Source organism: Aquipseudomonas guryensis (genome assembly GCF_014164785.1).
Classification (GTDB): Bacteria; Pseudomonadota; Gammaproteobacteria; order Pseudomonadales; family Pseudomonadaceae; genus Aquipseudomonas; species Aquipseudomonas guryensis.
This window is the reverse complement of sequence record NZ_JACJFN010000001.1, coordinates 1,529,525-1,644,867: the sequence shown is the minus strand read 5'-3', so window position 1 is coordinate 1,644,867 and position 115,343 is coordinate 1,529,525. Positions and strand designations below refer to the sequence as shown.

Below are 115,343 nucleotides of genomic sequence, written 5' to 3'. Positions count from 1 at the left end.
CGTTACCTCAACAGCATCATCTCGCCCTGGGCGACCAAGCGCCTGACCGAGTTCGGTGGCGACATCAGCCAGTTCCGCGTGGTCAAGCTGTACCCCTCGATTCTCAATCAGATCGCCGTGGCCAAGACCGAACCGGGCGACGAGAACAACCAGGACATCTCCGCACTGGTCGGCAAGGTGGATATCCGCAAGCTGGAGGAATTCCCGCAGAACGACGCCGACGCCTACAGCTACTCGGGCGCCCTGTGCCGGGCCAACCAGGGTCTGATGGAATTCGTCGAGATGTTCAAGGCGCCGATCAAGGTCCTGCACCCCTTGCTCACCGCCACCCAGGAGGGCAACTACAACAGCACCGAAGGCCTCGGCGCGATCCCCTACAGCGGCATCCTGCTGGCCCACTCCAACGAGTCCGAGTGGCACAGCTTCCGCAACAACAAGAACAACGAGGCGTTCATCGACCGCATCTACATCGTCAAGGTGCCGTACTGCCTGCGCGTCACCGACGAGGTGAAGATCTACGACAAGCTGCTGTTCAACAGCTCGCTGGCCAAGGCCCACTGCGCCCCGGACACCCTGAAGATGCTCGCGCAGTTCTCCGTACTGAGCCGCCTGAAGGAACCGGAGAACTCCAACATCTACTCGAAGATGCGCGTCTACGACGGCGAAAACCTCAAGGACACCGACCCCAAGGCCAAGTCGATCCAGGAGTACCGCGACACCGCCGGCGTCGATGAAGGCATGAACGGCCTGTCGACCCGCTTCGCCTTCAAGATCCTGTCCAAGGTATTCAACTTCGACCCCCACGAGATCGCCGCCAACCCGGTGCACCTGCTGTATGTGCTGGAGCAGCAGATCGAGCAGGAACAGTTCCCCGCCGAAGTGCGCGAACGCTACCTGCGCTTCATCAAGGAGTACCTGGCGCCGCGCTACATCGAGTTCATCGGCAAGGAAATCCAGACCGCCTACCTGGAGTCCTACAGCGAGTACGGGCAGAACATCTTCGACCGTTACGTGCTGTATGCCGATTTCTGGATTCAGGATCAGGAATACCGCGACCCGGAAACCGGCGAGATCCTCAATCGCGTGGCCCTCAACGAGGAACTGGAAAAGATCGAGAAGCCGGCCGGCATCAGCAACCCGAAGGATTTCCGCAACGAGATCGTCAACTTCGTGCTGCGCGCCCGCGCCAACAACAACGGCAAGAACCCGACCTGGCTCAGCTACGAAAAGCTGCGCGTGGTGATCGAGAAGAAAATGTTCTCCAACACCGAGGATCTGCTGCCGGTCATCAGCTTCAACGCCAAGGCGAGCAAGGAGGATCAACAGAAGCACAACGACTTTGTCACCCGAATGGTCGAACGTGGCTACACCGAGAAGCAGGTGCGCCTGCTGTCCGAGTGGTATCTGCGGGTTCGCAAGTCGCAGTAACCCGTTGCCGGCGCCCCACCGTGGCCGCGCCGGCTGCCGCGGGCCTATAGGCCCGCGCGCTAAGGAGACGTCATGAGCTATGTCATCGACCGGCGCCTGAATGGCAAGAACAAGAGCACGGTGAACCGCCAGCGCTTCTTGCGGCGTTACCGTGACCACATCAAGAAGGCCGTGGAGGAGGCCGTCAGCCGGCGCTCCATCACCGACATGGAGCACGGCGAACAGATCAGCATTCCCGGCCGCGATATTGACGAGCCGGTGTTGCACCATGGCCGCGGCGGCAAGCAGACCACCGTGCACCCCGGCAACAAGCAGTTCAGCGGCGGCGACCATATCCCCCGCCCCTCCGGCGGTGGCGGCGGGCGCGGTGCCGGCAAGGCGAGTAATTCCGGCGAAGGCATGGACGAGTTCGTCTTCCAGATCACCCAGGAGGAGTTTCTCGACTTCATGTTCGAGGATCTGGAACTGCCCAACCTGGTCAAACGTCACCTGACCGGCAGCGACACCTTCAAAACCGTGCGCGCCGGCATCAGCAACGAAGGCAACCCGTCACGCATCAACATCGTACGCACCCTGCGCTCGGCTCATGCGCGGCGCATCGCCCTGTCGGGCAGCAGCCGCGCCAAGCTCAAGCAGGCCCTGGCCGAACTGGAACGCCTCAAGCTGGAAGAGCCGGACAATTTCAGTGACATCCAAGCACTGGAAGAAGAAATCAGCAAGCTGCGCGTACGCATCAACCGCGTGCCGTTTCTCGACACCTTCGACCTCAAGTACAACCTGCTGACCAAGCAGCCCAACCCCAGTTCCAAGGCGGTGATGTTCTGCCTGATGGACGTATCCGGCTCGATGACCCAGGCCACCAAGGACATCGCCAAGCGGTTCTTTATCCTCTTGTATCTGTTTCTGAAGCGGAACTACGACAAAATCGAGGTGGTGTTCATCCGCCACCACACCAGCGCCAAAGAGGTCGACGAGGAAGAGTTCTTCTACTCGCGCGAGACCGGCGGCACCATCGTCTCCAGCGCGCTGAAAATGATGCAGGAGATCATGGCCGCGCGTTACCCGATCAACGAATGGAACATCTACGCCGCCCAGGCGTCGGATGGCGACAACTGGAATGACGATTCGCCGATCTGCCGCGATATCCTGATCAACCAGATCATGCCGTTCGTGCAGTACTTCACCTACGTCGAGATCACCCCGCGCGAGCACCAAGCGCTGTGGTTCGAGTACGAACAGGTCGGCGAAACCTATGCCGACACTTTCGCCCAGCAGCAGCTGGTCTCGTCCGCCGACATCTACCCGGTGTTCCGTGAACTGTTCCAGCGCCGCCTGGTGACCTGAGGGGAACCGCGATGACCGCATCCGAGAAAAAACGCCAGCCGATCTCCACAGGCTCTGAGTGGACCTTCGACCTGGTTCGCCAGTACGACCGCGAGATAGCGCGCATTGCCGAGCGCTATGCCCTGGACACCTACCCCAACCAGATTGAAGTGATCACCGCCGAGCAGATGATGGACGCCTACGCGTCCGTCGGCATGCCCCTGGGTTATCACCACTGGTCCTACGGCAAGCACTTCCTCGCCACCGAGAAGGGCTATTCGCGCGGGCAGATGGGCCTGGCCTACGAGATCGTGATCAACTCCGACCCGTGCATCGCCTACCTGATGGAAGAGAACACCATGTGCATGCAAGCACTGGTAATCGCCCATGCCTGCTACGGCCACAACAGCTTCTTCAAGGGTAACTACCTGTTCCGCACCTGGACCGACGCCAGCTCGATCATTGATTACCTGGTGTTCGCCAAGCAGTACATCATGCAGTGCGAGGAACGCCACGGTATCGACGCGGTGGAAGACCTGCTCGACTCCTGCCACGCCCTGATGAACTACGGGGTCGACCGCTACAAGCGGCCCTACCCGATCTCCGCCGAAGAGGAGCGCCGGCGGCAGAAGGATCGCGAGGAACACCTGCAGAAGCAGATCAACGACCTCTGGCGCACCATCCCCAAGGGCGCCAGCAAAGGCCACGATCAGGACAACAAGCGCTGGCCGGCCGAACCGCAGGAGAACATCCTGTACTTCCTCGAGAAGCACGCGCCGCTGCTGGAACCCTGGCAGCGCGAGGTGATCCGCATCGTGCGCAAGATTGCCCAGTACTTCTACCCGCAACGCCAGACCCAGGTGATGAACGAAGGCTGGGCGACCTTCTGGCACTACACCCTGATGAACGATTTGTACGACGAAGGCCTGGTTACCGATGGCTTCATGATGGAGTTCCTCCAGTCGCACACCAGCGTGATCTACCAGCCCGGCTTCGACAGCCCCTACTACAGCGGCATCAACCCCTACACCCTGGGCTTCGCCATCTACTGCGACATCCGCCGGATCTGCGAACACCCCACCGAGGAAGATCGCCACTGGTTCCCCGACATTGCCGGCAGCGACTGGCTGTCGACCCTCAAGTTCGCCATGGCCAACTTCAAGGACGAGAGCTTCATCCTGCAGTTCCTCTCGCCCAAGGTGATCCGCGACCTCAAGCTGTTCAGCGTGATGGACGACGACCAACAGGACGACATGCTGGTGCCGGCCATCCACGACGAGCCAGGCTATCGCATTATCCGCGAGACCCTGGCCGCCCAGTACAACCTGGGCAACCGCGAACCCAATGTGCAGATCTGGAGCGTCGACCGCCGCGGTGACCGTTCGCTAACCCTGCGCCACCAGCAGCACGACCGCAAACCGCTGGGCGATTCCACCGGCGAGGTGCTCAAGCACCTGCATCGCCTGTGGGGCTTCGACATCCACCTGGAAGTCCGCCAGGGCGAACAGGTCGTCGGCATGCAGCACGTGCCGCCGCGCAACGAGCAGGATGCCGAGAGCGAGTACCCGCGCCTGGATCTGGTGATTCCGCCGATCTGAGCCCCTGCTCGACCACGCAAGCCCGTACCTGCAGGCAGCAGGTACGGGCTTTTTCGCTTATCCTCCGCAGCTACGGAGGAGTGATTTCATGCAGATCTACAAAGTCGGCGGCGCGGTGCGTGATCGCCTGCTCGGCCGGCCCATCACCGATATCGACTGGGTGGTGGTCGGCGCCGATGCGCAGCGCATGCTCGATCAGGGCTACCGGCCGGTGGGCGACGATTTTCCGGTGTTCCTCCACCCGCAGAGCGGCGAGGAATATGCGCTGGCCCGCACCGAGCGCAAATCCGGCCAGGGCTATAGCGGCTTCACCTTCTACGCCAGCCCGGACGTCACCCTGGAAGACGACCTGATCCGCCGCGACCTGACCGTCAACGCCATGGCCGAGGACGACCAGGGCCGGGTAATCGACCCCTATGGCGGCCAGCGCGACCTCGCCGCGCGGGTGCTGCGCCACGTCTCCCCGGCCTTCGCCGAAGATCCGCTGCGCGTGCTGCGGGTGGCACGCTTCGCCGCACGTTATGCGCCGCTGGGCTTTGTCGTGGCCCCGGAGACCTTAGCCCTGATGCGCCAGCTAGCCGAATCCGGCGAGCTCAAAGCACTCACTGCCGAGCGCAGCTGGAAGGAAATCTCCCGCGCCCTGCTGGAGCCCTGCCCCGAGGTCTTCATTCAGGTGCTGCGCGACTGTGGCGCCCTGGCCGAGTTGCTGCCGGAAGTCGACGCCCTGTTCGGCGTGCCGCAAACCGCCACCCATCACCCGGAAATCGATACCGGCATCCATAACTTGATGGTGTTGCAGCAATGCGCCCGCCACCAGCAGCCGCTGAGCGTGCGCTGGGCCTGCCTGCTGCATGACCTGGGCAAGGGCACCACGCCGCAGGTCGAATGGCCACGGCATATCGCCCACGAAATGCGCGGCCTCAAACTGATCAAGGCGGTGAACACGCGCTGCAAGGTACCGCGGGACTGTGCCGAACTAGCGCTGTTGGTCGGCGAATACCACACCCACGGCCACCGAGCCTTGGAGCTGCGTGCGGAGACCCTGCTCGGCCTGTTGCAGAGCTTCGACGTCTACCGCCGCCCGCAACGCTTCGAAGAGTTCATCGCCGCCTGCGAAATGGACGCCCGCGGGCGCCTCGGCTTCGAGGACCGCGACTATCCACAAGCGGCCTACCTGCTGGGCGCCATGCAGGCCGCTCGTGCGGTGGCGGTGCAGCCGCTGCTGGAACAGGGAATTCAGGGTGCGGAACTGGGCGAGGCACTCAAGCGCGAGCGGCTGAAAGTGCTCAAGGCTTACAAGGAACGCAGCGCGCAACCCTAGCCCGGATGCAATCCGGGAAGCACATCCCGGCGGTGGGCCTCAGGCCTGGAGTAACGCCGCAGGCGTCAGCGCGCGGCCGCGCCACTGGAACGCCACCGGACGCAGCTGCTGATCGATCTGCGCTGCTGCCCAGAGCTGGGCAAATGTGCTGCCCGTCAGCGGATGCACGGTCTCGGGCACCAGCAGCGCCAGCGGCCAGAGCACGAAGGCATTCTTGAGGATTTCCGCACGCGGCAGGATTAGCCCATCGAAGTTGCCGACCAGTTCGTCGTACAGCAGCACGTCGATATCCAGCGGCAGACCCTTGCGATTGGGCGCGTAGCGGCCATTGTCGGCCTCGATGAACTTCAACCGGCGATCCAACTCGGTCAGCGGCAGATCGGTACGCGCGCTGACCACCAGGTTGAAGAACGGCCCGCTCTTGATCCCCACCGGCGCACTCTCGAATACCGGCGAGCACTGCAGGTCATGGAGAAACCCGGCCAGCGCATCGAGCCCGGCACACAGGTGCGCCTCACGTTCGATATTGCTGCCCAAGCCCAGCAGTATGCGACTCATGGCTGACTGCGCTCGATTTCCACACCCACCGCACGGGCCGCCGGGTTGGCGCCGGGCTTGGTCACCTTGAGGCGCACCCAGGGCATGCCGAACTCGCTTAGCAGGCTGGCAGCCAGGTGCTCGGCAAAGGTCTCCACCAGTTCGAAGCGGGCCGCGCTGGCAAACGCCTGCACGTGCTGGTTCACCGCCGCATAGTCGAGCGCCTTGCTCAGGTCATCGCCTGCTGCGGCCGGGCGGATATCCCAGGCGAAGGTCAGGTCCAGTTGCAGGCACTGGCGAATGCCGCGCTCCCAGTCGTAGGCACCGATCAGGGTGTCGACTTCCAGACCTTCGATAAAGACTTTGTCCAAGCACTTAACTCCACAGCACGACAAGGAGTGTGTCCCGCCGCTAGAATCGAGGCTCACTCGCCCCGGAATGGATACCATGTTCTGGCTGTTGGTACTGCTCGCCTACCTGCTCGGCTCGCTGTCCTTCGCCATCCTGCTCAGCCGCCTGAGCGGTGGGCCGGACCCGCGCGCCAGTGGCTCGGGCAATCCCGGGGCGACCAATATGCTCAGGGTGGCGGGTAAGAAGCTGGCTATCATCACCCTGCTCGGCGACCTGTGCAAAGGCCTGTTGCCGGTACTGATCGCCAACCTGCTCGGGTTGAATATCCAGCAACAAGCCTGGATCGGCCTCGCTGCCGTAATCGGCCATCTTTATCCGCTGTACTTCCGCTTCAAGGGTGGCAAAGGTGTGGCCACGGCCGCCGGCATGCTGCTCGGCCTGTATCCGCCGGCCGCCTTGCTGGCCCTCGCCGCCTGGGCGCTGACCTTTATCCTCACCCGCACCAGCTCGCTCGCCTCGCTGATCGCCACGCCGCTGACCTTGCCATTACTGGCCTGGCAACAACCGGCAGCGCTGCTGCCGATGTGCGTGCTAACCGGGCTGATCGTCTGGCGCCATCGGGGCAATTTACGCGACCTGTTCGCCGGACGCGAACGGCACTTCTGAGCAATCGGACGGCAAGCGCCTCAGATGGCTGGCAGCTGCTCCATCGGCCAGCGCGCCTGCACACCGATGGCAGGGCCATCCTGCTGGCCGGCCAGCAGGCGCTGGCAGCCGGCGTAGGCGATCATCGCGCCGTTGTCGGTGCAGAAGCGCGGCCGCGCATAGAACACCTGGCCCTTGAGCTCACCGAGCATCTTCTCCAGGGACTGGCGCAATGACTGGTTGGCGCTCACGCCGCCGGCGATCACCAGGTTATTCAGGCCGGTCTGTTTGAGCGCGCGGCGGCACTTGATGGTCAGGGTGTCGACCACCGCCTGCTGGAAGGCCAAAGCCACGTCCGCACGGGTCTGCTCGCTCTGGTCGCCCGCCTCGCGGCACTGCAGCCAGGTATTGAGGGTGAAGGTCTTCAGCCCGCTGAAGCTGAAGTCCAGGCCGGGGCGATCGGTCATCGGCCGCGGGAAGGTGAAACGCCCCGGCGTACCGATTTCGGCCAGGCGCGCAATCTCCGGGCCACCTGGGTACTGCAGGCCCATCAGCTTGGCGGTCTTGTCGAACGCCTCGCCGGCGGCGTCGTCCAGCGATTCGCCGAGCAGCTGATAACGACCGATACCATCGACCCGTACCAACTGGGTATGTCCGCCGGACACCAACAAAGCGACGAACGGGAAGGCGGGCGGCTGTTCTTCCAGCATCGGCGCCAGCAAATGGCCTTCCATATGATGCACGCCCACCGCCGGAATGCCCCAGGCAAAAGCCAGGGCCTGGGAGCACGAAGCGCCCACCAGCAGCGCACCGACCAGGCCAGGACCCGCGGTATAGGCGATGGCCTCGATCTGCGTGCGCTCTACGCCGGCCGTGGTGAGCACTTCGCGGATCAGCGGCAGCATGCGCTTGACGTGGTCACGTGAGGCCAGCTCCGGCACCACGCCACCGAACACCCGGTGCTGCTCGATCTGGCTGAACAGGGCATCGGCCAGCAGGCCGCGCTCGCTGTCGTACAAAGCGACACCGGTTTCATCGCAGGAAGTTTCCAAGCCCAGCACCAGCATGGGTTCGCGCCTTTAATACAGTGGGAATTCGAAGGCGCGCATAATAATCGTCGCCCCACAGCCCGACTAGCGCTTTTCGATCAGAGGCTTTGCATTCTGCGGCGCTTGGCGTTAATATCCGCAGCCCTTGAAAACCGACGTATTCCCGTGCCCTAGCCGGATCGCGTCGTCCATTCGGTAAAACAGTGAAGGTACGACCTGGATGCCAGCCGTCAAAGTTAAAGAGAACGAACCCTTCGACGTAGCTCTGCGTCGCTTCAAGCGCTCCTGCGAAAAGGCCGGTGTATTGGCCGAAGTGCGCAGCCGCGAGTTCTATGAGAAGCCAACCACCGAGCGCAAGCGCAAGGCAGCAGCCGCTGTTAAGCGTCACGCGAAGAAAGTGCAGCGCGAACAGCGCCGCCGCGAGCGCCTGTACTGAGTTATCAGTCACGCCGCAAAGGTTTCCGCATGGCCCGGCTCACGCCGGGCTTTGCATTTTCAGGCTCCATCCGACTCCGCTTCGCCGCTCGGCGATGATCGGAGTTTTTTCGTTTATGCTCCCGCCTCTGGCACCAGCACACTGACGACCCCATGGCCGGCCTGATCCCACAATCCTTTATCGATGACCTGCTCAACCGCACCGACATAGTCGAGGTGGTGAGTTCGCGCATCCAGATAAAGAAGGCCGGCAAGAACTACAGCGCCTGCTGCCCGTTCCACAAGGAAAAGACGCCGTCCTTCAGCGTCAGCCCGGACAAGCAGTTCTACTATTGCTTCGGCTGCGGCGCTGGCGGCAACGCACTCGGCTTCATCATGGACCACGACAACCTGGACTTCCCCCAGGCCATCGAGGAACTGGCCAAGCGCGCTGGCATGGATATCCCGCGCGAGGAAGGCGGGCGCGGCCACAAGCCACGCCAACCAACCGACTCGCCGCTCTACACCCTGCTGACCGCCGCCAGCGATTACTACCGCCAGGCCCTGAAAAGCCACCCGACGCGCAAAGCCGCGGTGGACTACCTCAAGGGCCGCGGCCTGTCCGGCGAGATTGCCCGCGACTTCGGCCTCGGTTTCGCCCCGCCCGGCTGGGACAACCTGCTCAAGCACCTGGGCGGCGACAACCTGCAACTGAAGGCGATGATCGACGCCGGCCTGCTGATCGAGAACACCGAAACCGGCAAGCGCTATGACCGTTTCCGCGACCGCGTGATGTTCCCCATCCGCGACAGCCGCGGACGGATCATCGCCTTCGGCGGCCGGGTGCTTGGCGACGACAAACCGAAGTACCTGAACTCGCCGGAAACCCCGGTATTCCACAAGGGCCAGGAGCTCTACGGGCTGTACGAGGCGCGCAAGAACAACCGCGACCTCGACGAGATCATGGTGGTCGAAGGCTACATGGACGTCATCGCCCTGGCCCAGCAAGGCCTGCGCAATGCCGTGGCCACCCTCGGTACCGCCACCAGCGAAGAACACCTCAAGCGCCTGTTCCGCATCGTACCCAGCGTGCTGTTCTGCTTCGACGGTGACGCCGCCGGGCGCAAGGCGGCCTGGCGCGCCCTCGAGTCGACCTTGCCGAGCCTGCAAGACGGGCGCCGCGCGCGCTTCCTGTTCCTCCCGGAAGGCGAAGACCCGGACAGCCTGGTCCGCGCCGAAGGCACCGACGCCTTCCGTGCGCGCATCAACCAGCACGCCCAGCCGCTGGCCGACTACTTCTTCCAACAACTCTGCGAAGAAGCCGACCCGCGCTCCCTGGAAGGTAAGGCCCACCTGGCGACCCTGGCCACCCCACTGATCGAGCAGATCCCCGGCAACAACCTGCGCGCCCTGATGCGCATGCGCCTGGGCGAAATTACCGGCCTCACCGCCGAAGCCCTCGCGCAGATGACGCAACACGCGCCCGCCACCAGCCCGAGCAGAGCCGAGCACGAATACGCGCCAGCCGCCGAACACTATTACGACGCCCAGCCGGACTACGGCGATATCGCCGACTACGCCAACCATATCGAACCACCCGCCGACGCCGGCTTCGAGCAGAAGAAAAGCTGGAAGAAAGGCGAAGGCAAGCCGTGGAAGAAGGATGGCAACTGGAAGAAAGGCGGCCGCGACGACCAGCCGCGCACACCACGCAAGGCCGTCAGCGTCGAGTCACCCACCCTGACCGCGCTGCGCACCTTGCTGCACCATCCCAATCTCGCGCAGAAGGTCGAGGATGTCAGCCATTTCGCCGCCGAAGACGACACCTACGCGCAGCTGCTGGTCGCCCTGCTCGGCGCCCTGCAGAAGAATCCCCAGCTGCGCTCGCTGCAGCTGATCGCGCGCTGGCACGGCACCACCCAGGGCCGCCTGCTGCAGGCCCTGGCGGAGAAGGAATGGCTGATCGACCAGGACAATCTTGAAAAGCAGTTCTTCGACACCATTACTACACTTGCCCATAACCAGCTGCAGAAACGACGCGAGCAACTCCTGCGCAGCGTCATGCAAAAAAGCCCCAGTGAACTGACTGAGGAAGAAAAGACTCTACTGCGAGAGCACTTCAGCCGCCCTTCTTCCTCAAGCGACAAGAGCTCAACTGGCGCCTGAGCCCCTTAATCAGTTATAATCCTCGGCTTGTTTTTTGCCCGCCAAGACCTTCAATGGATAGGGTGTTATGTCCGGAAAAGCGCAACAGCAATCTCGTTTGAAAGAATTGATCGCCCGTGGTCGTGAGCAGGGTTACCTGACTTACGCGGAGGTCAACGACCACCTGCCGGAGGATATTTCCGACCCGGAACAGGTGGAAGACATCATCCGCATGATCAACGACATGGGGATCAACGTATTCGAGACTGCCCCGGATGCGGATGCCCTGTTGTTGGCCGAAGCCGACACCGATGAAGCGGCGGTAGAGGAAGCTGCAGCCGCCCTGGCGGCCGTAGAGACCGATATCGGCCGTACCACCGACCCCGTGCGCATGTATATGCGTGAAATGGGCACCGTGGAGCTGCTGACCCGCGAAGGCGAAATCGAAATCGCCAAGCGCATCGAAGAAGGCATCCGTGAAGTCATGAGCGCTATCGCTCACTTCCCGGGTACCGTCGACAGCATCCTCGCCGACTACCAGCGCGTCACCAGCGAAGGTGGCCGTCTGTCCGATATTCTCAGCGGTTACATCGATCCGGACGACGGCAGCCTGCCGGCTGAAGAAGTTCCGGTCGACCTGAAAACCGCCACCCCGGCTGCTGAAGCCGCGGAAGACGAAGAAGAGAGTGACGGCGACGACGAGGAAGAAGAAGGCGATGGCGGTCCGGATCCGGAAGAAGCCCTGCGCCGTTTCACCGCCGTCTCCGAGCAGCTGGAAAAAGCCCGTAAGGCGCTGAAGAAGCATGGCCGCAGCAGCAAGCAGGCGATCGCCGAACTGCTTGCGCTGGCCGAGCTGTTCATGCCGATCAAGCTGGTGCCCAAGCAGTTCGATGCCCTGGTTGAGCGCGTCCGCAGCTCGCTGGAGCAGGTTCGTGCCCAGGAACGCGCCATCATGCAACTGTGTGTGCGTGATGCCCGCATGCCGCGTGCCGACTTCCTCAAGCTGTTCCCCGGCAACGAAATCGACGAAACCTGGGCCGCCGGCCTGGCCAAAGGCAAGGCCAAGTACGCCGAGGCCATCGGCAACCTGCAGGCCGACATCCTGCGCTGCCAGCAAAAGCTGATCGCCCTGCAGAACGACACCAGCCTGACCATCGCCGAAATCAAGGACATCAACCGCCGCATGTCCATCGGCGAAGCGAAAGCGCGCCGGGCGAAGAAAGAGATGGTCGAGGCCAACCTGCGCCTGGTTATCTCCATCGCCAAGAAGTACACCAACCGTGGTCTGCAGTTCCTCGACCTGATTCAGGAAGGCAACATCGGCCTGATGAAAGCGGTGGACAAGTTCGAATACCGCCGCGGGTACAAGTTCTCGACCTATGCCACCTGGTGGATTCGCCAGGCGATCACCCGCTCGATCGCCGACCAGGCACGCACCATCCGTATTCCGGTGCACATGATCGAGACGATCAACAAGCTCAATCGCATCTCCCGCCAGATGCTGCAGGAGATGGGCCGCGAGCCGACTCCGGAAGAGCTGGGCGAGCGCATGGAAATGCCCGAGGACAAGATCCGCAAGGTATTGAAGATCGCCAAAGAGCCGATCTCCATGGAAACCCCGATCGGCGACGACGAAGACTCGCACCTGGGCGACTTCATCGAGGACTCCACCATGCAATCGCCGATCGACGTGGCGACCGTGGAAAGCCTCAAGGAAGCCACCCGCGAAGTGCTGGCTGGCCTCACCGCGCGCGAAGCCAAGGTCCTGCGCATGCGCTTTGGCATCGACATGAATACCGACCACACCCTCGAGGAAGTCGGCAAACAGTTCGATGTAACCCGCGAGCGGATCCGCCAGATCGAAGCCAAGGCGCTGCGCAAGCTGCGCCACCCGACGAGAAGCGAGCATCTGCGCTCCTTCCTCGACGAGTAAAACCAGAACCCCCGGCCAAAACCGGGGGTTTTGTTTTATCCCCTATGGAATGCAGGGCTACACTTAAAACTCCACCTTGCTGCGGAAGCTGCCTGCATGTCACGTCTGCTGGCCATTCTCCTGTTGTGTCTGGCGTCCTGGGCAGTCCCGGTGTATGCGCTCACCCTCAGCCCAGACGAACAGACCTGGCTGGCCAACCATCCGCAGGTGCGCCTGGGCGTTGATGCCTCCTGGCCACCCTTCGAATTTCGTGACGAGCAAGGCCGCTATCAGGGGCTCAGCGCCAGCTATGTCGAGCTGATTGAGCAACGCCTGCATATCGCCATGCAGCCCGTGGAGCCAAGCAGCTGGAGCGAGGTGATGGCCAGCGCCAAGAGCGGCCAGCTGGATTTGCTCCCCGGCGTGATGTCCACCCCTGAAAGACAGAAGGATCTCGCCTTCACCCGCCCTTACCTCGACTTCCCCATCGTCATCATCGCCCACCAAGATGGCCCGCAACCGCGCACCCTGAAGCAGCTGTACGGCCTCAAGATTGCCGTGGTCAAGGACTACGCCCCGCACGAACTGCTGCGCACGCGTCACCCGGACCTGAACCTGCTACCGCTTCCCAGCGTCAACGCGGGCCTGCAAGCCGTCGCCACCGGCCAGGCCGACGCCCTGATTGGCGACCTCGCCTCCAGCGTCTGGAGCATGCGTCAGTTCAAGCTCGAAGGCCTGTATGTCAGCGGTGAAACCCCCTACCGCTATCAACTGGCCATGGCCGCCCCGCACAGCAACGCGGTATTGATCGGCATCCTCGACAAGCTGTTCGCCGAACTCACTGCAGAGGAAATCGAGGCCCTGCAAAAGCCCTGGGTTGGTGGCGTACTGGATGGCCGGCAAAGCTGGCGACAAGCCTTGCTCTATGGCCTCCCAGCACTGCTCGTGGTGCTGTTGATTCTCGCCGCCGTGCTACGTATCAACCGCCGCCTGAGCCAGGAAATCCAGGGCCGGCAAGCCCTGGAACTGCAGCTACGCAGCAGTGAGCAGCATTATCGCGGCCTGGTCGAAAGCCTCAATGCCATCGCCTGGGAGATGCGCATGGAGGATTACTGCTTTACCTATGTATCACCGCACGCCGAGCGCCTGCTGGGCTACCCGCTGGACGACTGGCTGGAGCCCGGTTTCTGGCAACGTACCCTGCACCCGGACGATGCCGAAAAGGCGCTCAACTACTGCATCAGTGAAAGCCAGGCCGGTCGCGACCACAGCCTGGACTATCGCATGCTGTCGGCCGATGGGCGGGTGGTGTGGATTCGCGACATCGTCACGCCCATCCAGCTGGGCAGCAAACTGGTCCTGCGTGGACTGATGATCGACATCAGCGAAGCCAAGCACGCCGAGCACGCGCAGCAGCTGTCGGAACAGAAATTCGTCTCGGTCTTCCATAACTGCCCGGACATCTTGGTCATCGCTCGACGCAGCGATGGGGTCTTGCTGGATCTCAACCAAACCTTCGAACAGCAGCTCGGTATCAGCGCCAGCGAAGCCATCGGCAAGACCGCCACCCAACTCGACATCTGGGGCGTGCCCGGCGTCGGCTCACAGCTGCTCACCCGCCTGCAAGAAGAAGTCCTGAACAACCTCGAAATGCCCTTCCGGCGGCGCAACGGCGAACTCTTCATCGGCCTGATTTCGGCTCAGCCCGTGCTGCTCGATGGCAGCCAGGCGCTGGTAGTCGCCGTGCGTGACATTACCGAACTGAAACGCACCCAGCAGCAACTGCAGGCCTCCGAAGAGAAGTTCGCCAAGGCGTTTCATGCCACTCCAGACGGCATGCTGATCACTCGCCTGCAGGATGGCCGTATCCTCGAAGCCAACGAAGGCTTCACCCGCATCACCGGCTATGACAATCATGAGGCCATCGGCCGGACGACCTTGGAACTAGCTATCTGGAGTTCGCCTGCTGATCGGGAACGCCTGATCGAACAGGTTCGTACCCATGGCCAAGCCAGAGATTTGTTGGCCTGGATACGCACCCGCGATGGCCTGTTGCGCCTCGCCGAGCTATCCGCCCAGCCACTGCTGATCAACGAAACCCCCTGCATGCTGACCATGGCCCGCGATATCACCGAGCGCCAGCAGATGCAGGAGCACCTGCACCAGGCCGCGACCGTGTTCGAGAACACTGCCGAAGGCGTGATGATCACCGACACCGAGCAGAACATCACTGCGGTCAACCGCGCCTTCAGCATCATTACCGGTTACAGCGAGGCCGAAGCCCTTGGTCAATCGCCGCGCCTGCTCGCCTCTGGCCAGCATGACAGCGCCTTTTATGCCGCCATGTGGCACCATCTGGCAGCCGAAGGCCACTGGCAGGGCGAAATCTGGAACAAGCGCAAGAATGGCGAGCTGTATCCGGAGTGGCTGACCATCAGCGCCGTACGCAACCAGGCCGGTAACATCACCCATTTCGTTGGCGTATTTGCCGACATCAGCACACTCAAGCATGCCCAGGCCCGACTTGATCACCAGGCGCATCACGACCCACTCACCGGCCTGCCCAACCGCCTACTCTTCGAAACCCGGCTGGCCGCAGCGCTCGATGATGCGCTCGCCGACAATCACCAAGGCGCCGTGCTGTTTCTTGACCTGGATCGTTTCAAACACATCAATGACAGCCTCGGCCACCCGGTCGGCGACGCCCTGCTGAAAAGCATCGCCCTGCGCCTGCGCGAACAACTGCGCGATATCGATACCGTGGCGCGCCTCGGCGGCGACGAATTCATCGTCCTGCTGCCCGGCCTGCAGCAGGCGAAGGACGCCGAGCGTGTCGCCAGCAAACTGCTGAGCTGCTTCAGCGCGCCTTTCCAGGCCGACACCCACGAGTTTTTCATCAGCGCCAGCATTGGTATCAGCCTGTTCCCCATCGACGGCCGTGACGTCGCCACCCTGGTGAAGAATGCCGATGCGGCCATGTACAGCGCCAAAGCCAAGGGCCGCAACCGCATCGAACTCTATACGCGCAACCTGACCTTCCAGGCCAACGAGCGCATGACCCTAGAGCACGAACTGCGCCGCGCTATCGAGCGTGACGAACTGCGCCTGCACTACCAACCGAAAATGTGCCTGCACAGCGGCAACCTGGTTGGCGCCGAAGCACTGATCCGCTGGAGTCATCCGGTATTCGGCGACATCCCGCCCGATCGCTTCATCCCCCTGGCCGAAGAAACCGGGATGATCCTGCAGATCGGCGACTGGGTACTCCAGGAAGCCTGTCGGCAGATGCGCGCATGGCAAAGCCAGCACGCGCCCTTCGGCCCGCTCTCGGTCAATCTGTCCGGCAGCCAGCTCAGCCAACCGCAGCTGGCCGAACGTATTGCCAACACACTCAGCGACTTCGGTCTGGACGCCTGCTACCTGCAACTTGAGATCACCGAAGGTTTCATCATGACCCAGGCCGAGGAAGCGCTGGGCGTGCTGCACGAACTGAAGAGCCTGGGCCTGCAACTGGCCATCGACGACTTCGGCACCGGCTACTCCTCGCTCAGCTACCTCAAGCGCCTGCCGCTGGACATCCTGAAGATCGACAAATCCTTCGTCCGCGGCCTGCCCGGCGACCCGGACGACGCTGCCATCACCCGCGCCATCATCGCCCTCGGCCGCAGCCTGCAGATGACCGTGATCGCCGAGGGCGTGGAAACCAAGGCCCAGGAAATCTTCCTCACCAGCGAAGGCTGCGAACAGATCCAGGGCTATGTGGTCAGCCGTCCACTCTCGGCCGAGTCCTTCGCCAACAACTTCCTCGGCCCCTTGCCGATTGGCAGCAGCGAAAAGGCGCCGGTATAATCCGCCGTCCTTCTGGGGGCCTATAGCTCAGTTGGTTAGAGCAGAGGACTCATAATCCTTTGGTCCACGGTTCGAGTCCGTGTGGGCCCACCACCTTTAAAGCCGCGCACTGCGCGGCTTTTTCATGCCTGCAGCAAAAACAGATAGACCAGTCCTATAGTCCAAAGGTACAAATTCAGTACAGTGCCGGTACAGCGGTACGCTTTTGGAGTAGGAAAAAATGGCCACCATCGTCAAAACGGATGCCGGCACCTGGAAGGCCCTGGTACGCAAAACCGGCTGGCCGACCAATACCAAAACCTTCCGCACCAAGCGTGATGCCGAAGACTGGGCACGCCGTACCGAAGACGAAATGGTCAGGGGCGTATACATCCAGCGCAGCGGCTCCGAGCGCATGACCTTGGAAATGGCACTGAAACGCTACCTCAGCGAAATCACTCCGACCAAGAAGCCGACCACCCAGCGCGCCGAAGCCACCAAGGCCCAACAGCTGATCAGCCACCTGGGCAAATACTCCATGGCTGCCCTCTCCGCTGAAATCATCGCCAGCTACCGCGACACCCGCCTGGCCTCAATCACCAATCGCGGCAAGCCCACCAGCAACAACACCGTGCGCCTGGAGCTAGCCCTGCTCAGCCACCTGTTTACCGTGGCCATCCAAGAATGGGGCCTGGGCCTCAGCTTCAATCCAGTGCTGAACATTCGCAAACCAAGCCCCGGCGAGGGCCGAGACCGGCGCTTGTCTGCAGAAGAAGAACGTCGCCTGCTGACAGCCGTCAATAATCACAGCAACCCCATGCTTGGCTGGATCGTCCGCATCGCCTTGGAAACCGGCATGCGCTCATCTGAGATCACATCCCTGCGCCGGCATCAGGTCGATATGAAAAAGCGCGTGGTGCGCCTCTCCGACACCAAGAATGACAGCGCACGCACCGTCCCACTCAGCAAATGGGCCACTGAGACCTTCCAGGCAGCGCTGAACAACCCAATACGCCCGATTGACTGTGACCTGGTGTTCTTTGGCGAACCGGGCAAAAACGGCAAACGCAGCCCCTACGCCTTCACCAAGACCTGGGGTTTGCTGAAAACCAAGCTGGGTATGCCTGATCTTCGCTTCCACGATCTGCGCCATGAGGCTGTAAGCCGATTGGTCGAGGGCGGCCTATCCGACCAGGAGGTGTCCGCCATCAGCGGCCACAAGTCGATGCAGATGCTCAAGCGCTACACGCACCTCCGTGCGGAAGATCTTGTAAGCAAGCTGGACAGACTGGTACGCGAGCCTTAGCCCCCTGCACGCAGACTTGGCACGCTCCAGCTAGGCGGACACGTCCACCTAACTGAATCGCACCTCTACTAAAAAGCCTTACTCATCCAGGACTGCCTGCTGTCAGTCAGTTATTTTCAAAAAACTCAAAATAAATTCATGCCTAAACCCCGCCAGAGGATAAGCATATGACCCGCAAAGGAAAAATAAATCACACAAACATCAATATATGCAATATTGATAAATCAACTTAACAACATCAATTAATCAAACTAAAAACATCAAATAAAACAGCCAATCAGCGATTTGACATATATCTGTAAAAGATAAAAATACGGCCACCTACGCCCAACTACTGAAGGTGCGCCAATGTCTACGGAAGAATATCTTCTCTCACGCTTCGGCCCATTAATGAGCCTTGCAAACATTGCTGAACTGCTCAACCGATCAGCGGACGGCCTGCGCGTCTCGCTTTACTCGGACACTGACCTATCGAGAAAACTAAAACCGACAATGGTTCGTATAGGCCGTCGCGTTTACTTTAGGACTCTACAAGTTCAAGACGCTTTAGAGCTCTCTACTGCAGCAAGCGGCATCAGGGCCTAAGTGCATGTCTGACACTGTTATTATCAAGCGCAAAGTCCGAAGGGACTTTACTACCCTGCCTAATGATTTGATACGCGATAGCCGTATCTCATGGGGAGCCCTTGGCCTTCTGGTTTACATACTCTCGCTGCCAGATGATTTCAGACTGCGCCTTTGCCATCTTGCTAAGCAAAAGTCTTGCGGCCGCGACGCGACCAGAGCCCGAGCAAAAGAACTAGAGAACGCCGGCTATCTGCTTATCACGCGAGAGCGAGGTACACACGGCCGATTCAGCAGCACGCTGTGGGAGGTCTCCGATACCCCTACCCTCCCAGCACCTACACAACCACGTTCGGGTTTTCCGTACGTGGTGGAACCAGAAACGGAAAACCCGAATACGGTGCCTCCGTCTTCGGAAGACCCGACGCTACTAAGTACAGATACAAAACAAGTACTAAGAGAAAAAAGAACTACTACTACAAAGCCGTTTGAAGGTGTGCAATCACCCGCTCATGCTGTCCTGGAGTACCCCGTGGGGATATCCGCCAGCGACAGACCAGCAGTAGACAAGGCTCTATCAGCAATACCAATCGAGGACGCCCAAGCACTACTGGACGAGTTGGCAGGTGCATTGTCACAAGGAGGGGTCATCCGTACGACACCCATCCGATGGCTTTTTGGACTGCTGAAGCGCTATGAGAAAGGTCAGTTTTGTCCGACCCATAAGCAGCCAGCCAAAGACCGCCAAAAGCGTGATCAGGTAGCTGTGCCAGCCAGACCTATGGCAGCCAACGAAGTAGCGATGGCACATTTGAAAGGCTTAAAGGCTGGACTTGGCCGCAGCCTTACCCAATGAATAGCTCCGGGGAGGCATGGCTACTCACCTTGCGTACGCCGCGATGCGCACAATCTATGCAGGAGTTCATATGCCCATGCACAACCCGCCACACCCCGGCGAATCCTTACGGGAAGACATACTTCCAGCACTGGGACTAACAGCGGCAAGCCTGGCTAAACGCATGGGGTGCCCTCCCAGATCACTTTCAGCAGTCATGCTGTGCCAAGCTCCAGTAAGCAACGAACTCGCTGCACAGCTCGAATTAGCGGGCCTGGGCAGAGCCGGCCATTGGATAGCCCAGCAAGCTGCTTATGATCTTTGGCAGGAGCAACAAAAAAGCCCTCGAAAATGAGAGCTTTCAAGTAATTCACAACCGACGCAACTCGAAGTTAGATCGGTCTAGTCTCATTGGGGCGTCGAAGCTTGTTAAACAAGAGAAAAGCCAACGCAACATAGAATGCAAAAACACTCAGCAGTTCGCTTAACGAATCCCCCTTGACCACGTCAACACAAGCCTGCAAGACGGCTATCCACGTTACAAGCAAGCAAATACTCAGCAGAAAACAATTCGCTGTTTGTGCAGCTATTCTTTCAGCACTCAGTGCAGCACGAAAAAAACTGATGCTTTTACGCGCCAGAGCAGCCACTAAGAAGGTTACCGCTAAAGCGACGAAAAACGCAGGCAAGACCATATTCCACCTAGCTCCGTGACACCCTATTAAAACGCGACGCAGTTAACTGCCTATATGCCGCCATAGGAATACCGGCAGCTCTTGCAGTTTTACCTGGATTTTGGCTTGCCCACCTTGCATTACTTTCCTTTTGACGCCGAGCGGCGCGCATATCAGACAGAGTTTTCCCTGAAGCAATATCTTTTGCACCAACCACTCCGCCTTTAGCCTTACTATAAACTGCGCCCGCAGCACCTAAAGTAGTAATCGCAACACCACCACCTAAAGCAGACGCAACAGAGTTAACCTGTGCAAGCAGGAGCGATCCGATAGCACAAATAGCTGCTGCTGGCACAATGTCACTTACTTGCGGATCAAGCCTTATTGCCGCGCCACCTTCCAGAAGATACATTTCAAGCACAGCCATAACTAGCTTTATACACGCACCTGCAAGTACAACTACAAAACCATAATTTAGCGCCTGCCCCAGCCAGCTCTCAAAAAATCGTTTCGTTGAATCGAACATCAGCAAAACTATAAATATCGGCCCCAGGGCAAGTAAAATGGCCAACATAAATTTAGACAAACACAAGAGAAATGCTGCGTAAACCGTCAGAGCCAAACCAACAACCCAAACCGCAATAGCACAAAGAATCAATCCGACATGCGGGATAGTCGAAGCAGTACCTTTGGCCCAGAACGCAGTGCCTAGCGAATACATCTGCGACATTAGGCTATCGAGGTATGACGCAGATCCCGAACCAGCCGCCCCTTGAACGACGAGCGCTGCAAGTGCCTCGGGGAAACGCCAAATAAAGTCGACTACAGCACTATTGTAATAGCCTACGTTCAGAGCGATTCCAGTGATGATGGAAAGCCGCACCACCCTCCATGCAAAGTCCGTAACCGGTTCTTCAATCATTCCTCGCATCATCATGAATCCATGAATAATGAAATAGAGTACTAACAACTGCGCAGTCACGGACCCAAGCGAACCTATTACACCAGCGACGACGTCACTGACATATACCACCAGAGCAGTATCTAGCTCAGAGAATATTCGATTAAAAAATCCAAATTCGGCATCGTCCATTTCGCTACCATCCTTTACGCTTGACGAATTCAGCAGAATCCCTGCCCATGGCTGCGGATACTTTTAAGCATTCAGGATCACCAGGCGCCTCTGTACAAAACCGCCTCAGGTATTCTTGCTGAGTGTATGCCTTTCCATCCAAAATGATTTTTGATGGATTATCAACATACGGAGCGCCCTCGTTGCAGCCCATGAGCAACAAAGACGCCATTGCTAAAAGCATAATTCCTTTCATACTTACCAGCCCTCACGCTTAACAAACCCACCGGTTTTAATTGCAACTTCTCTGGATTGCTGATCCAGCACCTCGCGCTGGCCAGAATGCAACTGTGCCAATAGCGCAATTTTGTTCTGCTCGTTCTGCAGTAGCATTTGCTCGCCCTGTATTCTGGCTTGCAAATCCTGGATATCCTTAAGTTCCACAGCACCATTTACTTTTTCCAACAGCTCGTTCAACGACCTAAACCTGGCACTGACTTGGTTGTACCCATCTTCGCTCAGCGACAGGCTCAAAGCGTTCTGACGCTGTGAATCCTGATACACGCGCATAGCGTCACCATCCATTGACAATCCAGTTTCTTCCGCCCCAAAAATCTGCGCCACATCAAGTACTGCGCTGTAATCTGCCTCCCCCATTACAGATTGCCACTCACCCGCTAGATATTCGTAATCGCTTCTAGACAAACTGCCCATACCACGACTGCCATTCATGCTGTTATGCGTATCCTGCATCTGCTGGTGTTGCTGAACCAGCTGTTCATATTGGGCCTGCATTTCGGCAATTTCCTTTCCCCACTGCACAACGGTTTGCGCAAACTCCGCAACTCGCATGCCATTGGACACTCCATCTATAACAGGTATCCCAGCGCTGGCCGCTTGATGGCCTACCAAAGCCGTAAAGACCAGACCACTACCCAAACACCTTATTAGTAATTTAGCGTAAGCATTCATAATTAATTACCCATAAAAACCAATCTCGCACAGCAGTTAAACAGCAAATATAAATTACTTCCACCAAACTTGGAAAAAAGGATGCCAGGGGAAGTACATGAAACAACCACACAATGACGCTTCTAAAACTTAAGCTTCTTTGGCACACCCTGAAAGCGCTTTATATCTGTATTAGCTCTGCATCTTTTCTGTATTCTTTCTGCATCCCCACGCATCCTTCCTGCATTCCTTTTGTATTCTTTTTGTATCGCATCTGCCTACACATCAAAGATGAGGAAATTTACTAGTGCAGGATAGGTCGGCGAGCGGCAATCCTGACATAACTACTAGGCATGCCACTGACATCTGCTTACAAGTGGAGAACCATATGCGGACTGATCAAATTTTCGCGTCCGCGAAAATCTTGCGCATATTTATGATTTTTCGCGGACGCGAAAATAAACTTGGCAGATAGCCTAGCCGCAGGCATACGCCTGCTGGTCAACATTCAAGGGGGAGAACCAATGGCCCAGGAAGAGAAGGATCACCTCTTTACCCGGCTGCTAATCGAGTACCAAGAGCGGTTTGCAGAAAGGGACGAGCTGAATCGGACGCTCTGGCTTGCAACCAATGAAGAGAATGAGCTGATGTCATTCATCGTCGTGCCAGGAGAGACTGCTGATGAGTCGATAGAGCGCTACAAGGTCAAGCTGCTGGCCATCGCAGCCGCCTTGGAGTCCCTGCCATGTGCCTCCACCGAGCAGCGCAACATTGCCGAGCTTCGCCACACGGCCGCCCATGTGAGCGCCACCTGGCCCGCTGAAAAAGCTACCCCCGAAGGCGAAGACTATCTTTCTGGCCTTGCCCGTATGGGGCCAGGTGAGTTTTCACAGCACATCGACGAGCTGTACAACCAAACGCTAGAAGACCTGCGCTCGGAAGGTGCGGTCTGAAACAAGGAGGGGCGGTCTCGGCTCAGAACATGGGTATCATGCATCTGAGATTTTCGCGGACGCGAAAAAATATGACCAATCAGTCACACAGCTATTTTCGCGTACGCGAAAATCTTAGCGCAGAGAACCGAACCGACAGCATCGTGCGGTAAGCCTTTGCCCCCTAAAGAACACTTGCAGACAATGACCTTGACACGGTTCCAGCACCACACTGAACCTTCTAATTTGCTAGAAAGACACTCTATCTGTATGAAGCTACTGAACGTCTATGACGACCGTGACGACGCCGAAAGCGCGGCAACAAAGCTAACTGGCAGCAAGCGGCTAGCCAGCGAGCGTGATGCAACCACTGTGATCTATAACCTTTTTGGAATACCGAGCTGGGGCAATTTTCATCGGTTGGGAATGTACAATCTCGATGAGCTGAAATCTCTACTTGAGCGCCGGGCTCAGTGGGGCACAGCCGACTACGCAAGGCATACAGAGATAGTGGCCGCATTAAAGACAGTGGCTAAAAATTTCGGGATCGAGGTTCCGCCTCATTGGATAGTTTGAGCTAACCCGAAGAGCCATCAAAGGTCCCTATGCGTTAGTAATCCTGTGAAGACGCGCGCCCTAAAGACCCCGTCGTAATGTGATGCCTCCATTCGGGAAACTGGCTGCGAGCGGTACACATCATCAAGCGCTAGACCAACAGCGGCGACGACCTGTCGACCAGCCTAATGGCCCTTGCCACCCTGGGGTTTGAGCGTTCCGGCTGTTAAGATGGCCGATGCTTTTTCGCTAAGGGTTAGGAACCGCGTCCAGTCGAGTGAAGAATGGGAGTTGGCGGAAAACCTCTGAAATCATTTTGGAACAAATAGAGCAGAAATCGCCTGGCTATGTGCGATGTCGTGGCGCATGGCGCACTCATTTAAGGAATAACATGACCCAGAAGACAACCGCGTTTGACGTGTTCGAGAAATGCGTTCAGGCAGTCCAAGCCGGTGAGCTAATCGAGTCAGTCTCGGCGAAGGACAAGGAGTTCCACTTCCAGAATTGGTTTCAGAAGCGTCTCCAGAGCCTGGAAATGCACTTCGAGGGTTCCGGCCGCAACACCTACCCTGATTTCAGCCTGGTGGAATACACCGAAGGTTATGAAATTAAGGGCCTGGCATGGCCAGGACGCGAGCGCGATTACGACTCAAACAGCCAAGTACCAACTGGCTACCACAACGGCCGTCAAATTTTCTACGTATTCGGACGCTATCCCGCCGACCTATCTGGTTATGAAGAGCAGGGCAATGGCCGCAAGCAGTACCCTGTCGTTGACCTTGTGGTGTGCCACGGAGACTTCCTTAACGCTGATCATGACTATGTCCACAAAAATAAAAGCGTGAAGGGCTTTGGCACATACGGTGACATCATGATCCGAGACCGGAAGATGTATGTTGCTCCGACGCCCTTCGCGTTGACCGAAGGCACCACGGGCCTGATGACTCTTATCCTGCCGGAAAACTTCGGGAATGATGAGCGGTACCAGGTGGTAGGAAACCTCACACGCACCGAAGCTGAGACGCTGGTGGTTGGCTACAACTTTGACCTACGCACGAATGAACTGCGCGCAGAGCGCGTGCCCAACCCGCGCGCAGGTACCGAGCACCGATTTGTGGCATATCGGCTCAAGGATCAGACTACCAAAGCTGTTTCAATGACCGGCACTACGGTACAGCCCGACGAGAGCAGGCTGGAAGAAGAATGAACTCCATCACCGACAAGATTGGTCTTGCTCCTGCAACAGCCGCAACCGCTTTAGAGTGCGACTTTCCGCTGGTTGAGATCAGCCAAGTCGCTGAGCAGGAAAGCTGGCGAAAAGAGATCAATCGGCCTATCTATCACATCCACAAGTGGTGGGCGACCCGTCTCGGGTCGGTTTTCCGTGGCATTACGCTCGGGGCTTTGAGTCAGCCGGGTACTGACATCTGGGCGCAGTTTTACAAGACGCACGACCTAGCCGGTAAGGTAGTGCTGGATCCATTCATGGGCAGTGGGACGACGCTTGGCGAAGCGGTCAAGCTCGGATCCAAGGCTATAGGATGCGACATAAACCCAGTCAGCACGTTTCTCGTTCGCCAGGCGTTTACACCCGTATCAGAGGCACAGCTTCGCTCCGCCTTCGAACGGCTGGAGCGGAATGTGGCACCGGAGATTCAACGGTACTACCAGACACGCGACCCTCTGACGGGTGACCTGATCCAGGTGCTTTACTACTTCTGGGTCAAGACCGTCACGACACCAGAAGGTGAAGTGATTCCACTGCTTTCTCGATATGTCTTCTCTCAAGACGCCTATCCGAAGAAGAAGCCACGGGCACAGATCGTGTGTCCTAGCTGCTGGAACGTGCTGGAGGATCGCTACGACGCTGTCGATCTTCGATGCCTGCACTGTAACCACCAGTTCAACCCACAGGATGGCCCAGCAGCAGGCCAGTACGTAACCGCCAAGGGAGGCCAGCGCTATCGTATCAAGGAGATGATTCCCAGGGATGGTACCCCGCCCACACATCGCATGTACGCGATGATGGCGCTGCGCGCTGACGGCACTAAGGTCTATCTACCGGTCCGTAATGAGGACTTGGCGCTCTACGAGGAAGCTAAGAAGCGGCTTGATAGTGAATCGCTGCTGCTACCAGAAACATCTGTTAGACCAGGTCATAACACCGACCAGGCACGGGGCTACAACTACACAAAGTGGCGTGACTTCTTCAATGCTCGCCAACTGCTGTGTCTTGGGCTTCTGCTGCGTGAAATTTTGTGCATCGACGACGAAGTTGTACAGGAGCAGATGCTGTGTTTGTTCTCCAGCACCTTGGAGTTCAACAATCAGTTTTGCAGTTTCAAGGGCGAGGGCACCGGGGCAGTTCGGCACATGTTCTCGAACCATATCTTGAAGCCTGAGCGCACACCGCTGGAAAATTCTGTATGGGGTACTGACAAGAGCAGTGGTACGTTTCGCACACTTTTTGAATCGCGACTTTTGCGCGCCAAACGCTATCTCGATGAGCCGTTCGAAATCGCCCTTGGATACGACTCTGATGGTAATCGCACTGGTTCGCACAAGATTGTTGCTAGCCATCCGATCCGTGCACGTCGCGTCGATACATGGGCGGAGCTAGAAGCGGCAGATCACGGCCTGCTGATACTTAACGGTGATAGCTCGAAGTTGCCGGTTCCATCCAGATCGGTCGATGCGGTTGTGACCGACCCGCCCTACTTTGATTTCGTTCACTACTCGGAGCTAAGCGATTTTTTCTTCGCCTGGCTCTCGCCCGTGCTGCGTCACCGCTATCCGTGGATGGCACGCGAGGACTCGTCTGACGAAGGTGAAGTGCAACACAAAGATCCGCGCGTATTCGCACGTCAACTTGCTTCTGTATTTACCGAGGCGTGCCGCGTACTAAAGGATGATGGTGTTCTAGCTTTCAGCTTCCACCACTCGCGCGCAGAGGGCTGGGCTGCAATATACGAGGCTATAAACAAGGCTGGGATGGCCGTCGTGGCGGTTCACCCTGTCCATGCCGAGCTACGAGCTGCGAGCCCCAAAACTGCGGCTAAGGATCCCATTAGCCTTGACGCAATTCTCGTATGCCGTAAAAAGGAGTTTGCGCTTCAGCAGTCACCAGTAATCCAGGATGTCCGTCAGACAGTCGATGCCTTGGCATCCAGACTACAAGCTGCTGGCATGCGAATCTCCACCGGAGATCGTTTTGTAATCGGGGCATCCCAGACTTTGATCGCTCGAGCAGCCGAGGATCTGAGTTTCGATGAAATCAAGGCTGACCTTGAAGTCATACGCCTGGCCGTAGGGCCTGAGGCAGGTGACTCCGATGAGAAAACGTCAACCGCCCAGCAAGACCTATTCATAACTACAAGTTAACAACTTTTATCCTCAAAGAAACCCTTCCTACTCAGAAGCGCTAGATATGCTCATCCGGGCGGGATGTATGGCTGTCACCCGTTTGCAACACATTGGGTGAATGCGCGGCGATAAATTAATTCGGGCTGTAAGTCAGCAAGCCTTCAAACAGCCGCCGCGCAAACACCTACCCTAGCCCGCCCCTTAGCGCATGAGCTGCGACGCATTGACAGGTGAGCTGTCCAGCCAGCAAACCGTCCACAGTCCATGGACGGTGGACGTACCGCTACCAGCATGTCACCTGCCTTTGATGCCAGAAGGCCAAAATTGTCTCCAAGGCTCACACCACATCGGCGATTTTGGTGGCGACGAAACCCGCTCAAAGGGAGCCATCATTCCACGCCAAGCCGTTTCGTTTATTGCGATTTTCGTTTATTTCGAATATAAGGTTATCTGTGGGTGCCGAACAGCAACCACGATGACAATTGAATGCACAGCTTTTGGAGATAGCCATGACCACCGCCGACCTCACTCGCACCGTTCTTCCCGATGAGAAAGAAATCGCTGCGGCTGTGGAGTCAAGCCGCCAGTTAGCTGCATTCCTCACCACCAAGCTTGAGACCCAGCGCATTGAGCTGATTGACGAAACGCAGCAGCGCGAAGTCGTCGAGCTGCCTACGTTCGCCCTCCGCTTGCTCGGCGAAATCCTGAGCGAACTCGCCCTTGGTAATGCCGTCAGGGTCGTCCCTATTCATGCCGAGCTGACTACCCAGGAAGGTGCGGATATGCTCAACGTTTCGCGGCCACATCTAGTGAAACTGCTGGATCAAGGTGCGTTGCCACACACCAAAACCGGCCGGCATCGTAGGATCAAGTTCGCTGATCTGATGGCTTACAAGGAACAGCGTGATCACGCGAGCCGCGTTGCTATGGATGAACTAGCGGCACAAGCCCAGGAGCTAGGGATGGGGTACGAATGAGGCATTCACCGTTCACCGCTTTCTATGATGCGAATGTTCTCTACCCGGCACCGCTGCGCGATTTTTTGATGCACCTGGCACTGACTGGCGTATACCGAGCACGCTGGTCAGCTCAGGTTCATGACGAGTGGAAGCGAAATCTTCTAATCAATCGGCCGGAGCTAACCGCCGAACAATTGGACCGAACGTCCTCGTTGATGGATAGGGCTGTGCCGGATGCTCTGGTGGTTGATTACGCCCCACTGATTGAGGGGCTTAACCTCCCTGACGTTGATGATCGCCATGTACTTGCAGCGGCAATTAAGTGCAACGCCTCAGTCATCGTGACGTTCAACCTTAAGGACTTCCCCAAAGACGTCCTCGATACGTTTGATATTGAACCTGTGCACCCTGATGACTTTATTGCTGACCTTTGGGATCTCGACAAAGCAGCTGTTCTCGAAGCCGCGCAGCGGCAGCGAGCATCGCTGAAAAACCCACCACATACTGCGCGGCAATACCTCGACAAACTACTGCAGCAAAAACTCCCCGAAACCGTAAAACTACTCTCCGCGTTTGAGTTCCTGATCTAACCGACACTGCCGAGGTAGACCGCGTTTTACGAGATGCGGCGAAACCATATCGGTATGCCTCCAGCCCTAGAAACGCCATCGAATTCTTTCGTCCAGTTACGTCTACTTTCGGTACTATCCGGTTAACTCAGGATTGCTGAAGGTTAAGAAATGGACTTCACACCCATCGTCGCGCAGCTCTTGAGCATGTTGAGCTGGTTTATCCCGGCTGCACTGCTGATCGGCCTGCTCAAGTCGCCCTGGGCCAAGGGCCAGATTGGCGAACTCCTGGTGCAGCTGTTTGCCCATTGGCAGCTGGATAAGCAGACCTACCGCCGCCTGCACAACGTCACGCTGAACACGCCAGACGGCACCACACAGATCGACCATGTATTCCTCTCGCCTTACGGCATCTTCGTGCTTGAAACGAAGAACATGAGCGGTTGGATCTTCGGTAGCGAAAAGCAGCCACAGTGGACGCAGAAGCTCTACAAACGCACGTTCAAATTCCAGAACCCGCTGCGGCAGAACTACAAGCACCTCAAAGCACTGGAAGCCACCCTTGGCGTTAACCCCGAGCACCTGCACTCGGTCATCACCTTTGTCGGCGGCAGCACTTTTAAAACCGAAGTACCGGCCAACGTGACCCAGGGCATCGGCTTTATCCGCTATATCAAGTCATTCCAGCAGCCGCTATTTAGCGCTGCGGAAGTCGACGCCATGTTGCACGCCCTGCAATCCGGCCGCCGCGCACCGACGCTCGCTACCCACCGCGAGCATGTACATAACCTCAAGCGCCGTAGTGATCCGACAGCCGAGCGGCAATGCCCCAAATGCGGTAGCGCCCTGGTTATTCGCACCCGTAAAACAGGGGCCAATGTCGGCCAACAATTCTGGGGCTGCTCAACCTTCCCCAAATGCAAAACCATGCAGAGCCTTTAGCACGCGGCCCTAACATCAACCCTGCGCCTGGAGTCGCAATGCCCGTCCCTACCTACGACCAGTTTATTGAGCCGATCCTGCGCTACCTGGCCGCCACGCCCGAAGGCGCGACAGCGCGTGACGCCCATGAGGCCGCTGCTGATGCGCTGAACCTGTCGGAAGCACAGCGCCAAGAGCTTATTGCCAGCGGCCAGGCCACGTACAAGAACCGTGCAGGCTGGGCCCATGACCGCCTCAAGCGCGCCGGCCTGTCCAGCAGCGCCAAGCGTGGGTACTGGAAGCTGACTGACGCAGGCATTACCTATGCCGTCCAGCACCCCGCCCCTCTGACTGCGGATAAGGTCGAACAGCTCGCCATTGGCTTTATGAATGTAAAACTCAAGACCCCGACTGATGCTGTGCCACTCGACGAACAAGAACAGCCTGCGCCCGCAATCAGCTCAGCCACCATTAGCCCTGACGACCGCCTGGAACAGGCTCTACGTGAGCTACGCGAGGCAACGGCTACAGATCTGCTGGATAACCTTCTGCAAGTAAGCCCCAACCGCTTTGAAGTCATCGTGCTGGATGTGTTGCACAGCCTTGGCTACGGCGCTAGCCGCAACGATCTGCAGCGCGTCGGCGGCAGCGGTGATGGCGGTATCGACGGAGTGATCTCTCTCGACAAACTCGGCCTGGAAAAAGTCTACGTCCAGGCCAAACGCTGGCAGGGAACAGTTGGCAGGCCAGAGCTGCAGGCCTTCTATGGCGCTCTTGCAGGGCAGAAGGCCAAGCGCGGCGTGTTTATCACCACCTCAGGCTATACAGCCCAGGCAATCGACTTTTCTCGTTCGGTGGAAGGCATGGTGCTGGTAGACGGCAACCGACTGGTCAACCTGATGATGGATCACGAGGTTGGTGTAACTTCACGTCTGCTCAAACTGCCGAAGTTGGATAGCGACTATTTCGATGAGGAGTAGCTGCACAGAAAAATTAATCTGCCAATTTTCCATCGCTTGTTATTAATACAATTCTACACATTGCTAAACAGCACCTTGATTTCTAAAACCATTTCTATGGGATTCGAAGACACTTCCAACGCATGGAAAAAAGCACCTAGAGGGATATATGGCTCAAAGGATTATTGATTATTTAAATAAAAATACGGAAGGCCTAAGGGGCTGTCAGCGCTCCGCGCTAGAGTCATTTGTTGATTATAGGAAGGCGGAATCTACAGAAAGATCTTTTCTAGTCAACCTGCCTACAGGTGCAGGCAAAACTGGCGTCATAACCCTTATCTCTCATCTTTGCGATGAATCTAGAGTTCTTGTGGTCTGCCATAGAAAAGCAGTTAAATCTCAGCTGCACCGAGAGATCTCTAAGAAGTTTTTCCGCAAGACCCTTAATGATAGCGAAATAGAGCTTAAGGCCACCTATAGGGACAACAACTTTAATCAAGGCTGCGGAATCTATATTACAACTTTTCAAAAGCTATCTACACTTGATGATAGCTCTCTGACTGAGGTTCAGGCTAGTTTCGACTTAATCATCGTTGATGAGGGGCACTCCGAGCCATCCCCGGTATGGCGAGAGATTATTCGCCAAAGCAAAGCAGTGAAGGTAGTTGTAACGGCAACGCCATACAGAAACGATCTATTCGAACTCAACATTAATACCGAAAAATACTTCGTATATACATTTCGTCAAGCCTGCAATGATGGCGTCATAGTTGAGCCCGAATTTTATCAGGAGCAGAGAGAGGATTTGCTTTCGGTAGTTAGCGGATTCCTAAACAAACACCCGAACCTTAAGTGCATAGTTAAGTGCAAAAGCCTGGCGGACGTACTTTCGTATCATGACATATTCTCTCAGGAATTCGTAACTGTAAGCATCCACGACAAAGTTGAAAATCCAGGGCAAAATCTTAAATTTCAAAGCGTTGCCCTTGCCTTAAAGGTTAAAGACTCCCGCATCATTATTCACCAGCATAAACTTGATGAAGGCATAGATATACCAGAAGCTAAGCTACTAGTACTTACGTACGCACTAGGTAGTGGTCGCGAACTTGTTCAATCCATAGGTCGGGTAGTAAGAAAATTTGATGGCTCCGCGCCAATAGTCATCGACATGGCCGGCGGCTCCAACGAGGGAATGTGGAAAGGATATTTAGCGTTTGATAATTACATATCGCACGATGGGGGAGCGAGGGATTTTATTAGGTCACTAAGCACCAGCTATCTCATAGAAGGTTTCTTGAATGGATTTCCTCAGTATAGTTACTTTGGCGGGAGATTTAGAAAACGCCTAGATTTGGCAGAAATATCCCCACTTGAGGATATCAACATCCCAATGGCGTCAGTTTGTTTTATACAGAAAAACGAAGACTTCTCTCTTCCTTTGCTCATGGATAAACTTTACTGGGAGTTACATGGCAAAGGAGCCCTAGTAAAAGAATATCGAGATGTAATGGATTTATCTTTGATAATTTATGTCTCGTTCAAAAGCTCACGTTTTTTCTCAGAAAAATTGTTCTTTGAACCTAAGCTAGACGTCATTGTAATAAAAGACGCAGATGATTGCGTGGCTATTTATGATAGCGGCGGCGGCAGATATTACAATCAGTCTTCTTATGGCCTTGGTGCATCACTAGACATCGGAAAGCTTACTGCTCTAGCTGCTATTACCCCAGACAGGCTTATAAAAGAAACTCACGCAAGGGCTGTTGGGAGTGCAACCCAAAGACCTGAAATGGTTGCGCAAAAGGGAACTGACTTAGGAAATGCTCAAGCAACCCAGCGCAACTCAAAATATGCTCTCTCGATGCTAAGATTTGATAACTTCGGGAGAGACGGAAGTAAATGCAATAGCTTTTATGTCGGGACAAGATCAGGGCGTATTGCCGACCAAAAAGAGAGCAACTTCACCCTTCGCGACTTATCTGAATGGGTGGACACCGTTGCCAGTCAAATGCGCAGAGGCGGGAGCGTAGGGAGGTTAATAAAGTCATATGCCCAACCTAGCACCGACCTGCCCAACTGCAATCCAGCATCGATAATTTTGGACTTCTCCGATCTAGAACAATCTGTACCGGTTCGCAATGGCTTTATTTCTCCAGACTTTCATTACATTGACGGATGGCCTATATTTGTATTTTCAATAGATGGCGATACGATAGAGTTAGAACTTAACTACGCCGCTGAACGGACCGAGTTCTCCGTTGCTTTAGCCGGAGGATCGATTGGAGTCCCCGATTTTGAAGATATAGTTGAGTATATAAACACCCATCAAAGAATAAAAATTCTTTTCCAGGACGGAACCACTTATCTTCCTGGAGGTTTTTACCGCCTCTCCCTGCCTTATGAGCAGGGCATAAGTATCGAGGAGTCTTGGGCAGGATCGGTGTTATTTGATGTACCAGCCTTAAACGGTACAAGCCTGAAGGAGAAGGGCGTCTCGGACGGACATGGTAATTACATAAACACCACTCCAGGAGAGTTTGATCGAGACTCAATATTTTACAAGCTAGACCTTCTAAGAAACAGCGGCAACCCAAATGTATTGTTCTCTGATCTTGGCGAATTTGCCAGGTACATTCCAGGATGTGACTTGGTGGTTTGTGTCGACATGAATACAGAGCCCTGTGACTTTATATTGTCTTCGCCAGACAAACTCTGCTTTGTCCATATAAAATGCGGAAAAACAGCTAAACCCAGTGCCTCAGCAGGTGCTCTAGCTGAAGTTGGTAGCCAGGCTATCAAAAACATTCATTACCTTATCTCCAATAATGACACACACCTTCCTGGTAATTTTGGCATATGGAATGACACATGGCCGAGCGCCGGATCTGGATATGCCCTTGCGACACGATATAGGCTTTTCAATGGAGTTGTTTCACACCCACCATCAACCGACGGTTCAACTTCAAAGGATGTATGGAACTTGATCTGTAGTAGAAGGAAGTCACTCCAGTGCAAAAAGGAAATCTGGATTGTGGCGGGCCAATCTTTTTCAAGGAGCAGCTTCGTTAATTCTATGGCACGAGGACAGGCTGCACCTGCAGAAGCAATACAGGCGTACCAATTGATAGAGGACTGGGCGGGCACGACAAACGAGTATGATGTCGCACTTAAAATTTTCACGTCACCCTAGATTGAACACTAACTTAAAGCTCATTGTACCCGCACGAAGCTACGCACGATTTCACTGGGATTGCAGCGTTTCAGGGCAACTCATAATCAACTGAATTGTCAGCACGCTAGCCAAAGGTTTTCATAAACGGGCCAGCACAATGTCTGATTGCCGCGACCACATGCGGTGCCTGCTCGCCCAGTTCAGTTGAGCGAGCCAGCACCCGTTCCAGCGCTTGCAACTGCTCGCGGATCACTTCTTCTGGCCGCGCCACATCACAGACTTGAGCGAAGTCCAGCAGCCCCTGCCGCGACGCAAATAGCGACTTATTGCCCACAAGATCCAGCGCCAATACGTCCTCTGGAATATAGGCCGTGGTGTTGACGATATCGTAGGCCGGTGCGAGTCGCGCATCGCGCTGAGTAGGGTCGGAATACAACAACCCGAAGTTCTTCAGATGGGCGTCGCCATTACCGACGATGCAGCTCAAGGTCACTATGGCAAATAGCTGCGCCAGTGAGCTCTGCACCTGCTCGGGCGGGCAGAACAGTCGGATGGCCTTGGCAATGGCCGAATAGCTCTTGCTGTATTTCTGCTCCGCAGCCAGCCCCATCAATGCCGCCATGTCCTCGAAACCGATGGGGTTGAGCTGCTTATCCCGGTCGAAGCGGCGCATAACGAACAGCTTGGCGTTGGCGGAGAGGTAGAACTCCGGCACCGCAATTCCCGCCTCCCTGGCCACGGACATGCAAAGGAACTCGTTTATCGCCAACCCCGGAAACTCATCCCGACCGCTCTTGATAATCAGGTCAGAGGTTTTCGAGGTGACGCGCTGTGGCGCGGAATCCTGATGCTCAGGCACCAGTACTTTGGGCTGCACGCCAGATATACCGGCGCGCAGGATGTAGCGATCCACCAGGCCGGCAAAAATATCTTCTGCACCGTCCCAAGCGAGGATCTCGTCCAGCCTTTCTCCGGGGAACTGCTGTCGCCGCAACAGCGCATCGACTTCCGGCGAGCTGACCGCCACTCGCCCGATAGGCGAACTGCTGCCGGACAGTGCTAACAGCAACATTGGGTCAACGTTTGCCACCTTGGCCAGACGGTTGCGCAACTGCTCCAGGACGTAGCCTTCCGGCAGGTTCATCTGGAAGATTGGGTGCAGCTCCCGGTGGCGGTATTCGTCCAGGCGCACCGGCATGAGCAAACTGATCGCCGCCTGCGCCTCGGCGTCCTCGTGGTAGCGGAACAGATAGTCTCCGGCGCTGGTAAGAATCTTCCCGCTGTCGCCCTCTGGCGTTGCAACCTGCAGCACGGCCGTCATCAGTCGAATACTCCGTGGATTTCGTCCAGAGTGGGCATGGCTGCCGGCACCACATTGAGCTCAGAGTCGAGGGCTGCCAGCACTCGTGCATAGGCCATCATCCCCACCGAGAGGTCGCCCTTCTCGATGGCAATAACCTTTTGCCGGGTGATGCCGGCCAGGGAAGCGAGCGCGGCCTGAGTCAGTCCGCGATTCAGACGGCGCTGCCGAAGCTGCTCGCCAAGGCGCAGCGTGATGAGTGAATAGTCCATGTTCTGTATACGCAACAAATTATATGAAATGTAACGTATACCGAACTAACGGAGAAATCAAAGCGAATAGGCTGTTCAGCCCAAGAACCGACGCTACGCGGCCATATAGCGATCCACCACCAGACGCAGTTCGCGACTGCGTTGGCGGTAGGTTTCCAGCACCTGCTGATAGGTCTCTACGGTTGCCCCCGGTAGCCTGTACTGCAGATCAAAGGCTTCGCTGTCCATTGCCTCCCACTGCGCGATCAATTGCAGATCCGGCTGGGCTTTCTGGCTTTCCGCATGAATCAGATAGGTCAGACCCGAGACGAAAAAATCAATCGTGTCCTCGACGCTCTCCAATAGTTCCAAGCATTGGCTGTGGGTCATTTCCAGCTCTGCGGCTCCCGGTAACAACATGCTGCCTCCTCTCAAGCGACTCCCAATCTGAGCCTCGATCAGTTCCAGATTGGGACTGATCGAGGGCTGTCGCGTCAACGCCTGATCCGCAACACGATCAAAAGCACCTGCGCGGTCATAGCCCGATGGAAAAGCAAAACCTGACCGTTTCGCGGTACAAAAAACAGTACACTGGCGGTACAGTGCCCAGCTTTTACAGATTTCGCTAAATTACGCTCAACCCTCTCTACGGCGCTACTTTCAGCTAACTGTACCTGCGCTAAGCTACGCCCGATTTCACTGGGCTTGCAGCGTTTCTAGGCAACTCATAATCCTTTGGTCCACGGTTCGAGTCCGTGTGGGCCCACCACCTTCAAAGCCGCGCACCGCGCGGCTTTTTCATGCCTGTAAGAAAATAGCTAAGCCCACACCTGCAACAAGCCGTGTTTGCTGACATCCATGAACGCCACTGTGGCAAAAGGAACAACATGAAGCTTAAGGCACTCCTTATCGCTGGACTCACGGTGCTGCTGGCAGGTTGCGAGGTTCTGCTGTTTGGCAATGTGATTGTCGGCTGCGCCATGAGGCCTGACCCGGAGATCATGCCGAAGGCGCTTCCCGCTGCAACAGTGGGAGTGCCGTATCGTGTGCTCAACGCCAGCACGCCCCTCAGCAAGCTGCTGGTGGCTCCCGATAAGCCTCTGCCCGAGGGACTGGAGTTGACCCATATGGAAAGAGAAAAGCAGGGGGTGATTCAAGGGGCTCCTACCACTGCCGGAAGCTACCACGTGCTGGTCTATGGCAGTACCTATGGCACCCAATGTGCCGGCCAACCTGTCGAGCGGCTCTACCAGCTCGACGTTCAGAGTTAGCCCACGACTGGGCGCAAGGCTCCATAGGAGCCAAGCCCGTTCAACTCGGGAAGTGCCCTGAACAAGGCTGCAACAACAGCCGCCCAGAGGTGAGCCCAGCCCCCGCGCACAAGCCAATTACGACACTGCATGCGCTGCCGCGAGAAAGCCTAAATAGGCAGGTCGTGTGCAAAAAACGGACATTTGTCGGCAACATCTTGAGAATACCGGGATTGCCCCCTAAATTAGCCGCCCGATCTAGGAGGCCGTTGCCTCCTTTACTTTACTGTTGCCAGGATGGTGATGCTGTATGCCGAGCCCTAGCGGATCTACCGCCTTTTCCTATGTTGGTCTGTCCAACGATAGCCAGATCGATAGCCTAATCTATGGCACCAAATGGGGCAGCACCACCGGTTCCGGGGTCACGCTGAGTTACAGTTTCCTGAACTCCAGCTCCCAGTTCGCCAGCAACTACTCCTCCGACAACGAACCTCTATTCGACTTCGTGCTCACCTCCGGGCAGCAGAGTGCGGCCACCGCCGCCCTGGCAGAGTGGAGTGCAGTTGCCAACATCACCTTCAGCAAGGTCACCGAGACCAGCAGCCAGGTCGGCACCCTGCGCTTCGGCGGCTATCTGGCGATGGACGACCAGGCGGCGGCCTGGGCCTATCTGCCCGGTTCCACGGCCTCGGCAGGCGATATCTGGCTTCATCCCTACACCAGTACTAATCCCCAGCCGGGACAATTCGACTACCACGTACTGGTGCATGAGATCGGCCATGCCCTCGGCCTCAAGCACCCCTTCGAAACCAGCTTCCTGAGCGGCGAAACGCTGGCCGGCACCGAGTACGACGATGTGCGCTACACGGTGATGAGCTACAACGACCCCTACTACTTCGAGCCCACAGGCCCAATGCTGCTGGATATCGCCGCCATCCAGTACCTGTATGGCGCCAACATGAACTGGCAGACCGGCAACAACACCTACAAGTGGGATGCCGGTAGCAGTGTGTTCGAAACCATCTGGGACGCTGGCGGCACCGACACCATCGATGGCAGTAACCAGGCCAGTGCGGTGAACCTCAACCTCAACGCCGGCAGCTTCAGCAGCATTGGCAAGGCTTTCTGGAACGGCAGCACCTACATCAATAACTGCCTGGCCATTGCCTACGGCGCGCAGATCGAGAACGCCACCGGTTCCAAGTACAACGACACACTCACCGGCAACGCACTGAATAATGTGCTCAACGGTGGCGCCGGCGCCGACCGCATGACCGGTGGCAACGGCAACGACACTTACTACGTGGACCACACCGGCGACGTGGTTAGCGAGAGCGAAGCCGACCGAAACCTCGGCGGTAGCGACACAATCTACAGCTACCTAAGCGCCTACAGCCTCGGTGCCAACCTGGAAACCCTGCGCCTGATGAGCAGCAGCACCGCCAGTGGCAGCGGCAACGCGCTAGACAACACCCTCTTCGCCGGCGCCGGTAACAACAGCCTGAATGGCGGCGACGGCAACGACACCCTTTCCTATCGCTATGCCAGCCTAGGCGTTACAGCCAGCCTGGCCCTGAGCAGCGCCCAGACCACTGGCGGCTCCGGCAGCGATACCCTGCGCAACTTCGAAAATCTCTACGGCAGCAAGTACGACGACAAACTCTCCGGTAACGCTGACGCCAACAAGCTGGGCGGCGACGCCGGCAAGGACGTACTTGACGGTGGAGCCGGTGCCGACCAGATGATCGGCGGTGACGGCAACGACACCTACTATGTCGACGACAGCGGCGACAGCGTTAGTGAAGCCAACGCCGACGCCGCCATTGGCGGTACCGACATCGTCCTCAGCTACCTGGCCGACTACAGCCTCGGCGCCAATCTGGAAAACCTGCGCATCATGGCCAGTGGCAGCGCCAACGGCAGCGGCAATGCGCTGAACAACCTCATCCACGCCGGCGTCGGCGACAACGTGCTGGATGGCAGCAGCGGCAACGACACGCTGTCCTATCGCTATGCCAGCCAAGGCGTCAGCGTCAGCCTGGCCCTGAGTGGTGCGCAAAACACCGGCGGCTCCGGCAACGACACCCTGCTGTCGTTCGAGAACCTCAACGGCAGCCAGCATGACGACCACCTGATCGGTACTGCGGCAGCCAACAAACTGAGTGGTGATCTGGGCAACGACATCCTCGACGGCGGCGCAGGCGCCGACCAGATGACCGGTGGCGATGGCAACGACAGCTACCATGTCGATCACACCAGCGATGTGGTCAGCGAGACCAACGCCGACCGTACCACCGGCGGCAGCGACACCGTCCTCAGCTACCTGAGTGCCTACACCCTCGGTAGCAACCTGGAAAACCTACGCATCATGGCCACTGGCAACGCCAATGGCAGTGGTAATACGCTGAACAATGTCATCTATGCCGGCGCCGGCAACAACGTGCTCGACGGCAGTAGCGGCAACGACACGCTGTCCTATCGCTATGCCAGCCAAGGCGTCAGCGTCGACCTGAACCTGACCACCAGCCAGGCCACGGGCGGCTCCGGCAGCGACACCCTGCGCAACTTCGAGAACCTCAGCGGCAGCAAGTACGACGACAAGCTGCTCGGCAACAGCGCCAACAACAAACTCAGCGGCGATACCGGCAACGACATCCTCAACGGCCGCGGCGGCGCCGACAACATGATCGGTGGCGACGGCAACGACAGTTACTACGTCGACAACAGTGGCGATATCGTCAGCGAAACCAATGCCGACCTAGCCAGTGGCGGCAGTGACACCGTCTACAGCTACCTGAGCGCCTACAACCTCGGTGCCAACCTGGAAAACCTGCGCATCCAGGCCACCGGCAACGCCAACGGCAACGGTAATGCGCTGAACAACACGATTCATGCAGGCAGCGGCAATAACCGCCTCGACGGTGGCGCTGGCGAAGACACCTTGTCCTACTCCACCGCCACTGCCGGCATCACCCTCAACCTCGGCCTGACCAGTGCCCAGGCCACGGGCAGCTCCGGCAGCGACACCGTGCTCAACTTCGAGAACCTCACGGGCAGCAACTACAACGACCGCCTCACCGGTAACAGCCTGGCCAACACCCTGCGCGGCAATGCCGGCAACGACCAGCTCAACGGCGGCCAGGGCAACGACATACTGATCGGCGGCAGCGGTGCTGACCAACTAACCGGCGGCAGCGGGCTCGACCGTTTCATTTTCAACGCCCTCAGCGAATTGGGCCTGGGCTCGCTGCGCGACGTGATCGAGGACTTCAAGTTCGCCGAGGGCGACCTGCTCGACTTCTCCGGACTGGACGCTGACAGCACCACCGTCGGGGTGACCGAAACGTTCGCCTTCATCAACGCCGACGCCTTCACCGAGGGCAGTGCCACCGCACAGCTGCGCTTCGAGGGGGGCATGCTCTACGGCAGCGTGGACGCCGATGCCGATGCCGAGTTCGAAATCCAGCTGATCGGCGTCGCCAGCCTGGACAGCAGCAGCCTGGTCGCCTGATCGGTGCCGGACTCTCAGCGCCCCGGAGCCTCCGGGGCGCCTGGCTAAACAAAACATCCAGCAACACCCTGGCCTTGGCTAGAATCCCTACTCGAGCGGCTATCCCCCGCCCACCCAGGACTCCCATGCAAAGGATCTGTATGAACAAGTACCTCTGTATTCTTGCCGCACTAATCAGCCTCTCCAGCACCCAACTGCAAGCCGCCACTACATCGACCTCCTGCAGCTCGACTGCACCCAGCGGCTATGTGATGACCAAGATTCAGGAGCGCTCCAACTCCTGCAGCGGTGGCAACCTCTACACCTACACCCGGCTGGCCGGGGAAAGCGTGCTGGATACCTGCATTCGCACCACACCCAGCGGCTGGATCAACACCAAGGAACGTAGCTACACCGGCAGCGGCATCTGCGGCAGCTCCAGCGGCACGCCCAAGACGATCTGGCAAATCACCAACAGCTATGGTCAAACCAAGCTCAACTCCTGCACGCGCACCCTACCTACCGGCTGGGTCATCACGCGCCAGACAAGCTACTCGGGGTCAGGTGATTGCGGCATGGCAAGCGGCAGCAAACGCACCCAGTACGAAGCGCAAAGCACGGCAGGGCAGAGCCAGATGAGCGTGTGCAATGCCTCTACCCTGCCTAGCGGCTGGGAGGTTAGCGCGACCTCCAGCAGCACCAACTGCGGCACCGGCTCCGGCAATCTGTGGAAAATCCTCAATACCAAGCCGCTGACCAAGGTCGCCCTGCACCACTACATCGGCAAGACCGGTGACAACCTGTATGTCACCAAGCGCGATGACGCCGGCATGGCCCTGTACAAGTACAGCTACAACGCTATCGCCGCACAGGTGCCCAGCAGTGCGGCGTTCGGCACGACCGTGCTGCATCGTTACTACAACGCCAGCATCGCCAACAGCTTCTACACCATCGGTCGTGACGACGCCTCCTACAGCAAATTCGGTTATACCTATGCGGGCGCGGCAGCCAACGTGTTCACGGCCAAGGTGCCCAACGCGACGGCCCTGCACCGCTACTGGAACCCCACGACCAAGCACCATTTCTACAGCGTCGTGTACTCCAGCACGGGCATCAACGGCTTCAAGTACGAGAAAGTCGAAGGCTACGTGTACAACCCCTGAGCCAGTCCTATCACCAGCCCTGACTTTTCTGCCAACAGGTCAGGGCTGCTGATGCGCAGGTACCGCACACCCAACCGCACCCGCGCGCCTTTCGCTATTCTTAGCCCCCATCACCCCCTTGCTCGTTATAGCGAAAGCCCGACCCCGATGCTCGCGACCGTCGGCAATACCGACCTCGCGCCCGCCCAGCGCATTCAGCCGGTCACTCAGGCGCTCGATCAGCGCTGTTGATCGGGGCCGTTGGCCAGGTTGCTCAGCTCATCCTTATCGCTTTGCGTGTCGTACCGTTACATGTGGGCCAGTGAGCAACACCGAGCGTGAAGGCCAGAGCGCGTGGTGTTGACGTGGCAGCCAGCCATCCGCTTGATGAGCGCGCCAGTGGCTCAGCGCACCGTCAGAGCAATCGGCGCATCCGCGAAGTCGAAGCAGCCGAGGAAGGTCTTGATCTCCAGCAGATCGCCATCGACCTTCACATCGCCCAGCAGCGCGCCCTTGAGCAGGCCGTTCTCGCCGCTCATCACGGTGTCCAGGTAGCTTTTGTCGAGGGTCAGCTTGAGCGTGGTGCCCGCTGGGATGCCCTGATGCAATTGCACCACGCCGCGGCGCACTTCCAGCGCCCATTCCTCGTTGATATCCGGGAAGCTGAAGCCCAGGGTCAGCTGCACATCATTGGCCTGGTCCGGGTCGACGCGGGTGATCCAGTTCTGCAGGAAAACCTTCGCCGGGAAGTTCTTCAGCATGTCCGGGGAGAGGAACGCGCTGCGCATGTCCTGGGCCAGCTGTTGCACCTCGTCACTGTCGAACTTGCCTTCCAGCTCCATGGCGCTCATCAGGTACCAGTTGCGCCAGTTGATGTTCATGCTGGCGTAGCCGAGTTTGCGGAAGCTGCGCGCCTTGATGTCGCGGGCCAGCTGATCTTCGGGGTCCAGGCTGATGACGTAGCTGGCCAGCTCCGCAGCCCACTGGTGTTCACCCTTGAGATAGGCCTCGCCGGCAGCCAGCAGCACCTTGTCATGCCCGCCCATCAGGGCGATCAGGCGCTCGGCTTTCTGCTTGGGCGGCAGCGGGTCGAGCGCCACCGGGTCACCCTGAAACCAGCCCAGGTAGCCGTTGTAGATCTGCCGCACGCTGTGCTTCACCGTGCCGTAGTACTCGCGCAGGTAGGGCGTGTAGCCGGCCAGGTGCGGCGGCAGTTTGACCTTCTCGACCAGCTCGTCCGGGGTCAGGCCCTTGTTCATCCAGCGCACGCTCTGGTCGTGGATATAGGCGATGCCATCGCGGGTCATGCGCAGCACTTCCTCGACCTGCGCCTGGCCGCTGACCGGGCGACCATGCAGCGGCACCATGTGCTCGGCCTGATAGGCGCGCAGCTTGTCCAGGCTCTCGACCCACACCACCGGGTCGCGGAACTTGGTGCCGCGCAGGGTGTGGATATTCGGCAGTGTCGGCCCCTGCTCCACCTCGGCGCTGATCAGCACGCGGTTGGCCGGCAGGTAGACGGTGATCTCGTCCGGAGCCTCGCTGGGCACATGCAAAAACTGCAGGTCCAGGCCGGCGATACGGGTGTCGAGCTTGTCCTTGAAGGTTTGGGTCGGCGCGATAAAGGTCGAGGCCTCAACCTTGGCCAGCGGCCCGATGCCGGCGTTCATCTGCTCGCGGTCACTGTCTGGCAGGCCGGCGCCGAAGCTGTAGCCGGAGCGCACCGAGAGAATCGGCCCGACCAGCGCGCCCTGGGCCACCACATTGGCCAGCAGGGTTTCGTGGGCGATGATCTGCACCTCGCCACTGCGCACCTGCTCTTCCGTGACGAAGGCCTTCACGCCGTTGATATGGTCCGGGTGAAAGTGGGTGTAGACCACGGCCTTGACCGGCTTGTCGCTGATCTTGCGGAACTCGGCCATGATCTTGCGCGACTCGCTGACCGCTTCACCGGTATCGACGATGATCAACCCTTCCGGCGCCTCGATCATCGCCACGTTGCCGAGCTGCCAGCCGACCGCCGAATAGACGTTGTCGGCCACCCGGTAGACCTTCTGCACGAAGTGCTTGGTGTGCTCGGCCAGCTCCGGGTGGATCGAAGCGGCAATCTGTTCTTCGGGCAGCGCTGCATGGCTGGCCAGGGGCAAGGCCAGGCTCAGCAGCACGGTGGCAGTTCGGTTGCGTGAAAACATGCGCAGACGCTCATAGTGGTGGGCAGTGCTGGCAGATTGGCCAATGGCAGCCAATAATTCCAATGCATTCCAAATCAGACAATGATGCAATCTGCGCATGAACGATCTTCGTCAGCTCCGCCATTTCGTCGCTCTCGCCGAGCACGGCCACTTCGCCCGTGCCGCCGAAGCCGTGCACCTCAGCCAGCCGGCGCTGAGCCGCAGCATCCAGGCGCTGGAGTGCAGCCTCGGCTGCAACCTGGTCGACCGCCACAGCCGCGGCATCAGCCTCACCGCCCACGGCCAGCTGGTGCTGGAACATGCCCGCCGCCTGCTCGCCGGCAGCCGGGCGCTGAGCAATGCGGTGAGCCAGCTGGGCAATCTGAGTAGCGGCGAGCTGCGCCTGGGCGCCGGTCCCTACCCCGCCGCGCGCTTGGTGCCGCAGGCCATCGGCCAGTTCGCCGCACATTACCCACAGGTGCGCGTGCAGCTGCTGATCGACAACTGGCAGCAGTTGCGCGAGCGCCTGCTGGACGACGAGATCGAGCTGTTCGTCGCCGATACTCGCGAGTTCCACGACGATCCCCAGCTGCAGGTGACGGCACTGCAGAGCCATCACGGCGTGCTGTTCTGCCGTCCGCAGCATCCGTTGTGCCAGCGCCAACCGCTGATGCCAGCCGCTCTGGGCGAATTCCCCCTGGCCGGCACGCAGATGCCGGTGGAGGTCGAGCGCCTGCTGCAGCGCCTGGGTGATGGCGCGAATCCGCTGAGCATCCAGTGCGACAATTTCATGGTGCTCAAGGAGCTGGTGTCGACCAGCGATGTGCTGAGCCTGGCGCCCTGGGATGTGGTGGCCGCCGATGTGCAGGCCGGGCGACTGGTCACCCTGCGCCTGGCCGGCGACCCGGCCCTGGCCCGCTCGGCCTACGGCATCGTCAGCCGTGCCGGGCATAGCCTGTCGCCGGCGGCCGAACAGTTGCAGCAGATCATTCACGCGCAGGATGGTCAGACGAAGCCGGCGTAGGGCGGGTGCAACCCGCTGGCTTCACCCGCCCTACGGATTACAACTTATGCCGCGCGGCATACAGGCAGATCATCTCCATGGCCAGGGTGGCGCCGGCCAGGGCGGTGACTTCGGCGTTGTCGTAGGGCGGTGCGACTTCCACCACGTCCATGCCGACCAGGTTGATACCGCGCAGGCCACGCAGGATTTCCAGCGCCTGGTGGCTGGAGAGGCCGCCGCACACCGGGGTGCCAGTGCCGGGGGCGAAGGCCGGGTCGAGACAGTCGATGTCGAAGGTCAGGTACACCGGGTGGTCACCGACGCGGGCACGGATCAGCTCGGCGATCTGCTCCGGGGTGCTGCGGTTGACCTGCCGCGCATCCAGCACCTGGAAACCCATCACGTCGTCGTTGGTGGTGCGCAGACCGATCTGCACCGAGCGCGCCGGGTCGACCAAACCCTCCTTGGCCGCGTGATAGAACATGGTGCCGTGGTCGATGCGCGCACCCTCCTCGTCCGGCCAGGTGTCGCTGTGCGCGTCGAAGTGGATCAGTGACAGTGCCCCGTGTTGTTTCGCATGGGCCTTGAGCAGCGGGTAGCTGATGAAGTGGTCGCCGCCCAAAGTAAGCATGGCGCAGCCGGCAGCGAGAATCCTGTCGGCATGGGCCTCGATGGCCGCCGGGGTGTCCTGCGGGGTGCCATGGTCGAAGTTACAGTCGCCGTAGTCGATGCAGGCCAGCACATCGAACGGGTCGAACTCCCAGGGGTAGTGGCGGGCCCAGGCCGACTGGATCGAGGCGGCGCGAATGGCGCGCGGGCCGAAGCGGCTGCCGGGGCGATTGGTGGTGGCGGTGTCGAACGGCACGCCGCTGACCACCAGGTCCACGCCGCGCAGATCGCGGGTATAGCGGCGGCGCATAAAGCTGGTGATGCCGGCGTAGGTGGGTTCGGCGCTGGTGCCGTACAGGCTGTCGCGGGTGATGGCCTGGTCGTTGTCGAAGGCTTGGTCCATGTCGGTCTCCTTAATATTGGGTGCGGAAGCTGGCCCATAGGCGGGTCCGCTCACGCTGGGCGCGCAGCGGCAGGATCTGCTCGGCGAACAGTTTTTTGCGCACCAGGCGTGGCGGGTAGATATCCGGGTCTCCGCTCACCGCCTCGTCCAGCAGCGGGGTGGCCGCACGGTTGGCGTTGGCGAAGTACAGCGCGTTGGTCAGCTCGGCGATGGCTTCAGGCTTGAGCATGTAGTCGATGAAGGCCCGCGCCGCCTCGGGGTGCGGCGCATCCACCGGGATGGCCATGGTGTCGAACCAGATCAGCGTGCCTTCGCGGGGGATGCGGTAGAGCACCTCGAACGGCTGCTGGGCCTCGGCGGCGCGGGCGGCGGCCATGCCGGCGTCGCCGGTGTAGGTCAGCGCCAGGCAGATCTCACCCTTGGCCAGGTCGTCGATATGCCGCGCGGTGGCCACGTAGCGCAGGTTGGGCTGCAGTTCGGCGAGCAGCGCCTTGACCGCCTGCAGGTCATCCGGGTTGCCGCCGTAGGGTTTCTTGCCCAGGTAGTTGAGAGCGATGGCTACCACTTCCTGTGGCGAATCGAGCACGGCAATGCCGCAGTCCTTGAGCTTGGCGGCGTACTCAGGCTTGAACAGCAGGTCGAGGCTATCCAGCGCCACGCCCGGCAGGCGCTGCTGCACCGCCTGTTTGTTGATGCCCAGGCCGACAGTGCCCCAGGTGTAGGGCACCCCGTAGCGGTTGCCCGGATCGATGAAGGCCAGCTTGGCGAGCATCTCCGGGTCAAGGTTGCCAGCGTTGCTCAATTCGCCGACCGGTTGCACGGCTTTGGCCTGGATCGCCCGGCCCAAGCCACTGGAGGCGGGAAACACGACGTCGTAGCCACTGCCGCCGGTGAGCAGCTTGGCGTCCAGCACCTCGGCGCTGTCGAAAGTGTCGTACTTGACCCGGATGCCGGTCTCGGCCTGAAAGCGCTTGAGCGCCTCGGGCGCCACGTAATCGGCCCAGTTGTACAGGTTGAGAACTTTCTCCTCTGCCTGCAGCGGCAGGGCGAAGGCGAGCATGAACAAGCTTGCAGCAAGACGCATGGTGGACAACCTCGTTGGACTGACTGGGCGCGGCTTCCGTAGCAGCCAGCTTGCTGGCGATCACCGATGCCTGGTGTGCGCTGGATCGCCAGCAAGCTGGCTCCTACAGGCTGCATCCTGCGCCCGGCATTGCTTCCGATAAATACGAAGTGATCTACTCTGGCATCGCCATTCATCAATGTTTGGAATCAACATGCTCAGCCAACTGCGCGACCTCGATCTGCAACTGCTGCGCCTGTTCGTCACCGTGGTGGAAAGCGGCGGTTTCAGTGCGGCCCAGGGCGAACTGGGGATCGGCCAGTCGACTATCAGCACGCAGATGGCCAAGCTGGAAACACGCCTGGGCTTTCGCCTGTGCGAGCGCGGCAAGGCCGGCTTTCGTCTGACGACCAAGGGCGAGCAGGTGCTGGCGGCCACGCGCAAACTGTTCGGCGCCATCGAAACCTTCAAGGGCGAAGCCCAGGGCATGGCCGACAAGCTGCTCGGCGAGCTGCATATCGGCCTGTCCGAGGCGCTTGCCGACGAGGTGCTGGAGCAGGTCGCGGCAGCCATCAGCCGTTTTCGCCGACGCAACCAGGCGGTGCAGATCGAACTGCTCAGCGCCGTGCCGGCCGAACTGGAGCGACGCCTGTTGCAAGGCCAGCTGCAACTGGCCATCGGCTACTTCTCCGGGGCGCAGACGGCGTTGGACTACCAGCGGCTGTTCGTCGAGCAGCAGCATCTGTACTGCGGCCGCGGTCATCCGTTGTTCGGCCAGGGGCAGGTCGAGGCCACGGAACTGGCGCACTGCGACGGCGTGCTGCATCCCTACCGTTTCTTCGACAACGACGAGCCCTGGCAGGCCGGTAGCAGCAGCGCGCGCTGCGAGCAGGTGGAGGGCACCCTGGCTTTTATCCTGTCCGGCGCGCATATCGGCTACCTGCCCGAGCACATCGCCGCGCCCTGGGTCGCGCGCGGCCGACTGCAAGCCGTGCAGCCCGAACAACAGGGGTTCAGCGTCGAATTCCGCCTGGCCCAACACCGTGGCCGCCAGCCCAGCGAAGCGCAGCAGGCGCTGGTCGAGGATCTGCTGGCGGTCTTTGCCTGAGATTCATCTGCCCTTCGGAGGACTCCCTGTAGGGTACGCCGTGCACACCGGGCACCACTACGGGCCTATCGGCGCGCACAGCTCACCCTAAGCGACCTAAGCCCCCACATGCTGTACTGATCACGACCGATTAGCCCGCTGAATCGGCGCATCTGACGCTTTTCATCACTAGACCGACTGGTCTACATATAGCGTCATGAACGCACATAACCTCAGCACCCGCGACAAACTGATCGCCGCCATGGCCGATACCCTGCAACGCAAGGGGCTGCATGGCGCCGGCCTGAACGAGCTGCTGGCCCAGGCCCAGGCGCCCAAAGGCAGCCTCTATCACCACTTTCCCGGCGGCAAGAACGAGCTGGCAGTGGCGGCCATCGAGCACATCGGCCAGCGTATCGATGGCTTCTTCGCCCAGCTGTTCCGCGAGCATCCGGACCCGCTGCGGGCCATGCAGCGCTGGCTCGACAACACCCTGCAGCAGCTCGAAGGCAGTCGCTTCGAGCGCGGCTGCCCGCTGGCCACCGTGGCCCTGGAAAGCGGCCCGGAGGATGTCGAGATCCGCGCCGCCCTGGCCGGCTGTTTCACCCGCCTGCGCCAGGCCCTGGCAACCCAGTTGCAGGGCGTCGGCTTCAGCGCCGACAGCGCCGACAGCTTCGCCAACCTGTTTATCTCGCTCTATGAAGGCGGCTTGCTGCAGGCCCGAGTGGCCGGCAGCAGCGAGCCCTTGCAACGCGCCAGTGCGGCGCTTTTCCAGCTACTGCGTGACTACCCGCGGGAGACCCGCCATGACCAGTGAAAGCCCGAACATCCTTCGTGAAGAACTGCAGCTCAGCGCCCGCGACGGCTACCCGCTGCGCGCCACCCTGTATCACGCGCCACAGCCGCGCGCGCGCCTGCTGATCGGCGGCGCCACCGGCGTACCGCAGGGCTTCTACCGGCGTTTCGCCGAGTACGCTGCGCAGCGCGGCTACAGCACCCTGAGCGTCGACTATCGCGGCATCGGCCAGTCCAAACCGGCGCAGCTGCGTGGCTTCGATATGCGCTACCTGGACTGGGCCACCCATGACCTGGCCGCCGCCCTCGATCACCTGCACGGCGACGACCTGCCCACCTACATGGTCGGTCACTCCTTCGGCGGCCATGCCTTCGGCCTGCTGCCGGGGCACGAACGGGTCGCCGGGTTCTATACCTTCGGCACCGGGGCCGGCTGGCACGGCTGGATGCCGCGTGCCGAACGCGTGCGCGTACAGCTGATGTGGAACCTGGTCGGCCCGTTGATCGTGATGCGCAAGGGCTACCTGGCCTGGAGCAAGCTGGGCATGGGCGAAGACCTGCCGCTGGGCGTGTACCAACAGTGGAAACGCTGGTGCCGCTACCCGCGCTATTTCTTCGACGACCCCGAGCAAGGCCATCTAGCCGCGCAGTTCGCCAACGTGCGCACGCCGATCGTCGCCGCCAACACCCTCGACGACCTGTGGGCGCCACCCAGCTCGCGTGACTCCTTCATGGCCGCCTACAGCGCCGCGCCCTATCAGGCCCGCACCATCGACTCGCAGGCCGAAGGCCTCGGCGCCATTGGCCATATGGGCTACTTCCGCAGCAGCGCCACGCCACTGTGGGACGAGGCGCTGGGCTGGTTCGAACAGCTGCATACCAATCGCCGCGCCGCCTGAGCGGCAAACCATTCCCAGAGGAAAACCGTGATGAATCCGCAACAGATGACCGGCCTGGAAATCATGCAAGCCTTCGCCGCCGGGCACTTCCCCAAGCCCGGTATCGCCAAGACCATGCCCATGGAAGTCGAGACGGTGGAGGCCAACCGCGTGGTCTTCGCCGTCACCGCCGACGAGCGTCACACCAACCCGCTGGGCGGCGTGCATGGCGGCTTCGCCGCCACCGTACTGGACTCGGTAACCGGCTGTGCCACCCACACCGCCCTGGGCGCTGGCGAGAGCTACGGCACCATCGAGCTGAACGTGAAGATGAGCAAGGCCATCCCCTTCAACCGCACGCTGCGCGCCGAAGGCAAGGTGATCAACGTCAGCTCGCGCTTGGTCATCTCCGAAGGCAGCATCCGTGATGCAGACGGCACCCTCTACGCCTACGGCACCGCCACCTGCATGATCCTGCGCTAAGCGCCGGTTGCGATCTTGCCCCGCGCACACGAGGCACAGGGCTGCCCAGGCTTGAACCTGGACGCCCTGCCGTAGGGTGCCGCGCGCACCGCAGTCCCTGCAGGGGCTTCTGGTGTGCACAGCTCACCCTACGGGCCATCGTAAACAGGCTTCTAGCGGTGTAGAGCGCCCGCAGTCAAAACCTGGACTGACGCCCCGGCGGCGTTCGCTGGCGCAGCTGTCCGGCAAGGCGCTCGATGGCCTGCAAGGTCAGCTGGATTTCCTCGTGGATCAGCACCCGACCGGGCACATCCTCCAGAATCAACTCATCCGGAGGCTCTTCGGCCTCCAGCTGGTAACGCGGATCAAACGACTGAAACCTATCCATTGCGGTGTCCTCAGGGTTTTCCGACAGCGACAGGCCGCCAGTGCGCAGGGCAGCAACCGGCAAAACAAGGAATCTGTTGTTGTCCGGGTCAGCATGCAACCCGTTGATGACTGTTGTTTGACCGCTCGGCATTGCGCCGACACCTGGTCAATTTCTGCGCAATCAACGCTTAGGTCAAGCCACCGCTTGTCACTGCGCACAGGCTCGAAATAGAGCGTGCCAGGCAGACTCTGGCAGCCGCACTATAGTTCCAGCTCGTCCTTTCTTGACCCGTGCAAGGAGTCATCATGAGCAAAATCCATAACGTCGCCGTCCTCGTCGGCAGCCTGCGCAAGGCATCGATCAACCGCAAGCTGGCGCTGGCCCTGGCCGAACTGGCCCCACCTTCGCTGCAGCTGGATATCGTCGAGATCGGCGACCTGCCGCTGTACAACGAAGACATCGACGTCAACCCGGCGCCATTGCCCTACAGCCGCTTCCGCCAGCAGGTAAACAGTGCCGATGCGCTGCTGTTCGTCACCCCGGAATACAACCGCTCGGTGCCGGCGCCGCTGAAGAACGCCATCGATGTCGGCTCGCGGCCCTACGGCCAGAGCGTGTTCAGCGGCAAACCGGGGGCCGTGCTCAGCGCCTCGCCGGGCGCGGTCGGCGGCTTTGGCGCCAACCACCACCTGCGTCAGTCCCTGGTATTCCTCGACGTGCCGGTGCTGCAGCAGCCGGAAGCCTATCTGGGCGGTGCCGGCAGCTTCTTCGACGAGCAGGGCAAGCTCAACGATGGCGTGCGGGGCTTCCTGCAGAAGTTCATCGACGCCTACGCGCTGTGGGTGGAGAGACAGATCAAGGGCTGATACACCAGGTGCAGTGCAGCTAGGCTTGTCTGCAGACAGCGGAGGATTGCCCCATGGCTGCGGCACCGATCGAAGACCACGCATGGCGCGCTGGCGCAACCGACCAACACCAGGCCGAAAGCCTCTGTGAGGCCCTGCAAACCCGCGCACGCACTGGCCAGCCGATGCAGGGCTTCCAGCTCAAGCATGCCGCGCTGAGCGGGATCGACCTGGTCAACCACGGCAGCCGCAGCGGCTACCAGCTACATAACGCCGACCTGTACCGCGCCGACCTGCAGAACGCCCACCTGTTCGCCCTCGACCTGCGCGGCAGTTCGCTGATGAAGGCCGACCTGCGCGGCGCCAACCTGCACTGCGCCGACCTGCGCGACTGCAACCTGCTGGGCATCCGCCTGGAAGGTGCGCGTCTGGACAACGTGGTCTGGGATCGCCAGTTGCTTCAGGAACGGCGTGGCCGCGAACGCCAGCGCGCCGGCGACAACGACGCCGCCCGCCAGCTGTTCGAGGAAGCCGAGGAAACCTACCGCAACCTGCGCCTGCGTCTGGAGAAGGCCGGGCTGTTCGAGCAGGCGGGCATCTTCTTCCACCGCGAGATGGTCATGCGTCGCCTGCAGATGCCGCGCTACTCCGGCAAGCGCCTGCTGTCCTGGCTGGTCGACCTGTTCAGCGGCTACGGCGAGAAGCCGCTGAATGTGGTGCTGTTTTCCCTGGGCCTGATCTTCGTCTGCGGCCTGCTCTACTTCCTGGTCGGCGTGCGCCACGGCGACTTGCCGCTGCGCCTGGCGCTGGAGCGCGGCTGGCTGGCCAATCTGACGGATCTGGCCGGCTGCCTGTATTTCAGTGTGGTGACCTTCACTACCCTCGGCTATGGCGACATTACCCCGCACGGCCTGGCCCGCCCGATTGCCGCCTTCGAGGCCTTCGCCGGCAGCTTCACCATGGCCCTGTTCGTGGTGGTGTTCGTGAAGAAAATGACGCGCTGAGCACCTGCTTACGATCTGCTGCGCGTCGGCCAGACTGCGTTAAAAACAGCCTCAGAATGCTCATTTACAGCGCGTAAACTGCGCTTCTTCGGCTGTTTTTGCCTTGTCCGGCTCTAGCTCGCGAGATCGTAGACAGGTTCTAAGCCAGCATGGATCAGCCGTGGCGCGCGGCACTGGCTTGAACGATGCGCTGGGCCGGCACGCGCAGCTGGGTCAGTAGGTAGTCGGCGAAATCGGGCGCGTAGTCCTGTGCGGCGATAGCTTGCTGCATGCAGTTCAGCCAGGCATCGGCGTGCTCAACACTGATCGGCCACTGGGCATGGAAGCTGGGGATGGCGATAGGCCCGTACTTCTCGCCGAACAGCTTGGGCCCGCCGAGCCAGCCACTGAGAAAACAGGTCAGTTTGTCACGCGCCAGCGCCAGGCTTTCGGGGTGCATCGCGCGCACCTCGGCGGCCTGCGGCAGTTCGTCCATATAGCGATAGAAGTCGTCCACCAGCCGGCGCAACCCCTCCAGGCCACCCGCAGCCCGGTAGGAGGCGTCGCCGACACCGTACTGCTCACTCATGCACCATCCTCTAGGAAAACTTAGCGGCGTGGCCTGCCGCTACAGGGCTGATCAGGATTTTTCCAGCATCGCCCGGTGGGCGCGCAGCTGCTCGATCATCTGCTCCATGCGCTGGATACGCTGATCCACCTGTTCCACCGTGTCCAGCTGCATCATGCCCGTGCCGTGCCCCATTGGCATGCCCTGCTTGCCGCCGTGCATGGGGCAGCCGCCCATCATCTGCATGCCGCCACCCATGGCCTGCTGGTGCTCCTGCATCAGCTTCTGCCGTTCTTCCGGGGTCTTGCCGGCCATCCAGCGCTAGTGCATCTGCTGCATTTCGCTCATGTGCTGCTGCCATTGCTGCTCGGTCGTGGCATCGGTCGCGGCCCAGCTGCTGCCGGCTGCGAGCAGCACAAGAAGGCTGCCCAGGCGTATTGATCTGTTCATCTGCAAATCCTCTGCGAAGCAAAGAGAGGTTCCCACTTTAGCCCCCTGGGGCCCCGCAGATTTGACCTGCATCAACCTGTGCGCAGCTCGTGCCAATCCCGGCAACCCAGAGCGCATACCCTAGACGGAGCATGCGACACTGCCCCACACCCAATGCTCGCCAAGGAAGACCGATGGAACTGCGTTTCAGCATGGATGCTGCCGACCTGCAACAACTGACCGAGGACATCATTGCCAGCCGCCTGGCTCGCCATGAGCACAGCTTCGAACGCCTGGCGCACTGGCAGGCACGCCTGCTGGCACCGTTGACCCTGAGCCTGATCGTGCTGCTGCTCGCCCTGCTGCCGCTGCTGGTGCAGGGTCGTTATGACGTGCCCAGCGCCATTGCCACGCTGCTGGTGATCGGCCTGCTAGTCCTGCTGTGGCGCCGTGTTGCCGAGCCCTGGCTGCAACGCGCCGTGCAGGCCGGCCAGCCGCGCAATGCACGCATTCGCCAGCGCAGCGCCGCACGCCTGGAACGCAGCCTGCGCCGGCAACTGAGCAGGAGTCTGACCCGGCTGCGCGGCCTGCATGTATGGACGCTCGACGAACAGGGCGTGCTGCTTAGTACGCCGGATGGCCAGCAACAACGTATCGCCTGGCGCCAGCTCGAATGCGTCGCCGAAAGCGACCATTTCTATCGCCTGGCTAGCCGCGCCCAACAGCGCCTCGGGCTAGCCTACACCCTCAGCAAGCACAGCTGCGAGATGGACGCCGCCACCTATCGCGCCGGCCTGGCGCAAGTGCTAGCACGCTGCCGAAACGCCTCGCGCCGGCCCTGAACCAACGTCCTGCAAACTCTTGTAGGAGCGAACTTGACCGCGATAGCGAAGCCAGGAACACCCCTGCGCTGCCCGTTTCGCGGCCAAGTTCGCTCCCACAGAAACAGCTCCCCGAGGCCAAGTCATGCACCTGCTCAGCTACCGATCACCCCGCCATCCAGCTTGGTGATCAGCATGGTGGTCGAGCGTGGGCGGGTCTTGCCGTCGCTGGCCGGGAAGCTGAGGCCAGGGTGCTGGATATTCGCCCACATGGCCTTGCCGTCCGGGCTCCAGGCCAGGCCGGTGACTTCGCAGCCGCGCGGGCCGACCAGGAAGCGGCGCACCTCACGGGTGGCCGGGTCGGCGCAAAGCAGCTGGTTGCAACCCATGGCCTGCATCGGCGCTTCGATATCGTCGTAGTCGGTCTGGATCCACAGGCGGCCGGCGGCGTCGAAGGCCAGGCCATCCGGCGAGGAGAACAGGTCGCCATTGATGGTGCCGGTGAGGTTGACCGGCACGGCCTTGCCGTCCTTGTCCTTGGCGCCACGGTTCTCGCCGGCCAGCAGGAACAGCTCCCAGGTGAAGCTGGTGGCGGTCGGGTCGGCGTCCTTCTCGTTGAAGCGCAGGATCTGCCCGTGCAGGTTCTGCGGACGCGGGTTGGCCTTGTCGGTGGGCTGTTTGGCGCCACGCCCGTCGTTGTTGGTCAGAGCCACGTAGACCTCGCGGGTCTGGGGATGCACGGCGGCCCACTCGGGACGGTCCATCGGCGTGGCGCCAGCACGGTCGGCTGCGGCGCGGGCGTTGAGCAGCACTTCGGCCTGGTCGGCGAAACCGTTGTCCGCCGTCAAACCGTTCTGCCCATGCACCAGGGCCAGCCACTGGCCGCTGCCATCGGCGTCGAAACGCGCGACATACAGCGTGCCCTGATCCAGCAAATCGCGATTGGCCTTGGGGTTGGCTGCATCGTAGCGCCCGGTGGGGACGAACTTATAGACGTACTCGCCCTTGGCGTCGTCGCCGGAGTAGAAGGCCATGCGTCCGTCCGTGCCCAGGCTGAGCGCCGCGCACTCACGACCGATGCGGCCGAAGGCGGTGCGCTTGATCGGCTGCGCCTTGGGGTCGAACGGGTCGATCTCGACCACCCAGCCGAAGCGGTGCGGCTCGTTGACGTGGCCGCCGTGGGCCTGTTCGGCATAGGGCGTAGCGTCGAAGCGCGGGTCGGCGGTTTCCCAGGCGTAGTTCTTGCTCGTGCCTTCCTTGGCCAGACCATAGCGCTTGTGCGACACGCGGCTCTCGTAGTCGGCCTGGTCGCGGTTGATAAAGTAGTTGTGCCAGTTCTCCTCGCAGGTGAGGAAGGTGCCCCAGGGCGTGACGCCGGTGGCGCAGTTGTTCAGGGTACCGAACACCTCCAGACCGCTGGGGTCGCTGGCGGTCTTCATCGCATCGAGCCCGGCCAGTGGGCCGGCAATACGCATCGGCGTGAGCATGCTGATGCGGCGGTTATAGGGCGAATCCATGACCCGCTGCCACTGGCCATCGGCGCCCTTCTTCACCTCGATTACCGAGACGCCGTGGGCGGCCTGCTCCTTGCGCACCTCAGCTAAGGGGCGCGGTTTTGACTGGTCGATCTGCCCGGACGGGTGCAGCGGCGGGTTGACGTATTCGTGGTTCATCACCAGCAGGCCACGCTCGGTTTCGCCGGCGAAGGCGAAGAAGTCCATGCCGTCGTGGTTGTCACCGGCCTGCTTGAGCTGGGCCTGCCAGTCGTCGCTGGCGTCCGGGTTCCAGGCCGGCGCGCCGGCTTCCACCGGGTCACCCCAGGAAAAGAACGGTACGGCGCGGTAGCCCTCGGCCACCAGCACGCGGTCGAACTGCGGGTCGATCTGCACCGGCACACCACGGAAGTTGAGCAGCGGGCTGGCGCCGGCCTTGCTGCAGCCGCTGATGCCGCCGGCGAAGAAGCCGAGGGCGGCGAGGCTCAGACCGCCCTTGAGCACATTGCGCCGCGCCGGGTTGATCAGCTCGGCCAGCGGCGGGTTGGCGCTGGGGTTGATGGTGATGTCGTCGTGGGCTTCCAGGCTGGCGTGGAAGTGGCTGTGCTCGTGGCTCATCACGGGGTCTCGATGGATTTGTGTGGGGGTTGTCCCGGATTGCATCCGGCTACGGCCCTGCCCTACTTCTGTAGGAGCCAGCTTGCTGGCGATCACGGGCCTGGTGACGCGGATCGCCAGCAAGCTGGCTCCTACAAGAGAGGGCGGGGGTTTATTCGATGCGGTAGTGGAAGGTGTTCTTCACCCCTTCAACGGCCACCGCCTGGCCATCGACGATGCGTGGCTGGTAGCGGAAGCTTTTAGCGGCGGAAAGTGACGGGCGAATGAACAGCGGGTGGCAGTCGCCGACCACCTGCGGGTTCTCCACCCGGCCTTGCGGGTTGACCCGGTAGCTAACGGTGCAGTCGCCCTGGATGCCTTTGTCGAGCGCGCGCTCCGGGTAGTCCGGGGCGTCCTTGGCAATCGGCAAGTACTGGCGGCTGGCGGCCGCAGCGGCTTCGGCCTGACGGGCACGTTCGGCGGCCTGGGTCTGCTGTTCGGCCAGACGTTGCTGCTGGGCTTGTGCCTCGGCTTCGCGACGCAGCTGCTCCAGCCGTTGCTGCTCGATACGCTGCTGTTCCTGGCGTTGTTCTTCGCGCTTCTGCTCCTCGACCCGCTTACGCGCCAGGGCAGCCTGCTCCAGCTTCTGCTGTTGCAGACGCGGATCGGGCTTGGGCGCCTCAACCGGCTTGACCGGCTTGACCGGCTCCAGCGGCACCGGTGGCGCAGCAACCACTTCAGGCTGCGGCGGCACGGGTGGGGCCGGCGGCGCCAGGCTGATCAGGCGGGTGGTCAGGGTGCGCACCTGGGGTGGCTCGGGCCTATCACTCGGCCACTGGCTGAGCAGCAGGCCCAGCACCAGCCCATGCAGGCCGACAGCAACCACGGCCGCGCCGGCATTGCGCAGCCAGGCGCGGCTCGGCAGCGCCGGCAGGACCAGGCTGGGCGCGGGCATCAGCGCGCTGCTCATTGCGGCGCCTCGGTGATCAGGCCGAGGTTGCTCACCCCGCCCTGCTGCAGCGCGGCCATGCCGGCCACCACCGTGGCGTAGTCGGCGCCGCCGTCGGCACGGATATACACCTGGGTGTCACCATGGGCGGCGATCAGCGCGCCGACCTTGCTGCGCATCTCCTCCAGGTTCACCGCGCTGTCGGTCTGGCTCTGGGTGTCCAGCTCGCTGCCGAGGTTCCAGTAGTAGCTGCCATCGACCTTGACCGAGAGGGTCAGTACCCGCTGCTGGCTATCGGTCGGCAGCGCTTCGGCGGCGACCTTGGGCAGCTCGACCTTGACCCCCTGAGTCAGCATGGGCGCGGTGACCATGAAGATCACCAGCAGCACCAGCATCACGTCGATGTAGGGCACCACGTTCATCTCGGCCTTGGGGCCGTGCTTGTTCTGCGGCTTGCGCATGGGGTTCTCCTCAGGCGGCCTGGGCGATGCCCGGCGCGGCCTGCAGCTTGCGATGCAGGCGAGCCTGCAGTTCGTTGCCGAAGGCGTAGAAGCGCGTGCTGAGGGTGGCCACGCGGGCGGCGAAGCGGTTGTAGGCGATCACCGCGGGAATCGCCGCGAACAGGCCGATGGCGGTGGCGATCAGCGCCTCGGCGATGCCCGGGGCCACGGTGCTGAGGGTCGCTTGCTGCACCTGGGACAGGCCGATAAAGGAATTCATGATCCCCCACACGGTGCCGAACAGGCCGATATAGGGGCTGACCGAGCCGACCGTGGCGAGGAACGGCAGGCCCTTTTCCAGGCGTTCTTCCTGCTCGGCGATGGCCACCAGCAGGCTGCGCTCGACCCCGTCGCTCACCGCCTCGCCGCTGATACCGGGCTCGCGTTTGAGATGGGCGAACTCGGTGTAGCCGGCGCGGAAGATCTGCTCCAGGGCGGCATCGCTGTCGATGTTGTCGCTGCCTTCGCGGTACAGCGCGGCAAGGTCGCCCTGCTGGCGGAAGCGCTTCTGGAAATCCTTCAGCAACCGTTCGCTACGACCCAGCAGCAGGCTGCGCTGGATGATCAGGTACCAGCTGGCCAGCGAGGCGCCGAGCAGGGTGAGCATGACCAGCTTGACCAGCAGGCTGGCGTCGCCGATCAGGCTCCAGACGGTCATCTGTTCGAGAGTGGGGTGCATGGTGGGGCTCCTGTGCATGGTGAGGAGTCGGGCTGGCGACCCCTCACCCCAACCCTCTCCCGAGGGGAGAGGGGGTTAAGTGCTATTCGATTACGTTGTGGTTACCGGCTGATGACAGCGCTTTTTTTGTAGGATCCAGGGGGACGCCTAGTCCTTGCTGGCGATCAGTGCCCGGTCGGAGTCACTGAGGATCGCCAGCAAGCTGGCTCCTACAGAGAGCGGCATCAGTCCAGGCTCAACGCCCGGGCGACCTCGCTCCAGGGCACCAGCTTGAAGTTCTGCGTCTGCTCGGGCATGCGCTTGCGGCCGTCCTGCACCACCAGCATGCCGTCGCTCCAGGGCCCGCCGAGGTTGGCGGCGCTGACTTCCAGGCCGTCGGTCTCGGAGGCGCCGTCAATGCCCATGGCGCCATTGAGGCCGACGCGGAAGGCGCCCTTGAGCGCATAGGGCGGTTCGGCATCCAGCACCACGTAGCTGTCGTTGCCCTGGCTGGAGATCACCAGGTAGTCCTGCGCGCCGGCCTGGTACAGGCCCAGGCCCTCGACGTCGGCCTTGAGCACCTCGCCCACCGCCAGCACGCTGACCAGCTCGGCCGGCGCATCGGCGCGGGCATCCACGGCCCACACGCCGGCGTCTTCCTCGCCGAGGAACAGGCGCTGGCGCTGGTCGTCGGCGACGCAGCCCTCGGGCTGGCTGGCCACCGCGAAACGCCGTACCAGCTCACCCTTGATCTCGCCGCTGGCGCCGTCCAGGCGGTACTGCAGGAAGCTGCCGTCCTTGCCGTTGGCAAAGGCATACAGCTCGCCGGGCGCCGGCTGGAACAGGCAGATGCCGTAGATCTCCTTGATCGGCGTGCGGATCTCGCCGGCTTCGCGCAGCGCGCCGCTCGCCCGGTCGATGGCGAACAAGTGGATGCTGTCATGGTCGCGGTTGCTGGCCACGGCCAGGTCCACCGTGGTGCCGCCGAGTTCGAAACCGGCGCGCACATCAACGTTGTTCAGGCGGCCGACCGGCAGCTCCTGCAGCAGCTTGCCGTCCAGGTCGTAGGCCAGCAGGCCCTGCTTCTTGTTGGTGCCGAGCACGCGCGACAGTGCCGGCTGCTGCGGATGCACCCAGATCGCCGGATCATCGGCGGCGTCGCCGTGGCGGCCGACCGGCTCGCTCTGGCGCAGGGCGGGGATATGCGCCAGCACCGGCGGTAGCTCGATGGTCGCCGGCTGCCAGTTCAGCTGGCCCTGGTAGATACGCCCGGCGCCGTCGTCCTGCACCAGTAGTTCAAGACCCTTTTCGCTGCTGCGCACGGCTAGGCGCTCGGGTTCCTCCAGGCCTTTCAGCGGCAGGCTGGAGACGTGCTGCCAGGCTTCGTCCTGCTGCTGGTAGAGGTGCAGCTCGGCGGCACCGGGGTCCAGCGCCAGCAGGCCGCCGGGCACGCTGGCCATGGCCCCAGCGCTGTCCTTGAGGGTGCCGAACGGCGCGCGGATATCCACCGGCACCCGGCTGGCGTCGGCTTCCGGATGGGCCGGGTAGGCCCACAGGCCGACGTTCTCCTCGTTGACGAACAGCCGGTTGCCGGCGTCGTCGGCCTGGCAGTACTCGGCCTGCGGCGGCAGCGGCAGGCCGCGCACACGCTGGGCTTCGGCGTTCAGCTGATTGCCGGCGCCGACCAGCCACTGCTCGCCCTGGCCGTCTTCGCCGATCAGGAACAGGTAGAGGTTGGCTGCGTCGTCGCGGTACAGGCACAGGCCGCTGATGGCGTAGTCACGCATCGGCAGCAGCTGCGGGCGGCTCCACTGCTTACCGGCGGTGTCCAGGCTGACCAGGGCGGCCTGCTGGGTGGCGTTGTCCAGGCTGGCGACTATCAGTTGCTGGCCGGCGCGGCGGCTGTCCAGGCCGGAATAGGAACCGGGCAGGCGCGCCAGCTCGGCGCCGTCCTGATCGAGCAGAAGCAGGCCGTTGCGCTCGCTGGCGGCGATACGCAGATCGGCGCCACCACTCAGCTCGGCAGGGACGAAGCGCAGGTCTTCGGCCTTGACCTTGGCCGAGGCGCCCCAGGGGCTGAGGGCCAGGCTCGGGCTGGCGGCGGAAGCCAGCGGTGGCAGCTGGTCGCAACCGGCCAGGGCCAGGCTGGCGAGCAGCAGAGTACGGGTGAACAGCGGATTCATTCGGTGGGATGTCCTTGTAGCAAAGCGGGTGGGCGCAGTAACGGCTCGGGCAAGGGGCAGCGCCTGCCCTCTCCCCCCGCCCTCTCCCGCAAACGGGAGAGGGGGCTGACCGCGCACCTCTCGAGCTGACGCAGGGCCTGTAGGCCGACGTGCAGCAGGTCGTTTTAATCAGAGGTTGGTGTAAGTCAGACCGAGCTTGTAAGTCGGGCCGTATTCCTCGTACTGGGCGTTGTAGCCGCGGCGGCCGGTGTAGACGTAGTAGCTCTCGTCGGTGAGGTTCTGCGCCTCGAACTTGAGCTGCAGGCCCTTGGTCAGGAAGTAGCCGGCGCTGAAGTCGACGAAGGTCTGGTCGTCCACATAGAGGTCGTGGGCCTTATCGGTGATGCTCGCCACTTCGTAGAGGTATTCCGACTTGTAGTTGGCCGACAGGCGCAGGCTGAGCTTGTCGTCTTCCCAGCCAAGCATCAGGTTGCCGACCGTCTCGGACTGGTTGGGCAGGTCGATGTCGCGCTCGCGGAACGTGCCGCTATCGGCGTCGAAGCCGCTAATACTGGCGTCGGAGCGGCTGAAGGTGGCGTTGGCGCCCAGCAGCAGGCCGTTCCACGGTGCCGGCAGCCAGTCGAACTTCTGCGAGTAGGCCAGCTCAAGACCGTACAGGTCGGCGTTGTCGCCATTGGCGAAGGTGTTGGCCTCGTCGAAGTCGAGCCACTCGCCGGTGCCGGCCAGGTCGGCGTTGTAGACGAAGTTTTCGATGTCCTTGTAGAACACGAAGGCCGAGACCACGCCGGCGCGGCCCAGGTAGTGCTCGATGCCGAGGTCGAAGTTGCTCGACTCCAACGGGTCGAGGGTCGGGTTGCCGAAGCTGGCCTCGTCACCGTCGATGACGAAGCCCGGCGCCAACTGGCCGAAGGTCGGCCGCACCACGCTGTTGGTCCAGGCGGCGCGCAGCTGGGTGTCCGGGTCCAGCTGGTAGCGCGCATGCAGGCCGGGCAGCCAGTGATCGTAATCGCTGTCGGCTTCGATCGATTCGAACTCGCCGTCGCGGATGCCGGTGCCCTTGGCCGTGAACTCGGTGCCTTCGTAGCGCAGGCCGGCGATGATGCGCAGGTCGTCGATATCGACGGTGTTCATCAGGTAGGCCGCATTGATGTCTTCGCTCATGTCGAAGTCGTTGACCCGCGACTCTTCCTCGTTGAAGAACTCGCCGCGATCCAGGCCGCCGAGCAGGCTCTCGATGTTGTCGGCGGACAGGCCAGGGCCGAAGTTACCCAGGCCGTAGTCGACTTCGCCCTTGGTGAAGTTCTGCATGCTCAGCTGCTCGTCGCTGAAACCGAAATCACCGAAGTCTTCGTAGGTCCAGATCTGGGTGTCGTTGTCCTTGTCGCGGCGGCTGAGCTTGCCGCCGAACTTGGCCTGGGCGGCGTGGCCGGCCAGCTCGTAGTCGCGGGCCAGGTCGAGCTTGATGTTCTTCTCGGTGTCGGTGGTGTTCTCTTCGGCCCACTCCACTTCGTCGAGACTGAAGCTGGCCGGGTCGGAGAATGCGCTGCCGATATTCAGGTGCGGCTTCTTGCTGTCGTTGAAGCCGACATCGGTGAAGTCGTCGTTGCCTTCGAACACCGCGCCGGCAATGTGCCCCGGCGTATCCTGGCTGGACTCGCTATAGCCCGCCTGGGCATTGAGGGTCCACTGGCCCATCAGGCGCTCGCCACCGAGCACATAGGACTGGATCTCCTGGGTCTCCTCGCGGTCCTTCAGCTCACGCCAGCCTTCGGCATCACCGCTCTCGCCCGGCAGCTGGGCATCGGCGAATTCGACGCCGGCGGCGTTGCGCGTCTCGCTGTCCTTGAAGCGGCTGTAGAGGGTGCGCAGGTAGTAGCTGCTGTAGTCATCGGCCTGGTAGTCGAAGTTCAGACCCAGGCCGCTGCGCTCACGGGTGATCTCGTAGTCGCGCAGCTCCAGCTCTTCCAGCCGGGCGCCGTCCTCGAAGTCCCAGGCGCCGCCGGTTTCCACGTTGTCCGAGCCGAAGTCGCGTTCCTGCCAGCTCAGGGCTGCGGCCACACCAAAGTTGTCGGTGCCATCGCCGAGGCTGAAACGGTCGCTGACCGCGCCGGAGAATTTCGGACTGGTCTCGCCGGTGTTGTCGTCGTAGCTGGCTTCCGTGCTGCCGGTATAGAACAGGCCCTTGTGGTCGAAGGCCGAGAGGCTTTCCACCTCGATGCTGCCACCCAGGGAGTTGGCGTCCATGTCCGGGGTCAGGGTCTTGACCACGGTCAGCGACTGCACCAGCTCGGCCGGCAGCACGTCGAGGGCCACGGCGCGGCGGTCGCTCTCCGGCGAAGGCACCAGAGTGCCGTTGATGCTTACGCTGTTGAGGTCCGGGCCGAGGCCACGCACGCTGACGAAGCGGCCTTCACCCTGGTCGCGCTCGACCGACACGCCCGGCAGGCGCTGCAGCGCCTCGGCGGCGTTCTCGTCCGGCAACTGGGCCACGCCGTCGGCGTGCACCACGCTTTCCACGCTGTCGGAGCGGCGCTGCTCCTTCAACGAAAGGTCCATGCTGGCGGCCTGACCGACCACATTGACGTGCTCCACGGCTGCTTCATCGGCCGCCCACAGCGGTGTGGTAGCGATGGCCAGCGCCAGGGCGCTGATGCGAAACCCTGCCCGGCGGGCAGTAAGACGACGCTTGTGCATGCTGATCTCCCCAAGAAACCGTTCTGGCCGGAAGCGATGTCCGGCGACTTGGGGCGCAAGCTAGGAGTGCGGCATGACGGTTCCATGACAGGCCCGTGGCGCAGGCCCCAAATCACGGGGGTTTAGCGGGGTTTGCCGACGACTCTGGGCTGAAATGACCCAGCACGCGTAGGGTGCGCCGTGCGCACCACCCACCCGCACGAGGCCTTGGTGCGCACGGCGCACCCTACGTTCGCAGCAACAGCAGATTTGCCCGCAACTCACCTGAGCCGATCCGACCTCCCCCCGCTGCAACCATTCCGTCACATGGCTCTGTTCTGCTGGCCGCGACCACCGTTTCGCGGAGCCTGTGCGGCCATGCCTTCCCTGTTCAAACTGCACCGCCTGAAACTCGCCGGCCTGCTGCTGGCGGCCAACCTCGGCCTACTCCTGCACCTGGCCGCCGGCGACCTAAAACCAGCAGCCCAGTGGGTGTGGCTGGATATCCTCGGCGAAGGCGGCTCGGCGCTGCTGTGCCTGGTCTGGCTCGGCCTGGTGCTGAAGAGCCGGCCGGCCGGGCGGGTGACCAACTTCCTTGCCCTGGGTCTGGGCCTGGTGTTCTTCTCCTGGTGGGTGGATGCGCTCGACGAGTTCATCCAGATCCCCGATGCGATCGGCTGGGACAACTGGCTGGAGTCGGCGCCGATGCCGCTCGGCCTGATCCTGCTGACCTTCGGCCTGTACCACTGGCACCACGAACAATTGGCGATCAGTGCGCAGATGGAGAAGCGCGAACGGCTGTTCCGCGAGCACCGCCTGTTCGACAAGCTCACCCCACTGGGCGCCGCCGACTACCTGCGCCTGCAACTGGAACAGAGCCTGGCCCTGGCCCGTGATGAGCAACAGGCGCTGTCGCTGGTGATCGTCGACCTGGATGACTTCAGCGCGATCAACCGCCTGTACGGCCACGCCGAGGGCGACCGCGTGCTGCAGGTGCTGACCCAGCTGCTGCTGCTCAACCTGCGCCGCCAGGATCTGCTCTGCCGCCTGGCCGGCGACCGCTTCGTCGTACTGCTGCCCAATACAGGCGAGCGCCAGGCGCGCCAGCTGGCCGAGGAACTGCAGGCGGCAGTGGCGCACCTGGCGCACAAAACCAGCCAGCACGGCGAGCGCCTGCAGCTACGCGCCACGACCGCCTCGGTGATGGCCCTGCAGGACGATGCGCAGAGCCTGCTGCAGCGCCTCAACCTGGCGCTGGCCAAGGCCAAGCAGCCACCCTACGCCTGCAGCGCCTGAGACCGCGCCCATGACCCTGAAGACCGATTGGTACGAGCGCGACAGCCGCTTCATCCCCGGCCACTGGCAACCAGCAGTGCTGCTCGACCTCGCCCTGTCGCGCGGGATCGACAGCCACCGCCTGCTGCGCGGCAGCGGCCTGTTCCACGAGGACATCCTCAGCGGCCAGGCGCGCCTCAGCCCACAGCAGTTCCTCTGCCTGATCGACAACAGCCGGCGCCTACTGGATGCCGACGACAGCAGCTTCCTGTTCGGCCAGCGCCTGCTGCCCGGCCACTACGGCGCCGCCAGCCATGCCCTGCAGCAGGCGGCGAACCTGCAGCAGGCGCTGGAGATCCTTGGCCGCCAGCGTGCCCTGCTCAGCCCGCTGCTCAGCCCGCGCCTGCTGCTGGATGAAGGCCACGCGCATATCTACTGGCTGGACAGCTGCGGCGCCGGCGCCCAGCAACGCTTCCTGCTGGAGGCAAGCATGACCGCGCTAGTCGGCATGAGCCGCTGGCTGGCCGGCGAGCGCCTGCCCTGGCGCGCGAGCTTCAGCCATGCGCAGCCGCGCTACGTCGAGCAATACTGGGTGCACCTGGGCGAGAACGTGCAGTTCGCCGCGCCGGTGGATGTGCTGAGCATTCCCCGTGAATACCTGCACCGGCCCTGGCCGGGCGCCTCGGCCATCGCCGGCCAGGTGGCGCAGCAGGACAGCGAACGCCAGCTGGCGGCACTGGGCTTTCGCGCCAGCCTGCTCGACCGCCTGTATGGCCACCTGCTCGCGCATATCCGCGAGCCGCTGCAGCTGGAGGGCGTGGCCCTGGCCTTCGGCATGAGCCCCTCGACCCTCAAGCGCAAGCTGCAGAAGCACGACAGCCACTTCCAGGAACAGCTAGACCTGGCGCGCAAGCACATGGCGCTGTACCTGTATCGGGTCAAGGGCTACAGCAACGAGGAGGTGGCGAGCTACCTGCAGTTCCACGACGCCACCAACTTCCGCCGCTCGTTCAAGCGCTGGACCGGCCTGGCGCCGAGCGCCCTGCGTCAGTTGCTGGATGGGTTGGGCTGAGCGGATAAGCGGTGCGCCCGGCAGGCCGGTAAAAAACCGGGACGCAGAAAAAGAAAAACCCCGCTAGCGCGGGGTTCTGCAGACTGGTACCTGACTTCCTTGGTCGACTCGCCATCCTGGCAAGCAATCCTACGAATCCGTGTTGTTTTGCTGCGCTTCCTGCGCGTCGTCCTTGGTGGGCAGATTAAACAGCTGTTCGAACCGCCACCAGCCGCGATTGCCAGCACAGCCTGTAAGCCATGACTTACACGGCCGCCCGGCAGGAAAGGGTTCACAAATTCGCCACGCCCGTTATCATCGCGCGCCCAACCTTGTGCGCTAGCGCGCCTGTGACCCTGCCGATGAAACCTCAACTGATCGCCGCCGCGGAAATCGACCGCCTGGAAACCTGGAGCAAGTACAACAGGGATATGTGCACCAGCTGCATGTCGACCTGCTGCACCATGCCGGTGGAAGTGCGCATCGTCGACCTGATCCGCATCGGCCTGGTCGACGAGTTCGAGCGTGGAGAGCCGCCGAAGAACATCGCCAAGCGCCTGCAGAAAGACGGCATGATCGAGCGCTTCAACGCCAAGTCGGGGATCTTCACCCTGACCCGCATGAGCAACAACGACTGCATGTACCTGGATCGCAAGTCGCGCCTGTGCACCATCTACGAAAAACGCCCGGACACCTGTCGCAACCACCCGCGCGTGGGTCCGCGTCCCGGCTACTGCGCCTGGCGGCCGAAGACCCAGGCCTGAAAAGTGCCGCGGGTGCAATGCCCGCGCCGCAATAGCCTCTAGCCGGACGACGCCCAGCACAGCGACCCGCTCGCAGGATGGATTGAACAAGGCACTCCCCATCAAACTGCCGGGGTGGCACGACCCGAAATCAAGCAATCCTGAGTTACAGCGGTTGAGCACGAGCAACGCGTTCTTCTGCCTCGTAGTTTCTCAACCATTGCTTGAGTTCAGTGATCGGTTTCGGCTTGCAGAGCCAGTAACCCTGCAGCAAGTGGCAGCCCTTTGCCTTCAATCGGCCAGCTATCTCGGCGCTCTCAATGCCCTCGCCCACGACCCGGTAACCGAGGCTGCGGGCCATCTGAATGGCAGTCGACACAATCACGTCGGCGCTTTCGCTGCTGCAGATATCGTTAATCAGCGATCGATCCAGCTTCAACTCCGAGGCCGGCAGCTGTTTGAGGTAGGACAGAGAGGAATAGCCGCTACCAAAATCATCAATGGATATCTGATGCCCCAGTGCGGCCAGGACATTCAACGCCTGCAGGCTGCGCGCAGGATCGAGCATGGCGGCGGTTTCGGTGATTTCCAGGGTTACCGAGCACGCCTGCAGACCATTCTGCTGCAGAGCCAAGTGCAGTTCGCCCTGCAGCTCTTTGGATTCGAGGTCGCGCGCCGAAATATTGATGGCGACGGTCAACTCCGGATTGTCCTGGTGCAAGTCGGCCAAATCTTTCGCGGCCTGGGCGATGACCCAGCGGGTCAGCTGAGTGATGACTCCCGTTTCTTCCGCCAGGGGGATGAACTCGACCGGGTTTACCCAGCCGCGCTCAGCATGGTGCCAACGAATCAACGCCTCCACGCCAACAATATGGCCAGTCTCGAGATCCTGTTTGGGCTGGTAATAGAGCATGGTCTGGTTCTGCTGCAAGGCCTTGCGCAGGTCCGCCATCAAGGTCAGTCGACTCTCGTTGTAAATATCGCGCTGTGGGGAATAGATGCCGGTTTCGTTGCCGTCCCGCGGCGCGATTTCCATGCCCACATGCGCGTTGCGGATCAGCTCGGCAGCGGAGCGACCATGCTCGGGATAACTGGCCGCGCCAAAGCGCGGGTGCAGCTCAATCGCCAGGTGGTCCAACCAGATGGGCTCGGCCAAACGTCTTAGCGCGGCGTTGAGGGCCGAGAAATCCTTCCCCGCTTTATCCACATCCACCAGCAAACAGAAACAGTCGCCCGATAGATGGTAAACCCGCTCCTCACGCCCCTGAGCGTCGCAAATGGCTTGAATAAAGGGTAGGCCGGCTGCCAGCTCAACCATTTGCTCGGCCACTCGCTTCATTATCCATTCACTCCTGGCCAGGCCAAGCGTGCGGTTGATTTCATCCAGACGCGTAATACGCGCCAAACCCACCATATAACGGCCGTGAGGGGCCTGCTGCAGTTGCTGATCGACCATCCAGACAAAACGGTTGTGGTTGGGCAGGCCGGTCACGGGGTCGTGCGTCAGGGCTTCGGTGAGCAGGTTCTGCGCGACATTGCGCGACTGGGCCTCCTGCAGGCTGGCGGCCTGGGCGGTGATCTTGTCTTCGCGCTCACGGTACAGCCGATCCGCCAGGGCCAGGGTCAGGATAAATGCCTCGAGTCCAGAACCGATCTGCATCGCGTACTCGGTGAAGAAGTTCTCGGGGAAGATGCCTAACGCTCTCCCCGCAGTTGCCAGCACGCCGATCGTCAGAGGGCTCCAGGCCAGGGTGAAAAATGCTCCGGCGCGCACCCCGGCCATCCAGGCAACGGGGCCGGCGACGAGCAGTAGCGAAAAAAAGAACAGGGCTGAAAACGATGCCAGCTGGATGCCCACGTGATAGTCGAGAAAAGGCGACGAGAGCAGAAACAGCAATTCGAACAGCATCATCCCGATCAGCGCTTTATCCAGGCGCGGGGTGTTGACTCTGGTGTTCAGAAACTCCCGGCAGAACAGCAGCGAGAACAGCGCCAGGCCGGGTATCGACACGAGTAGCGCCTTGGCATGCAGCAGCGGCACATACGGATAGAGGTGCTGGAAGCTGAAGCCTTTGATCGAGGCGAAAAACAGCAAGTAGCCCAATAGCGCCAGCGCGTAGTAGAGATACAACTTCTCGCGCAGACTCAGGTACACCGCCAGGTTGATGAGGATGATGACGAAGATGCAGCCGTAGTAGAAAAACTGCAGTTTCAGCTCATGGGCGGCGGTTTCATAAAACGCCTGCTCACGCCAGATACGCAGCGGCACGATCATCGAACCGCCCGTGGCGACCCGTACAAAAACGCTTTTCATTTCCCCTGGAGCCAGGGAAACACGTGACAACATGCTCGGGTGATCCACGTCACGTGGATAAAAAGGCCGGCTGTCACCCGTCTTCAGCTCTTTTACCAGGGCGCCGTCTTCGAACAGGTAAAAGATCACGTCGTCCAACTGGGGATAGACCAGTTCGGCAATCAGGTTCTGATTGAGCTGCGTCTGATTGCTAAGGGTAAAACGGATCCAGTAAGCGGACTGGGTGAGACCGAAAGTGGCACTACCGTTGGGCACAGCCTCCCAGCGCTCATCGGGCAGGGTAAGCACCTGATCGATCAAGGCTTCGCCGCTGGCGTCCTGCCAGAACTGGAAGTGGGCCTGGATGTCGGGTGCTGCAGTGATCTCAATCGGCTCAGGTTGCGCCAAAGCCCTGAGACTCAGACAGGCAACTAAAACAGCGACCAGGATATTTAATGCCCGGTTCAGATGCACGGAATGCTGTCTCCACTAACGGCCAGTGGGGTGGCACATCATTTTTGTTATGCCTTGCAGTGTAGTCACTTGGCGACTTAAAGGAAGCCTACAGCCTGGCTTCAATCTAGCGATTTGCCTGGCGTGCACAGGCATTGAGTGGCGTGGCGAGCAATGGAGCAGAGGATGGCAAAACGGGATTAACCACAAGCCCTGGCTTTGCGCCAAGCCAGTGCCCAACCCTGCTCGAACGACCGCTAACGCCCCAAAATAGTCGCCCGCAGCGGCCAGCCGATGGCTCCGTAATTCCTCTCTGCTATCACATAAATTCCAGAAAGAAATAACGTCAAAAAACAGGCGATGTATAACCAATTGTTAACAATAGCTTTTCCAAAAAATAGCCACCATTCAGCCAAAAACTTACGCCTACCTCGCCCAGCATTCACGTAACTGCAAGAAAATTGGCGCAGCCTTTGCACCTGTAACAGCGAACGTGACTGTGACTGTGAAGTAGCTCGCTTGGCGGCGGCCCACATAACAACGCCGAGTCCTGTAGCCGGTATCGTTAGATGCCCTCTGGCTACAGAACCAAAAGCCCAATCGAGTCCAGGACGCCACTGAACTGCCTTGATCTGCACCAACGATCTACCTTCCAGGATGAGGGGTTAGGCAATGGCTATGGGTATCCACGCAGCGGACCGCACCGGTTCCGCCACAACGCCAACGCACAGCGGCGCAGCCAAGGCAGGCTCGCGTGCAGCACGGCATCGTCGCAACGTCGACCTCTCTTCACGAGCCCTGCGCAAGGCCGAGGGCTGAGCCATGTCCACTCAGGTTTCGAGCAGCGCCCAGGCGCTGTTCCAAGGACGACTGTGCGCCCGGTTCTTTGCCTGGGTCTGCCTGTTCGGCGTGCTGGCGGCCTTCGCCGAACTGATTGATCCGCGCCTGCTCGACCCGTCGCACCGGCACTTCATCTTCCTGATCGGCGCCATCGGCATGTGGCGCTATGGCAATGCAACCATGCATTACCTGCGTGGCATGTACTTCCTGCACTGGCGCTTCCCGCGCATGCGCCGGGCGGTCGAGGCCATGGGTGAGGCCGCGCTGCCGTCGCAGATGTTCATGGTGGTGACCAGCTTTCGCATCCCCACCCACACCACCTTCAAGGTCTACCGCTCGGTGTTCCAGGAAGTGCAGCGCCTACCGGTGCCGTGCACGGTGATCGCCTCGATCGTCGAGAAGGCCGACGAGAACTTTATCAAGCAGATCATGCGTGACGAAGTGCGCGGGCGTGACGACATCAAGCTGGTGATCATCCGCGCCCGTGGCACCGGCAAGCGCGATGGCCTGGCCCACGCCTTCCGCGCGCTGTCGCGGCAGATGCCACTGGAAGACGCGGTGGTCGGCGTGGTCGATGGCGACACCATGATGCTGCCCGGCTGCGTGGAGAACGCGGTGAAATTCTTCGCCTACCTGCCCAGCGTCGGTGGCATCACCACCAACGAATTCTGCGAGGTGGAAGGCGGCAAGCTGATGCGCGAATGGCACGCCCTGCGCTTCGTCCAACGCCACATCAACATGTGCTCGATGGCCCTGTCGCGGCGGGTGCTGACCATGACCGGGCGGCTGTCGTTCTTCCGCGCCAGCGTGATGACCGAGCCGGGCTTTATCAAGGATGTCGAGGCCGACTTCCTCCAGCACTGGCGCCTGGGCCGCTTCCAGTTCCTTACCGGCGACGACAAGTCGTCCTGGTTCAGCCTGATGCGCGCCGGCTGGGACACCTTCTACGTGCCCGACAGCAACACCCTGACCGTGGAGCATCCGCCAGACCGCAACTTCTTCCGCGCCACCCGCCAGCTGATGTTCCGCTGGTACGGCAACTCCCTGCGGCAGAACTTCCGCACCACCCGCCTGCTCGGGCTGCGGCAACTGGGGCTGTTCACCATGTATGTGCTCTACGACCAACGCGTGTCCATGTGGACCAGCCTGCTCGGCCTGGTGACCTCGGTCGCGGCCGGCCTGATGTTCGGCATCGAGTTCCTGCTGGTCTACCTGTTCTGGGTGCTGCTGTCGCGCAGCCTGGTGACGTTGCTGCTGCTGTTTGCCCAGCACCCGGTCGACCCGCTGTATCCGCTGGTTCTCTATTACAACCAGATCGTCGGCTCGGCGATGAAGGTCTACGCCCTGTTCCACATGGACCAGCAGAGCTGGACCCGGCAGAAGACCACCCTCGACCGCAGCACCGAGGGCTTCGACATGGCCCTCAACCGCTGGTCCTCGAAAACCATGCTGGCCTCCTCCATCGCCCTGTTCCTGGGTGCCGTGGCCATGCTGCTGACCCTTTCCCAACTTTGAACCGAGGCGATTGCCCATGACCAGCGCCATCTCCAGCCCTGCAGCAAATGTGGTCCACGAAGCGGTCGACGAGCGCCAGTACGTGCGCACCAAGATCCCCGCGCGCGTGCTGCTGCACAGCGGCGACGAAGACATCGAGTGCGAGATCGAGGACATCTCCCTCGGCGGCCTCGGCTTGCGCTGCCCGCGCGAACTCAAACCCGGCAGCCTGCACAGCGCCTCGATCCAGCTCGACCTGCACAAGGTGGTGCTGAAGATCGATGCGCGGATCAAGGTGACCTCGCTGCAAGGCGAGGTGATCGGCGCCCAGTTCATCGACCTCGACGGGCAGAAGCGCGACATCCTGCGTTACATCATCAGCGCCTACATGTCCGGCGAGATCGCCGACGTCAACGGCCTGTTCAACGTGATGCAGCGGGAAAACTACATCAAGCAGCGCAAGCACAAGTTCGCCGCCGAGCGCACGCCTTGGGAGCGCGTGCAGGCCCTGCTCGGCAGCGCCCTGTACCTGCTCGCCGGCCTGCTTATCGCCGGGGTGTTGGCGTACAAGGCCTACCTGTTCTTCTTCCGCGTGCCGGCCACCCAGGCCATCGTCAGCGCCGACGCCCACATCATCAGCATGCCGGAAAACGGCTACGTGAAATTCCTCGTGCCGGCCGGCACCGAGCGGGTCAAGGCCGGCCAGCCGATCGCCACGGTATCCACCCAGCTGGCCACCAGCTTCACCACCCCGGCCGACCTCAAGGCCCTGGCCGACATCAGCCAGACCGACCTGCAGGCCCTGCTCGGCCGTTCACTGATCGAAACCACCATCGCCAGCCCGTGCGACTGCTACCTGTACCTGCCGAAGAAGATGACCGACGGCTACGGCTACAAATTCGCCGAGCTGGTGCACCTGATCCCCGTCGAGGAAAACAGCCTGTTCGTCAGGGCCAGCTTCCCCTTCGACAAGCTCAAGGACCTCAACGACATCGGCTCCATCGACCTGCAGGTGTTTGGCGTCGGCGAGAGCCTCAGCGGCAAGGTGATCGGCTCGGCCCTCGACCCGCTGACCCAGGAACTGCTGCTGCAGATCAGCCCGGCCAAGCCCTTGCCCGTGACGGCCTACCAGAAGCCGGTCGCGGTCGATCTGTTCAAGCGCCTGCTGTAGGACGACCAGGAGAACCGCAGCATGACCAGGACCTTGCCACTCAGCCTGTTGCTCGCCGCGCTGGCCGCCAGCTCCGCCCAGGCCGCCAGCCTGCAGCAGATCGAATACCGCCTGCATCAGGACCCGCAGGCCGATGTCGAGGCCGACCTGCGTGTGCTCGCCGGCCGTGGCGACCGCGCCTCCATGCAGCTGCTGGCCGATGTGCTGGCCGGCTCGGCGGACCAGGCGCGCCAGCAGGAAGCCGTCGCCCTGTACCAGGCAGCCTTTGCCGATGGCCAGGGCCAGCTCGGCGCTCTGGTCGCCCTGGCCAACTTCAGCGAACGCCAGGCCAACGGCCTGGAGGCCCAGCGCGCGTTTTTCCAGGCCGCCGTGCAGCGTTTCCCGGCGAGCCGCGATCCGAATAGCGTGCAGGTCAGCCTCGACCTGTTCCTGGTCTACCCCGAGCTGTATCAGCCGGATCAGGTGCGCGAGCTGATCGCCCTGCACCAGCGCGCCTGCACCAGCACCTGCGCCGCCCCGCTGTACCGTGCGCGCCTGGCCGAACAACAGGGTCAGCGCGAACTGGCGGACAACCTCTACCTGAGCGCCCTGCGCAGCGATGCACGGGCGGTGGATCGCTACTACCAGTTCCTCGGCGAGCAGCAGGACGAACTGTTCCCGGCCCGGGTCAGCAGCCTGCTGGGGCAGATCGACCAGTTGCCGGTGGCGGTGGTACAGGCCATCGGCAGCCTGCTCAGCGGCATTCCCCGCGAGCATGACCCGCAGGTGTTGCAGTGGCTGGACAATGCCATCGCCCGCCACGCCGACCAGGCGCTGGTGTCCAAGGCCAGCTACATGATGTCGGCGCCGCAGACCTACAGCGCCGAGGAAGTCTTCGCCCTGATCGACCAGGTCGAGCAGACCCGCCCACAGGAGGGTCGCGCCCTGCGCGCCTCGGCCTACATGGTGCGCGGCTGGAGCAGCCTCGATCCGTTCAAGGCGCAGGACATCATCCAGGGTCTGCTGGCCGAGGGTTACCAGAACGCCTATCTCAACCTCGGCGAGCTCTACAGCATGGGCGGCCTGGATGAAGTGGATCAGGCCAAGGCCATCGAGACCTACCGCATCCTCGCCGCACGTGGTGTGCCCTCGGCCTTCTACCGCATCGCCACCCTCTACGGCGGCGGCAAGGGCATCTGCCACGACAAGGTCAAGGCCTACGCCTACGCCAAGATCGCCGTGGACGGCGGCGAGCTGGGCGCGCGCAAGTACCTCAAGGAGCTGGAAGCGCAGATCAGCCAGGAGCAGTTGAGCCAGGCCCTGCAGGCGCGCAGCGGGATCATCCGCGAAATCGAGGCGGCGCTATGAAGCGATCCCTGCCCCTGCGCCACTTCTCGCCCTGGCTGCTGGCCCTGAGCATCGCCCCGGTACTGGCCGCGGAAAGCGAAAGCCTGGTCGGCGAACCGAGCAGCCTGCCTAGCCCCGAGGCTGCCGCCGCGACGCCCAGCCCCTTCGAACTGGGCCACAAGCTCACCGTGCAGGGTGGCTATGGCCCGGAGAATTCGCAGCCCGGCAACGACGACAAGGGCTTCTACGGACTGCGCTACGAACCTTCACTGAGCTGGCGTTCGAGCGAGCCACAGTGGCCGAAATGGCAAGCCTTCGGCCGCGCCTGGCTCAACTACAACAGTTCCAGCCAGGCCAGCACCGGCCTGCAGGACGAAACCAGCCAGCAGATCGAATACTTCAGCGCCGAGCTGCGCGAATTCTATGTACGGCGCAACCTGCTCGGCGACGACCCGCGTTTCTCCCTCAGCCTGGGGCGCCAGCGCTACGCCGACCATTTCGGCATCTGGTGGGACGACAGCCTGGAGTCGCTGCGCCTGAACTTCGACGACACCTTCACCCGGGGCTTCGTCGCCGTTGGCCAGCAACTGCACAGCTACAACAGTGACATCAAAGCGCTGGACGATAGCGAGCGCGACATCGCCTACGCCATGGGCGAGTATGCCCTGCGCTGGAGCGGCGAGCACTGGGCCGGCGTGCGCCTGCTGCTGGAGCAGGACCATTCCGGGCAGGACGCCGACGACCCCAGCGACTTCGACGGCGTCCGCGCCGGGTTGTTCTTCCAGGGCGAGGCGCTAAGCGGCAGCCCGCTGTTCAGCGACTACCACCTGGAACTGGTGGCACTCGACGGCGATGTCGAGCTGGCCAGCGGCGATGAACAGGACCGCAGCGGCTGGGCCGTGCTCGGCGAGATCGGCAAGCGCTTCCACGACCTGCCCTGGACCCCGCGCCTGGCCCTGCATGGCGGCATCACCGATAAGCCGGACGATGCCAACGACGGCTTCTACCTCAACGCCATCCAGTCCGACCGGGTGGCCAACCCGGACACCTACAGCAGCGGGCTGGTCAGCTCGTTCATCGGCGTCGACCTGCGCAACCTGGCCTATTACGGCATCGCCCTGGAAACCCAGCCGCAGCCGCGCCACCACCTCGACCTGCGCCTAAGCGACCTGTACCTGCGCGATGCCGACGGCGCCGTGCCGATCAGCCTGGGCGAGCCGGCCGAGCAGAGCGGCAGCCGCTCCCTGGGGCAGACCCTGGACCTCAATTACTACTGGGAAATGTTCCCGGTCGCCCTGCAAGACAAGCACGTGCAAGTCAACGCGTTGTTCACCGCCAGCTATTTCCGGGCGGGGGATGCCATCGGCAACCTCGACAACGATTCCCAACTGTCGTTCGGCGTCGTACTGCGCTACTAACCCATATAGGTGTCGCCATGGTCTTTACCTCGAACATCTTCCTGTTCCTCTACCTCCCGGTCTTCCTGCTGGTGTACTACGCGGTGAAGGACTCCTGGCGTTCGACGGTCATCGTCATCGGCAGTTACATCTTCTATGCCTGGTGGCGTCCGGACTTCCTCCTGCTGTTCGTCGGCATCACCTACTGGAACTACTGGTTCGGCCTGCGTATCAAGGGCCGCCTGGATGCCGGACAGAAGCAGAACGCCTTCCGCCTGCTATGCGTGGGGGTAGTCGGCAACCTGTCGACCCTCGGCTACTTCAAGTACGCCAACTTCGGCTTCGACGTCATCAACGAGGTGCTGCAGCCGCTGGGCATCAACACCTTCACCCTGGAACACATCATCCTGCCACTGGGCATCTCCTTCTACGTGTTCCACGCCCTGAGCTACATCGTCGACATCTACCGCAAGGACGCCGAGCCGACCAATCGTTTCATCGATTTCGCCGCCTTCGTCGCCCTGTTCCCACACCTGGTAGCCGGGCCGATCCTGCGTTACAGCCTGCTGGCCCCGCAGCTGCGCCAGCGTACCCACTCGATGGAGCTGTTCAGCCTGGGCGCCTGCCGCTTCATGCTCGGCTTCATCAAGAAGGTGCTGATCGCCGACTCGCTGGCGCCGCTAGGTACGGTGATCATCGGCGAGTCGCAGCCACAGCTGGTGGATGCCTGGTTCGGCATGTTCGTCTGCCTGCTGCAGCTGTATTTCGACTTCTCCGGCTACAGCGACATGGCCATCGGCCTGGCGATGATGATGGGCTTCCGCTTCGCCGAGAACTTTAACCAGCCGCTGCTGTGCCAGAGCCTCACCGAGTTCTGGCGGCGCTGGCACCTGACCCTGGCAGACTTCCTGCGCGACTACATCTACATGCCGCTGATCCGCTCGCGGCGCATGGGCGCCAACAGCGCGCTGTTCTGCACCATGCTGCTATCGGGTTTCTGGCATGGAGCGAGCTTCGCCTACATCTTCTTCGGCCTGTACTTCGCGGTGATCATGCTGGCCGAGCGCAAGTTCAAGCTGGTGACCAAGATACGCGGGCCCTACAAGCTGTGGCGCAACCTGCTGGCGGTGACCTTGGTGGTCGGGGTGATGCCGTTCTTTATCACCGGTGACTTCGCTCATGGCCTGCGCATCGTCGCCGGCATGTTTGGTCTCAACGGTCTTGGCTCGCTGGACGCTTACTTCGTCAGCACCTCGAACATGACCGTGGCCTTCACCCTGGTGGCTCTGGCCTGGGTGGTGGTGGCCGGGCGCATCAACCTGCGTTTCTTCAACCACGACAGTCAGAACTACGTGATGCAACACGTTGGTGGTATGGGCGCCCTACTGCTGTGGGCCGGCTTTGGCATCTCCATCTCGCGCCTGGCCGCCAATTCCTTCTCCCCTTTCCTGTACTTCCAGTTCTAGGAGGACGCCATGTTTCCGGTGATGAAATCCGCTAGCAAGATCAATGGCATCGCTTTCATCCTGATGCTCGCCGTGATGCTGGTCTACTCGCTGCCCGCGGTGTTCAGCTTCGCCAAGACCCAGTCGCAGGCCAAGGCCTTCGAACTGTTTATGAGCGGCGCGCTGCTGCGCAAGTTCGAGGACTATTACGACAAGGGCTTCTTCCTCCGCGACCCGTCCATCGAGATGTGGGCCAGCGCCCAGTACCTGCTGTTTCGCGAGGGCTCCAGCGGCGTGGTGCTGGGTCGCGAGGGCTGGCTGTTCACCAACGAGGAGTACCGCCTGCCCAACGCTTACCAACAGGCGCTGGACAGCAACGTGGCGAAGATCGCCGCCGTGGAGAAGACCCTCAAGGCGCACAACAAGCGCCTGATCGTGCTGCCGCTGCCGATGAAGCTGGATGTCTATGCCGAATACGCCGCGCGCACGCCGAACAGCCGCTCGCAGCAGCTGTATGGCGACTTCATCGCCCAGTTACGTTCCAGCAGCATCGAAGCAGCGCCGCTGCGCGATGCCTTCCTCGCGCAGAAAGACCAGCAGCCGCTGTTCCTCAGGACCGACACCCACTGGACGCCCTTCGGTGCGCGCCTGGCCGCCCAGGAACTGGCGCGCCAGCATCCGGAGCTGATCGGCAGCGCCGCCTACAGCTCGCGCCAGGTGGCCGAGAAGAGCCTACCCGGAGACCTGAGCAACTACCTGCAGTTCAACCCTGGGCTGGCTCCAGAGCGCTTCACCCCGTCGCCGCTGGCAGTCTTCGAAACCCTCAAGGACAACCAGGAAGTCAGCGACGCCGCGCTGTTCGGCGACAGCGAGCAGCCGATCATGCTGGTCGGCTCCAGCTACACCAAGATCGACGACTGGAACTTCCAGGGCTTCCTCAAGGAGTCATTGAAGACCGATCTACAGACCACCGCGGTCGAGGCTCGCGGGCCTTACTACGCGATGGAGCAGTTCCTCCAGGGTGAGCAACTGCAGGACCCGGCCATCACCACGGTGATCTGGGAGTTCCCCCTGCGCACCCTGCTCCGCGAAGAACCCACCAGTGCCGGATGGCAAGCCGCCGCCGAGCAATTTTTCTAAGGAGCCTGACCATGAAGCATTTCCTGTTCGCTGCCACCCAACCCCTGTTGCTCGCCCTGGCCCTGCTCGGCTCGCTGCCCGCCAGCGCCCAGGACGGCAACGCCGCCCTCTACGACGCCGTGGCCCCGGCCGGCTCGGCCTATATCCGGGTGCTCAACCTGGCGCCCGGCGGCGCCGAGATGATGGTCAGCGGCAAGAGCGCTGCGCAGAAGGTCGGTGCCGGCCAGCTCGGCAACTACCTGTTCATCACACCCGGCGCGCACAAGGTGACGGTCAACCAGAGCAGCGTGGATATCAACCTGCAGCCGAAGACAGCCATGACCCTGGTCTACAACGGCAGTGGCCTGGTGCAGATCGCCGACCAGTACGTCGAGGACACCAAGAAGGCGCAGATTGCCTTCTACAACCTCACCGACAAGCCCATGGCGCTGAAGACCCTGGACGGCAAGCATGCGGTGGTCGAAGGCGTGGCGCAGAACGGCACCGGCACGCGCATGGTCAACGAGGTCAAGATCGGCTTCGCCGCCTATGCCGGCGAGCAGAACGTGGCCAAGTTCGGCGAGCTGTTCCTCAAGAAGGGCCGCTCCTACTCCTACGTGGTCATCCCGGAAGGCAGTGGCTACCGCGCCATTGGCCTGATGAACGGCCTGGACAGCATCAAGTAGAGCGCCCATGAAGACAGCCCAGCGCCTGATCGCCAGCTTACTGCTGCTTGCCGCACCGCCCCTGCAGGCCGATGAGCAGTGCGGCCTGGAATGCCTGCTGTGCCCCGGCCTGGCAGACCCCGCGCACTATGCCGAAGGCATCATGAAGGCGATGAAGCACATCGCCCCCGGCGAAGGCACCTGGCTGTTTCGTTCCGAGGTCGACCTGAGCAACCAGTTCGGCATCCCGGCCGAGATGCAGCCGCAGTTCAAGCGCCTGATCGATGCCTTCGCCGCCAAGCAGGTGCAGGTGGTGATCGCCGTGCAACCGACCCGCGGCATGATGCACCGCGACAAGGTGCGCGCCGACAGCGCCTACGGCTTCGACTACGCCCTGGCCCGGCGCAACCTGGAAACCTTCCTCGGCCAGTTGCGCGCCGGCGGTGCCCTGGTGCCGGACATCCTGCCGCTGGTGGATAAGCCGCCGCAGCCGGATTACTTCTTCCGCCGTGACCACCACTGGACCCCAACCGGTGCCCAGGCCACCGCCCGTATCGTCGCCGACACGGTGCTGCAGCAGCCGTTCTACGCCGGGCTGAGCAAGAAGACTTACCGCACCGAGCCCAGCGTCATGGTGCCCAAGGACGGCACCATGAGCCGCGGGCTGAAGCGCATTTGCGGTAACAACTATGGTTTCCAGTACGTGCGCGGCTTCCAGACGGTGCCGGCGGGTGACGACATGAGTGCGCTGTTCGAGGAAACCTCGACTCCGGAAGTGATCCTGGTCGGCACCAGCAACTCGGCCAACCGCGACGACGAGACCAAGAACTACAACTTCGACGGCTACCTCAAGGAGTACCTCAGCGTCGACATCCTCAACCTGGCGCTGCCCGGCGCCGGCCAGGAAGGCGCGCTGCTCAACTACCTGCAGTCGGCCGACTACTCGCCGGACGCCCCGCCAAAGATGATCATCTGGGAGCTGCCGGCCAGTTTCCGCCTGGAAGACCCACTGATGTATCGCCAGCTGCTACCGGCGATCCAGGGCGGCTGCGCCAAGGCGCAAGTGCTGGCCAGCGAGCAACGCGAGCTGCCGCCGCTGCAGGTCGATCAGCGCCTGGAAATCCTCAGCAACAGCGGCGCCCAGCGGCAGAACTTCGCCGACCTGCCGGGCTTTCTCGATATCAAGCTGAGCGACAAGAACCTCAAGGATTTCTACATCATCACCTATTACGACAATGGCCAGCGCGACAAGGTCTGGTACCGCCGCGAAGCCATCGTCGAGGGCGGCCAGTTCTACCTGGAGCTGAGCAAGGCCAAGGAGTTTCGCGGCGCCAACCTGCTCTCGGTATTCTTCGAACCCACCGAGGCGCTGACCGAGCCGGGCAGCGTGGAGGTCAAGCTATGCCGCTGAAGCTGAGCACGCTGAGCGCACTGCTGGCCCTCGCCGCCGGCGGCGTGCAGGCGCAGTCGATCTGGCCGCCGCAGCCCAGCGCGCTGAGTACCGAGGTCGGCGACTACCGTGCGGCGAGTTGCCCCAAGCCGGTGCTCAAGCCTTATACCGGGCCGCTGCTGATCGACAGCAAGTACGACCAGAGCGACGCCAGCAAATCGACCCTGAGTGGCAAGCAGTCGAAACAATCCAAAGAGCTGCACGCCCACCTGACCGCGTTCAACCAGCGCCTGGCGCAGTTCGCCGACTACTACCTGGCCGCCAGCAAGCCGCAACAGGCGACTGTCGCTCTGGCCTGCCTCGACCAGTGGCTGCAAGCCTGGGCCGTCGCCGGCGCCCTGGAAAGCCGCGAGACCAACAAGACCGGCATCGCCGCACGCAAGTGGTCGCTGGCCGCCATCGCCTCCACCCTGCTCAAGACCCAGGCCCTGAGTGGCGGCCAGCCGCAGCTATCGCAGGAGCAAGAGCAGTGGCTGGCGCGCCTGGCCGAGCTGGTGATCGCGGATTACAGCCCGCGCCAGCAACCCGGCTTCGCCTATTTCAACAACCACGATTACTGGGCCGCCTGGGCCGTCGCCGCCACCGGCATTCTGCTGGAGCGGCCTGCCTATATCGCCTGGGGCGAGCGCAACTTTCGCCTGGCGCTGGCGCAGATCACTCCGTCCACCCAGGGCGACTACGCCTACCTGCCCAATGAACTGGCCCGTGGCCGCCTGGCCGCCAACTACACCCACTACGCCCTGGTGCCACTGGTGCTGCTGGCCGAGTCCAGCCAGCGCAACGGCCCCGGCCTGAGCGCGGCGGATGCCACCAAATTGCAGCAACTGGCCAACTTCGCCGTGCGCAGCGTGCTCGACGCCGATGAGCTGAGCGAGCTACAGGGCAAAGAACAGGAGGCAGTACCGGCGCACAAGATGACCTGGTTGCTGCCCTTCCTCAGTCGCTATCCGCAACACGCCTTGGCACGCCAGCTGTACCAGGACGAAGACGGCGCCGTGGATGCCTACGGCCAGCTCGGCGGGCGCCTCAAACCGCTCTACCCCAACCTTCCCTGACCTGCGAGGTGCCACCGTGGCCCGGCTCACTGCATCCCTCGGCACACTGCTCGTCGCCCTGCTGCTGGCTCCACCGTTGCTGGCGCAGACCCTCTATCGCCATCAGATCGAGGCGCTGCCCAGCCAACCACAGCAACAGACCCTGGCCGAGTTGCTGGCCAGCAACAACCCCAGCGTAATGGCCACACAACTGGCGTTGCGCCTGCCGACAGGCCGCGCACGGGTCAGCCAACCGCAACTGTTTTCCGCCCAGCGCGGCAGCTGGCCATTCGAGCCGTTGGTCGGCAGCGGCCTGTTCAAGGTCATCGCCGCCTACCAGAGCCAGCACCCACGGGCCCTGCAGATCGACGCCGGGAGCATCGACCTGGCCCAGCTGGAACGCGCGGTGGCCAATCCGCAGATCCTCCGTCGGCACAAGGACGGCTACCTGCTCAGCTACCCGCTGCTGATCGGACCCCAGGCCGCCCTGCTGATCAACGACACCCAGCTGTACCTGAACAGCCGCAGTGGCGCCGCGCTGATCAACCAGGGCCAGCTGCAACTGCAGCGCAGCCAGCTGCAGAGCTGGAGCGGCAGCAGCGACAGCGACGACCCGGCGCTGTTTCGCCCCTTCATCCTGGCCTGGGCCGGCAGCAGCACCTGGATCGAGGACTCCAGCCTCACCCGCCTGGGCTACAACGCCCACCTTACCCGCGGCCTGAGCACTCGCCGCAGCGCCAGTCAGGGGCCGGGCGTGGCGCCAGCCCGACTGCTGATCCGCAATAGCCGCTTGCGCGAGATGGCCAGCGGCGCCGAGCTGCACAATGCCCTGGCGCTGATCGACGACTCGCGTTTCGACGACCTGCAGCAGTACGCCATCGACCTGCACGACAGCCACCTGAGCCTGCGCCTGAATCACATCAAAAACGTGCGCAACCAGAGTGCGATCCGCATTGCCGGGGCCAGCAGCGGCGATGTCACGCAGAACCTGATCCTCGCCAGCGGCAAGGCCGCCATCGAGGTCAGCGCGCAGTCGGGTGACCTGAGCCTGCGCGACAACCTGATCGGCAACAGCGGCAGCCACGGCATTCAGCTGCAGGGCCACAGCGGCGGGCGCCTGCTGCTGGCCGGTAACCTGATCGCCAACAGCGCCAGCAGCGGGATCGACGGCGAGAACCTCGACAGCGCGCTGATCGTCGCCAACCGCATCAGCGCCTCGCCGGAATACGCCATCAGCCTGCGCAGCAGCCAGGCGCAGCAGGGCGAGATCGGCCTGTTCGACAATCAGTTGGCCAGCAGTGGCAAGTCGATGATCCGCAGCGAAGGCGTGCGCCAGCTGCAATTGGGCGGTAACCGTTTCCAGGGCGTGGCGGTCAATCAGGCGCTGCTGGCCGGCGACCTGCAGGCGGTGCAGAGCCTGCTGCTGGAAACCACGCTCAAGCAGGGCTGCTTCGCCCGCCTGCAGCTCACCAGCAGCTCCCTGCCGATCATCCCGCAACCGCAGGTCAACCACTGCACGCAGGGCTAGCAGTGCTGAGCTGATTACTCTGCCGGCGGCTCTTCGGCGACCGGCTGTTCATCGAGCAAGGGCGCCAGCAGTAGCGCATGGGTGCGCCCAGCGGTGTCACGGCCGAGGGCGGTGATGACGCCGCGCTCGTTGATACCCAGCGCCGCCTCGACAGTCCAGCCATAGGCATCGGGCAACAGCTCGTTGAGGTTGCGCATGCCCTCGGCTTGGCTCCAGACAAAGCCCTGGGCCGTGGTGGCCGTATCGCTCTGGCCGACCACGCTGCCACTGTCATTGACGCCCTTGGCGTAGCTGTTGCTGCCGCCCAGAGTGCCGAGGTCCAGCATGCCCGTGGCGGGTGTCCACAGGAAGGCATGCTCGACGCCCCCCGCCGTGGCATAGCCGACCACACTGCCGTTGTTGCTGATCGCCTTGCCGTAGCTCTTGCCGCCATCCAGGGTGCCGAGATCCTGCATGCCCTGGGCACTGTCCCAGCGAAAGGCGTGGGTATAAGGGCCGATATTGCTGAAACCGGCGACCTGGCCACTGTCGTTGATCCCGGTGGCATAGCTGTTGCTGCTGGCCGTGCCGAGGGTGCCGAGATTCTGCATGCCGGTTTCGGCCGTCCAGCGATAGGCGCGGCTCTTGCCCGTACTGATCTGGCTGTAACCGGCCACCTGCCCGGCATTGTTGATTTCACGGGCATTGCTGGTGGCGCCGCCCAGGGTACCGAGCAGCTGCATGCCGGTTGCGGCCGACCAGATGAAGGCCTGCTCGCTACTGCCCTGCAGGCCATAGCCGACCACCTGCTGCTGGTCATTGATGCCGTAGGCGTAACTGGTATTGCCGCCCAGCGTGCCGAGGTCGAACATGCCGCCGGCCGCCGTCCAGGCAAAGGCATGGGCGCCAGTGCCGGCATAGCTGTAGCCGACCACATCGGCATTCTCGTTGAGGCTGTGTGGCACGCTGTAGGAGTTGGGCACCAGGCTGCCGAGATCAATCAGGGCGTAGAACTGGGCTGAGGCATGCTGCGCGAGCACCGCGAGCGCGATGCCGATGGTGACTGCAGTCGGTTTGAAGACGCTGGACATGACACATATACCCCAAGGCAAAGCACGTGAGGGCAGATGAGCAAGGGCGCGGGGCCAGAATTGGGAGAGAGGTATTGCCTGCCACTTTCAAGCAAGTGGTCTGGCTTGATTAAGTGCCGCAAAAGCCCTGCAGTCAAGAGCGCGGCCGGCCTGTGGGGGACTTTGTCGACATTGCGCTTCGCGCGCCGCCGAACGGTAGCCCGCCGGGCCTGAATGACAGCGCAGAAACTCCGTTAAAGCTCTGCCCCTGCCTTGACCTTGGCAGCTGGCGGAGCAGCCTGCACCAGGTCGGCAGCCTGTATAACGGTTTTCGGCCGAATCAGGCTGAAGTCGATCAGGTTCTGCGGCTGTTCAGGGTTACCGATCAGCAGCGGCCGAGGTTTGAACGCGGCACTCACCAGGCTCTTGCTGGCGTCGAACTCGGCATAGCGCAGCCCGGCCAGATCCGACCAGGTGTGGATGAAGTGTGAACTGCTGTAGGGCCGCTGCAGGGCCATGCTGACATCACGCGGCTGCGCGGCCTGCCAGCGCGGGGAGTTCCAGACGATGAAGGGGATGGTGTACATCGGGCTGGTCGGCGCCGCCTCGTTGCGCCCGAGCACCTCGTCCTTCGGCGCATCGAACACCGCCTCACCATGGTCGGCCAGGTACAGCAGGAAGCCATTGGGGTCGCTGGCGGCGAAGCTTTTGATCAGGCTGGCGACCACATGGTCGTTGTAGCGCACGGCATTGTCGTAGCTGTTGTAGGTGGGCAGCTGGTCGTCGCTGACCGAATCGGGCACGCCGCTGCGATCGGTGAACTGCTCGAACTCCTGCGGATAGCGGTACTGGTAGCTCATGTGCGTACCGAGCAGGTGCACCACGATGAACTTGCGCGGTGCGCTATCGGCCAGCACCTTGGCGAACGGCTCGAACACGTCGCCATCGTACTGGCGGGCATTCTGCTCGCGGTTGTTGTTCAGGTAGAACTGCTCATCGGCCTGCTTGGAGAAGGTGGTGAGCATGGTGTTGCGCTTGGTGATGGTCTGCTGGTTGGTGATCCAGTAGGTCTTGTAGCCGGCCTGCTTCATCAGATTCACCAGCGACGGCGTGCTCAGGTAGGCCTCGGGGTTCTCCTGGTCGGCGAAGGTCAGCACCTGCTGCAGCGCCTCGATGGTGTAGGGCCGCGGGGTGACCACGTTGTCGAACACCTGCAGCTGGTCGCGCAGCTGGTCCAGCTCGGGCGTGGTCTGCCGCGGGTAGCCATACAGGCTCATGCGCTGGCGGTTGGTCGACTCGCCGATCACCAGCACCAGGGTCGCCGGCTGGCCGGCATGGGCATCCTGCAGATTCTGCAACGGCGCGATGCGCTTGCTGCCCTCCAGCAGGGCCTGCATGTTGGCCAGCTGCGTGCGGTACTGGCGATAACCCACCACCAGCTGCCAGGGCGTGGCCGGTTCGATGCGTTCCTCGAAGTTTTCCAGGGCGGCCAGTGGGTCGTCATGCTTGCTGAACTGGCGGATCGCCGGGTAACCGACCGAGGCGAACAGCACCGCCAGCGAGGCCAGCAGCGCCACAGGACGCGTCAGGTAGACCGGCCGCACCTGGCGCCACAGCAGCCAGGCACCCAGCCCATAGGCGAGGAATGCCGGCACCATCCACCAGGCGAAATACTGCGCCAGGTACTCGCTGCCTTCGCTCACGTTCGACTCGAACAGGATGAAGATGACGCTCTGCGAGAACTCCTGGCCGTAGATCAGGAAGTAACCGAAGCCGGCCAGCGAACACAGCCACAAGGCACCACCGAGCACGGCCGCGAGCAGGCGCGCACGTGCGGGAAACAGCAGCAACGGCACCAGCCACAGGGCACTGAGCAAAAACGCCTGGCGAAACCCGGCAAACCCGGCGGTACCGGTCAGCTGGATCAGCAGCTGGGTCACCCCGGAGAAGTACCAGAAGAACAGGAACATCCAGCCCAGGCCGGCCCAGTCGATAGCCGCCCGCTTCGTCGCCACCCGCTCAGTTACCGTCATTGCCGCCCAACCCTACGCAGTCGATTGCCGGCAAGTGCCGGCCTATCTGCTTACTGTGGGCGGTCTAGCGTGAAAACTTCGTCAAATACCGGCGTGCTCACTGCAGATGAAAATGCGCGGTGTTCTGCGCCAGGCTGCGACTGCCGGCGCTGAGGCGGTCGGCCACGCCATGCACGGCCTGGGCGCCATCGAGCAGGCGCGCGGCGGCCTGGTCGACCTGCTGGATATTGCCGCTGACCTCCTCGGCCGTCGCCGCCTGCTGCTCCACCGCCGTGGCGATCTGGGTGAGCATGTCGCTGACCCGCTGCACCGCGCTGGCGATCTCGCCCAGGTGCTCGCCCAGCTCGGTGACCGCGCCGGCATCCACCTCGGCCTGACTGCAGGCCGCCTGCATCAACTCGACCGACTGCACGGCAACGCGCTGCAGGCTTTCCACCGTGGCGCTGATCTCGCGGGTCGACTCCTGGGTGCGTTGCGACAGGCTGCGTACTTCATCGGCGACCACGGCGAAGCCGCGGCCCTGCTCGCCGGCACGTGCCGCTTCGATGGCCGCGTTGAGGGCAAGCAGGTTGGTCTGCTCGGCGATGCCCTTGATCACATCGACCACCCGGTTGATCTGCTGGGCCTGTTCGCGCAGCTCGCCGAGTGCCGTGGCGGCATCGCCCAACTGGCGGGTCAGCTGATGCATGCTGGCGGTGGTCTGCACGCTGCGCTGGTTGCTGGCTTCGGCCACATGGCGGGTCTGGGTGGCATCCTGGGCGGCCATCTCGCAGTTCTCCGCCACGCTCTGCGCGGTGGCAGCCATCTGCGTGGCGGCCGCAGCAATCTGACTGACCTGCTGCTGTTGCTGTTCCACCGCACGCAGCGCCACCTGCGCCTGGTCGCTGAGCACAACGACCGTATCACCCAGCTCGGCGGTCTCCTGATTGACCCCCTGCAACGAACCACGCAACTGCGCCACCGCGTCATTGAGCGCCACGCCGATCAGTGCCAGCTCATCCTGGCCATGCACGGTGACATGGCTGCGTAGGTCGCCATCGCGCAGCTGCTGCGCCAGCGAGGTGATGCGCGCGGCACTGGCGCGGATCGACGCCTGCAGGCAGAGCAAGGCATACAACGCCAGCACCACCATGATGGTGAAGGCGCCGAGGGTCAGGATCAGCGCGCGCAGGGCCTGCGCCCGATACTGTTGCAGACGCTGGTCGAGCGCCGCCAGGGTGGCCTCCTGCAGGCGCGCGATATGCGCCTGGGTGGCATCCATGCCCTGCTCGAAACTGGCCACGTCGAGGCTGATGCCGCCATCGCCATACATCTTCTGGTCGAGCTGCTGGAGCCAGTCGTCGAGCCCAGCCAGGCTCTGTACATAACTCTCCTTCCAGGCGGCCAGGGACTTGGGCAGCTTGCCCTCGAGGTTCTCGCCGAACTTGCCCAGCTGCAGGCGCGACTCGCCGGTGGCGCTGCGGATCTCGCGCAGCTGCAGACGGCTCTGCAGGCTGAACTGGCCGGCGGCTACCGCCCCCTGGCCCACGCTGGCCAGCACGCCCAGTTGTTGCTGCAGGCGTGGCGCGCCCTGGGTGGACATCTGCATCAGCAGGTAGGTTTCCAGCCAGGGATCGAGAATCAACCCGCTCTCGGTAGCGATCTGCTCACGCAGGCTGACCAGCTGCTGCAAGGCCAGGGTGAAGCGGTCATAGGCATCCGGCCACCAGCCGACGCTGCTCAGCGCCTGGCCGCCGAGGCCTTCGCGCAGCCCCTGCAGCGCCTGCAGGCGTTCCGTGACATGGCTGCTGGCAGCCTCGTCAGCGAGCACCTGCTGCAGCTGTTGCAGCGCCTCGTCCAGACCCGCCTCACCCTGCTGCAGGCGGGTCAGCGCGGCCTGGCTCTCGGCACTGACCTGGCGATTGCGCTCGGAGGCCTTCCAGCGCGCGGTCAGGTTGCGCTGGGCCACCAGCGCCAGCTCGACCCGGTCCAGCGCTTGTAGCTGACGCACCCCGGCGCGCTCACCATCGACCACCCAGAGTTTCTCCAGGTAGGTCTGGCCAATCACCCAGGCGGCATAGGCCAGCGGCAAAATGAACATCAACGCCAGCAACTGGAACTTGCGGGCGAAACGGAAGCGCTCGAGCGTGCGCATCCCCGGCTTCAATAACGCGTTCATCGCCGAACTCCTCAATCAGACGAACCTGCGGAGCGCTGGAGCCAGCAATTGCCGAGCCAGGCGCTGCAAACCTCGAGACTATTCGATAGCTATCGCCAGCCTCGCCGACTTCATGAATGAAACGATAGAAGCAATGCGCCACTAACCTGCAGAAATGCGCCATGCGGTGCATTTTTAGCGCAGAAACGACAACGCCCCCGGACCTTGCGGGCCGGGGGCGTTGAATGCAGTGTTTAGCTAGAAATTACTTCTTGCTGTGGCGCTTACGGTCGGTTTCGCTGAGGAACTTCTTGCGCAGACGGATCGACTTCGGCGTGACTTCCACCAGCTCGTCGTCATCGATGAATTCCAGGGCCTGCTCAAGGGTGAACTTGATCGGCGGCACCAGGGCGATGGTTTCGTCTTTGCCGGAAGCACGCATGTTGTCGAGCTTCTTGCCTTTGGTGGGGTTGATCACCAGGTCGTTGTCACGGCTGTTGATACCGCACAGCTGGCCTTCGTAGATTTCCTGGCCCGGCTCGAGGAACAGCTTGCCGCGATCCTGCAGGGTTTCCAGCGAGTAGGTCAGGGCTTTACCGGTGGCCATGGAGACCAGTACGCCGTTCTGGCGGTGGCCGACTTCACCGGACTTGATCGGGCCGTAGTGGCTGAAGGTCGAAGTCAGGATGCCGCTGCCCGAGGTCATGGTCAGGAAGGAGTTACGGAAACCGATCAGGCCGCGAGCCGGAATGGTGTACTCCAGGCGGATACGACCCTTGCCATCCGGAACCATGTTGGTCAGGTCGCCCTTGCGCAGACCCATCTGCTCCATCAGAGCACCCTGGTGGGTTTCTTCGATGTCGACGATGACGTTCTCGTAGGGTTCCTGCTTCTCGCCGTTGACTTCCTTGATCACCACTTCCGGACGGCCGACGGCCATCTCGAAGCCTTCGCGGCGCATGGTTTCGATCAGTACCGAGAGGTGCAGTTCGCCACGGCCGGAGACCTTGAACTTGTCGGCCGAGTCGCCTTCTTCAACGCGCAGAGCCACGTTGTGCAGCAGTTCTTTTTCCAGACGCTCTTTGATGTTGCGGCTGGTGACGAACTTGCCTTCTTTACCGCAGAACGGCGAGTCGTTGACCTGGAAGGTCATGGACACGGTCGGCTCGTCGACGGACAGCGGCGGCAGGGCTTCGACGTTGTTCATGTCGCACAGGGTGTCGGAGATGTACAGCTCGTCCATGCCGCTGACGCAGACAATGTCGCCAGCCTGGGCTTCGCCGACTTCGACGCGGTGCAGGCCGGAGTGACCCATGATCTTCAGGATGCGGCCCTGACGCTTCTTGCCGTCGGCGCCGATGGCCACCACCGGGGTGTTGGTCTTGACCTTGCCGCGAGCGATACGGCCGATACCGATCACACCGAGGAAGCTGTTGTAGTCCAGCTGGGAGATCTGCATCTGGAACGGACCGTCGACGTCGACTTTCGGCGCCGGCACGTGGTCAACGATGGCCTGGAACAGGGCGTCCATGTGGTCGTCCATCTTCTCGTGGTCCAGACCGGCGATGCCGTTCAGGGCACTGGCGTAGACGATCGGGAAGTCCAGCTGCTCTTCGGTGGCACCGAGGTTGTCGAACAGGTCGAAGATCTGGTCGATAACCCAGTCCGGACGCGCGCCCGGACGGTCGATCTTGTTCACCACCACGATCGGACGCAGGCCGGCCTTGAACGCCTTCTGGGTCACGAAACGGGTCTGCGGCATCGGGCCGTCCTGGGCGTCGACCACCAGCAGTACGGAGTCAACCATCGACATCACGCGCTCTACTTCACCGCCGAAGTCAGCGTGCCCGGGGGTGTCAACGATGTTGATGTCGTAGCCGTTCCACTTCAGGGCGGTGTTCTTCGCCAGAATGGTGATGCCACGCTCTTTTTCCTGGTCGTTGGAGTCCATCACGCGCTCGGATTCCAGCTCTTTGCGGTCGAGGGTGCCGGACAGGCGCAGGAGTTTGTCTACCAGGGTGGTCTTGCCATGGTCGACGTGGGCGATGATGGCGATGTTACGGAGATTTTCGATCACGGATGTCGTCTCGATTGATGATTCTGAAGTCGTTGGCGGCGCAGTTTACGCAGCCAGGATGAATAGCGGGTGAATGCGCGGCCGGTCGGGAGGGCGGTGACGGATGCTGCCGCCCAGCAGGCCCGCGCGCTTAATGCGGGCGATAGACGCGAACATTGGCATGCCCCTCGCTCAGTAGATGGTGGGCATGCAGGCGACTCATCACGCCCTTGTCGCAATACAGCAGGTACTGGCGATTGGCATCCAGCTCCTTGAAGCGACTGTTGATGGCATAGAACGGCAGAGTCTGGACCTCGATGCCCGGCAGTGCCAGCGGCTCGTCTTCGGCGGCATCCGGATGACGGATGTCGAGGATGATCTGTCCGGGGAGTGCATCACCCACTTCCTCGATCTGCAGGTCTTCGCCCAGTTGGTCGATGGCGCGGTCGACGGTGATGCGCGTAGCGCGCTCCAGGGCACGCTCGAGGATGGCCATATCGAAGTGGCTTTCCTCGTGTTCGATGCGCGGCTTCTTCGCCCGCGTGGTCGGGTTCACCGAGATCACGCCGCAATATTCCGGCATGTGCTTGGCGAATTCGGCGGTACCGATCTGCGTGGCGCAGTCGATGATGTCCTGCTTGTGGCTGGCCAGCAGCGGACGCAACACCAGCATATCGGTAGCCGAGTCGATCACCGAGAGGTTGGGCAGGGTCTGGCTGGACACCTGGGAAATCGCCTCGCCGGTGACCAGCGCGTCGATGCTCAGGCTTTCGGCAATGCGCGTGGCCGCGCGCAACATCATGCGCTTGAGGATCACGCCCATCTGGCTGTTGTCGACCTTGCCGAGGATTTCGCCGACCACTTCCTCGAACGGCACGCTGATAAACAGCACGCGGTGTGAGCTGCCGTACTTCTGCCACAGGTAGTGGGCCACTTCCATCACGCCCAGCTCGTGGGCACGGCCACCGAGGTTGAAGAAGCAGAAGTGGGTGAGCAGGCCGCGGCGCATCATCTGATAGGCGGCGACGGTGGAATCGAAGCCACCGGACATCAGCACCAGGGTCTGCTCCAGCGAACCGAGCGGGTAACCGCCGATGCCGTTGTGCTGGTGGTGGATGACGAACAGACGCTGATCGCGAATTTCCATGCGCACTTCGACCTGCGGATGCTTCAGATCGATACCGGCGGCGCCGCACTGCTGGCGCAACTGGCTGCCCACATGGCGCTCGATCTCCACGGAGCTGAAGCTGTGCTTGCCGCCGCGCTTGCAACGCACGGCGAAAATCTTGCCCGGCAGCTGGTCGGCGAAGTGCAGCTTGCACTTTTCCAGCACATCGTCGAAATCACCCAGCGGGTATTCGTTGATTTCCAGGAAATGGGCGATGCCCGGCGTGCAGCTCAGGCGTTCGACCATCTCGCCGAGTAGCTTGCTGTCGCTGACCTGGGTTTCCACTTCAAGGTTGTCCCACACACCGTCCACCCGCAGCTCGGGATCCAGATCCCGCAGCACGGCACGGATGTTCTTCCCCAGCTGGCGGATGAACTGCTTGCGCACCGGCCGGCTCTTGATGGTGATTTCAGGGAAGACTTTGACGATGAGTTTCATGGGACAGCGCGTACGCCAGGCAGCCGAAAAAAGAGGGGCGCGGATTATAGCGGAAATTGTTCAAGGTTTAACCAAAAACAATAAGACACTTTGCGGAAGACCCAAAATGGTGCACGCCAATATTTTAAAGACCCAAAACGGTGCGTTTAGCTGTATAAATAATCGCCACAGGCCTCGAAAACCCTGACTTATGGGCCGCACACCCATTCCGGGGCACTGGCACGCAATTTGCTCCCTTGTGAGGCAGGTTGCCATGGCGGACTATCCCGCCGGGCTTCACCGAACTTTTGAGGGCTCACCTTTCGAGCCTTATCCACCTGGAGGACAGCATGTCGAAGTCGATTCAACTGATCAAAGAACACGACGTGAAGTGGGTAGACCTGCGCTTCACTGACACCAAGGGTAAGCAACACCACGTGACCATGCCGGCCCGTGACGCCCTGGACGACGAATTCTTCGAAGTCGGCAAAATGTTCGATGGCTCGTCCATCCATGGCTGGAAAGGCATCGAAGCCTCCGACATGATCCTGCTGCCGGTCGACGACACCGCTGTACTGGACCCGTTCACCGAAGAACCGACCCTGATCCTGGTCTGCGACATCATCGAGCCGAGCACCATGCAAGGCTACGACCGCGACCCGCGCTCCATCGCCAAGCGCGCCGAGGAATACCTGAAGACCACCGGTATCGGTGACACCGTATTCGTAGGTCCGGAGCCTGAGTTCTTCATCTTCGATGAAGTGAAGTTCAAGTCCGACATCTCCGGCTCCATGTTCAAGATCTTCTCCGAGCAAGGTTCCTGGAACACCGACGCCGACATCGAAGGCGGCAACAAGGGCCACCGTCCGGCCGTCAAAGGTGGTTACTTCCCGGTTCCGCCGTGCGACCACGACCACGAAATCCGTACTGCCATGTGTAATGCCATGGAAGAAATGGGCCTGGTCATCGAAGTTCACCACCACGAAGTGGCAACTGCCGGTCAGAACGAAATCGGTGTGAAGTTCAACACCCTGGTCAACAAGGCTGACGAAGTTCAGACCCTGAAGTACTGCGTGCATAACGTGGCTGACGCCTACGGTAAAACCGCTACCTTCATGCCGAAGCCGCTGTATGGCGACAACGGTTCGGGTATGCACGTGCACCTGTCGATCGCCAAAGACGGCAAGAACACCTTCGCTGGCGAGGGCTATGCCGGCCTGTCCGACACCGCTCTGTACTTCATCGGCGGCATCATCAAGCACGGTAAGGCCCTGAACGGCTTCACCAACCCGTCGACCAACTCCTACAAGCGTCTGGTCCCGGGCTTCGAAGCTCCGGTCATGCTGGCCTACTCGGCTCGCAACCGTTCCGCCTCGATCCGTATCCCGTACGTTTCCAGCCCGAAAGCTCGCCGCATCGAAGCGCGCTTCCCGGATCCGGCTGCCAACCCGTACCTGGCCTTCGCCGCACTGCTGATGGCTGGTCTGGACGGTATCCAGAACAAGATCCACCCCGGCGACGCTGCCGACAAGAACCTGTACGACCTGCCGCCGGAAGAAGCTGCCAACATCCCGCAAGTTTGCGGCAGCCTGAAAGAAGCGCTGGAAGAACTGGATAAAGGTCGCGCGTTCCTGACCAAGGGCGGCGTTTTCTCCGACGACTTCATCGATGCCTACATCGAGCTGAAATCCGAAGAAGAAATCAAAGTACGTACCTTCGTACACCCGCTGGAATATGACCTGTACTACAGCGTCTAAGCCAGTAGCGTGATGAAAAGGCCTCCTTCGGGAGGCCTTTTTTTTGCGCCGCAACACGCTGGCAAAGCCGCGTGCTTGCCAGCCAGCCCTACAGATGCAAGGCTTAGCCTGGTTATCACAGGAGTACACCGATGCGCCTGCTCACCGCCTGCCTGCTTTGCGCTATCGCGCTGCCTGCTGCCGCGCAGATCTACAAGTACACCGACGCCAACGGCAACACGGTGTTCACCAACCAGCCACCGGAAGGCCAGGCCGCGCAAGCCGTCGAACTGCCACCGACCAATACCGTCGAATCGCAACCGCCCGGCGTCGTCGCACCGCAAGAAACGACCGCCGCCACTGGTCCGGCCTACCAGGTGCTGCAACTCACCGACATTCCCAGCGATGAAGCGCTGCGCGCCAATAACGGCAGCTTCACCGTTGGCGTGGACATCGAACCGCGCCTGCTGCCTGGCCATCTGCTGCGCCTGCTGCTGGACGGCCAACCTTATGGCCAAGCTAGCAATGTCACCCGCCTGCAACTGGTCAACATCGACCGCGGCGAGCACAGCCTGGCCGTAGAGGTGCTCAGCGGCGAGAAGCAAATCCAGCAAAGCCCGGCCGTGACCTTCACCGTACAGCGGGTCAACACCAGCAGCCCGGCCCTGCGCCCGCCACCACCGAAGCCTAAGCCAGCCCCGTGACCCAACCCTGCCACGCGAGCAAAACCGACACCATGTATCGCCTGTTTCTCTGCCTGCTGCTCTGCTGTACCGGCCTGCCCACGCAGGCCGGGGTGTACACCTATATCGACGCCGACGGCAATCGCGTGTTCACCGACCAACCCCCGTCCGGCCAGGCCGAGCGCATCGAGATGGCCCCCTCGAACAGCATGAGCGGCAGCGACACCCCGCCGCCTGTGCCACTGACCATGGAAGAGCCCAAGGCCCCGGTCTACCAGTTGCTGCGCATCATCATTCCCGAGCCCGATGCCACCATCATCGAGCCGAGCGGCGACCTGATCGTCACCGCCAGCAGCGACCCCACCCTGCAGCCAGGACACAACTATCGCCTGCAACTGGATGGCCAGCCGGTTGGCATGCCGGGGCGCAGCCCGGTATTCCCGCTGAAAAATATCGACCGCGGCACCCACCAGATTTCCGTGGAAATCCTCGATGCCGATGGCCGTATCCTCGAGCGCACACCTAGCCAGCCCTTCCACCTCAAGCGCATCTCGCTGGCACAGAAGCGCCAGGCCAATCCGTGCAAGAAAGCCGACTACGGTGTGCGCCCGGAATGCCCGCTCAAGGACAAGCCGAAAGATCCGCCCAAGGATATTCCGCTGGTCCCCTTCATCTAAATCTCCCGCCGCTGCGCGCACTCCGGTGCGCACAGCACCCTTAGCAAGGGCGACTTAAAGGTCGCACCTCATCTCCGCCGCATCACTCCGCGCGCTCATCCACTCGATGCAGTGGCTACCTAACCAGTGCTTTTCAATCGCCTGCCAGTCCTAGAAAGCGCAAACAGACCCGGCACTGCGCAGAACAACGCACCACTTTGAAGCACTGATCTGCACCGATTTCTATACTCTCCCTGTTTTGGTTCACCCCTTACCCCGCGAGCTGCGCTGAAACGTAGCTGAAATGGCGGCGCCAGCAGATAACACGCGTCTTTTCGGGGCTTTGGTTTGCTTCTTGCATTTTCCTACCCATTGCCGGATGCCTGCCCATGACCCTGAACGACACACTGCACCGCCTGCTGCTGGACAACCTGACCACTGCGACCATTCTGCTCGACGCTGACCTGCGCCTCGAATACATGAATCCCGCGGCGGAAATGCTCCTGGCCGTCAGTGGCCAGCGCAGCCATGGCCAGTTCATCAGCGAACTGTTCACCGAATCCCAGGAAGCGCTCAACTCCCTGCGCCAGGCGGTCGAACATGCTCACCCCTTCACCAAGCGCGAAGCCATGCTCACCGCACTGAACGGGCAGACGCTGACCGTCGACTACGCAGTAACGCCGATTCTCAGCCTTGGCCAGACCCTGCTGCTGCTGGAAGTGCACCCGCGCGACCGCCTACTGCGCATCACCAAGGAAGAGGCGCAGCTGTCCAAGCAGGAAACCACCAAGATGCTGGTGCGCGGCCTGGCCCATGAGATCAAGAACCCGCTCGGCGGCATCCGTGGCGCAGCGCAGCTGCTGGCCCGCGAGCTGCCGGAAGAAAGCCTCAAGGATTACACCAACGTGATCATCGAGGAGGCCGACCGCCTGCGTAACCTGGTCGACCGCATGCTCGGCTCGAACAAGCTGCCATCGCTGGCCATGACCAACGTGCATGAAGTGCTGGAACGGGTCAGCAGCCTGATCGAAGCCGAATGCCAAGGCAGCATCACCCTGGTGCGTGACTACGACCCGAGCATCCCCGATGTACTGATCGACCGCGAGCAGATGATCCAGGCCGTGCTCAATATCGTGCGCAACGCCATGCAGGCCCTCGCCGCCCAGAGCGACCTGCGCCTGGGCCGCATCAGCCTGCGCACCCGCACCCTGCGCCAGTTCACAATCGGCCACGTGCGCCACCGCCTGGTGGTGAAAGTGGAAATCATCGACAACGGCCCGGGCATTCCACCCGAGCTGCAGGAAACCATCTTCTACCCCATGGTCAGCGGCCGTCCGGACGGTACCGGGCTGGGCCTGGCCATCACCCAGAACATCATCAGTCAGCACCAGGGACTGATCGAGTGCGAGAGCCACCCCGGCCATACCGTGTTCTCGATCTTCCTGCCCCTGGAACAAGGAGCCTCTTAGTCATGAGCCGCAGTGAAACCGTCTGGATTGTCGATGACGACCGTTCCATCCGCTGGGTGCTGGAAAAGGCCCTGCAACAGGAAGGCATGACCACCCAGAGTTTCGACAGCGCCGATGGCGTGCTGAGCCGACTCGCCCGCCAGCAGCCGGACGTGATCATCTCCGACATCCGCATGCCCGGCGCCAGCGGCCTGGAACTGCTGGCGCGCATCCGCGACCTGCACCCGCGCCTGCCGGTGATCATCATGACCGCGCACTCCGACCTGGACAGCGCCGTGGCCTCCTACCAGGGCGGTGCCTTCGAGTACCTGCCCAAGCCGTTCGACGTCGATGAAGCAGTCTCCTTGGTCAAGCGCGCCAACCAGCACGCCCAGGAACAGCAAGGCTTGAGCGTACCGGTGGAGCAGGCGCGCACCCCGGAAATCATCGGCGAAGCGCCGGCCATGCAGGAAGTCTTCCGCGCCATTGGCCGTCTCTCGCACTCCAACATCACCGTGCTGATCAATGGCGAGTCGGGTACCGGTAAAGAACTGGTCGCCCACGCCCTGCACCGCCACAGCCCGCGCGCGGCTTCGCCGTTCATCGCGCTGAACATGGCGGCGATCCCCAAGGACCTGATGGAATCAGAGCTGTTCGGCCACGAGAAAGGCGCTTTTACTGGCGCGGCCAACCAGCGGCGCGGGCGCTTCGAGCAGGCCGACGGCGGCACCCTATTCCTCGACGAAATCGGCGACATGCCGGCCGACACCCAGACCCGCCTGCTGCGCGTACTGGCCGATGGCGAGTTCTACCGGGTCGGCGGTCACACGCCGGTCAAGGTCGACGTGCGCATCATCGCCGCCACCCACCAGAACCTGGAAACCCTGGTGCAGGCCGGCAAGTTCCGCGAAGACCTGTTCCACCGCCTCAACGTGATCCGCATCCACATCCCGCGCCTGTCGGATCGCCGCGAAGACATCCCCACCCTGGCCCGCCACTTCCTCGCCCGCGCCGCCCAGGAGCTGGCCGTCGAGCCCAAGCTGCTGAAGAGCGAAACCGAGGACTACCTCAAGCACCTGCCGTGGCCGGGCAACGTGCGCCAGCTGGAGAACACCTGCCGCTGGATCACCGTGATGGCCTCCGGGCGCGAAGTGCATGTCGACGACCTGCCACCGGAGCTGCTCACCCAGCCCCAGGAAAGCGCCCCGGCGAGCAACTGGGAACAGGCCCTGCGCCAGTGGGCCGACCAGTCCCTCGGTCGCGGCCAGTCGAGCCTGCTGGACAGTGCCGTGCCGACCTTCGAGCGGATCATGATCGAGACCGCCCTCAAGCACACCGCCGGCCGCCGCCGCGATGCCGCCGTGCTGCTGGGCTGGGGTCGCAACACCCTGACCCGCAAGATCAAGGAGCTGGGCATGAAGGTCGACGGCGCGGATGACGACGACGGCGACGAATAAGCCGCAGGCTTAGCGCAAGCAACTGAGAACGGGCCCAATCGGGCCCGTTTCTTATGGCGATGTCCGGTTATCTGCTGTGCAGGCGTTTTCGTAGGGCTGCCCCACGAAACTTTGTGCAGGAGCGACTGCAGCCGCAAACTCTCAGACCGCGCCCCCATGCGCCAGAGCAATGCACCCGCCTCAGCCTGGTGCACCCTCGCAGTCCAGCAGCCAGCCAGCTCAGCCGCGAACGCCCCTGCCGAAAAGTGCTGAAACCCAGTATTCACAAGGCCTGCAGCCAGCGTAATAAAACTGGCACACAGTCTGCATAGACTCTAGCAATCCCAGTTTTGGGGACCTTGGTACAGGCAGGCCGGGGATTCCCCTCTTTTACAAGCCCAACAAAAAGGCCACCTTCGCAGGTGGCCTTTTTGTTTACTGGCGGTACAGCTCGCGCCGGTAGATCAGCGGAGCGGCGCCCTTGTAGATGCCGAAGCTGGCCAGACCACGCGCCGCCGAGCGGGTCGCCCCGTCCCAGGGATACTGCAGCCAGCTCGGTGCGGATGGGAAGCTGACCTGTACCGAGCCATCGTTGCCATTGCCCGGCGCGCTCAGCAACAGCGCGTGAGCCGCAGGATCGAGCGGCCAGTTCAGACTTGGCGTGGTTTCGCCCGCCGCCAGGCTACCGCTGTACTGATCCAGCAGCGGTGCCGCCAGGGCGGTGGCAGTGGTGCAGGTATCCAGGCCTTCAAGCTGGAAGCTACCGCCGGCCGTGTTCTGCCAGCTTTCCAGGATCACCGGCAGGCTCAGGCTCTGTAGCTCCGAACCATGAGCATTGCCAATGCGCAGGCGGCCCAGGCGCACTTCACTGCCCGGCTCATCGGCAAAGTCGTAGGCATAGCCCTGGCAGGTCGTCCCATTGCCATGGCAGGCACCATCCAGATCGGTCAACGCTGCAGCCGCGAAGCTCTGCTGAATGCGGGCCATAAAGGGATAGTCAGCGCTGCTGGGCAGTACGGCCGGGGTGTACAGCAGCTGTTCATCGCTCCAGCGGTAGCTGCGCGCACCATCGCCGTCACCCGCCCCCTCTACCAGCAAACTTGCAGTGCCCTGGCTGGCAAGGCGAGCATCGAGACCGCTGGTTCCGGTCACCGAGCTGTAGCTGCCAGCAGCAGGCGTAGAAAGGCGCCAGAAGTCGCCGCGGTCGTAGTTCGTGGTGACGTTGCCGCCCCGGTTGTAGCCGGTGATCGTCAGCGTCGGCTCATGGTCACTGGCGAAGTCCATGGGCTGCCCCTGATAGCTGAAGGCACTGCCGCAACTCGACGTCAGGCTGGCGTCCCCTGCGGCGCCGAGATAGGCCGGGATGAAGCGCCCGACCAGACCGCTGGTGCCACCACTGACCGTTTCGCCGAAATAGCTGGCAGCTGGGCTGGCGCTTAGCGTGAATACGCCAACCTCGGAAATGGCGGCAGCAACTTCGGTCTGATTACCCAGGGCGTGGTCGTAGCTGGTTGGCGTCACGTCGCCGGGATCGCCGCCGGCAGGGGCCTGCACCGCACTGGCAAGCGTGATGCCTGGATGGAGGAAGTTCGGCGTGGTGATATTGCCGCTGCACAACTCTGCCGCCGTCAGTGCCTCACCATCAGCCTGCCAGCCCACAGCACGAATAGTCAGCGGGAAGCTGTCACCTGCGCGAATACCACCTGGGAACACCGCGCAGCTGGCATCGCCGCAGTCGGTAGTGGGGCTGAGGGTACTGGCAGTCTGCAGGCAGAGGCCGTAGGGCTTGCTGACGAACAAGTCGTCCGTAAGGGTGTTATCCAGCACCAGCCCCTCAGTGGCATCACTGGCACTGCCCAGGTAGCGGGCCCTGAGCTGCATCTCGCCCGCATCGTCGTAACGCACGGTCAGCGGCGCGGTGCCGGTGGCATCGAAGTTGAGACTCAGGCTGACAGGCGTGGCGCGTACCTCGCTGCCATTGATCACAACCGGCTGGGTACCGCTGCTCGGGTTGCTGTAAGCCGAGGTGAAGCTGATGCTGCGGGTGACATTGGCGAAAGCTGGCACACACTGCAGGGCGCTGTCGGACTTGCGCACCGCGCTGATGGTCGCCGGCGTCGGCTTAGCCGCCAGCAGGTTGGGCACCTGCAGCAGCAGGCCGCTGTCGGCATAACTGATCTGGCAACCTGCGGTCGAGCAAACGGTCTGGCTGTTGGGTTTGGTCGTCGGCACCGAAGCCTGAACGCCCAGAGCCACGCTACCTGCAGTCGGCACGCGCAACTGCGCCAGCGCCGAACCACCGCTGAAGGTGATGGTGCTACCGCTGACAGTGGCGGGTGCAGTGGCCGTCCAGTAATTGGCGGGGCTCATGGTGACGCTGACCGGGTTGGTATAGAGGCTGCTGCAGCTGCTGTTCAGGCAGGCGCGAATAGTCACCGGTTGCGGGTTACAGGTCAGGGCGCTGGCCGTGTAGCTGAACTCGAAGTGGTCGATCTGCTGGCCGACAGGATTGATATCGGTGGCGCAGACCTGCAGGTCGTCCAGCTCGTGGATATTGGTCGAGCCGCCGGTGGAGCCGGTCAGCGACAGGTAGAAGTCACTGGGCAAAGGAGCCTGGCTGTTGGCAGCAGCCAACACGTTGACTGCGTTGAGGCCATTGAGCACGACAAAGCCAGCGCCGCTGTCGCGCTCCACGGTGACTCGCGCCTCGTTGCTGAAGCGGCCATCCAGGGTGATGCGGTAGGTGTGTCCGGGCGCTGCCGAGGTGCTCGCCGCGTTGTCGACTCCGGGACTGAGACCGGCCGGGGTTCCGGCGATGTAGCGATAACCACTGGTTCCGCCAGTAGCACTGGAACCGCGGATGGCCACCGAGTCGGGGCGTTGCTGCTGCGGATTGTCCCCACCCTCGACGGAAAAGTTGCCGTACTCATCAATCCCCACCCCCAGCCAGCCGCCAGCGAAACCGGGGTTGGCCGCATCGCCACGGGTGCCATAGCCGAGTGGCCCGCCAAACGCACCCGGCTGTGGCGTCACCGTAGCATCCGACAGCACCACGGCCACGCCATCGGCGCCGCTGCCGTTGTAGGCGTAATGCTTGAACTGCACCTGGATATAGTTGCCCGCCGCCGGGAACAGGCGCTGCAGGGTGGACGAGGTCGACACGTTGCCCTGGTTGCTGGTCAGGCGCATGCGCTGGCCAGTGACCGTCGGCGTGAACGCCGTGGCACCTCGACTGGCAACGGCCCAGTCATCACCCAGGCTGCCGTCGTCGAAACTATCGGTGAAGCACTGCAGGTTAAGGCCACATGGGTGTCGTTCGGCCACCAGCGCACTGATCTGCGCCTCACTGAGCGCAGCGTTGTAGATGCGCAACTCATCCAGCTCGCCATTGAAATAACGGCCCGCCACGCCCTGGTCGGCGCCAAGCTGCAAGGGGTCGCTATTGACCCGCGGCGTACCGCTGAAACTGGCCTGGCCGGCCAGGGCGCCGTTGATATAGATGCGCTGATTACCCGGCGCATAACGAATCAGCACATGGCTCCACTGCCCCACCGGCAATGCCGTGGTGCTGTTGAACTGGTTGGTGGCGTTGGCGGTGGTCTGCCACCACCAGTTGATGGTGCCGCCGGGGTTGAGGTGAAACTCGTAATTCTCATCCTTGGACAGAATGCTCATCAGCCCCGAAGAAGGTAGCGTGCGTGGCTTAACCCAAAGGCCAATGGTAAAGCTGCCCGACAGATCGAGCAGGTTGTTGTCGGCGCGCTGCACATACTGGCTGGACGTGCTGTTGAACGTGCCATAGCCGCAGGTGCCCTGGGCATTGATCTGCGGCAGGGCCGGCGTGCTATTGGCCGTACTGGCGCCATTCAGCACCGTGCCGTTAAGGGCATTGCCACTGCTGTCGAGTACCTCACCGGCCGCGCCAGTCCAGCTGGCCTCATCGAGGAACCAGCTCAATATCGGGTTAACCGTGGAACCACAGAGGCCTGCAAAATCGGCCAGGTCGATAGCATTGTTGTTATAGGTCAAACTGCTGCTGCCACCCGGGCTGGATGAAGCGCCCAGCGAAGTGATGGCGCCATTGAGCGTCAGGTTGTTGCCGAAGCTGATGCCACCAGTGGCGTAAACGAAGCCGCGGATCGTGACGTTGTTGCCCAGCGACAGGCTGCCATTGACCACCAGAATCATGTCCTGGGGATTTCCACCGGCGTTCAGCTGGCTGTTGTTGGCCAGTGTCAAACCACCGTTGACGAACACCCGAGTGCTGGCGCCGCCGGTGGTGGTCAGACTCCAGCTGTTGCTGGTGCTGCCTCCGCCAAAGTAGTGATCGCCCGCTCCCAAACTACGATTACTCGCCCCGAGAGTAGGCGTGTTCTGCCAGACCACTCCGCTCAGATCCAGCTGATTGCTACTGTTGCTGGTAATACTGCCGGGGAATACCGATTGGCAGGTGGCCGCCAGTAGCCAGGGACTAAACAGACTGGCGGCAAGCAACAGGAGCAGACGGACAACGTTCATCTAGCGCTCCACTACGGCAGTCAAACGGCGGTAGGCATAGTCGGCACCGCCGGTGGTGCCGTACTCGGCAGTGGCGGTAAGTTCATAGAACTGCACCGTCTGGCTTTCTTCGGCAACAGTCATGGCGGTCGTCGGGGTGCAGGTCACGCTGATGGAGAACCCGGACAGGGAAAAGCTGCTGGTGCAGGGCTGGCCATTGACGGCCCGGCTGATGCCCCACTCCAGCCCGGCCTGCGCCGCCTGATAGGCCCGCGCCTGCTGGATCGCCAGGCTGTTGGTGCTATTCTGGGTCACGGCCAGACGCGACATGGCAATGATCACCGCGGCAATGATGATGATCACGAACATCGCCGCGACCAGGCCGAAGCCCGCTTGGCGCGAGTCAGGGCGCATTGTCGACATGGACCTGTTGCAACAGCATGATTTCCTCGCCTTGGCGCTTCACTCCGACACGCAGGGTAATCAACCCGCCGCGAGCATTGGTGCCCGGCTCGTAGGTGAAAGTACAGGTGGATACACCATCCACCAATAGTGAACTGTTTGCCGCGCTGTAGCTGTAACTACTGGCCAGGCTGGAGAAGCTAGCGCGGCGAATCACCCCGGTGCCATTCCCTGTGGCCGCATCGGTGCCGGGATTGTCGCAGCGATAGCCCAGCACCTCCCTGGCCAGATAGAAGCGATGCTGCGGCGAGGCGAACTTGAAACGAAAGCCGGGGGCTGCAGCGCCGCTCAGAGTCAGCACGCCACTGTTCAAGGCGAAGCCCACGCCATTGGGGGTGATCACCGCTGGCGAGGCCGACGAACTGCTGTTGAACGGCGGCCACACCGAATCACCGAGGGTATTGGCGCCGATGTTGTACAAGACCATCCAGCGTGCTTCGGCCACCCTCGCCGCATCGAGGCCAGGGCTGAGCACCTCGATTTCGCAGGCAGCAGGTGCCCCCTGGCAAAGCGGTGGGTCATTGCGCACCGCCCCACCGGCCAGGTTGGCGCGATAACGTCCGGCGTCATGGATGGCCAGCAACTCGAAGGTTTGTCCATCCGGCGTGCGCAGTGTGTTCGGCACCGCCAGGCGTACATCGCGCGCCATGCGGTTGAGTGCCCCGGCGGCCAGATCGACCAGCTCGGCACGCCGACTCTGATCGACGAAGCTCTGTAACGGGTTGGACATCACCGTACTGATCAGCACCGCCACCACCCCGGCCAGGGCGATTACCATCACCAGTTCGACCAGGGTGAAGCCAAGCGCCTTGCCGCCTCGGCGAGCCCCGGGAAAGCGCCGTTGCGTAACAGTTTCGCCGGTAAACCCGCGTCCACGGGGGGCGCGGCTAGAGCCTGGAATTGGCTGCATCAGTAAGCCGTCCTGTAGCCGTCAAGCACCAGCGGCTGGCCGCCGGGATCGGTGACGGTGACGGTAATACGCAAGGCGTCGACACCGTTGAGAACTGCCGGCACCACCGCGACATTGACCTCATAGGCACTCAGCCCCGGCAAGGGCGTGGGCGAAGCGGCACTGCGCGGAGCGAAGGCCTGGCTGCTGTAGAACAAACCGTTGTAATCGCATACATCGTCGAAACTGCCACGCCCGGCACCGTTGTTGCTGGCCGCACAGGCGGTACTGGCCGGGAACGCCTGCAGGCTGATTTCCTCCAGGTACGCCTCGGCAATCGCCAGACTCTGCTGGCGCAACATGGGGTCGGCCGAGCGTCCGGTGATCGCCGCCATGGCCGAGAACATCGCGGCGGCGGCGATGCCGAGGATGACGATGGTGATGACCAACTCGACCAGGGTCATGCCGCGCTGCGCGCCTTGGCGGGCAGACAGGCTCATGGTGTGGTCTCGATAAAGCCGGTGGCCAGGTTGACGGTGAGGGTGAACGCCCCATTGGCAAAACTGGCGGAATTCGCGGTACCTGTAGCGGTACCGAGGGAATCAAAGGTCACATTCAGCGTTGGGGAAACGCTGACATTCTGCGGATTACCCGCGGTGTAATCACCGCCGGAAGGGTTGGCGACCGGGCTGCCGGAAGCAACCCCGCCACACGCTTCCGCATAGGACAGCGCATACCCTGTGCCATCGACCCGTGCACGAATCTGGCAGCCACTGGCCAGGGCCAGTTTTTGCCCGTAGCGCACGGCGCTCAGGCTTTCTTCGTAGAACAGGCGCTCATCGAACACCTTTCTATCGAAGAAGCGCGGCCCCACCACAACGGCCAGGATGCCGATGATGACGATCACCATCAGCAGCTCAACCAGGGTGAAGCCGCGCATTTTTGTTTAGCAGCCGGTGTCGACGACTGAGATAACTGGCACCGCACCGGCAGTGGCTGCAGGCTCGGTGTAGCTGACCTGGCAGCTAGCCGGAGTGGTGGCGCCATTGGCGCTCATGGTTGTGACACCGGCAGTGGTTGTGATGGTGAAATCAGCCGCTACCACGCCTGCCGCATCGGCGATCGAGCTGGCCGCAGGGTAACCGCTGGTGGCGATCATCGTCACCGTACTGCCCTCAACGGTAATACTGGTGTTTGCGGCGTCATTCTTCGCCAGCCAGGAAGCATGGGTCAACGCCGATGCTGCCTTGACCGAGCCGAAAGCGCCTTGCACAGTCGCCGCACGCGCATCGGCGCCGAGGTTGACGAATCGTGGCAAGGCAAACGCAGCCAGAATCCCGAGAATCACGATAACCATGATCAGCTCGATAAGGGTAAAACCGCCTTGTTGTTTTTTCATCGCTCTAGTTCCTGCGTGGATCAGTTGAAGGTAGGAGTCACAACACCTGTGGAGGTGTTGTAGATGATGGTGTCGTTGGCGCCATCGCGCTGATAGGTGTAGGTGCAGCTGTTGGCCGGTGCCGCGGTGGCCACGTAGTCGGGGTTGGTACCGGCCACTGTCGGTGCAGAGCCTTGCAGCAGGCCCGCCCAGAGATTCTGGCACTCTACAACGGAGGGGGTGGCGACCGCTGGCGGGTTGCCGGCCAGGCCGGTGCCGGCAGGCCAGAAGTTGGCGTTCACATCCACGTCACCAGCACCGAAGCCCAGTACGTTGATGAAGCAGTTATTGCCGGTGCAACCCTGAACACCACCATTGCGGTTAACCTCATTCTGCGAGCGGACCAACGTGACTGCAGAAGCGAGACCGCCGGCCGCACCCTCTAGTGCGGAACGATGCGCATCGCGGCTGGCATTCATGAAACGCGGCAGCGCCACAGCAGCCAGAATGCCGAGGATGACGATGACCACGACCAGTTCGATCAGGGTAAAACCTTTGCTGTTTTTCATTAACTTCCCTCAGTGACATCAATACCCCGCCGCAGACAACTCCGCAGCGGGTACCGCTTCAAGCTCCAGGGCAAAAGCCGCACCTGACGATTGTGACGCAGTTGGCATTCCATCGGGAACCACCAACAGCCGCCAGGCATGCACTTCACCCTGCCCCCTTGTCCATCCGTCGGCAAAGCTTGCCCGGTACATCACCCAGGCCTCGCGAGGTAGCCAGTACCAGCAACCGCTTTGCGGTGCATCACCAGCGGCCAGTTCGCCGCAGTAGTTGTCCTGCTGCCAACGCAGCAGGACAAACGGATTCTTCGTGCGCCAGGCCATGCCCAGCGTCTTGTCCTTGGCCAGATGCTCCGCGGCCAGGCTGTTGAGGCTGGCCGCCAGGTGCCGACGGGTCGCCTCCATGGCGCGCCGCTCACTGACCTGAGCGATCTTCCAGCCTAACGCCAGCACTAGGCAAAGGGTCATGAGCAGGATCAAGCCCCAGCCAAACAGGCGCAAACGCCTTACCCAGAAGTCGCTCTCATAGTCCGGGCTCACGCGCCGCCCTTGGCCACCGAGGCCAGGTCCCACATCGGCAGAAACACACCCAGCGCCAGCACCAGCACCATGATGCCCATGGCTACGATGAGGATCGGCTCGATGGCATCGGCCAGCTGTTTGAGGTCGTAGTCGACCTCCTGCTCGTAGAAGTCGGCGACTTCGACGAACAGGTCATCCAGTGCGCCGGTTTCCTCACCTACCGCCATCATCTGCAGCACCAGCGGGGTGAACAGCCCGCTGGTGGACGCCGTGCTGGTCAGCGCCTCGCCGCGCTCCACGCCTTCGCGCATGCCGAGGATGGCCTGGCCGATAAACAGGTTGCCGACGCTGGCGCTGTTGATCGACAGGGTCTGCAGCAGCGGCACGCCGGCGCGGTACATCATGGCGAAGGTGCGGGTGAAGCGAGCCAGGGCGATGCGCTCGAACACCCCACCAACAATGGGCAGGCGCAGCTTGAGCTGATCCCACTTGAGCGCGCCGGCGTCGCTGGCGGTCCAGCGGATGAAACCGTAGATGGCCGCGCCGAACAGCAACAGCAGCAGCCACCAGTAATCCTGGAAGAACTGCGAGGTGCCGATCAGCACACGAGTCGGCCAGGGCAGCTCGGCCTTGAACTGCTCGAACACCTTGGCGAACGCCGGGATCACGAACATGTTGATCACCACCAGCGCCACGCCCATGGCCGACAGCACGAACAGCGGGTAGCGGGTGGCCTGCTTGATCCGTTTGCGCGTCTCGCGCTCCATCTCCAGGTAGCCGGACAACTGCTTGAAGGCCTGGTCGAGCTGGCCGGTGTTCTCGCCGACGCTGATCATGCTGATGAACAGGGTGCTGAACACCTTGGGATGGGCATTCAGCGACACCGCCATGCTCATGCCGCCTTCGAGGTCGCTGCGCACGGCCTGCAGCACTTCACGGAAATATTCATTGCGATGGGACTCGGCCAGACCGCCGATGGCACGGATGATCGGCACGCCGGCCTTGCTCAGGCTGTACATCTGCCGGCAGAAGATGATCAGTTCTTCCAGATCCACACGCTTGCGGCGCAGCAGTTCCTTGATGCTGGCGAGTACATCGTCGTTGCCCTGGGCCGCCTGCTCTTCGATGCTCAGCGGGGTAATGCGCTCGGCCAGCAGTTCGCTGGCCAGGTTGTCGGCCGAGCCGCTTTCGCGGCTGCCGCTGACCTTGCTGCCCTGGGCGTCACGGCCGGTGTAGCGGAACTGGCTCATGGGTAGGACGCCCGCACAGCCAGGTAGCCCGGATGTAATCCGGGAAGCAGGCAACTCCATTCCCGGATTGCATCCGGGCTACAAAAGCGCCCTCTCCCGTAAACGGGAGAGGGAGATAGCGTGGTGCCTGCCTGAAGAAGCCCGCGCATCACACCAACACCTCGTCGGTGAGGGTGGCGCAGACCTTGAGCACTTCCTCGACGCTGGTCACCCCGGCCAGGGCATAGTCCAGCGCGCAGGCCGCCAGCGGACGGTAGTGGGCGCTGGCCTGCGCCGCTTCGGCGAAGCCTTGTGGGTCATTGCGGCGTAACGCGGCAATCATGCCGTCATCCATCTCCAGCAATTCGTAAACACCGATGCGCCCGGCATAGCCGGTGTTGTGGCACTGGTGGCAACCGGCACCGCGCTTGAAGCTGCGCCCGGTCAGCGGCGCGCGGTGCAGGTTTTCCAGCCAGAGCAGCTGGCGCGGCTCGGGCGTATCGGCCTCCATGCAGTTCTCGCACACACGACGGATCAAGCGCTGAGCCAGCACCGCATTCAGCGAGGTGGCGACCAGGAACGGCTCGGCGCCCATGTCGATCAGGCGCATGGCCGAGGTCAGGGCGTCGTTGGTGTGCAGGGTGGACAGCACCAGGTGGCCGGTGAGCGCCGCGCGCAGGCCGATCTCGGCGGTTTCCTGATCGCGCATTTCGCCGATCAGCACGATGTCCGGGTCCTGGCGCAGAGCGGCGCGCAGCACGCGGGCGAAGCTGAGGTCGATCTTGGCGTTGACCTGCACCTGGTTGACCCGTGGCAGGCGGTATTCCACCGGGTCTTCCACGGTAATGATCTTCTTCTCCGGGCTGTTCAGCTCGGACAGCCCGGCATACAAGGTGGTGGTCTTACCCGAACCGGTAGGGCCGGTGACCAGTACCAGGCCGAACGGACGCTGCAGCAGGCGACGGAAGCGCACCAGCATGTCCGCCGGCATGCCGCTGGTGTCAAGGTTGGAGACGCCGCCGGTCTGGTCGAGCAGACGCATCACCACCGACTCGCCGAACTGCACCGGCATGGTCGAGACCCGCACATCGATGTTGCGGTTCTTCACTCGGATATTGAAGCGGCCGTCCTGCGGCAGGCGCTTCTCGGAGATATCCAGGCCGGACATGATCTTCAGGCGCATGACCAGCGCCGAGGCAACCCGCGCCTCCTTCATCACCTGCTCGTTGAGCACGCCGTCGATGCGCTGGCGGATGCGCACCACGCCCTCGTCGGGTTCGATGTGGATGTCCGAGGCCTTCATCTGCACCGCGTCCTCGAACAGCGTCTGCAGCAGGCGCACCACCGGCGCCTCGGTGTTGTTGTCGGCGCCCAGTTTGGACAGGTCGAAGTCACTGTCCTTCAGCTCGCCTTCCAGCTCGCCGGCGATCGAGGCGATCTCGCTGGTGCGCCGGTATACGGTATCGAGGGTGGCCAGCAGCTCAGCCTCGCGCACCACGGCCGGGTGCACGCGGGTCTTGAGGATGCGCTCCATCTCGTCGAGGGCGAACAGGTCGAGCGGGTCGGACATGCCAACCAGAAAACCGCCGCTCTCGCGCGACAGGACCATGGCGCGGAAACGCCTGGCCATGGCTTCCGGTAGGTTCTGCACCAGTTGCTGGTCGAACTTGAAGTGTTTGAGTTCGATGAAAGGGATCTTCAGCTGTTCGGATAGCGCAGTGAGCAGCTTGACCTCGGCGACGAAGCCGAGATCGACCACTGTACGACCGAGCTTGGAGCCGGTGCGCTTCTGCTCCTGCAGGGCCAGCTGCAATTGCGCATCACTGATCAGCCCGGCCTGGATCAGCAGGTCGCCGAGGCGCAATTTGCGCTGACGGATATCTTCAGTCATCAACGACCTCCCAGCGCCGTGGCGCGTTCACTGGCGAAGCGGCGGGCGCTGTCGTCCAGGCCCAGCCCCTGCAGGGCCAAGCGGTAATGGCGGGCGGCCTCAGCCGATTGATCGAGCTGTTCCAGGGCGATGGCCAGGCCCAGCTGCCAGGTCGACTGGCTCGGGCGCAGGGCGGTCATGCGCCGGTACAGCGCGGCGCTTTCCTGCCATTGCCCGGTCTGCTGATAACTGGCGGCCAGCAGGGCGAAATAAGTGGGTTCCTGCTCCAGCACCGGGGCGTTCTGCTCCAGGGTCGCCACGGCGTCCTTGGTAGCGCCAGCCTGCAACTGGGTGCGCGCCAGCAACAGGCGCAACTCGCTGTCATGCGGCATCTGCGCCAGCTGCGCCGGCAACCAGCTGAGCAGGCGCTGCTGCTCGCCAGCGGCCAGATAGGCTCGCGCTAGCCAGCGCAGCACTTCAGGATCGCGACCACGGCTCTTCTGCAGGGTTTCCAGCTCGCGGATGGCACGCGGGTAGTCGCCGTCCTGTAGGGCCTGCCGTGCCTGGGCCAGGCCATCCGGGCGATAGGGGGTAACGCTGACCTGCGGCGGACCACTGGGCGGAGCAACCGCCGCTGGTTCGGCGGCCGCTGCCGGCGCGGGCGCATCAGTCGGTAGCGGGGCATTGGCCCAGGCTGGCAAGGCCGGTTCGGCCTGCACGGCAGGCGGTTCGGCAGCGGGCAGCTGGTCCAGCTCCACCACGGGCTCGGACTCTACTGGCGCCGCCGTTAGCGGCACTTCCAGCCACAGCACCCAGCGATCGCCGGCCGGTTCCAGGCGGTCACGCACTTCCAGCCCCTCGCCCAGCCCGACCAGCAGCACCTGCACATCCGCCCCCTGCGCTTCGACCCGCCAGGACAGGCTGCGCCCATCACGCTGCACGCGACCGCGCTGGGCTTCACCCGTCAGCGCCACACCCGGCAGGCGCAGGCTCACCGCCCCGCTCTCCTCGGTGCGCTGATAGGGCACCGAGCGATCCAGCAGAATCTGCAACACCAGTCCGCGCGCATCGTGCTGCGGCAGCACCTCGAGCACCTGCGCGGCTGGTGCCACGGTAACCGTCGCAGGCGGGGTGACGCTGGCCAGAGTCGGCACGCCCTTGACCACCCGGCCGATCATCAGGCCGACCAGCAAGCCGATGAGGATTACCGCAGCCATCCAGATCGAGCCACGGCGGATCCGTTCGGCGCGCTCGCGACGCGCGGCTGCCGCTTCATCCACGGCCTGCAGACCATCCAGCTGCAGGCGCTCGGCAGGCGCGGCGCGGCGTTCTTCGAGGTCGCGCAGCATGTCGTTGACCAGGCTCATGGCAGCCACTCCCGCCACTGCGCCAGCCAGGGCCAGGCGCCGATCACCAGCAGCAGCGACAGACTGGCCGCCGCCAGCCCCCAGCCCAGCCAGGGCGTGGTGCTGCGCAGAAAGGGCTGGGCGCCTTCGGTATCCAGCTGGGCGCGGCGCACATGGCTGACGCTGATCTGCCGCCGGCCTTCGCCATAGGCCACCATCAGCGCCTTGTGCGCGAGGATGTTTATCAACCGCGGAATACCGCCGCTGCCGCGCACCAGGCGGCGAATCGCGGCAGCGGAGAACAAGGGTTCGCCGCGATAACCGGCCACGGCCAGGCGCTCGTTGAGGTAGCGGGCGGTGTCCTTCACATCCAGCGGGCGCAGGCGATAGGAAAAGGTGATGCGTTGGCGCAGTTGGCGGAACTCGTTGCGTTCCAGGGTGGCGTCCAGCTCCGGCTGGCCGAACAGGACCACCTGCAGCAGCTTGGCCTGTTCGGTTTCCAGATTGGTCAGCAGGCGCAGGGCTTCCAGGGTCGCGGTCGGCAGGGCCTGGGCCTCGTCGAGCAGCACCACGGTACTCTTGCCGGCAGCCGCCAGCTCGATCAGGCGCCGGTGCAGCGCATCAAGAATGCTCTGGGCATCCAGCTCCTCGATGCCTTCGATGCCCAGCTCACGGGCCAGCGCCTGGCGTAGGCCGGTCGGGCTCATGCCGGGGTTGGGCAGATAGGCCAGCTGGTAGCGCTGGTCATCCAGCAGATTGAGCAGAGCGCGGCAGAGCAGGGTCTTGCCGGTGCCCACCTCGCCGGTGACTTTGATAAAGCCTTCACCTTCACCGAGTGCCACGCGCAGCAGATTGAGGCAGGCCTGGTAAGGCGCCAGCTGCACCAGGAACCCGGTGTTGGGGGTCAACGCGAACGGCTTTTCGCGCAGGCCGAAGAAGGCTTCGTACATCGCCTTATCTCAGTTCCTTGAAGGTTTCCGCGCTCTTGCGCAGCTCATCCAGCCACACGTCGTCGTTGACCACCTGGGGGCGCATGAGGATCACCAGCTCGCTCTTCTGCAGGGCCTTGCGCTGCTGCTTGAACAGGTTGCCGACGATGGGCAGGGTGCTGGCCCATGGCACTTCGGCGTCGTCATTCTCGTTGGTGCTCTGCAGCAGGCCGCCGATCACCACCACCTGGCCACTGCGCGCCCGCACGATGGAGTCGGACTGACGCGAGGTGGAAAGGGCCAGCGGCAGATTGAAGACATTGTCCTCGCCCAGCACGATGGTCTTGTTCTGGTCCTCGACGCGGCTCACTGTCGGGCGTACGTGCAGGGTGACAGTATCGTTCTGGTCGATCTGCGGAGTGACGTCCAACGAGATGCCCGAGAAGAACGGCGTCAGGGTGATGTCCTGGGTCGGCTCGGTAACCCCGGCTGCCGTGGTCGTGGTGCTGCTCGACGACACTTCGGTGACGAAGAACTCGTCGGTGCCGACCTTGATCACTGCCTTCTGGTTATTCAGTGTGGAAATGCGCGGGCTGGACAGTACCCGCACCTCGCCCTGGGTCTGCAGCAACTGGATCAGCCCGGTGAAGTCACCCAGGGTCAGCACGCTGCTGAATACGCCGCCAATACCGGTCGGCCCGTCGAGGGTTTCCCCGGCAATACCGGCGCTGACATCGCTGCCCAGCTGTTCCCAGCTGATACCGGCCTGGAAGCCGTCATTGAGCTGCACTTCGAGGATCTTGGTTTCCAGAATCACCTGGCGCTGCAGGTTGCGTTGCGCCTGTTCGAGGAAACGCGCGACGTTTTCCTGATCGGCACTGTTGGCGCGCACCACGAGCAGGCTGGCCTGCGGGTTGACCACCACGCTGTTGCCCTGCTCACCACCAACGATCATCGCCACCACTTCGCGCACTTCACGCCAGAAGTCGACATCGCTGCTGGTGGTCACCTGGCTGGCATTGAGCGTGGTCACCGAGCTGTCACTGGTGCTGCTGCCGTCATCGCTGTTACTGCTCTCGCTCTCGTCACTGACCACCTGGCCAGAGCTGACGCGGGTGTCGGACACGCCCACACGCTGCAGGTTGAGGTAGTTGAGATCGTAGCTGCGGGTGATCGCCCGGTTCGGCAGGATCTGGTAGCCATAGGTGCTGTGGCGGAAGTCATAGCCATAGCTGTCGCGCACCGCCGCCAGCACTTCCTCCAGGGTGACCCGGCGCAGGCTGAAAGTGATGGTGCCGGTAACGTCCGGGTGCACCACCAGGTTCTGCCCGGCGCCTTCCATCAGGCTGAGGAAGAACTCACGGGCTGGCATGTCCTTGGCCGAGACATCGAAGCGCGGGCCGCTGCCAATACTCAGCGAACTGCTCAGCGGCGGGATCAACGAGGCCTGGACCGCCGCTGGCGGCATGACCTTGTTCTGCGCCTGAGCCTGTTGCAGGCTCTCGTCGAGCAGCTTGCCGCTCTGTTCATAGAGTTGCGTGTCGCCATCAATGAAGGTCTGGCAGGCGCTCAGCAGGCAGGCCAGGCTCAACAGGCCGAGACGCGGCAGGAATGTATTCATAGGCTTCATCGGCTCGGTTTCAATACGGGTTCAGCCAGGCGCAGCAGCTGTTGCTGGCCCTGACGCTCGATCAATACGCTGTGCGTGTGGATGGCCAGCACGCGGGCGCCGGCATGCTCGTCGCCAACCCGCAGAGTGCTGCCGCCAATCACCGCGCGGCTGCCCTGGGCGCCGCGCAGGATCGCCTGCAGCACCAGCGGCGCCTGCACCTCGCCGGCACTCACCGCCGGCAGCAGGTTGGCGGGCGGCTGGGTCGGGTCGATGGCGGGCGCAGCATGGGCCAGGCCAGCAGTCAGCAACAGGTTCAGCAGCAATACTCTAGACACCGACCCACCCCGCCTGACGACTCAAGGTATACAGCTTCAGGCTGATCTTGGCCTGGGACGGTCCACCGTCACCGACCTGGTAATCCAGGCTGTCCCAGTTGAGCTTCCAGCCGCTGGCCTGAACCGCCTGCAGATAGGCCAGCAGGTCGAAGTAACCGCCCTGCAGCTGCAGATGCAGACCATGCCGATAGAGGGTGACCGGAGCCGGCGCGGCGCCAGGCTCAAGCTTGACCGGCGCAGCGCCGGGCAATTGCATGGGCTCGCTGAAGCTTTCCAGACCGACCAGGCGCAAGCGCGGCTGGGAACGCAGCAGCTCAGCCAGCACAGCTTTCATCTTCTGCGGCGTGACCAGTTCGGCGGTGTTCTGGTCGATCTGGCTGATCAGCTCCTCGCGGCTGGCCGAGGCCGCCAGCAGAGCGCTGCGATAGGGAATATTGGGGTCGGCCGCCAGCTTGGCCTGCAAGTCGGCCAGACCGGCCTGGGCCTCCAGGCGCCGTGCCTCGGTCACCTTGAAACTGGCCTGCTGCTTGGCCAGGCGCGCACTCAGCGGGTCGCCGAACAGCAGCATATAAAGCAGCGCACAGAGCACCAGGCCGACACTGAAGGCCAGCCACTGCTCGCGCGGCGCCATACCGTGCCAGCGTTGCAACCACTTATTCATTGCCCGGCTCCTTGTCGCCAACCTGGGAAGACAGGTCGAAGTGCAGCAGCTGGTCGTCGCCGCGCTGCACTTCGAAACGGGCGAATTCACGACCCTGGAAGACCGGGCTCTGGCCAAGGCGCTGCAGGTATTGCGGCAGCAGCTCCTGATCCTGGCTGCTGCCCTGCAGACGCATGTGCGTGCCGCCGGCGCTCAGGCCAATGCCACTGAGCCACAGGCCGCTAGCTGGATGATGGTCGGCCAGTGCCTGCAGTGGCGCGACGAAGCCCGCCGTGCGCTGGCTGGCCAGCACCTGCAGGTAGCCGATCAGGCGCTGCAGCTGCTGGTTGTCGGCCTCACGCGCGGCCAGTTCGAGCGGCAGACCGCTGTCCAGTTGCGGCTCGACGAAGCTGGCCTTGACCGCGGCCAGCAGGGTCTCCTGCTCCTGCGCTGCCACTTCGGCCTGGCTCAGTTGCGCCGCGCCCTGGCGCAACTGCCAGCCTTGCCAGGCCGCATGGGCCAGGCACAACAGCACCAGCACGGCCAACAGGGCCAGCATCTGGTTCGGCTGCGGGCCGCTACGGCGCGGTTGTTCGATCTGGTAGAGGTTGAGGTTCTGCATCAACCGGCCTCCTGGCGCAACGCCGCACCCACAGCCGCCATGCAGTAGGCCTGCTCGGCCTCGTCAAGCGCGGCAGTAGCCTGCCCAGGAAAAAGGTCGCGCAGGTCTAGGGCCTGCAGCTTGACCGCCAGCCCGGTGGACAGAGTCTGCAGAACGGCCGCGCCATTGCGCTTCATCGGCAACAGCAGCAGGCGGTTGATGTAGCCCTTGCCCAGCTGGCTCTCGAAATAGTCCAGCGAGCGCTGGATTTCCAGGGTCACCGCGCCGAAGTCATCACCGGCGTGATCCAGGCCCTGCTCGATGCGCCGTGCCATATAGAGGTCGGCGGCATGCTGCACGCTGATCAGCCCCTCGCTGGAGCGCAGGCGCAGCAACGCCAGATTCATGCCCTCGGCGCCGGCCAGCAGGCCGAGGTTGCGGAAGGCCATTTCGGTGACATCGATACTCTGCAACTGCAGCCCGGCCTGCGCGCACAAGTCAGCCCAGGCCTGCATGCGCGCCTTGCTCAGCACCGCGCAATAGGCCATGCGCGAACGGCCACGGTAAGCATCGTCGGGTAGGGCGAAGGCATCGACCACCACCTGCTCCAGCGGCTCGGCGATCAGGTCCTTGATGCGCCAGCGCATGGCGGCACGCAGCTCTTCGGCTGGCACGTCGGGGCTGTCGAGCAGGAGCATCTGGTAAGTGGCGGGGTGCAGCAACAGGTTGACCGGCATGCCTTGCAGGTTCAGTTCGGCAACCATCTTCTTCAGCACGGCAGGCTGCTCAGCCGGTGCTGCCTGGCGGAACTGGCAGTCGAGCAAACGTGGAGCTTCACCAGCAACGCGCAGGACGCGCGCCAGGGCAATTCCCTCAGGCCCGGTTTCAATACCGAGCAGACCGTCCGCTGTTATTTTCTTTCTCGCGAACCACACCAACTGCATGCCCCCTGCTTACCCAGTGCACATCATCCGCCACCAAGGCCGACGATGGATGACGACACGCAGTAGAATGCATGCCATCTGCCCTGTCCCTGAGCCCGATCAATGTTCCATGTCGTCCTGTTCCAGCCCGAGATTCCGCCGAACACCGGCAACATCATTCGCCTCTGTGCCAACACCGGCTGCCAGCTGCATCTTATCGAGCCGCTGGGCTTCGAACTGGACGACAAGCGTTTGCGGCGTGCCGGGCTGGATTACCACGAATACGCGACATTAAAACGCCATCAGTCATTGAGCGACTGTATCACAGTTACTGGTAGCGACAGGATATTGGCATTTACCACAAAAGCCAGCCACAGCTACGCGCAAATGCAGTATCGGCGCGGCGATATGCTGCTGTTCGGCCCGGAAAGCCGCGGCCTGCCGGCAGACATACTGGAGCAGATACCCGACCCGCAGCGCCTGCGTATGCCCATGCGCCCGCAATGCCGCAGCCTCAATCTGTCCAATGCGGTGGCCGTGGTGACGTACGAGGCCTGGCGCCAGCACGATTTCGCCATGGAGTAAGAAATCGGCAGACAGAAAAAAAGCGCCCCGCGGGGCGCTTTTTTCATTACCGCAGGCTTTAGGCCTGAGCGGTTTCCGCACCAGCGGCCTGCATGCGCTGCAGCTCCTGGGCGTACAGGGCGTCGAAGTTCACCGGAGCCAGCATCAGCGCCGGGAAGGAGCCGCGCACCACCAGGTTGTCCAGCGCCTCGCGGGCGTAGGGGAACAGCAGGTTCGGGCAGAACGCGCCGAGGGTGTGGCTCATGGACGCAGCGTCCAGGCCCTTGATCAGGAAGATGCCAGCCTGCTGCACTTCGGCGATGAAGGCGGTCTCTTCGCCAGTCTTGACGGTCACAGAGAGGGTCAGCACCACTTCGTGGAAGTCGCCGTCCAGCGACTTCTGGCGGGTGTTCAGATCGAGCGCGACGCTTGGCGCCCACTCCTGGCGGAAGATTTCCGGGCTCTTCGGCGCCTCGAAGGACAGATCCTTCACATAGATACGCTGCAGGGAGAACTGTGGG

At 61.9% G+C, this 115,343-nt stretch carries 97 protein-coding genes, 1 tRNA gene and 1 pseudogene (2 of these 99 running past the window's edge); 53 read left to right on the top strand and 46 right to left on the bottom strand.

Translation table 11 applies throughout. The annotated features are described in order from the left end of the window. The 4 genes from H3H45_RS07410 to H3H45_RS07395 all read left to right on the top strand — a co-directional run. Positions 1-1,428, top strand: the 3' portion of a protein-coding gene (locus H3H45_RS07410; RefSeq protein ID WP_182833052.1) for a PrkA family serine protein kinase. The gene continues 495 nt to the left of window position 1, outside the view; only the last 1,428 of its 1,923 coding nucleotides appear in the window; its start codon lies off the left edge, out of view; it ends in the stop codon at positions 1,426-1,428. Positions 1,429-1,500: 72 nt separating this feature from the next. Next, positions 1,501-2,772 (top strand): YeaH/YhbH family protein, encoded by a 1,272-nt coding sequence (locus tag H3H45_RS07405; RefSeq protein WP_182833051.1) that lies wholly within the window; start codon positions 1,501-1,503, stop codon positions 2,770-2,772. Positions 2,773-2,783: 11 nt separating this feature from the next. Continuing rightward, positions 2,784-4,349 carry a SpoVR family protein gene (locus H3H45_RS07400; RefSeq protein ID WP_182833050.1) on the top strand — a complete coding sequence of 522 codons (1,566 nt, stop codon included), beginning with the start codon at positions 2,784-2,786 and terminating at the stop codon, positions 4,347-4,349. Positions 4,350-4,437: 88 nt separating this feature from the next. Then, positions 4,438-5,670, top strand: coding sequence for a multifunctional CCA addition/repair protein (locus H3H45_RS07395; protein WP_182833049.1), 1,233 nt, complete (start codon positions 4,438-4,440; stop codon positions 5,668-5,670). Positions 5,671-5,709: 39 nt separating this feature from the next. Here H3H45_RS07395 and folK read toward each other — a convergent pair whose 3' ends face one another. Both folK and folB read right to left on the bottom strand, forming a co-directional pair. Further along, positions 5,710-6,228, bottom strand: coding sequence for a 2-amino-4-hydroxy-6-hydroxymethyldihydropteridine diphosphokinase (gene folK / locus H3H45_RS07390; RefSeq protein ID WP_182833048.1), 519 nt, complete (start codon positions 6,226-6,228; stop codon positions 5,710-5,712). Further along, a complete protein-coding gene (gene folB / locus H3H45_RS07385) occupies positions 6,225-6,578 on the bottom strand; it encodes a dihydroneopterin aldolase (protein ID WP_182833047.1) in 354 nt (117 codons plus the stop codon). Before folB ends, folK begins: the two co-directional genes overlap by 4 nt. A gap of 76 nt (positions 6,579-6,654) precedes the next feature. Here folB and plsY point away from each other — a divergent pair, with 76 nt between their 5' ends. Then, a complete protein-coding gene (gene plsY, locus H3H45_RS07380) occupies positions 6,655-7,224 on the top strand; it encodes a glycerol-3-phosphate 1-O-acyltransferase PlsY (protein WP_182833046.1) in 570 nt (189 codons plus the stop codon). A gap of 20 nt (positions 7,225-7,244) precedes the next feature. Here plsY and tsaD read toward each other — a convergent pair whose 3' ends face one another. Continuing rightward, on the bottom strand, positions 7,245-8,270 hold the full coding sequence (tsaD, locus tag H3H45_RS07375) for a tRNA (adenosine(37)-N6)-threonylcarbamoyltransferase complex transferase subunit TsaD (RefSeq protein ID WP_182833045.1): 1,026 nt from the start codon (positions 8,268-8,270) through the stop codon (positions 7,245-7,247). A 202-nt stretch (positions 8,271-8,472) separates the two neighbouring features. Between tsaD and rpsU the strand changes: the two genes are divergently transcribed. From rpsU to H3H45_RS07335, 8 genes are all read left to right on the top strand, one after another. Continuing rightward, complete coding sequence (rpsU, locus tag H3H45_RS07370; protein ID WP_021702507.1) at positions 8,473-8,688, top strand: 30S ribosomal protein S21; 216 nt, start codon at positions 8,473-8,475, stop codon at positions 8,686-8,688. Positions 8,689-8,840: 152 nt separating this feature from the next. After that, positions 8,841-10,832, top strand: coding sequence for a DNA primase (dnaG, locus tag H3H45_RS07365; protein ID WP_182833044.1), 1,992 nt, complete (start codon positions 8,841-8,843; stop codon positions 10,830-10,832). Between the two features lie 67 nt (positions 10,833-10,899). Then, entirely contained in the window at positions 10,900-12,744 is a 1,845-nt protein-coding gene (gene rpoD, locus H3H45_RS07360) for an RNA polymerase sigma factor RpoD (RefSeq protein WP_182833043.1), read from the top strand. 96 nt (positions 12,745-12,840) lie between these two features. After that, a complete protein-coding gene (locus H3H45_RS07355) occupies positions 12,841-16,572 on the top strand; it encodes a bifunctional diguanylate cyclase/phosphodiesterase (RefSeq protein WP_182833042.1) in 3,732 nt (1,243 codons plus the stop codon). 16 nt (positions 16,573-16,588) lie between these two features. Continuing rightward, positions 16,589-16,665 (top strand) — tRNA-Ile (locus tag H3H45_RS07350). Between the two features lie 127 nt (positions 16,666-16,792). Next, positions 16,793-17,857 carry a tyrosine-type recombinase/integrase gene (locus H3H45_RS07345; RefSeq protein ID WP_182833041.1) on the top strand — a complete coding sequence of 355 codons (1,065 nt, stop codon included), beginning with the start codon at positions 16,793-16,795 and terminating at the stop codon, positions 17,855-17,857. Positions 17,858-18,446: 589 nt separating this feature from the next. Next, on the top strand, positions 18,447-19,277 hold the full coding sequence (locus H3H45_RS07340) for a hypothetical protein (RefSeq protein ID WP_182833040.1): 831 nt from the start codon (positions 18,447-18,449) through the stop codon (positions 19,275-19,277). 16 nt (positions 19,278-19,293) lie between these two features. Further along, on the top strand, positions 19,294-19,611 hold the full coding sequence (locus tag H3H45_RS07335) for a HigA family addiction module antitoxin (protein WP_328822266.1): 318 nt from the start codon (positions 19,294-19,296) through the stop codon (positions 19,609-19,611). A 37-nt stretch (positions 19,612-19,648) separates the two neighbouring features. Here H3H45_RS07335 and H3H45_RS07330 read toward each other — a convergent pair whose 3' ends face one another. From H3H45_RS07330 to H3H45_RS07320, 3 genes are all read right to left on the bottom strand, one after another. Further along, a complete protein-coding gene (locus H3H45_RS07330; protein ID WP_182833038.1) occupies positions 19,649-19,945 on the bottom strand; it encodes a hypothetical protein in 297 nt (98 codons plus the stop codon). A 13-nt stretch (positions 19,946-19,958) separates the two neighbouring features. Further along, positions 19,959-21,023 (bottom strand): type IV secretion system protein, encoded by a 1,065-nt coding sequence (locus H3H45_RS07325; RefSeq protein ID WP_182833037.1) that lies wholly within the window; start codon positions 21,021-21,023, stop codon positions 19,959-19,961. Positions 21,024-21,260: 237 nt separating this feature from the next. Then, positions 21,261-21,974: a type IV secretion system protein gene (locus tag H3H45_RS07320; RefSeq protein ID WP_182833036.1), complete on the bottom strand. Its 714-nt coding sequence runs from the start codon at positions 21,972-21,974 to the stop codon at positions 21,261-21,263. A 503-nt stretch (positions 21,975-22,477) separates the two neighbouring features. Between H3H45_RS07320 and H3H45_RS07315 the strand changes: the two genes are divergently transcribed. The 9 genes from H3H45_RS07315 to H3H45_RS07275 all read left to right on the top strand — a co-directional run bounded on the left by H3H45_RS07315 (position 22,478) and on the right by H3H45_RS07275 (position 33,401). Beyond that, on the top strand, positions 22,478-22,906 hold the full coding sequence (locus H3H45_RS07315; RefSeq protein ID WP_182833035.1) for a hypothetical protein: 429 nt from the start codon (positions 22,478-22,480) through the stop codon (positions 22,904-22,906). Between the two features lie 249 nt (positions 22,907-23,155). Beyond that, positions 23,156-23,461 carry a hypothetical protein gene (locus tag H3H45_RS07310; RefSeq protein ID WP_182833034.1) on the top strand — a complete coding sequence of 102 codons (306 nt, stop codon included), beginning with the start codon at positions 23,156-23,158 and terminating at the stop codon, positions 23,459-23,461. Between the two features lie 370 nt (positions 23,462-23,831). Further along, positions 23,832-24,647 (top strand): hypothetical protein, encoded by an 816-nt coding sequence (locus tag H3H45_RS07305; RefSeq protein ID WP_182833033.1) that lies wholly within the window; start codon positions 23,832-23,834, stop codon positions 24,645-24,647. Next, a complete protein-coding gene (locus H3H45_RS07300) occupies positions 24,644-26,821 on the top strand; it encodes a DNA methyltransferase (RefSeq protein ID WP_182833032.1) in 2,178 nt (725 codons plus the stop codon). The genes H3H45_RS07305 and H3H45_RS07300 overlap by 4 nt, the downstream gene beginning before the upstream one ends. Before the next feature lie 491 nt (positions 26,822-27,312). Beyond that, positions 27,313-27,780: a helix-turn-helix domain-containing protein gene (locus H3H45_RS07295; protein ID WP_182833031.1), complete on the top strand. Its 468-nt coding sequence runs from the start codon at positions 27,313-27,315 to the stop codon at positions 27,778-27,780. After that, positions 27,777-28,352: a PIN domain-containing protein gene (locus H3H45_RS07290; protein ID WP_182833030.1), complete on the top strand. Its 576-nt coding sequence runs from the start codon at positions 27,777-27,779 to the stop codon at positions 28,350-28,352. The genes H3H45_RS07295 and H3H45_RS07290 overlap by 4 nt, the downstream gene beginning before the upstream one ends. 150 nt (positions 28,353-28,502) lie before the next feature. Beyond that, complete coding sequence (locus H3H45_RS07285; protein WP_182833029.1) at positions 28,503-29,273, top strand: nuclease-related domain-containing protein; 771 nt, start codon at positions 28,503-28,505, stop codon at positions 29,271-29,273. Positions 29,274-29,311: 38 nt separating this feature from the next. Then, on the top strand, positions 29,312-30,232 hold the full coding sequence (locus H3H45_RS07280) for a restriction endonuclease (protein WP_182833028.1): 921 nt from the start codon (positions 29,312-29,314) through the stop codon (positions 30,230-30,232). Between the two features lie 148 nt (positions 30,233-30,380). Then, complete coding sequence (locus tag H3H45_RS07275) at positions 30,381-33,401, top strand: DEAD/DEAH box helicase (RefSeq protein WP_182833027.1); 3,021 nt, start codon at positions 30,381-30,383, stop codon at positions 33,399-33,401. 106 nt (positions 33,402-33,507) lie between these two features. Here the strand turns inward: H3H45_RS07275 and H3H45_RS07270 are convergent, their stop codons facing one another. From H3H45_RS07270 to H3H45_RS07260, 3 genes are all read right to left on the bottom strand, one after another. Next, positions 33,508-34,704: a type II toxin-antitoxin system HipA family toxin gene (locus H3H45_RS07270; RefSeq protein ID WP_182833026.1), complete on the bottom strand. Its 1,197-nt coding sequence runs from the start codon at positions 34,702-34,704 to the stop codon at positions 33,508-33,510. Next, complete coding sequence (locus tag H3H45_RS07265) at positions 34,704-34,955, bottom strand: helix-turn-helix transcriptional regulator (protein ID WP_182833025.1); 252 nt, start codon at positions 34,953-34,955, stop codon at positions 34,704-34,706. The genes H3H45_RS07270 and H3H45_RS07265 overlap by 1 nt, the downstream gene beginning before the upstream one ends. A gap of 93 nt (positions 34,956-35,048) precedes the next feature. Further along, entirely contained in the window at positions 35,049-35,324 is a 276-nt protein-coding gene (locus H3H45_RS07260; protein WP_182833024.1) for a hypothetical protein, read from the bottom strand. A gap of 497 nt (positions 35,325-35,821) precedes the next feature. On the opposite strand from H3H45_RS07260, the gene H3H45_RS07255 reads away from it, so the two are divergent. From H3H45_RS07255 to H3H45_RS07245, 4 genes and pseudogenes are all read left to right on the top strand, one after another. Beyond that, positions 35,822-36,205, top strand: coding sequence for a hypothetical protein (locus H3H45_RS07255; protein ID WP_182833023.1), 384 nt, complete (start codon positions 35,822-35,824; stop codon positions 36,203-36,205). Positions 36,206-36,494: 289 nt separating this feature from the next. Beyond that, positions 36,495-38,411: pseudogene (locus tag H3H45_RS20400) on the top strand (M10 family metallopeptidase C-terminal domain-containing protein); the annotation flags it as partial. 177 nt (positions 38,412-38,588) lie between these two features. Beyond that, the gene (locus H3H45_RS20395; protein ID WP_407926683.1) at positions 38,589-39,695 is read left to right on the top strand and encodes a calcium-binding protein; all 1,107 of its coding nucleotides are present in this window, start codon (positions 38,589-38,591) and stop codon (positions 39,693-39,695) included. 140 nt (positions 39,696-39,835) lie between these two features. Then, positions 39,836-40,837 carry a hypothetical protein gene (locus H3H45_RS07245; RefSeq protein WP_182833021.1) on the top strand — a complete coding sequence of 334 codons (1,002 nt, stop codon included), beginning with the start codon at positions 39,836-39,838 and terminating at the stop codon, positions 40,835-40,837. 383 nt (positions 40,838-41,220) lie between these two features. On the opposite strand, the gene H3H45_RS07240 is transcribed toward H3H45_RS07245, so the two are convergent. Next, positions 41,221-43,008, bottom strand: coding sequence for an alkyl/aryl-sulfatase (locus H3H45_RS07240; RefSeq protein WP_182833020.1), 1,788 nt, complete (start codon positions 43,006-43,008; stop codon positions 41,221-41,223). A gap of 97 nt (positions 43,009-43,105) precedes the next feature. On the opposite strand from H3H45_RS07240, the gene H3H45_RS07235 reads away from it, so the two are divergent. Then, positions 43,106-44,011 carry a LysR family transcriptional regulator gene (locus H3H45_RS07235; protein WP_182833019.1) on the top strand — a complete coding sequence of 302 codons (906 nt, stop codon included), beginning with the start codon at positions 43,106-43,108 and terminating at the stop codon, positions 44,009-44,011. A gap of 37 nt (positions 44,012-44,048) precedes the next feature. Here H3H45_RS07235 and speB read toward each other — a convergent pair whose 3' ends face one another. Beyond that, complete coding sequence (gene speB / locus H3H45_RS07230; RefSeq protein WP_182833018.1) at positions 44,049-45,002, bottom strand: agmatinase; 954 nt, start codon at positions 45,000-45,002, stop codon at positions 44,049-44,051. 10 nt (positions 45,003-45,012) lie between these two features. Further along, positions 45,013-46,086 (bottom strand): polyamine ABC transporter substrate-binding protein, encoded by a 1,074-nt coding sequence (locus H3H45_RS07225; RefSeq protein WP_182833017.1) that lies wholly within the window; start codon positions 46,084-46,086, stop codon positions 45,013-45,015. Between the two features lie 193 nt (positions 46,087-46,279). On the opposite strand from H3H45_RS07225, the gene H3H45_RS07220 reads away from it, so the two are divergent. From H3H45_RS07220 to H3H45_RS07205, 4 genes are all read left to right on the top strand, one after another. Then, entirely contained in the window at positions 46,280-47,173 is an 894-nt protein-coding gene (locus H3H45_RS07220) for a LysR family transcriptional regulator (RefSeq protein WP_182833016.1), read from the top strand. Positions 47,174-47,369: 196 nt separating this feature from the next. Then, a complete protein-coding gene (locus H3H45_RS07215) occupies positions 47,370-47,969 on the top strand; it encodes a TetR/AcrR family transcriptional regulator (protein ID WP_220494137.1) in 600 nt (199 codons plus the stop codon). Then, positions 47,959-48,846: an alpha/beta hydrolase family protein gene (locus H3H45_RS07210; RefSeq protein ID WP_182833015.1), complete on the top strand. Its 888-nt coding sequence runs from the start codon at positions 47,959-47,961 to the stop codon at positions 48,844-48,846. Before H3H45_RS07215 ends, H3H45_RS07210 begins: the two co-directional genes overlap by 11 nt. Positions 48,847-48,876: 30 nt before the next feature. Beyond that, positions 48,877-49,308, top strand: a complete 432-nt coding sequence (locus H3H45_RS07205; RefSeq protein ID WP_160080221.1) for a PaaI family thioesterase — start codon at positions 48,877-48,879, stop codon at positions 49,306-49,308. 175 nt (positions 49,309-49,483) lie between these two features. On the opposite strand, the gene H3H45_RS07200 is transcribed toward H3H45_RS07205, so the two are convergent. Then, positions 49,484-49,807, bottom strand: a complete 324-nt coding sequence (locus H3H45_RS07200) for a hypothetical protein (protein WP_182833014.1) — start codon at positions 49,805-49,807, stop codon at positions 49,484-49,486. A gap of 155 nt (positions 49,808-49,962) precedes the next feature. Between H3H45_RS07200 and H3H45_RS07195 the strand changes: the two genes are divergently transcribed. Both H3H45_RS07195 and H3H45_RS07190 read left to right on the top strand, forming a co-directional pair. Then, the gene (locus tag H3H45_RS07195; RefSeq protein ID WP_182833013.1) at positions 49,963-50,523 is read left to right on the top strand and encodes an NADPH-dependent FMN reductase; all 561 of its coding nucleotides are present in this window, start codon (positions 49,963-49,965) and stop codon (positions 50,521-50,523) included. A gap of 53 nt (positions 50,524-50,576) precedes the next feature. Next, positions 50,577-51,506: an ion channel gene (locus H3H45_RS07190; RefSeq protein WP_182833012.1), complete on the top strand. Its 930-nt coding sequence runs from the start codon at positions 50,577-50,579 to the stop codon at positions 51,504-51,506. A gap of 154 nt (positions 51,507-51,660) precedes the next feature. On the opposite strand, the gene H3H45_RS07185 is transcribed toward H3H45_RS07190, so the two are convergent. From H3H45_RS07185 to H3H45_RS20385, 3 genes are read right to left on the bottom strand one after another with little or no spacing between them, the layout of a single operon-like run. Next, a complete protein-coding gene (locus H3H45_RS07185) occupies positions 51,661-52,074 on the bottom strand; it encodes a group II truncated hemoglobin (RefSeq protein WP_182833011.1) in 414 nt (137 codons plus the stop codon). A gap of 51 nt (positions 52,075-52,125) precedes the next feature. Next, positions 52,126-52,368, bottom strand: coding sequence for a hypothetical protein (locus H3H45_RS20390; RefSeq protein WP_407926676.1), 243 nt, complete (start codon positions 52,366-52,368; stop codon positions 52,126-52,128). Positions 52,369-52,374: 6 nt separating this feature from the next. After that, on the bottom strand, positions 52,375-52,503 hold the full coding sequence (locus H3H45_RS20385; RefSeq protein WP_407926675.1) for a hypothetical protein: 129 nt from the start codon (positions 52,501-52,503) through the stop codon (positions 52,375-52,377). Positions 52,504-52,676: 173 nt separating this feature from the next. Here H3H45_RS20385 and H3H45_RS07175 point away from each other — a divergent pair, with 173 nt between their 5' ends. Beyond that, on the top strand, positions 52,677-53,324 hold the full coding sequence (locus tag H3H45_RS07175) for a hypothetical protein (protein WP_182833010.1): 648 nt from the start codon (positions 52,677-52,679) through the stop codon (positions 53,322-53,324). 134 nt (positions 53,325-53,458) lie between these two features. Here H3H45_RS07175 and H3H45_RS07170 read toward each other — a convergent pair whose 3' ends face one another. From H3H45_RS07170 to H3H45_RS07145, 6 genes are all read right to left on the bottom strand, one after another. Next, a complete protein-coding gene (locus tag H3H45_RS07170) occupies positions 53,459-55,414 on the bottom strand; it encodes a PhoX family protein (protein ID WP_182833009.1) in 1,956 nt (651 codons plus the stop codon). Between the two features lie 151 nt (positions 55,415-55,565). After that, positions 55,566-56,363, bottom strand: coding sequence for an energy transducer TonB (locus H3H45_RS07165; protein ID WP_182833008.1), 798 nt, complete (start codon positions 56,361-56,363; stop codon positions 55,566-55,568). Next, positions 56,360-56,803 (bottom strand): protein TolR, encoded by a 444-nt coding sequence (gene tolR / locus H3H45_RS07160; protein ID WP_160488347.1) that lies wholly within the window; start codon positions 56,801-56,803, stop codon positions 56,360-56,362. The genes H3H45_RS07165 and tolR overlap by 4 nt, the downstream gene beginning before the upstream one ends. A 10-nt stretch (positions 56,804-56,813) precedes the next feature. Further along, positions 56,814-57,521 carry a protein TolQ gene (gene tolQ, locus H3H45_RS07155; protein ID WP_182833007.1) on the bottom strand — a complete coding sequence of 236 codons (708 nt, stop codon included), beginning with the start codon at positions 57,519-57,521 and terminating at the stop codon, positions 56,814-56,816. Positions 57,522-57,745: 224 nt separating this feature from the next. Next, a complete protein-coding gene (locus tag H3H45_RS07150) occupies positions 57,746-59,683 on the bottom strand; it encodes a phytase (protein ID WP_182833006.1) in 1,938 nt (645 codons plus the stop codon). A 168-nt stretch (positions 59,684-59,851) separates the two neighbouring features. Beyond that, positions 59,852-62,377: a TonB-dependent receptor gene (locus H3H45_RS07145; RefSeq protein ID WP_182833005.1), complete on the bottom strand. Its 2,526-nt coding sequence runs from the start codon at positions 62,375-62,377 to the stop codon at positions 59,852-59,854. Positions 62,378-62,734: 357 nt separating this feature from the next. Here H3H45_RS07145 and H3H45_RS07140 point away from each other — a divergent pair, with 357 nt between their 5' ends. The 3 genes from H3H45_RS07140 to H3H45_RS07130 all read left to right on the top strand — a co-directional run bounded on the left by H3H45_RS07140 (position 62,735) and on the right by H3H45_RS07130 (position 65,446). Next, the gene (locus H3H45_RS07140; RefSeq protein WP_182833004.1) at positions 62,735-63,652 is read left to right on the top strand and encodes a GGDEF domain-containing protein; all 918 of its coding nucleotides are present in this window, start codon (positions 62,735-62,737) and stop codon (positions 63,650-63,652) included. Between the two features lie 10 nt (positions 63,653-63,662). Beyond that, on the top strand, positions 63,663-64,703 hold the full coding sequence (locus H3H45_RS07135; RefSeq protein ID WP_182833003.1) for an AraC family transcriptional regulator: 1,041 nt from the start codon (positions 63,663-63,665) through the stop codon (positions 64,701-64,703). Between the two features lie 341 nt (positions 64,704-65,044). Further along, a complete protein-coding gene (locus tag H3H45_RS07130; protein ID WP_182833002.1) occupies positions 65,045-65,446 on the top strand; it encodes a YkgJ family cysteine cluster protein in 402 nt (133 codons plus the stop codon). A 145-nt stretch (positions 65,447-65,591) separates the two neighbouring features. Here H3H45_RS07130 and H3H45_RS07125 read toward each other — a convergent pair whose 3' ends face one another. Continuing rightward, positions 65,592-68,192 (bottom strand): EAL domain-containing protein, encoded by a 2,601-nt coding sequence (locus H3H45_RS07125; RefSeq protein ID WP_182833001.1) that lies wholly within the window; start codon positions 68,190-68,192, stop codon positions 65,592-65,594. An 801-nt stretch (positions 68,193-68,993) separates the two neighbouring features. On the opposite strand from H3H45_RS07125, the gene H3H45_RS07120 reads away from it, so the two are divergent. From H3H45_RS07120 to H3H45_RS20280, 10 genes are read left to right on the top strand one after another with little or no spacing between them, the layout of a single operon-like run. Beyond that, complete coding sequence (locus H3H45_RS07120; RefSeq protein ID WP_182833000.1) at positions 68,994-70,526, top strand: glycosyltransferase; 1,533 nt, start codon at positions 68,994-68,996, stop codon at positions 70,524-70,526. 16 nt (positions 70,527-70,542) lie between these two features. Continuing rightward, positions 70,543-71,676 (top strand): PilZ domain-containing protein, encoded by a 1,134-nt coding sequence (locus tag H3H45_RS07115; protein WP_182832999.1) that lies wholly within the window; start codon positions 70,543-70,545, stop codon positions 71,674-71,676. Positions 71,677-71,697: 21 nt separating this feature from the next. Then, positions 71,698-73,023 carry a sel1 repeat family protein gene (locus tag H3H45_RS07110; RefSeq protein ID WP_182832998.1) on the top strand — a complete coding sequence of 442 codons (1,326 nt, stop codon included), beginning with the start codon at positions 71,698-71,700 and terminating at the stop codon, positions 73,021-73,023. Beyond that, positions 73,020-74,420, top strand: a complete 1,401-nt coding sequence (locus H3H45_RS07105; RefSeq protein WP_182832997.1) for an alginate export family protein — start codon at positions 73,020-73,022, stop codon at positions 74,418-74,420. Before H3H45_RS07110 ends, H3H45_RS07105 begins: the two co-directional genes overlap by 4 nt. Positions 74,421-74,437: 17 nt before the next feature. Continuing rightward, on the top strand, positions 74,438-75,865 hold the full coding sequence (locus H3H45_RS07100) for an MBOAT family O-acyltransferase (protein WP_182832996.1): 1,428 nt from the start codon (positions 74,438-74,440) through the stop codon (positions 75,863-75,865). A gap of 9 nt (positions 75,866-75,874) precedes the next feature. Then, complete coding sequence (locus tag H3H45_RS07095) at positions 75,875-76,984, top strand: alginate O-acetyltransferase (protein ID WP_182832995.1); 1,110 nt, start codon at positions 75,875-75,877, stop codon at positions 76,982-76,984. Between the two features lie 11 nt (positions 76,985-76,995). After that, a complete protein-coding gene (locus H3H45_RS07090; protein WP_182832994.1) occupies positions 76,996-77,649 on the top strand; it encodes an alginate O-acetyltransferase AlgF in 654 nt (217 codons plus the stop codon). A 7-nt stretch (positions 77,650-77,656) separates the two neighbouring features. Then, positions 77,657-79,039 (top strand): alginate O-acetyltransferase AlgX-related protein, encoded by a 1,383-nt coding sequence (locus H3H45_RS07085; RefSeq protein ID WP_182832993.1) that lies wholly within the window; start codon positions 77,657-77,659, stop codon positions 79,037-79,039. After that, a complete protein-coding gene (locus H3H45_RS07080) occupies positions 79,030-80,133 on the top strand; it encodes a polysaccharide lyase (RefSeq protein ID WP_182832992.1) in 1,104 nt (367 codons plus the stop codon). The genes H3H45_RS07085 and H3H45_RS07080 overlap by 10 nt, the downstream gene beginning before the upstream one ends. A gap of 16 nt (positions 80,134-80,149) precedes the next feature. Further along, entirely contained in the window at positions 80,150-81,640 is a 1,491-nt protein-coding gene (locus H3H45_RS20280) for a right-handed parallel beta-helix repeat-containing protein (protein WP_182832991.1), read from the top strand. A 14-nt stretch (positions 81,641-81,654) separates the two neighbouring features. Here the strand turns inward: H3H45_RS20280 and H3H45_RS07070 are convergent, their stop codons facing one another. From H3H45_RS07070 to thiI, 5 genes are all read right to left on the bottom strand, one after another. Then, a complete protein-coding gene (locus tag H3H45_RS07070) occupies positions 81,655-82,710 on the bottom strand; it encodes an HAF repeat-containing protein (protein WP_182832990.1) in 1,056 nt (351 codons plus the stop codon). 233 nt (positions 82,711-82,943) lie between these two features. Then, a complete protein-coding gene (cptA, locus tag H3H45_RS07065; protein WP_182832989.1) occupies positions 82,944-84,722 on the bottom strand; it encodes a phosphoethanolamine transferase CptA in 1,779 nt (592 codons plus the stop codon). A 97-nt stretch (positions 84,723-84,819) separates the two neighbouring features. Next, on the bottom strand, positions 84,820-86,880 hold the full coding sequence (locus tag H3H45_RS07060; RefSeq protein ID WP_182832988.1) for a methyl-accepting chemotaxis protein: 2,061 nt from the start codon (positions 86,878-86,880) through the stop codon (positions 84,820-84,822). A 244-nt stretch (positions 86,881-87,124) separates the two neighbouring features. Beyond that, positions 87,125-88,936: a translational GTPase TypA gene (gene typA / locus H3H45_RS07055; protein WP_182832987.1), complete on the bottom strand. Its 1,812-nt coding sequence runs from the start codon at positions 88,934-88,936 to the stop codon at positions 87,125-87,127. Between the two features lie 130 nt (positions 88,937-89,066). After that, positions 89,067-90,521: a tRNA uracil 4-sulfurtransferase ThiI gene (gene thiI, locus H3H45_RS07050; protein ID WP_182832986.1), complete on the bottom strand. Its 1,455-nt coding sequence runs from the start codon at positions 90,519-90,521 to the stop codon at positions 89,067-89,069. A 329-nt stretch (positions 90,522-90,850) separates the two neighbouring features. Here thiI and glnA point away from each other — a divergent pair, with 329 nt between their 5' ends. The 5 genes from glnA to ntrC all read left to right on the top strand — a co-directional run bounded on the left by glnA (position 90,851) and on the right by ntrC (position 96,480). Beyond that, a complete protein-coding gene (gene glnA, locus H3H45_RS07045; protein ID WP_182832985.1) occupies positions 90,851-92,257 on the top strand; it encodes a glutamate--ammonia ligase in 1,407 nt (468 codons plus the stop codon). Positions 92,258-92,388: 131 nt separating this feature from the next. Continuing rightward, positions 92,389-92,940: a DUF4124 domain-containing protein gene (locus H3H45_RS07040; protein WP_182832984.1), complete on the top strand. Its 552-nt coding sequence runs from the start codon at positions 92,389-92,391 to the stop codon at positions 92,938-92,940. A 32-nt stretch (positions 92,941-92,972) separates the two neighbouring features. Further along, positions 92,973-93,596 carry a DUF4124 domain-containing protein gene (locus H3H45_RS07035; protein WP_182832983.1) on the top strand — a complete coding sequence of 208 codons (624 nt, stop codon included), beginning with the start codon at positions 92,973-92,975 and terminating at the stop codon, positions 93,594-93,596. Between the two features lie 368 nt (positions 93,597-93,964). Then, entirely contained in the window at positions 93,965-95,044 is a 1,080-nt protein-coding gene (gene glnL, locus H3H45_RS07030) for a nitrogen regulation protein NR(II) (RefSeq protein WP_182832982.1), read from the top strand. A 2-nt stretch (positions 95,045-95,046) separates the two neighbouring features. Continuing rightward, a complete protein-coding gene (gene ntrC / locus H3H45_RS07025) occupies positions 95,047-96,480 on the top strand; it encodes a nitrogen regulation protein NR(I) (protein ID WP_173211481.1) in 1,434 nt (477 codons plus the stop codon). A gap of 414 nt (positions 96,481-96,894) precedes the next feature. Here ntrC and H3H45_RS07020 read toward each other — a convergent pair whose 3' ends face one another. The 17 genes from H3H45_RS07020 to H3H45_RS06940 form a co-directional block, all read right to left on the bottom strand. Next, entirely contained in the window at positions 96,895-100,977 is a 4,083-nt protein-coding gene (locus tag H3H45_RS07020) for a DUF6701 domain-containing protein (RefSeq protein ID WP_182832981.1), read from the bottom strand. Further along, positions 100,978-101,379, bottom strand: coding sequence for a pilus assembly protein MshP (locus H3H45_RS07015; RefSeq protein ID WP_182832980.1), 402 nt, complete (start codon positions 101,377-101,379; stop codon positions 100,978-100,980). Further along, positions 101,360-102,328, bottom strand: a complete 969-nt coding sequence (locus H3H45_RS07010) for a PilW family protein (RefSeq protein WP_235983384.1) — start codon at positions 102,326-102,328, stop codon at positions 101,360-101,362. Before H3H45_RS07010 ends, H3H45_RS07015 begins: the two co-directional genes overlap by 20 nt. Next, a complete protein-coding gene (locus H3H45_RS07005; RefSeq protein ID WP_235983382.1) occupies positions 102,328-102,807 on the bottom strand; it encodes a type IV pilus modification PilV family protein in 480 nt (159 codons plus the stop codon). The genes H3H45_RS07010 and H3H45_RS07005 overlap by 1 nt, the downstream gene beginning before the upstream one ends. Then, positions 102,804-103,247, bottom strand: a complete 444-nt coding sequence (locus H3H45_RS20340; RefSeq protein ID WP_182832979.1) for a prepilin-type N-terminal cleavage/methylation domain-containing protein — start codon at positions 103,245-103,247, stop codon at positions 102,804-102,806. The genes H3H45_RS07005 and H3H45_RS20340 overlap by 4 nt, the downstream gene beginning before the upstream one ends. A gap of 6 nt (positions 103,248-103,253) precedes the next feature. Further along, positions 103,254-103,706, bottom strand: a complete 453-nt coding sequence (locus tag H3H45_RS20335; RefSeq protein ID WP_182832978.1) for a type II secretion system protein — start codon at positions 103,704-103,706, stop codon at positions 103,254-103,256. Positions 103,707-103,726: 20 nt separating this feature from the next. Beyond that, on the bottom strand, positions 103,727-104,254 hold the full coding sequence (locus H3H45_RS20330) for a type II secretion system protein (protein ID WP_182832977.1): 528 nt from the start codon (positions 104,252-104,254) through the stop codon (positions 103,727-103,729). 18 nt (positions 104,255-104,272) lie between these two features. Then, positions 104,273-104,791, bottom strand: a complete 519-nt coding sequence (locus tag H3H45_RS06985) for a hypothetical protein (RefSeq protein ID WP_182832976.1) — start codon at positions 104,789-104,791, stop codon at positions 104,273-104,275. Next, complete coding sequence (locus H3H45_RS06980; RefSeq protein WP_182832975.1) at positions 104,788-106,023, bottom strand: type II secretion system F family protein; 1,236 nt, start codon at positions 106,021-106,023, stop codon at positions 104,788-104,790. Before H3H45_RS06980 ends, H3H45_RS06985 begins: the two co-directional genes overlap by 4 nt. 148 nt (positions 106,024-106,171) lie before the next feature. Continuing rightward, positions 106,172-107,893 (bottom strand): GspE/PulE family protein, encoded by a 1,722-nt coding sequence (locus H3H45_RS06975; protein ID WP_182832974.1) that lies wholly within the window; start codon positions 107,891-107,893, stop codon positions 106,172-106,174. Continuing rightward, positions 107,893-109,239: a tetratricopeptide repeat protein gene (locus tag H3H45_RS06970; RefSeq protein ID WP_182832973.1), complete on the bottom strand. Its 1,347-nt coding sequence runs from the start codon at positions 109,237-109,239 to the stop codon at positions 107,893-107,895. The genes H3H45_RS06975 and H3H45_RS06970 overlap by 1 nt, the downstream gene beginning before the upstream one ends. Beyond that, a complete protein-coding gene (locus tag H3H45_RS06965; RefSeq protein WP_182832972.1) occupies positions 109,236-110,168 on the bottom strand; it encodes an ExeA family protein in 933 nt (310 codons plus the stop codon). Before H3H45_RS06965 ends, H3H45_RS06970 begins: the two co-directional genes overlap by 4 nt. Positions 110,169-110,172: 4 nt before the next feature. Continuing rightward, a complete protein-coding gene (locus H3H45_RS06960; protein WP_182832971.1) occupies positions 110,173-111,768 on the bottom strand; it encodes a pilus (MSHA type) biogenesis protein MshL in 1,596 nt (531 codons plus the stop codon). A gap of 5 nt (positions 111,769-111,773) precedes the next feature. Next, on the bottom strand, positions 111,774-112,094 hold the full coding sequence (locus H3H45_RS06955; RefSeq protein ID WP_328822265.1) for a Type II secretory pathway component: 321 nt from the start codon (positions 112,092-112,094) through the stop codon (positions 111,774-111,776). Beyond that, positions 112,087-112,755 carry a type II secretion system protein GspM gene (gene gspM, locus H3H45_RS06950; protein WP_182832970.1) on the bottom strand — a complete coding sequence of 223 codons (669 nt, stop codon included), beginning with the start codon at positions 112,753-112,755 and terminating at the stop codon, positions 112,087-112,089. The genes H3H45_RS06955 and gspM overlap by 8 nt, the downstream gene beginning before the upstream one ends. Beyond that, positions 112,748-113,356, bottom strand: coding sequence for a PilN domain-containing protein (locus tag H3H45_RS06945; RefSeq protein WP_182832969.1), 609 nt, complete (start codon positions 113,354-113,356; stop codon positions 112,748-112,750). The genes gspM and H3H45_RS06945 overlap by 8 nt, the downstream gene beginning before the upstream one ends. Then, entirely contained in the window at positions 113,356-114,279 is a 924-nt protein-coding gene (locus H3H45_RS06940) for an MSHA biogenesis protein MshI (RefSeq protein ID WP_235983380.1), read from the bottom strand. The genes H3H45_RS06945 and H3H45_RS06940 overlap by 1 nt, the downstream gene beginning before the upstream one ends. A gap of 102 nt (positions 114,280-114,381) precedes the next feature. Between H3H45_RS06940 and trmL the strand changes: the two genes are divergently transcribed. After that, positions 114,382-114,843 (top strand): tRNA (uridine(34)/cytosine(34)/5-carboxymethylaminomethyluridine(34)-2'-O)-methyltransferase TrmL, encoded by a 462-nt coding sequence (gene trmL, locus H3H45_RS06935; protein WP_182832968.1) that lies wholly within the window; start codon positions 114,382-114,384, stop codon positions 114,841-114,843. A 58-nt stretch (positions 114,844-114,901) separates the two neighbouring features. On the opposite strand, the gene secB is transcribed toward trmL, so the two are convergent. Further along, positions 114,902-115,343, bottom strand: partial view of a protein-export chaperone SecB gene (secB, locus tag H3H45_RS06930; RefSeq protein ID WP_182832967.1) — the 3' portion only. It continues 44 nt past the right edge of the window; only the last 442 of its 486 coding nucleotides appear in the window; the start codon falls outside the window, past its right edge; the stop codon is at positions 114,902-114,904.

Bases quoted from the DNA above. Each gene is read 5' to 3' on its own strand.
- glnA (WP_182832985.1), top strand. From the start codon at position 90,851: ATGTCGAAGTCGATTCAACTGATCAAAGAACACGACGTGAAGTGGGTA.
- gspM (WP_182832970.1), bottom strand. From the start codon at position 112,755: ATGAATAAGTGGTTGCAACGCTGGCACGGTATGGCGCCGCGCGAGCAG.
- H3H45_RS07260 (WP_182833024.1), bottom strand. From the start codon at position 35,324: ATGACCCACAGCCAATGCTTGGAACTATTGGAGAGCGTCGAGGACACG.
- H3H45_RS07040 (WP_182832984.1), top strand. From the start codon at position 92,389: ATGCGCCTGCTCACCGCCTGCCTGCTTTGCGCTATCGCGCTGCCTGCT.
- H3H45_RS06975 (WP_182832974.1), bottom strand. From the start codon at position 107,893: ATGACTGAAGATATCCGTCAGCGCAAATTGCGCCTCGGCGACCTGCTG.
- H3H45_RS07400 (WP_182833050.1), top strand. From the start codon at position 2,784: ATGACCGCATCCGAGAAAAAACGCCAGCCGATCTCCACAGGCTCTGAG.
- H3H45_RS07015 (WP_182832980.1), bottom strand. From the start codon at position 101,379: ATGTCGACAATGCGCCCTGACTCGCGCCAAGCGGGCTTCGGCCTGGTC.
- H3H45_RS07205 (WP_160080221.1), top strand. From the start codon at position 48,877: ATGAATCCGCAACAGATGACCGGCCTGGAAATCATGCAAGCCTTCGCC.
- H3H45_RS07020 (WP_182832981.1), bottom strand. From the start codon at position 100,977: ATGAACGTTGTCCGTCTGCTCCTGTTGCTTGCCGCCAGTCTGTTTAGT.
- H3H45_RS07195 (WP_182833013.1), top strand. From the start codon at position 49,963: ATGAGCAAAATCCATAACGTCGCCGTCCTCGTCGGCAGCCTGCGCAAG.
- H3H45_RS06965 (WP_182832972.1), bottom strand. From the start codon at position 110,168: ATGTACGAAGCCTTCTTCGGCCTGCGCGAAAAGCCGTTCGCGTTGACC.
- H3H45_RS07395 (WP_182833049.1), top strand. From the start codon at position 4,438: ATGCAGATCTACAAAGTCGGCGGCGCGGTGCGTGATCGCCTGCTCGGC.
- H3H45_RS07305 (WP_182833033.1), top strand. From the start codon at position 23,832: ATGACCCAGAAGACAACCGCGTTTGACGTGTTCGAGAAATGCGTTCAG.
- H3H45_RS06940 (WP_235983380.1), bottom strand. From the start codon at position 114,279: ATGCAGTTGGTGTGGTTCGCGAGAAAGAAAATAACAGCGGACGGTCTG.
- cptA (WP_182832989.1), bottom strand. From the start codon at position 84,722: ATGACGGTAACTGAGCGGGTGGCGACGAAGCGGGCGGCTATCGACTGG.
- H3H45_RS20385 (WP_407926675.1), bottom strand. From the start codon at position 52,503: ATGAACAGATCAATACGCCTGGGCAGCCTTCTTGTGCTGCTCGCAGCC.
- H3H45_RS07060 (WP_182832988.1), bottom strand. From the start codon at position 86,880: ATGAACGCGTTATTGAAGCCGGGGATGCGCACGCTCGAGCGCTTCCGT.
- H3H45_RS06945 (WP_182832969.1), bottom strand. From the start codon at position 113,356: ATGCAGAACCTCAACCTCTACCAGATCGAACAACCGCGCCGTAGCGGC.
- H3H45_RS07285 (WP_182833029.1), top strand. From the start codon at position 28,503: ATGGACTTCACACCCATCGTCGCGCAGCTCTTGAGCATGTTGAGCTGG.
- H3H45_RS07080 (WP_182832992.1), top strand. From the start codon at position 79,030: ATGCCGCTGAAGCTGAGCACGCTGAGCGCACTGCTGGCCCTCGCCGCC.
- tolR (WP_160488347.1), bottom strand. From the start codon at position 56,803: ATGCGCAAGCCGCAGAACAAGCACGGCCCCAAGGCCGAGATGAACGTG.
- folK (WP_182833048.1), bottom strand. From the start codon at position 6,228: ATGAGTCGCATACTGCTGGGCTTGGGCAGCAATATCGAACGTGAGGCG.
- ntrC (WP_173211481.1), top strand. From the start codon at position 95,047: ATGAGCCGCAGTGAAACCGTCTGGATTGTCGATGACGACCGTTCCATC.
- H3H45_RS07110 (WP_182832998.1), top strand. From the start codon at position 71,698: ATGACCAGGACCTTGCCACTCAGCCTGTTGCTCGCCGCGCTGGCCGCC.
- H3H45_RS07010 (WP_235983384.1), bottom strand. From the start codon at position 102,328: ATGCAGCCAATTCCAGGCTCTAGCCGCGCCCCCCGTGGACGCGGGTTT.
- H3H45_RS07355 (WP_182833042.1), top strand. From the start codon at position 12,841: ATGTCACGTCTGCTGGCCATTCTCCTGTTGTGTCTGGCGTCCTGGGCA.
- H3H45_RS07335 (WP_328822266.1), top strand. From the start codon at position 19,294: ATGGCTACTCACCTTGCGTACGCCGCGATGCGCACAATCTATGCAGGA.
- H3H45_RS07275 (WP_182833027.1), top strand. From the start codon at position 30,381: ATGGCTCAAAGGATTATTGATTATTTAAATAAAAATACGGAAGGCCTA.
- H3H45_RS07210 (WP_182833015.1), top strand. From the start codon at position 47,959: ATGACCAGTGAAAGCCCGAACATCCTTCGTGAAGAACTGCAGCTCAGC.
- H3H45_RS06970 (WP_182832973.1), bottom strand. From the start codon at position 109,239: ATGAGCCTGGTCAACGACATGCTGCGCGACCTCGAAGAACGCCGCGCC.
- H3H45_RS07225 (WP_182833017.1), bottom strand. From the start codon at position 46,086: ATGCGTCTTGCTGCAAGCTTGTTCATGCTCGCCTTCGCCCTGCCGCTG.
- H3H45_RS07175 (WP_182833010.1), top strand. From the start codon at position 52,677: ATGGAACTGCGTTTCAGCATGGATGCTGCCGACCTGCAACAACTGACC.
- H3H45_RS07235 (WP_182833019.1), top strand. From the start codon at position 43,106: ATGAACGATCTTCGTCAGCTCCGCCATTTCGTCGCTCTCGCCGAGCAC.
- tsaD (WP_182833045.1), bottom strand. From the start codon at position 8,270: ATGCTGGTGCTGGGCTTGGAAACTTCCTGCGATGAAACCGGTGTCGCT.
- H3H45_RS20340 (WP_182832979.1), bottom strand. From the start codon at position 103,247: ATGCGCGGCTTCACCCTGGTTGAGCTGCTGATGGTGATCGTCATCATC.
- H3H45_RS07310 (WP_182833034.1), top strand. From the start codon at position 23,156: ATGAAGCTACTGAACGTCTATGACGACCGTGACGACGCCGAAAGCGCG.
- H3H45_RS07145 (WP_182833005.1), bottom strand. From the start codon at position 62,377: ATGCACAAGCGTCGTCTTACTGCCCGCCGGGCAGGGTTTCGCATCAGC.
- H3H45_RS07325 (WP_182833037.1), bottom strand. From the start codon at position 21,023: ATGGACGATGCCGAATTTGGATTTTTTAATCGAATATTCTCTGAGCTA.
- H3H45_RS07035 (WP_182832983.1), top strand. From the start codon at position 92,973: ATGTATCGCCTGTTTCTCTGCCTGCTGCTCTGCTGTACCGGCCTGCCC.
- H3H45_RS07345 (WP_182833041.1), top strand. From the start codon at position 16,793: ATGGCCACCATCGTCAAAACGGATGCCGGCACCTGGAAGGCCCTGGTA.
- trmL (WP_182832968.1), top strand. From the start codon at position 114,382: ATGTTCCATGTCGTCCTGTTCCAGCCCGAGATTCCGCCGAACACCGGC.
- H3H45_RS07295 (WP_182833031.1), top strand. From the start codon at position 27,313: ATGACCACCGCCGACCTCACTCGCACCGTTCTTCCCGATGAGAAAGAA.
- H3H45_RS07200 (WP_182833014.1), bottom strand. From the start codon at position 49,807: ATGCCGAGCGGTCAAACAACAGTCATCAACGGGTTGCATGCTGACCCG.
- H3H45_RS07290 (WP_182833030.1), top strand. From the start codon at position 27,777: ATGAGGCATTCACCGTTCACCGCTTTCTATGATGCGAATGTTCTCTAC.
- glnL (WP_182832982.1), top strand. From the start codon at position 93,965: ATGACCCTGAACGACACACTGCACCGCCTGCTGCTGGACAACCTGACC.
- H3H45_RS07085 (WP_182832993.1), top strand. From the start codon at position 77,657: ATGAAGACAGCCCAGCGCCTGATCGCCAGCTTACTGCTGCTTGCCGCA.
- tolQ (WP_182833007.1), bottom strand. From the start codon at position 57,521: ATGCACCCCACTCTCGAACAGATGACCGTCTGGAGCCTGATCGGCGAC.
- rpoD (WP_182833043.1), top strand. From the start codon at position 10,900: ATGTCCGGAAAAGCGCAACAGCAATCTCGTTTGAAAGAATTGATCGCC.
- H3H45_RS07340 (WP_182833040.1), top strand. From the start codon at position 18,447: ATGTCTGACACTGTTATTATCAAGCGCAAAGTCCGAAGGGACTTTACT.
- H3H45_RS07100 (WP_182832996.1), top strand. From the start codon at position 74,438: ATGGTCTTTACCTCGAACATCTTCCTGTTCCTCTACCTCCCGGTCTTC.
- H3H45_RS07005 (WP_235983382.1), bottom strand. From the start codon at position 102,807: ATGAGCCTGTCTGCCCGCCAAGGCGCGCAGCGCGGCATGACCCTGGTC.
- H3H45_RS07190 (WP_182833012.1), top strand. From the start codon at position 50,577: ATGGCTGCGGCACCGATCGAAGACCACGCATGGCGCGCTGGCGCAACC.
- H3H45_RS07255 (WP_182833023.1), top strand. From the start codon at position 35,822: ATGAAGCTTAAGGCACTCCTTATCGCTGGACTCACGGTGCTGCTGGCA.
- H3H45_RS06980 (WP_182832975.1), bottom strand. From the start codon at position 106,023: ATGAGCCAGTTCCGCTACACCGGCCGTGACGCCCAGGGCAGCAAGGTC.
- H3H45_RS07280 (WP_182833028.1), top strand. From the start codon at position 29,312: ATGCCCGTCCCTACCTACGACCAGTTTATTGAGCCGATCCTGCGCTAC.
- H3H45_RS07170 (WP_182833009.1), bottom strand. From the start codon at position 55,414: ATGAGCCACGAGCACAGCCACTTCCACGCCAGCCTGGAAGCCCACGAC.
- H3H45_RS07135 (WP_182833003.1), top strand. From the start codon at position 63,663: ATGACCCTGAAGACCGATTGGTACGAGCGCGACAGCCGCTTCATCCCC.
- H3H45_RS20330 (WP_182832977.1), bottom strand. From the start codon at position 104,254: ATGAAAAACAGCAAAGGTTTTACCCTGATCGAACTGGTCGTGGTCATC.
- H3H45_RS07215 (WP_220494137.1), top strand. From the start codon at position 47,370: ATGAACGCACATAACCTCAGCACCCGCGACAAACTGATCGCCGCCATG.
- H3H45_RS07265 (WP_182833025.1), bottom strand. From the start codon at position 34,955: ATGGACTATTCACTCATCACGCTGCGCCTTGGCGAGCAGCTTCGGCAG.
- thiI (WP_182832986.1), bottom strand. From the start codon at position 90,521: ATGAAACTCATCGTCAAAGTCTTCCCTGAAATCACCATCAAGAGCCGG.
- H3H45_RS07105 (WP_182832997.1), top strand. From the start codon at position 73,020: ATGAAGCGATCCCTGCCCCTGCGCCACTTCTCGCCCTGGCTGCTGGCC.
- H3H45_RS07405 (WP_182833051.1), top strand. From the start codon at position 1,501: ATGAGCTATGTCATCGACCGGCGCCTGAATGGCAAGAACAAGAGCACG.
- H3H45_RS20335 (WP_182832978.1), bottom strand. From the start codon at position 103,706: ATGAAAAAACAACAAGGCGGTTTTACCCTTATCGAGCTGATCATGGTT.
- speB (WP_182833018.1), bottom strand. From the start codon at position 45,002: ATGGACCAAGCCTTCGACAACGACCAGGCCATCACCCGCGACAGCCTG.
- H3H45_RS07185 (WP_182833011.1), bottom strand. From the start codon at position 52,074: ATGAGTGAGCAGTACGGTGTCGGCGACGCCTCCTACCGGGCTGCGGGT.
- H3H45_RS07320 (WP_182833036.1), bottom strand. From the start codon at position 21,974: ATGAATGCTTACGCTAAATTACTAATAAGGTGTTTGGGTAGTGGTCTG.
- H3H45_RS07300 (WP_182833032.1), top strand. From the start codon at position 24,644: ATGAACTCCATCACCGACAAGATTGGTCTTGCTCCTGCAACAGCCGCA.
- dnaG (WP_182833044.1), top strand. From the start codon at position 8,841: ATGGCCGGCCTGATCCCACAATCCTTTATCGATGACCTGCTCAACCGC.
- plsY (WP_182833046.1), top strand. From the start codon at position 6,655: ATGTTCTGGCTGTTGGTACTGCTCGCCTACCTGCTCGGCTCGCTGTCC.
- H3H45_RS07095 (WP_182832995.1), top strand. From the start codon at position 75,875: ATGTTTCCGGTGATGAAATCCGCTAGCAAGATCAATGGCATCGCTTTC.
- H3H45_RS07245 (WP_182833021.1), top strand. From the start codon at position 39,836: ATGAACAAGTACCTCTGTATTCTTGCCGCACTAATCAGCCTCTCCAGC.
- H3H45_RS07150 (WP_182833006.1), bottom strand. From the start codon at position 59,683: ATGAATCCGCTGTTCACCCGTACTCTGCTGCTCGCCAGCCTGGCCCTG.
- H3H45_RS07140 (WP_182833004.1), top strand. From the start codon at position 62,735: ATGCCTTCCCTGTTCAAACTGCACCGCCTGAAACTCGCCGGCCTGCTG.
- H3H45_RS07270 (WP_182833026.1), bottom strand. From the start codon at position 34,704: ATGACGGCCGTGCTGCAGGTTGCAACGCCAGAGGGCGACAGCGGGAAG.
- rpsU (WP_021702507.1), top strand. From the start codon at position 8,473: ATGCCAGCCGTCAAAGTTAAAGAGAACGAACCCTTCGACGTAGCTCTG.
- H3H45_RS07130 (WP_182833002.1), top strand. From the start codon at position 65,045: ATGAAACCTCAACTGATCGCCGCCGCGGAAATCGACCGCCTGGAAACC.
- H3H45_RS06960 (WP_182832971.1), bottom strand. From the start codon at position 111,768: ATGAATACATTCCTGCCGCGTCTCGGCCTGTTGAGCCTGGCCTGCCTG.
- H3H45_RS07115 (WP_182832999.1), top strand. From the start codon at position 70,543: ATGACCAGCGCCATCTCCAGCCCTGCAGCAAATGTGGTCCACGAAGCG.
- H3H45_RS07070 (WP_182832990.1), bottom strand. From the start codon at position 82,710: ATGTCCAGCGTCTTCAAACCGACTGCAGTCACCATCGGCATCGCGCTC.
- H3H45_RS07090 (WP_182832994.1), top strand. From the start codon at position 76,996: ATGAAGCATTTCCTGTTCGCTGCCACCCAACCCCTGTTGCTCGCCCTG.
- H3H45_RS07240 (WP_182833020.1), bottom strand. From the start codon at position 43,008: ATGTTTTCACGCAACCGAACTGCCACCGTGCTGCTGAGCCTGGCCTTG.
- H3H45_RS20390 (WP_407926676.1), bottom strand. From the start codon at position 52,368: ATGGCCGGCAAGACCCCGGAAGAACGGCAGAAGCTGATGCAGGAGCAC.
- H3H45_RS07315 (WP_182833035.1), top strand. From the start codon at position 22,478: ATGGCCCAGGAAGAGAAGGATCACCTCTTTACCCGGCTGCTAATCGAG.
- H3H45_RS07165 (WP_182833008.1), bottom strand. From the start codon at position 56,363: ATGAGCAGCGCGCTGATGCCCGCGCCCAGCCTGGTCCTGCCGGCGCTG.
- H3H45_RS07120 (WP_182833000.1), top strand. From the start codon at position 68,994: ATGTCCACTCAGGTTTCGAGCAGCGCCCAGGCGCTGTTCCAAGGACGA.
- H3H45_RS07220 (WP_182833016.1), top strand. From the start codon at position 46,280: ATGCTCAGCCAACTGCGCGACCTCGATCTGCAACTGCTGCGCCTGTTC.